This window comes from Skermanella stibiiresistens SB22, assembly GCF_000576635.1.
Classification (GTDB): domain Bacteria; phylum Pseudomonadota; class Alphaproteobacteria; order Azospirillales; family Azospirillaceae; genus Skermanella; species Skermanella stibiiresistens.
In genome coordinates this window covers 230,114-334,135 of record NZ_AVFL01000004.1, presented here as the reverse complement: position 1 = coordinate 334,135, position 104,022 = coordinate 230,114, and the positions used below count along the sequence as shown (strand labels likewise).

Annotated in this window: 99 protein-coding genes and 1 riboswitch (1 of these 100 running past the window's edge); of the genes, 49 read left to right on the top strand and 50 right to left on the bottom strand. The window is 66.3% G+C overall.

Annotated features, from left to right (window positions below; translation table 11 throughout):
* Nucleotides 1–177: 177 nt before the first annotated feature.
* On the bottom strand, nucleotides 178–1,077 hold the full coding sequence (gene serB, locus N825_RS08185) for a phosphoserine phosphatase SerB (protein WP_037449395.1): 900 nt from the start codon (nucleotides 1,075–1,077) through the stop codon (nucleotides 178–180).
* A 107-nt stretch (nucleotides 1,078–1,184) separates the two neighbouring features.
* Between serB and miaA the strand changes: the two genes are divergently transcribed.
* From miaA to ilvC, 4 genes are all read left to right on the top strand, one after another.
* Nucleotides 1,185–2,153 carry a tRNA (adenosine(37)-N6)-dimethylallyltransferase MiaA gene (gene miaA, locus N825_RS08180; RefSeq protein WP_037449617.1) on the top strand — a complete coding sequence of 323 codons (969 nt, stop codon included), beginning with the start codon at nucleotides 1,185–1,187 and terminating at the stop codon, nucleotides 2,151–2,153.
* A 163-nt stretch (nucleotides 2,154–2,316) separates the two neighbouring features.
* On the top strand, nucleotides 2,317–4,092 hold the full coding sequence (locus tag N825_RS08175; protein WP_037449392.1) for an acetolactate synthase 3 large subunit: 1,776 nt from the start codon (nucleotides 2,317–2,319) through the stop codon (nucleotides 4,090–4,092).
* A gap of 104 nt (nucleotides 4,093–4,196) precedes the next feature.
* Entirely contained in the window at nucleotides 4,197–4,703 is a 507-nt protein-coding gene (ilvN, locus tag N825_RS08170; protein WP_037449390.1) for an acetolactate synthase small subunit, read from the top strand.
* A 104-nt stretch (nucleotides 4,704–4,807) separates the two neighbouring features.
* On the top strand, nucleotides 4,808–5,827 hold the full coding sequence (gene ilvC, locus N825_RS08165; RefSeq protein WP_037449388.1) for a ketol-acid reductoisomerase: 1,020 nt from the start codon (nucleotides 4,808–4,810) through the stop codon (nucleotides 5,825–5,827).
* Between the two features lie 145 nt (nucleotides 5,828–5,972).
* Here the strand turns inward: ilvC and N825_RS08160 are convergent, their stop codons facing one another.
* Nucleotides 5,973–6,620, bottom strand: a complete 648-nt coding sequence (locus tag N825_RS08160) for a sigma-70 family RNA polymerase sigma factor (RefSeq protein ID WP_084164518.1) — start codon at nucleotides 6,618–6,620, stop codon at nucleotides 5,973–5,975.
* A gap of 1,035 nt (nucleotides 6,621–7,655) precedes the next feature.
* Here N825_RS08160 and N825_RS08155 point away from each other — a divergent pair.
* From N825_RS08155 to N825_RS08125, 7 genes are all read left to right on the top strand, one after another.
* Nucleotides 7,656–9,266: a 2-isopropylmalate synthase gene (locus N825_RS08155; RefSeq protein WP_084164516.1), complete on the top strand. Its 1,611-nt coding sequence runs from the start codon at nucleotides 7,656–7,658 to the stop codon at nucleotides 9,264–9,266.
* A gap of 143 nt (nucleotides 9,267–9,409) precedes the next feature.
* A complete protein-coding gene (locus N825_RS08150; protein WP_037449385.1) occupies nucleotides 9,410–10,453 on the top strand; it encodes a rod shape-determining protein in 1,044 nt (347 codons plus the stop codon).
* Between the two features lie 96 nt (nucleotides 10,454–10,549).
* On the top strand, nucleotides 10,550–11,434 hold the full coding sequence (gene mreC / locus N825_RS08145) for a rod shape-determining protein MreC (protein ID WP_037449383.1): 885 nt from the start codon (nucleotides 10,550–10,552) through the stop codon (nucleotides 11,432–11,434).
* A 19-nt stretch (nucleotides 11,435–11,453) separates the two neighbouring features.
* Nucleotides 11,454–11,966, top strand: a complete 513-nt coding sequence (gene mreD / locus N825_RS08140) for a rod shape-determining protein MreD (protein ID WP_037449381.1) — start codon at nucleotides 11,454–11,456, stop codon at nucleotides 11,964–11,966.
* A 17-nt stretch (nucleotides 11,967–11,983) separates the two neighbouring features.
* Entirely contained in the window at nucleotides 11,984–13,891 is a 1,908-nt protein-coding gene (mrdA, locus tag N825_RS08135; protein ID WP_051511712.1) for a penicillin-binding protein 2, read from the top strand.
* Entirely contained in the window at nucleotides 13,888–15,039 is a 1,152-nt protein-coding gene (gene rodA / locus N825_RS08130) for a rod shape-determining protein RodA (RefSeq protein WP_037449378.1), read from the top strand. The genes mrdA and rodA overlap by 4 nt, the downstream gene beginning before the upstream one ends.
* Nucleotides 15,040–15,603: 564 nt before the next feature.
* Nucleotides 15,604–16,266, top strand: a complete 663-nt coding sequence (locus N825_RS08125; protein ID WP_037449375.1) for a hypothetical protein — start codon at nucleotides 15,604–15,606, stop codon at nucleotides 16,264–16,266.
* Nucleotides 16,267–16,273: 7 nt separating this feature from the next.
* Here the strand turns inward: N825_RS08125 and N825_RS08120 are convergent, their stop codons facing one another.
* Both N825_RS08120 and N825_RS08115 read right to left on the bottom strand, forming a co-directional pair.
* Entirely contained in the window at nucleotides 16,274–17,077 is an 804-nt protein-coding gene (locus tag N825_RS08120) for an SDR family NAD(P)-dependent oxidoreductase (RefSeq protein ID WP_037449372.1), read from the bottom strand.
* Between the two features lie 53 nt (nucleotides 17,078–17,130).
* On the bottom strand, nucleotides 17,131–18,333 hold the full coding sequence (locus tag N825_RS08115) for an acetyl-CoA C-acyltransferase (RefSeq protein ID WP_037449368.1): 1,203 nt from the start codon (nucleotides 18,331–18,333) through the stop codon (nucleotides 17,131–17,133).
* 165 nt (nucleotides 18,334–18,498) lie between these two features.
* On the opposite strand from N825_RS08115, the gene N825_RS08110 reads away from it, so the two are divergent.
* Nucleotides 18,499–19,089 carry a TetR/AcrR family transcriptional regulator gene (locus tag N825_RS08110; RefSeq protein WP_037449365.1) on the top strand — a complete coding sequence of 197 codons (591 nt, stop codon included), beginning with the start codon at nucleotides 18,499–18,501 and terminating at the stop codon, nucleotides 19,087–19,089.
* A 66-nt stretch (nucleotides 19,090–19,155) separates the two neighbouring features.
* On the opposite strand, the gene N825_RS08105 is transcribed toward N825_RS08110, so the two are convergent.
* The 4 genes from N825_RS08105 to hflK form a co-directional block, all read right to left on the bottom strand.
* Nucleotides 19,156–20,739, bottom strand: coding sequence for a DegQ family serine endoprotease (locus N825_RS08105; RefSeq protein ID WP_425423718.1), 1,584 nt, complete (start codon nucleotides 20,737–20,739; stop codon nucleotides 19,156–19,158).
* Between the two features lie 232 nt (nucleotides 20,740–20,971).
* A complete protein-coding gene (locus tag N825_RS08100; RefSeq protein WP_037449362.1) occupies nucleotides 20,972–21,160 on the bottom strand; it encodes a DUF2065 domain-containing protein in 189 nt (62 codons plus the stop codon).
* A 93-nt stretch (nucleotides 21,161–21,253) separates the two neighbouring features.
* The gene (gene hflC / locus N825_RS08095; protein ID WP_037449359.1) at nucleotides 21,254–22,285 is read right to left on the bottom strand and encodes a protease modulator HflC; all 1,032 of its coding nucleotides are present in this window, start codon (nucleotides 22,283–22,285) and stop codon (nucleotides 21,254–21,256) included.
* 11 nt (nucleotides 22,286–22,296) lie between these two features.
* Nucleotides 22,297–23,484, bottom strand: a complete 1,188-nt coding sequence (gene hflK / locus N825_RS08090) for an FtsH protease activity modulator HflK (RefSeq protein ID WP_037449357.1) — start codon at nucleotides 23,482–23,484, stop codon at nucleotides 22,297–22,299.
* Between the two features lie 156 nt (nucleotides 23,485–23,640).
* On the opposite strand from hflK, the gene apbC reads away from it, so the two are divergent.
* Nucleotides 23,641–24,750, top strand: a complete 1,110-nt coding sequence (gene apbC / locus N825_RS08085; RefSeq protein ID WP_037449355.1) for an iron-sulfur cluster carrier protein ApbC — start codon at nucleotides 23,641–23,643, stop codon at nucleotides 24,748–24,750.
* Nucleotides 24,751–24,792: 42 nt separating this feature from the next.
* On the opposite strand, the gene N825_RS37775 is transcribed toward apbC, so the two are convergent.
* The 8 genes from N825_RS37775 to thyX form a co-directional block, all read right to left on the bottom strand.
* Nucleotides 24,793–25,524 (bottom strand): TonB family protein, encoded by a 732-nt coding sequence (locus N825_RS37775; RefSeq protein ID WP_198038228.1) that lies wholly within the window; start codon nucleotides 25,522–25,524, stop codon nucleotides 24,793–24,795.
* Nucleotides 25,525–25,539: 15 nt separating this feature from the next.
* A complete protein-coding gene (locus N825_RS08075) occupies nucleotides 25,540–27,333 on the bottom strand; it encodes a TonB-dependent receptor (protein ID WP_051511711.1) in 1,794 nt (597 codons plus the stop codon).
* Nucleotides 27,281–27,859 carry a TonB-dependent receptor plug domain-containing protein gene (locus N825_RS37770; protein WP_084164514.1) on the bottom strand — a complete coding sequence of 193 codons (579 nt, stop codon included), beginning with the start codon at nucleotides 27,857–27,859 and terminating at the stop codon, nucleotides 27,281–27,283. The genes N825_RS08075 and N825_RS37770 overlap by 53 nt, the downstream gene beginning before the upstream one ends.
* A 123-nt stretch (nucleotides 27,860–27,982) precedes the next feature.
* Entirely contained in the window at nucleotides 27,983–28,372 is a 390-nt protein-coding gene (locus N825_RS40970; protein WP_084164512.1) for a DUF2946 family protein, read from the bottom strand.
* Nucleotides 28,373–28,491: 119 nt separating this feature from the next.
* Nucleotides 28,492–29,286, bottom strand: a complete 795-nt coding sequence (locus N825_RS08070; RefSeq protein ID WP_037449354.1) for an ABC transporter ATP-binding protein — start codon at nucleotides 29,284–29,286, stop codon at nucleotides 28,492–28,494.
* Nucleotides 29,283–30,200, bottom strand: a complete 918-nt coding sequence (locus tag N825_RS08065; RefSeq protein WP_037449351.1) for an ABC transporter permease — start codon at nucleotides 30,198–30,200, stop codon at nucleotides 29,283–29,285. The genes N825_RS08070 and N825_RS08065 overlap by 4 nt, the downstream gene beginning before the upstream one ends.
* A complete protein-coding gene (locus N825_RS08060; protein ID WP_063833669.1) occupies nucleotides 30,197–31,174 on the bottom strand; it encodes an ABC transporter substrate binding protein in 978 nt (325 codons plus the stop codon). The genes N825_RS08065 and N825_RS08060 overlap by 4 nt, the downstream gene beginning before the upstream one ends.
* Nucleotides 31,175–31,217: 43 nt before the next feature.
* On the bottom strand, nucleotides 31,218–32,162 hold the full coding sequence (gene thyX, locus N825_RS08055) for an FAD-dependent thymidylate synthase (RefSeq protein ID WP_037449604.1): 945 nt from the start codon (nucleotides 32,160–32,162) through the stop codon (nucleotides 31,218–31,220).
* A gap of 297 nt (nucleotides 32,163–32,459) precedes the next feature.
* Here thyX and N825_RS08050 point away from each other — a divergent pair, with 297 nt between their 5' ends.
* Together N825_RS08050 and N825_RS08045 are read left to right on the top strand one after the other, a co-directional pair.
* Nucleotides 32,460–32,972 carry an SspB family protein gene (locus N825_RS08050; RefSeq protein ID WP_037449345.1) on the top strand — a complete coding sequence of 171 codons (513 nt, stop codon included), beginning with the start codon at nucleotides 32,460–32,462 and terminating at the stop codon, nucleotides 32,970–32,972.
* 250 nt (nucleotides 32,973–33,222) lie between these two features.
* A complete protein-coding gene (locus N825_RS08045; protein WP_037449343.1) occupies nucleotides 33,223–34,767 on the top strand; it encodes a hypothetical protein in 1,545 nt (514 codons plus the stop codon).
* Nucleotides 34,768–34,833: 66 nt separating this feature from the next.
* Here N825_RS08045 and N825_RS08040 read toward each other — a convergent pair whose 3' ends face one another.
* From N825_RS08040 to N825_RS08025, 4 genes are all read right to left on the bottom strand, one after another.
* Nucleotides 34,834–35,082, bottom strand: a complete 249-nt coding sequence (locus N825_RS08040; protein WP_037449341.1) for a hypothetical protein — start codon at nucleotides 35,080–35,082, stop codon at nucleotides 34,834–34,836.
* Nucleotides 35,083–35,348: 266 nt separating this feature from the next.
* On the bottom strand, nucleotides 35,349–36,185 hold the full coding sequence (locus tag N825_RS08035; RefSeq protein WP_037449338.1) for a beta-1,6-N-acetylglucosaminyltransferase: 837 nt from the start codon (nucleotides 36,183–36,185) through the stop codon (nucleotides 35,349–35,351).
* Nucleotides 36,186–36,201: 16 nt separating this feature from the next.
* Entirely contained in the window at nucleotides 36,202–37,389 is a 1,188-nt protein-coding gene (locus tag N825_RS08030; RefSeq protein ID WP_051511710.1) for a glycosyltransferase, read from the bottom strand.
* Nucleotides 37,386–38,537 (bottom strand): glycosyltransferase, encoded by a 1,152-nt coding sequence (locus N825_RS08025; RefSeq protein WP_084164531.1) that lies wholly within the window; start codon nucleotides 38,535–38,537, stop codon nucleotides 37,386–37,388. Before N825_RS08025 ends, N825_RS08030 begins: the two co-directional genes overlap by 4 nt.
* Before the next feature lie 468 nt (nucleotides 38,538–39,005).
* Between N825_RS08025 and N825_RS08020 the strand changes: the two genes are divergently transcribed.
* Nucleotides 39,006–41,282: a GumC family protein gene (locus N825_RS08020; protein WP_037449336.1), complete on the top strand. Its 2,277-nt coding sequence runs from the start codon at nucleotides 39,006–39,008 to the stop codon at nucleotides 41,280–41,282.
* Nucleotides 41,283–41,337: 55 nt separating this feature from the next.
* Nucleotides 41,338–42,123 (top strand): WecB/TagA/CpsF family glycosyltransferase, encoded by a 786-nt coding sequence (locus tag N825_RS08015; protein WP_051511708.1) that lies wholly within the window; start codon nucleotides 41,338–41,340, stop codon nucleotides 42,121–42,123.
* Nucleotides 42,124–42,501: 378 nt separating this feature from the next.
* Here N825_RS08015 and wbaP read toward each other — a convergent pair whose 3' ends face one another.
* The 3 genes from wbaP to N825_RS08000 all read right to left on the bottom strand — a co-directional run bounded on the left by wbaP (nucleotide 42,502) and on the right by N825_RS08000 (nucleotide 46,408).
* Nucleotides 42,502–43,896: an undecaprenyl-phosphate galactose phosphotransferase WbaP gene (gene wbaP, locus N825_RS08010; RefSeq protein ID WP_198038227.1), complete on the bottom strand. Its 1,395-nt coding sequence runs from the start codon at nucleotides 43,894–43,896 to the stop codon at nucleotides 42,502–42,504.
* A gap of 627 nt (nucleotides 43,897–44,523) precedes the next feature.
* Nucleotides 44,524–45,576 (bottom strand): YihY/virulence factor BrkB family protein, encoded by a 1,053-nt coding sequence (locus N825_RS08005; protein ID WP_037449335.1) that lies wholly within the window; start codon nucleotides 45,574–45,576, stop codon nucleotides 44,524–44,526.
* Nucleotides 45,577–45,592: 16 nt separating this feature from the next.
* Nucleotides 45,593–46,408 (bottom strand): PA2169 family four-helix-bundle protein, encoded by an 816-nt coding sequence (locus tag N825_RS08000; RefSeq protein ID WP_037449333.1) that lies wholly within the window; start codon nucleotides 46,406–46,408, stop codon nucleotides 45,593–45,595.
* Nucleotides 46,409–46,566: 158 nt separating this feature from the next.
* Between N825_RS08000 and N825_RS07995 the strand changes: the two genes are divergently transcribed.
* A complete protein-coding gene (locus N825_RS07995; RefSeq protein ID WP_037449330.1) occupies nucleotides 46,567–47,754 on the top strand; it encodes an aminotransferase class V-fold PLP-dependent enzyme in 1,188 nt (395 codons plus the stop codon).
* 15 nt (nucleotides 47,755–47,769) lie between these two features.
* On the opposite strand, the gene N825_RS07990 is transcribed toward N825_RS07995, so the two are convergent.
* Nucleotides 47,770–48,060, bottom strand: a complete 291-nt coding sequence (locus tag N825_RS07990) for a hypothetical protein (RefSeq protein ID WP_037449327.1) — start codon at nucleotides 48,058–48,060, stop codon at nucleotides 47,770–47,772.
* 47 nt (nucleotides 48,061–48,107) lie between these two features.
* Nucleotides 48,108–48,218, bottom strand: a riboswitch (SAM-I-IV-variant riboswitch).
* 138 nt (nucleotides 48,219–48,356) lie between these two features.
* Between N825_RS07990 and N825_RS07985 the strand changes: the two genes are divergently transcribed.
* The 3 genes from N825_RS07985 (at nucleotide 48,357) to N825_RS07975 (ending at nucleotide 50,166) form a co-directional block, all read left to right on the top strand.
* Nucleotides 48,357–48,743, top strand: coding sequence for a hypothetical protein (locus N825_RS07985; RefSeq protein ID WP_157619050.1), 387 nt, complete (start codon nucleotides 48,357–48,359; stop codon nucleotides 48,741–48,743).
* Between the two features lie 113 nt (nucleotides 48,744–48,856).
* Nucleotides 48,857–49,561, top strand: coding sequence for a class I SAM-dependent methyltransferase (locus N825_RS07980; protein ID WP_051511724.1), 705 nt, complete (start codon nucleotides 48,857–48,859; stop codon nucleotides 49,559–49,561).
* Nucleotides 49,558–50,166, top strand: coding sequence for a uracil-DNA glycosylase (locus tag N825_RS07975; RefSeq protein ID WP_037449325.1), 609 nt, complete (start codon nucleotides 49,558–49,560; stop codon nucleotides 50,164–50,166). Before N825_RS07980 ends, N825_RS07975 begins: the two co-directional genes overlap by 4 nt.
* Nucleotides 50,167–50,172: 6 nt before the next feature.
* Here the strand turns inward: N825_RS07975 and ade are convergent, their stop codons facing one another.
* The 4 genes from ade to N825_RS07955 form a co-directional block, all read right to left on the bottom strand.
* A complete protein-coding gene (gene ade, locus N825_RS07970; protein ID WP_037449324.1) occupies nucleotides 50,173–51,882 on the bottom strand; it encodes an adenine deaminase in 1,710 nt (569 codons plus the stop codon).
* A gap of 33 nt (nucleotides 51,883–51,915) precedes the next feature.
* Nucleotides 51,916–52,917 carry an N-acetyl-D-Glu racemase DgcA gene (dgcA, locus tag N825_RS07965; protein WP_037449323.1) on the bottom strand — a complete coding sequence of 334 codons (1,002 nt, stop codon included), beginning with the start codon at nucleotides 52,915–52,917 and terminating at the stop codon, nucleotides 51,916–51,918.
* Nucleotides 52,918–52,922: 5 nt separating this feature from the next.
* Entirely contained in the window at nucleotides 52,923–53,921 is a 999-nt protein-coding gene (gene dgcN, locus N825_RS07960) for an N-acetyltransferase DgcN (RefSeq protein WP_037449321.1), read from the bottom strand.
* 108 nt (nucleotides 53,922–54,029) lie between these two features.
* Nucleotides 54,030–55,397: a CRTAC1 family protein gene (locus tag N825_RS07955; RefSeq protein WP_037449320.1), complete on the bottom strand. Its 1,368-nt coding sequence runs from the start codon at nucleotides 55,395–55,397 to the stop codon at nucleotides 54,030–54,032.
* 218 nt (nucleotides 55,398–55,615) lie between these two features.
* Here N825_RS07955 and panB point away from each other — a divergent pair, with 218 nt between their 5' ends.
* On the top strand, nucleotides 55,616–56,470 hold the full coding sequence (gene panB, locus N825_RS07950; protein WP_037449318.1) for a 3-methyl-2-oxobutanoate hydroxymethyltransferase: 855 nt from the start codon (nucleotides 55,616–55,618) through the stop codon (nucleotides 56,468–56,470).
* The gene (gene panC / locus N825_RS07945) at nucleotides 56,467–57,321 is read left to right on the top strand and encodes a pantoate--beta-alanine ligase (protein ID WP_037449317.1); all 855 of its coding nucleotides are present in this window, start codon (nucleotides 56,467–56,469) and stop codon (nucleotides 57,319–57,321) included. The genes panB and panC overlap by 4 nt, the downstream gene beginning before the upstream one ends.
* A 121-nt stretch (nucleotides 57,322–57,442) precedes the next feature.
* On the opposite strand, the gene minE is transcribed toward panC, so the two are convergent.
* The 4 genes from minE to N825_RS07925 all read right to left on the bottom strand — a co-directional run bounded on the left by minE (nucleotide 57,443) and on the right by N825_RS07925 (nucleotide 60,034).
* Nucleotides 57,443–57,787: a cell division topological specificity factor MinE gene (gene minE / locus N825_RS07940; RefSeq protein WP_084164506.1), complete on the bottom strand. Its 345-nt coding sequence runs from the start codon at nucleotides 57,785–57,787 to the stop codon at nucleotides 57,443–57,445.
* Nucleotides 57,784–58,599: a septum site-determining protein MinD gene (minD, locus tag N825_RS07935; RefSeq protein WP_037449315.1), complete on the bottom strand. Its 816-nt coding sequence runs from the start codon at nucleotides 58,597–58,599 to the stop codon at nucleotides 57,784–57,786. The genes minE and minD overlap by 4 nt, the downstream gene beginning before the upstream one ends.
* A gap of 53 nt (nucleotides 58,600–58,652) precedes the next feature.
* Entirely contained in the window at nucleotides 58,653–59,435 is a 783-nt protein-coding gene (minC, locus tag N825_RS07930; RefSeq protein ID WP_037449313.1) for a septum site-determining protein MinC, read from the bottom strand.
* A 317-nt stretch (nucleotides 59,436–59,752) separates the two neighbouring features.
* Nucleotides 59,753–60,034, bottom strand: coding sequence for an SHOCT domain-containing protein (locus N825_RS07925; protein ID WP_037449311.1), 282 nt, complete (start codon nucleotides 60,032–60,034; stop codon nucleotides 59,753–59,755).
* Between the two features lie 563 nt (nucleotides 60,035–60,597).
* Here N825_RS07925 and N825_RS07920 point away from each other — a divergent pair.
* From N825_RS07920 to N825_RS07910, 3 genes are all read left to right on the top strand, one after another.
* Nucleotides 60,598–61,299, top strand: a complete 702-nt coding sequence (locus N825_RS07920; protein ID WP_037449309.1) for a PhoH family protein — start codon at nucleotides 60,598–60,600, stop codon at nucleotides 61,297–61,299.
* A gap of 149 nt (nucleotides 61,300–61,448) precedes the next feature.
* The gene (locus N825_RS07915) at nucleotides 61,449–61,760 is read left to right on the top strand and encodes a type II toxin-antitoxin system HigB family toxin (RefSeq protein WP_037449306.1); all 312 of its coding nucleotides are present in this window, start codon (nucleotides 61,449–61,451) and stop codon (nucleotides 61,758–61,760) included.
* On the top strand, nucleotides 61,757–62,131 hold the full coding sequence (locus tag N825_RS07910; RefSeq protein WP_037449303.1) for a helix-turn-helix domain-containing protein: 375 nt from the start codon (nucleotides 61,757–61,759) through the stop codon (nucleotides 62,129–62,131). The genes N825_RS07915 and N825_RS07910 overlap by 4 nt, the downstream gene beginning before the upstream one ends.
* A 1-nt stretch (nucleotide 62,132) precedes the next feature.
* Here N825_RS07910 and N825_RS07905 read toward each other — a convergent pair whose 3' ends face one another.
* On the bottom strand, nucleotides 62,133–63,083 hold the full coding sequence (locus N825_RS07905) for an L-lactate dehydrogenase (protein ID WP_037449300.1): 951 nt from the start codon (nucleotides 63,081–63,083) through the stop codon (nucleotides 62,133–62,135).
* Nucleotides 63,084–63,291: 208 nt separating this feature from the next.
* Here N825_RS07905 and N825_RS07900 point away from each other — a divergent pair, with 208 nt between their 5' ends.
* The 9 genes from N825_RS07900 (at nucleotide 63,292) to N825_RS07860 (ending at nucleotide 71,346) form a co-directional block, all read left to right on the top strand.
* Nucleotides 63,292–63,906: an SCO family protein gene (locus N825_RS07900; protein WP_037449297.1), complete on the top strand. Its 615-nt coding sequence runs from the start codon at nucleotides 63,292–63,294 to the stop codon at nucleotides 63,904–63,906.
* Between the two features lie 240 nt (nucleotides 63,907–64,146).
* Complete coding sequence (locus tag N825_RS07895) at nucleotides 64,147–64,503, top strand: AtpZ/AtpI family protein (protein ID WP_037449591.1); 357 nt, start codon at nucleotides 64,147–64,149, stop codon at nucleotides 64,501–64,503.
* 39 nt (nucleotides 64,504–64,542) lie between these two features.
* On the top strand, nucleotides 64,543–65,286 hold the full coding sequence (locus N825_RS07890; protein WP_037449293.1) for a F0F1 ATP synthase subunit A: 744 nt from the start codon (nucleotides 64,543–64,545) through the stop codon (nucleotides 65,284–65,286).
* A gap of 102 nt (nucleotides 65,287–65,388) precedes the next feature.
* Nucleotides 65,389–65,613: an ATP synthase subunit C family protein gene (locus N825_RS07885; RefSeq protein ID WP_037449290.1), complete on the top strand. Its 225-nt coding sequence runs from the start codon at nucleotides 65,389–65,391 to the stop codon at nucleotides 65,611–65,613.
* A gap of 99 nt (nucleotides 65,614–65,712) precedes the next feature.
* Nucleotides 65,713–66,378 (top strand): F0F1 ATP synthase subunit B family protein, encoded by a 666-nt coding sequence (locus N825_RS07880; protein ID WP_051511706.1) that lies wholly within the window; start codon nucleotides 65,713–65,715, stop codon nucleotides 66,376–66,378.
* Complete coding sequence (locus N825_RS07875; RefSeq protein WP_037449287.1) at nucleotides 66,378–66,860, top strand: F0F1 ATP synthase subunit B family protein; 483 nt, start codon at nucleotides 66,378–66,380, stop codon at nucleotides 66,858–66,860. Before N825_RS07880 ends, N825_RS07875 begins: the two co-directional genes overlap by 1 nt.
* Before the next feature lie 185 nt (nucleotides 66,861–67,045).
* Nucleotides 67,046–68,509, top strand: coding sequence for a dihydropyrimidinase (gene hydA / locus N825_RS07870; protein WP_037449284.1), 1,464 nt, complete (start codon nucleotides 67,046–67,048; stop codon nucleotides 68,507–68,509).
* Between the two features lie 108 nt (nucleotides 68,510–68,617).
* Nucleotides 68,618–69,121, top strand: a complete 504-nt coding sequence (locus N825_RS07865; protein WP_051511705.1) for a putative pterin-binding protein — start codon at nucleotides 68,618–68,620, stop codon at nucleotides 69,119–69,121.
* Nucleotides 69,118–71,346 carry an ATP-binding protein gene (locus N825_RS07860; RefSeq protein ID WP_051511704.1) on the top strand — a complete coding sequence of 743 codons (2,229 nt, stop codon included), beginning with the start codon at nucleotides 69,118–69,120 and terminating at the stop codon, nucleotides 71,344–71,346. Before N825_RS07865 ends, N825_RS07860 begins: the two co-directional genes overlap by 4 nt.
* 10 nt (nucleotides 71,347–71,356) lie before the next feature.
* Here N825_RS07860 and N825_RS07855 read toward each other — a convergent pair whose 3' ends face one another.
* From N825_RS07855 to N825_RS07835, 5 genes are read right to left on the bottom strand one after another with little or no spacing between them, the layout of a single operon-like run.
* The gene (locus tag N825_RS07855) at nucleotides 71,357–72,367 is read right to left on the bottom strand and encodes an ABC transporter substrate-binding protein (protein ID WP_157619049.1); all 1,011 of its coding nucleotides are present in this window, start codon (nucleotides 72,365–72,367) and stop codon (nucleotides 71,357–71,359) included.
* A 45-nt stretch (nucleotides 72,368–72,412) separates the two neighbouring features.
* Nucleotides 72,413–73,255 (bottom strand): ABC transporter permease subunit, encoded by an 843-nt coding sequence (locus tag N825_RS07850; RefSeq protein ID WP_157619048.1) that lies wholly within the window; start codon nucleotides 73,253–73,255, stop codon nucleotides 72,413–72,415.
* Entirely contained in the window at nucleotides 73,255–74,163 is a 909-nt protein-coding gene (locus tag N825_RS07845) for an ABC transporter permease (protein WP_051511703.1), read from the bottom strand. The genes N825_RS07850 and N825_RS07845 overlap by 1 nt, the downstream gene beginning before the upstream one ends.
* Nucleotides 74,156–75,019 carry an ABC transporter ATP-binding protein gene (locus N825_RS07840; protein WP_084164502.1) on the bottom strand — a complete coding sequence of 288 codons (864 nt, stop codon included), beginning with the start codon at nucleotides 75,017–75,019 and terminating at the stop codon, nucleotides 74,156–74,158. The genes N825_RS07845 and N825_RS07840 overlap by 8 nt, the downstream gene beginning before the upstream one ends.
* On the bottom strand, nucleotides 75,019–76,263 hold the full coding sequence (locus N825_RS07835; protein ID WP_037449275.1) for a Zn-dependent hydrolase: 1,245 nt from the start codon (nucleotides 76,261–76,263) through the stop codon (nucleotides 75,019–75,021). The genes N825_RS07840 and N825_RS07835 overlap by 1 nt, the downstream gene beginning before the upstream one ends.
* A 289-nt stretch (nucleotides 76,264–76,552) precedes the next feature.
* On the opposite strand from N825_RS07835, the gene N825_RS07830 reads away from it, so the two are divergent.
* The 4 genes from N825_RS07830 (at nucleotide 76,553) to N825_RS40275 (ending at nucleotide 79,099) form a co-directional block, all read left to right on the top strand.
* On the top strand, nucleotides 76,553–76,927 hold the full coding sequence (locus N825_RS07830) for a hypothetical protein (RefSeq protein ID WP_037449273.1): 375 nt from the start codon (nucleotides 76,553–76,555) through the stop codon (nucleotides 76,925–76,927).
* Nucleotides 76,928–77,010: 83 nt separating this feature from the next.
* Nucleotides 77,011–77,487, top strand: a complete 477-nt coding sequence (locus N825_RS07825; RefSeq protein ID WP_051511702.1) for a copper chaperone PCu(A)C — start codon at nucleotides 77,011–77,013, stop codon at nucleotides 77,485–77,487.
* 9 nt (nucleotides 77,488–77,496) lie between these two features.
* Entirely contained in the window at nucleotides 77,497–78,114 is a 618-nt protein-coding gene (locus N825_RS40280) for a copper resistance CopC family protein (RefSeq protein WP_245613046.1), read from the top strand.
* A gap of 214 nt (nucleotides 78,115–78,328) precedes the next feature.
* Nucleotides 78,329–79,099: a copper resistance D family protein gene (locus tag N825_RS40275; protein WP_281174355.1), complete on the top strand. Its 771-nt coding sequence runs from the start codon at nucleotides 78,329–78,331 to the stop codon at nucleotides 79,097–79,099.
* Between the two features lie 260 nt (nucleotides 79,100–79,359).
* On the opposite strand, the gene N825_RS07815 is transcribed toward N825_RS40275, so the two are convergent.
* A complete protein-coding gene (locus N825_RS07815) occupies nucleotides 79,360–79,560 on the bottom strand; it encodes a hypothetical protein (protein WP_198038225.1) in 201 nt (66 codons plus the stop codon).
* Between the two features lie 74 nt (nucleotides 79,561–79,634).
* A complete protein-coding gene (locus N825_RS07810; protein ID WP_157619047.1) occupies nucleotides 79,635–79,982 on the bottom strand; it encodes a hypothetical protein in 348 nt (115 codons plus the stop codon).
* Nucleotides 79,983–80,258: 276 nt separating this feature from the next.
* Between N825_RS07810 and N825_RS40750 the strand changes: the two genes are divergently transcribed.
* Both N825_RS40750 and N825_RS07800 read left to right on the top strand, forming a co-directional pair.
* The gene (locus N825_RS40750; RefSeq protein ID WP_084164500.1) at nucleotides 80,259–80,699 is read left to right on the top strand and encodes a DUF2442 domain-containing protein; all 441 of its coding nucleotides are present in this window, start codon (nucleotides 80,259–80,261) and stop codon (nucleotides 80,697–80,699) included.
* A gap of 9 nt (nucleotides 80,700–80,708) precedes the next feature.
* Nucleotides 80,709–80,903 (top strand): helix-turn-helix domain-containing protein, encoded by a 195-nt coding sequence (locus tag N825_RS07800; protein ID WP_037449263.1) that lies wholly within the window; start codon nucleotides 80,709–80,711, stop codon nucleotides 80,901–80,903.
* 79 nt (nucleotides 80,904–80,982) lie between these two features.
* On the opposite strand, the gene N825_RS39690 is transcribed toward N825_RS07800, so the two are convergent.
* The gene (locus N825_RS39690; protein WP_198038223.1) at nucleotides 80,983–81,960 is read right to left on the bottom strand and encodes a hypothetical protein; all 978 of its coding nucleotides are present in this window, start codon (nucleotides 81,958–81,960) and stop codon (nucleotides 80,983–80,985) included.
* 472 nt (nucleotides 81,961–82,432) lie between these two features.
* On the opposite strand from N825_RS39690, the gene N825_RS07785 reads away from it, so the two are divergent.
* From N825_RS07785 to N825_RS07760, 6 genes are all read left to right on the top strand, one after another.
* Complete coding sequence (locus tag N825_RS07785) at nucleotides 82,433–83,521, top strand: DUF4142 domain-containing protein (RefSeq protein ID WP_198038222.1); 1,089 nt, start codon at nucleotides 82,433–82,435, stop codon at nucleotides 83,519–83,521.
* A 458-nt stretch (nucleotides 83,522–83,979) separates the two neighbouring features.
* On the top strand, nucleotides 83,980–84,426 hold the full coding sequence (locus N825_RS07780; protein WP_084164496.1) for a MerR family transcriptional regulator: 447 nt from the start codon (nucleotides 83,980–83,982) through the stop codon (nucleotides 84,424–84,426).
* A 21-nt stretch (nucleotides 84,427–84,447) separates the two neighbouring features.
* On the top strand, nucleotides 84,448–85,584 hold the full coding sequence (locus tag N825_RS07775; RefSeq protein WP_037449248.1) for a thiolase family protein: 1,137 nt from the start codon (nucleotides 84,448–84,450) through the stop codon (nucleotides 85,582–85,584).
* Nucleotides 85,585–85,613: 29 nt separating this feature from the next.
* On the top strand, nucleotides 85,614–87,959 hold the full coding sequence (locus N825_RS07770) for a 3-hydroxyacyl-CoA dehydrogenase/enoyl-CoA hydratase family protein (protein WP_037449246.1): 2,346 nt from the start codon (nucleotides 85,614–85,616) through the stop codon (nucleotides 87,957–87,959).
* Nucleotides 87,960–87,993: 34 nt separating this feature from the next.
* Nucleotides 87,994–89,790 carry an acyl-CoA dehydrogenase C-terminal domain-containing protein gene (locus N825_RS07765; RefSeq protein ID WP_037449243.1) on the top strand — a complete coding sequence of 599 codons (1,797 nt, stop codon included), beginning with the start codon at nucleotides 87,994–87,996 and terminating at the stop codon, nucleotides 89,788–89,790.
* Nucleotides 89,791–90,223: 433 nt separating this feature from the next.
* Complete coding sequence (locus N825_RS07760) at nucleotides 90,224–90,874, top strand: LuxR C-terminal-related transcriptional regulator (protein ID WP_037449240.1); 651 nt, start codon at nucleotides 90,224–90,226, stop codon at nucleotides 90,872–90,874.
* Between the two features lie 66 nt (nucleotides 90,875–90,940).
* On the opposite strand, the gene N825_RS07755 is transcribed toward N825_RS07760, so the two are convergent.
* A complete protein-coding gene (locus N825_RS07755) occupies nucleotides 90,941–92,599 on the bottom strand; it encodes a long-chain-fatty-acid--CoA ligase (RefSeq protein ID WP_245613045.1) in 1,659 nt (552 codons plus the stop codon).
* A gap of 383 nt (nucleotides 92,600–92,982) precedes the next feature.
* Here N825_RS07755 and N825_RS40745 point away from each other — a divergent pair, with 383 nt between their 5' ends.
* On the top strand, nucleotides 92,983–93,687 hold the full coding sequence (locus N825_RS40745) for a cold-shock protein (RefSeq protein WP_281174354.1): 705 nt from the start codon (nucleotides 92,983–92,985) through the stop codon (nucleotides 93,685–93,687).
* A gap of 52 nt (nucleotides 93,688–93,739) precedes the next feature.
* Here N825_RS40745 and N825_RS07745 read toward each other — a convergent pair whose 3' ends face one another.
* The 4 genes from N825_RS07745 to N825_RS07730 all read right to left on the bottom strand — a co-directional run bounded on the left by N825_RS07745 (nucleotide 93,740) and on the right by N825_RS07730 (nucleotide 100,061).
* Nucleotides 93,740–94,972 carry a sensor histidine kinase gene (locus N825_RS07745; RefSeq protein WP_037449230.1) on the bottom strand — a complete coding sequence of 411 codons (1,233 nt, stop codon included), beginning with the start codon at nucleotides 94,970–94,972 and terminating at the stop codon, nucleotides 93,740–93,742.
* A 296-nt stretch (nucleotides 94,973–95,268) separates the two neighbouring features.
* Nucleotides 95,269–96,432, bottom strand: coding sequence for an osmoprotectant NAGGN system M42 family peptidase (locus N825_RS07740; protein ID WP_342666014.1), 1,164 nt, complete (start codon nucleotides 96,430–96,432; stop codon nucleotides 95,269–95,271).
* A gap of 80 nt (nucleotides 96,433–96,512) precedes the next feature.
* Nucleotides 96,513–98,285, bottom strand: a complete 1,773-nt coding sequence (gene ngg, locus N825_RS07735; RefSeq protein ID WP_037449227.1) for an N-acetylglutaminylglutamine synthetase — start codon at nucleotides 98,283–98,285, stop codon at nucleotides 96,513–96,515.
* Between the two features lie 3 nt (nucleotides 98,286–98,288).
* On the bottom strand, nucleotides 98,289–100,061 hold the full coding sequence (locus N825_RS07730; protein WP_037449224.1) for an N-acetylglutaminylglutamine amidotransferase: 1,773 nt from the start codon (nucleotides 100,059–100,061) through the stop codon (nucleotides 98,289–98,291).
* 540 nt (nucleotides 100,062–100,601) lie between these two features.
* Here N825_RS07730 and N825_RS07725 point away from each other — a divergent pair.
* Nucleotides 100,602–101,276 carry an OmpW/AlkL family protein gene (locus tag N825_RS07725; protein WP_037449221.1) on the top strand — a complete coding sequence of 225 codons (675 nt, stop codon included), beginning with the start codon at nucleotides 100,602–100,604 and terminating at the stop codon, nucleotides 101,274–101,276.
* A 54-nt stretch (nucleotides 101,277–101,330) separates the two neighbouring features.
* On the opposite strand, the gene mnhG is transcribed toward N825_RS07725, so the two are convergent.
* The 4 genes in view from mnhG to N825_RS07705 are tightly spaced (each overlapping or abutting the next) and all read right to left on the bottom strand, a layout consistent with a single transcriptional unit that may run on beyond the window.
* Entirely contained in the window at nucleotides 101,331–101,741 is a 411-nt protein-coding gene (mnhG, locus tag N825_RS07720; RefSeq protein ID WP_084164494.1) for a monovalent cation/H(+) antiporter subunit G, read from the bottom strand.
* Nucleotides 101,738–102,052: an MrpF/PhaF family protein gene (locus N825_RS07715; protein WP_037449217.1), complete on the bottom strand. Its 315-nt coding sequence runs from the start codon at nucleotides 102,050–102,052 to the stop codon at nucleotides 101,738–101,740. The genes mnhG and N825_RS07715 overlap by 4 nt, the downstream gene beginning before the upstream one ends.
* The gene (locus N825_RS07710; RefSeq protein WP_037449215.1) at nucleotides 102,049–102,522 is read right to left on the bottom strand and encodes a Na+/H+ antiporter subunit E; all 474 of its coding nucleotides are present in this window, start codon (nucleotides 102,520–102,522) and stop codon (nucleotides 102,049–102,051) included. Before N825_RS07710 ends, N825_RS07715 begins: the two co-directional genes overlap by 4 nt.
* A protein-coding gene (locus N825_RS07705; RefSeq protein WP_037449213.1) for a Na+/H+ antiporter subunit D crosses the window boundary here: on the bottom strand, nucleotides 102,519–104,022 show its 3' portion. Its footprint extends 5 nt past the window's final position; the window shows 1,504 of its 1,509 coding nt (coding positions 6–1,509); its start codon lies beyond the right edge, outside the window; its stop codon occupies nucleotides 102,519–102,521. Before N825_RS07705 ends, N825_RS07710 begins: the two co-directional genes overlap by 4 nt.

Below are 104,022 nucleotides of genomic sequence, written 5' to 3'. Positions count from 1 at the left end.
CGGCCGCCGCGGCGGCGCAAAACTTCGGCGAGACGGCACCCGACGGCGCGGCTGTTCCGGATGCCGGAGTGGACGCGGCACCAGCGCCCGACGCGCCAGGGCCCGCCGAAGCCGTGACCGTTCCGGTGGCGGCCCCCGCGCTCGCCACCACAGCCTGAGCGCGGGAGGGATCGGGGATCAGGCTTTCCTGATCTCGTCCGCCCGGTAACCCTGGGCGTAGAGCAGCGCCGTCAGGTCGGACCGCTCGACCCGCGCCCGCGCCTGCGACGCCACCACCGGCTTGGCGTGGAACGCGACGCCAAGCCCGGCGGCCTGGAGCATCGGCAGGTCGTTAGCCCCGTCGCCCACGGTCATCGACTCCCGCAACGGGATGCGGTTGGCGCCGGCGACCCGGATCAGGGCCGCAACTTTGGCATCCTTGTCCAGGATCGGCTCGATGGCGTTGCCGCTCAGCTTGCCATCGACGATCTCCAGGTCGTTGGCCTGATCCTCGTCGAAGCCGACCAGCACCCGCACCCGTTCGGTGAAGAACTTGAAGCCGCCCGACACCAGCGCGCAATAGGCGCCGTTCGCCTTCATGGTCGCGACCAGTTCCACGGCACCCGGCATCAGCTCGACCCGGCGATGGGCCCGCTCCAGCGCGTCGACCGGCAGGTCCTTGAGCAGGGCGACGCGTTCGCGGAGCGCGTCCTTGAAATCGATCTCGCCGTTCATGGCGCGATAGGTGATCCCGGCGATCAGGTCCTTCAGCCCGACCATCTCGGCCAACTCGTCCAGCATCTCCTGGCGGATGATGGTCGACTCCATGTCGGCCACCAGCAGCCGCTTGCGGCGGCCTTCCACGGGCTGGGTGATCATGTCGACCGGACGGGTGGGGAGCGCCGCGTGGAGCGCCGCGTCGGCCTGATCGCAGTTGAGGCCGTCGAACGGCACGTCGCAGGCAATCCCCGGCGCCAGCCAGTCCGGCGCGCCCGTCTCGGCACCGAGCGCCGACAGGGCGGCGCGCGCGGCGGCGACCGTGCTATCGTCCAGGTCGGCGGCGGCGGGATCGGCGATGAGGGTCAGAACATTGATCATCTGAAATATCCGGGTTCAATTGAATCAACCGGCTAATCAACCGGGAGGCGACGTTCCGCCGCCTTTATGAGCCGTGCCTTTATGAAATGTCGAACCAAGCCTTGTCCATGACCGATCAAGCCACGTCCACCGAAACCAGAACCAAACCCGTCGTGGTCGTCGGGGGTCCGACCGCCAGCGGCAAGTCCGCCCTGGCGCTCGACCTCGCCGAGGAGTTCGGCGGCACCGTGATCAACGCCGACAGCATGCAGGTCTACGCCGAGCTGTCGGTCCTGACCGCCCGTCCCGGCGCCGCCGACGAGGCCCGCGTGCCGCACCGGCTTTATGGCGTCATGCCGGCGTCGGTGCGCTGTTCCGCCGCGCGCTGGCGCGGGCTGGCCCTGGCGGAGATCGCCGCGGCCCACGCGTCCGGCCGGCTGCCGATCGTGGTCGGCGGCACCGGGCTCTATATCAAGGCGCTGATGGAGGGACTGGCCGACATCCCGCCGATCCCGGAGGAGATCCGCACCGCCATCCGCGCCCTTCACGCCGACCTCGGCAGCCCTGGCCTCCACGCCCTGCTGGCGGAGCGCGACCCGGCCACGGCGGCGCGGCTGAAGCCGGGCGACACACAGCGCCTGGGCCGCGCGCTGGAGGTGCTGGAGGCGACCGGCCGGTCCATCACCGAGTGGCAGTCCGACCCGGCGGCCGGGCCGCCCGAAGGTCTCCGCTTCCTGCCCATCGTGGTCGATCCGCCGCGCGACGTCCTGTACGCCGCCTGCGACCGACGCTTCGGCGTCATGATCGACCGTGGCGCCCTCGACGAGGTGCGGGCGCTGGATGGCCTGGGATTGCCGGCCGACCTGCCGGTGATGAAGGCGCTTGGCGTGCCGGAACTCTCGGCCCACCTTCGGGGCTCCATGGGCCTGGACGAGGCCGCCGCCGCCGCCCGCATGTCGACCCGGCGCTATGCCAAACGGCAGGGCACTTGGTTCCGCCACCAACTGGCCCCGATGCATGGCTGCCATGTGATTAACGCGCAATATTCGGAAAGCCTGCGGCGAGGCGTTGGCAACTTAATTCGCAAAATGGGTTGACCATGGAAAATGTTTTGATTAGTTTGCGACTTCCCGGCTCCTGGGTCACCCCCGGACCGCTGGGATAACTCGCTGAAATTCCTGACATTCCGCGAGATTTTCACGGATAGGGACGCGACGCCCGCACCGACGCGCGGGCGCGTATAGACGAAGGTAGAGAGAGATGTCCGAGAACAAGCTGACCGGTGCGGAGATCGTCATCAAGGCCTTGAAGGATCAGGGCGTGGACGTAATTTTCGGGTATCCCGGCGGCGCGGTACTTCCGATCTATGACGCCCTGTTCAAGCAGAACGATCTGCGCCACATCCTCGTGCGGCACGAACAGGCGGCGGTCCACGCGGCGGAAGGTTACGCGCGCTCGACCGGCAAGGTCGGCGCGGTTCTCGTGACGTCCGGCCCCGGCGCCACCAACGCGGTCACCGGCCTGACCGACGCGCTGATGGACAGCATCCCGATCGTCTGCCTGTGCGGTCAGGTCCCCACCCACCTGATCGGCAACGACGCCTTCCAGGAAGCGGACACGACCGGCATCACCCGGCCCTGCACCAAGCACAACTACCTGGTCAAGGACGTCGCCAATCTGGCGCGGACGATGCACGAGGCCTTCTATGTCGCCCGCAGCGGCCGTCCCGGCCCGGTCGTGATCGACATCCCCAAGGACGTGCAGTTCGCGGAAGGGCCCTATGTCCCGCCGACCGAGGTCAAGCACAAGACCTACCGTCCGCAGGTCAAGGCGGAGCTGTCGCGCGTCGAGGAGGCGGTGGAACTGATCGCCAACGCCAAGCGCCCGATCTTCTACACCGGCGGCGGCGTCATCAACTCCGGCCCGCTGGCGTCCAAGCTGCTGACGCAGTTCGTCCGCATGACCGGCTATCCCTGCACCAACACGCTGATGGGCCTTGGCGCGTATCCGGCGTCGGACCCGCAGTTCCTGGGCATGCTGGGGATGCACGGCACCTACGAGGCGAACCTCGCCATGCACGGGTGCGACGTCATGATCAACATCGGCGCGCGGTTCGACGACCGCGTCACCGGCAAGCTGTCGGAGTTCTCGCCCGGCAGCAAGAAGATCCACGTCGACATCGATCCCAGCTCGATCAACAAGAACGTCCGGGTCGACATCCCGATCGTCGGCGACTGCGCCCACGTGCTGGAGGACATGATCCGCATCTGGAAGGCGCGCCAGAAGCGGCCCGATCAGGCCGCGCTCAAGAACTGGTGGGGCCAGATCACGGAGTGGCGGAAGCGCGACTGCCTGCGCTACATCCACACCGACCCGATCATCAAGCCGCAATACGCGCTTGAGCGCCTGCGCGAACTGACCCGGAAACACGACACCTACATCACGACCGAGGTCGGCCAGCACCAGATGTGGGCCGCCCAGTTCCTGCCGTTCGAGGAGCCGAACCGCTGGATGACCTCGGGCGGGCTGGGCACCATGGGCTATGGCTTGCCGGCCGCGATCGGCACCCAGATCGCCCATCCGGACAGCCTGGTGATCGACGTCTCGGGCGAGGCGTCGTTCATGATGAACATGCAGGAGATGGCGACCGCCGTGCAGTACAATCTGCCGGTCAAGATCCTGATCCTGAACAACCAGTACATGGGCATGGTCCGCCAGTGGCAGGAACTGCTGCACGGCAGCCGCTATTCGCAGAGCTACAGCGAGGCCCTGCCGGACTTCGTCAAGATGGCCGAGGCGTTCGGCGGCGTCGGGTTGCGCGCCACCAAGGTGTCCGAGGTCGACGACGTGCTGAACCAGATGATCGACATTCGCCGTCCGGTGATCGTCGACATGTGCGTCGACCAGAAGGAAAACTGCTTCCCGATGATCCCGGGCGGCCGCGCGCACAACGAGATCCTGCTCGGCCCGGCGGATCAGCTGGGCGAGAGCATGTCGCGCGACAGCACTCCCGAAGAGGGCATGGTCCTGGTATAAGCGCGCCGCTTCCCGGCGGTTATCCGGCCGGTTCCGCACCCTGGCGGAGCCGGCGGCACCTTGCGCAGACACCACCCAACCAAGTCCCTCCTGGAGCCCGTCCCGTGGAAAGCACGATTGAAAAACACACCATCTCGGTCCTGGTCGACAACGAGCCGGGCGTGCTCGCGCGCGTCATCGGCCTGTTCTCCGGCCGCGGCTACAATATCGAGAGCCTGACCGTCGCCGAGGTCGATGCCGAACAGCAAGTCTCGCGCATCACCATCGTGACCAGCGGCACCCGGATGATCATCGAGCAGATCAAGAACCAGCTCGACCGGCTGGTTCCGGTTCACCGCGTCCGCGACCTGACCGACGAAGGCCCGTTCATCGAGCGCGAGCTGGCGCTGATCAAGGTGGCCGGCACCGGCGACCGCCGGATCGAGAGCCTGCGCATCGCCGACATCTTCAAGGCCCGCGTGGTCGACGCCACGCTCAACTCGTTCGTGTTCGAAATGACCGGCACGGCGGCCCAGCTTGACGACTTCATCGGGCTGATGCGTCAGCTCGGGCTGGTCGACGTCAGCCGGACCGGCGCCGCCGCCATCTCCAAAGGCGCCGCCAGCCTGTAACAACGAAAGAGCGGAACTTTTCCCAGCCCCAAACCCGGCGTACCCTGCCGGGAACAACCCGCCTGAAGCAACCAGACTGTAGCGAAAACCGAGGAAATACCACCATGCGCGTCTATTACGATCGTGATGCCGACGTCAACCTGATCAAGGGCAAGAAGGTCTGCATCGTCGGCTATGGCAGCCAGGGCCACGCCCATGCCAATAACCTGCGCGACAGCGGCGTAAAGGACGTGATCGTCGGCGCCCGGCCCGGCAGCCCGAGCGGCGCCAAGGCGGAAGCGGCCGGCTTCACCGTCATGACCCCGGCGGAAGCCGCCAAGATCGCCGACGTGATCATGGTGCTGACCCCCGACGAGCTGCAGGCCGACCTGTATCGCGACCACTTGGCTCCGAACATGAAGGAGGGCGCCGCCCTCGCCTTCGCCCATGGCCTGAACATCCACTTCAGCCTGATCGAGCCGCGCGCCGACATCGACGTGTTCATGATCGCCCCGAAGGGTCCCGGCCACACCGTGCGCAGCGAATACGTGCGCGGCGGCGGCGTTCCCTCGCTGGTCGCGGTCCATCAGAACCCGTCGGGCAACGCGCTCGAAGTGGCGCTGTCCTACGCCTCGGCCAACGGCGGCGGCCGCGCCGGCGTGATCGAGACGACCTTCAAGGAAGAATGCGAGACCGACCTGTTCGGTGAGCAGGCCGTGCTGTGCGGCGGCTTGACCGCCCTGATCCAGGCGGGCTTCGAGACGCTGGTGGAAGCCGGCTACGCGCCCGAGATGGCCTATTTCGAGTGCCTGCACGAGGTCAAGCTGATCGTCGACCTGATCTACGAGGGCGGCATGGCCAACATGCGCTACTCGATCAGCAACACCGCCGAGTATGGCGACTACACCCGCGGCCCGCGCATCGTCACCGCCGAGACCAAGGCCGAGATGAAGCGCATCCTGGAGGACATCCAGTCCGGCCGCTTCACCCGCGACTGGATCCAGGAGTGCAAGGTCGGCCAGCCCAGCTTCAAGGCCACCCGCCGCCGCAACGCCGAGCACCAGATCGAGGAAGTCGGCGAGAAGCTGCGCGCCATGATGCCGTGGATCGCCGCCAACAAGCTGGTCGACAAGACCAAGAACTAAGCTCCCCGCTTTACCGGTGTCTCCGGGCCTTCCACAGATGGGAGAGGTCCGGACGACGCGGCGGAACGGAGGCGCACAAAAGAAAAGGCCGCCGCCCTGTCACGGGGCGGCGGCCTTTTCTTTTCCGAGGCGATCCGCCTGCGAATCAGGTCCCGGTGCGAAGCTCTCGCGCTTCCAGGTCCATGCTGGTCTGGACCGTCCGGGCGGCGGCGGCGGCCGAGCGCTGGAAGGCCAGCACGACGGCGGCCATCTCGCGGCTGGTCGCCGGGGTCAGCGGACGGCCGGGCAAGCGGGTGATGCCGTCCTCGCCGACTTCGCCGTCCATCAGGCGGCGCAGCGCCTCGCGGCCACGGCACAGGCGGGACTTGACGGTGCCGACCTTGGCGCCGAGCACGTCGGCCGCTTCCTCGTAGCTCATGCCCTCGAGACCGATCAGCAGAAGCACCTCCCGCATCTCGGGGGTCAGTCGGGCCAGGGCGCGTTCCAGATCACGGACCGCCAGACCATGCTCCTGAGCGGCCGGAGCCGGAGGGCTCAGCGCTTCGAGGGTTTCGTCCGGTGTCGCGGTGGTGCGGGCGCGACGCAATTCGTTGATATGCGCGTTACGCAGGATCGTGAACAGCCAGGCCCGCATGTTGGTGCCCGGAGTATAGCTGTCGAGCCGGGTCAAAGCCCGCTCCAGAGTGTCCTGGACCAGATCGTCGGCCCGTTCCGGATGTCCCACCAAGGCGCGCGCGAAACGGCGCAGTGCGGGAATCTCCTGTTCCAACCGGTCTAGCGTATTTTCAGCCATTTGTGACAGCCTCCCAGGACATTTCCGACTTCGCGCTGTTGAGTAAGGATGGGATGGATGAGCGCAACATCATTTCTCCACTTCCTGACCGGCTCCAACCATCCGAGAACGACGGTGCCGGCCTGTTTGGATGAACCACCACCCGGGCATTCGACCCTGTGACCGGCATCGACCGATCACACGGAGCCCCAATGGATGAAAACCTGAAACGTCGATTGGTTCCCACGTCCCACTAAAATTTTTTTCCGCCAGCCTTCCAGCCTATCCCAGATGACTTTTCACGATTTCAGCGGTTTGCGGGATCGCTGGACCCGCAAAGAAACGTTCCGGCCGTCATCGCGACATCTAGGATATGGCACCGCGGTCTCGCAACACGACCTATCTTTAAGAAACAAATCGCTACCTCCAACGTCATAGCGTGACGTTCGGTAACCCTTTTTATTTCGAGGACGGTTCGCTGTGCGCACGGATGCGCGGAATATCCGGAACGTCGCCGCCACCATGGCCGAAAACGGTTGCGGGACACCCTACCCTTGCTTTAGAGATAGCGGCTAGGGCATCGACAGGATCACAGTATCCGGCCAAGTGCCTTAACGCAAATTTAACCATAACGGCGCCACCTTGGCACCAGCAGCTGGCCCCACACTTCCCAACGCCTCATCGGCCGACGCCTCTTGGGCGGACAGGGAAACTCCAGGGCCATTTGACCGAAGGCAGAGACACTGGTGATAACGCAGGCTCGCACGACCGACATCAGGAAGGCCCCTCGCGGGGACCGGATGGATGCGCGCGCCCTGACCAACATCGCCAGCACGATCCTGCCGGAAGCGCTGCCGTCTGCCCGTGGGCCGCATGGGGCTCTCCTTCCGCGACTTATGCGCCCCTGAGCGCCGCCGTCGTCATCGACAGGTGTTCAGGGGGATCATGGCGCTCGCGCCATCCGTTGACGTCGCGAAACTGATTTCGGCTTCGCCCGCGTGATGATCGTCCAAGACGGTCGCGGGTGCCGGTAAGCACGGAAGGATGAAGTCCCAAATGACCGCCACCACCAATTCCACCGCCGCCAACTCCGCCCCGACCCCAGCCCCCACTCCGGCCCAGGTCAACGACGCCAACCGCGTCATCATCTTCGACACCACGCTGCGCGATGGCGAGCAGTCGCCCGGCGCCTCCATGAACCTGGAGGAGAAGCTGCGGATAGCCCGCGTGCTGGAGGAGATGGGCGTCGACGTGATCGAGGCCGGCTTCCCGATCGCCTCCAACGGCGATTTCGAGGCGGTGCGCGAGGTCGGCAAGGTCGTCCGCAACTCGGTCATCGCCGGCCTGTCGCGCGCCAACCGCCGCGACATCGACCGCGCCGCCGAGGCCCTGCAGTTCGCCGAGCGGAAGCGCATCCACACCTTCATCTCCACCAGCCCGCTGCACATGAAGTACAAGCTGCAGATGGAGCCGGAGAAGGTGCTGGAGGCGATCTGGGACAGCGTCTCGCACGCCCGGAGCTATGTCGACGACGTCGAGTGGAGCGCCGAGGACGGCTCGCGCACCGAGCACGATTTCCTGTGCCGCTGCGTCGAGACCGCGATCAAGGCCGGCGCCACCACGATCAACATCCCCGACACCGTCGGCTATGGCGTGCCGGAGGAATACGGCGCGCTGTTCACCATGCTGTTCAACCGCGTGCCCAACGCCGACAAGGCGATCTTCTCGGTCCATTGCCACAACGATCTGGGTCTGGCCGTCGCCAACTCGCTGGCCGGCGTCGCCGCCGGTGCCCGGCAGATCGAGTGCACGATCAACGGTCTGGGCGAGCGGGCCGGCAACGCGGCGCTGGAGGAGATCGTCATGGCGATGCGCACCCGCGCCGACGCCATGCCCTATTCCAACGGCATTCAGACCGAGCAGATCATGACCGCGTCCAGGCTGGTATCCGCCGTGACCGGCTTCGTGGTCCAGCCTAACAAGGCGATCGTCGGCAAGAACGCCTTCGCGCACGAGTCCGGCATCCACCAGGACGGCATGCTGAAGAACGCCCAGACCTACGAGATCATGACGCCGGAGTCGGTCGGCCTGAACCGCTCGACGCTGGTGATGGGCAAGCATTCCGGCCGCGCCGCCTTCCGCGCCAAGCTGAAGGATCTGGGCTACGCGCTGGGTGACAACGCGATCGAGGAGACCTTCGTCCGCTTCAAGGATCTGGCGGACAAGAAGAAGGACGTCTTCGACGAGGACATCATCGCCCTGGTCGACGACAGCATCGGCAGCACCAACGAGCGCATCCGCTTCGTCTCGCTGATGGTGGTCGCCGGCTCCAAGGGTCCCCAGCGGGCCGAGCTGGAGCTGGAGATCGACGGCGAGCTGGTGACCACGGTCGCGACCGGCTCCGGTCCGGTCGACGCCACCTTCAACGCCATCTCGGCCTTGTTCCCCCACGAGGCCAAGCTGCAACTGTATCAAGTCCACGCCGTGACCGAGGGGACCGACGCGCAAGCCGAGGTCACCGTCCGGCTGGAGGAGAACGGCAAGACGGTCAACGGCCAGGGCGCCGACACGGATACCCTGGTCGCCAGCTGCCGCGCCTATGTCCACGCCCTGAACAAGCTGCTGACCAAGCGTCAGAAAACCGCGCCGGAAGCACTCTCCGCTTGAGTGACCCACGGCGTTGCTTTATTCAAACGGATGGTGGCCCCCCTGCCCGGGCCACCATCCAGGTTACCCCGACGGCGGCTCCCGCTTGAGCCGCCGTTGTCTCGGATGGGCCTCGTCAACCGGATGAAGAGTTAGCCAACTCCATGTTTTCCAAACTGCTCGGCGTCTTGTCGGCCGACATGGCGATCGATCTCGGTACGGCCAACACCCTGGTTTACGTCAAGGGCCGGGGGATTGTCCTGAACGAGCCGTCGGTCGTCGCCATCGCCACCATCCGCGGCAAGAAGCAGGTGCTGGCGGTTGGCGACGAAGCCAAAATGATGCTGGGACGCACTCCTGGCAACATCCAGGCGATCCGGCCGCTGCGCGACGGCGTCATCGCCGATTTCGACGTGGCGGAGGAGATGATCAAGCACTTCATCCGCAAGGTCCACAACCGGCGCAGCTTCGCCAGCCCGCAAGTCATCATCTGCGTGCCGTCGGGCTCCACCGCGGTCGAGCGGCGCGCGATCCAGGAATCGGCCGAGTCCGCCGGCGCCCGCCGCGTCTTCCTGATCGAGGAGCCGATGGCCGCCGCGATCGGCGCCGGCCTGCCGGTGACCGAGCCGACCGGGTCGATGGTGGTCGACATCGGCGGCGGCACGACCGAGGTCGCCGTGCTCTCGCTGGGGGGCATCGTCTATTCCCGCTCCGTCCGCGTCGGCGGCGACAAGATGGACGAGGCGATCATCGGCTATATCCGGCGCAACCACAATTTGCTGGTTGGCGAGGGATCGGCCGAGCGGATCAAGAAGGAGATCGGCTCCGCCTGCCCGCCCGAGGATGGCGAGGGCCGGATCATGGAGATCAAGGGCCGCGACCTGATGAACGGCGTGCCCAAGGAACTGATCATCAGCGAGCGCCAGATCGCCGAGTCCCTGTCCGAACCGGTCAGCGCGATCATCGAGGCGGTCAAGGTGGCGCTGGAGCACACCGCCCCCGAACTGGCCGCCGACATCGTTGACAAGGGCATCGTCCTGACCGGCGGCGGCGCCCTGCTGAGCAACCTCGACTACGTGCTGCGCCACGCCACCGGCCTGCCGGTCTCGATCGCGGACGACCCGCTGTCCTGCGTGGCGTTGGGCACGGGCCGGGCTCTCGAAGAGATGAAGACGCTCAAGCACGTCCTCATCCAAATGTACACCTGATATTCATCCCCGACGCGGCAGTATCCTTGATCGGGGGTCACCGCCAAGCTGTTTCCCGCCCCCGGCTTCGGCCCCGCACAGCACAGGAAAGGCCCCGTGAAGACACGCGCCACCGGATCCGTGGTTCGTCTCGCCGCACCCCTGCGCGCGCTGGCCCAGCGATTCTCGTTTCTGCTGCTGGTGCTGGCGGCCATCGCGCTGATGATGGTCGGCAAGGTCGATACCGTCCTGGTCGATGGCATCCGCGGCCGGGTGACCGACGCCTTCGCGCCGATCCTGGACGCCATCTCGCGCCCGGCCGCGACGGCGGCCCGCTTCGTCGAGAGCGTCCACGAGGTGGTCAACCTGCGCGCCGAGAACGAGCGGCTACGCACCGAGAACGAGGCCCTGCTGCGCTGGCAGCAGGCGGCCCAGCGGCTTGACGGTGAGAACCGCAGCCTGCGCAGCCTGTTGAACTACAAGCCGGAACTGGCGTCCTCCTATGTCACCGCCCGCGTCGTGGCCGATCCCGGCGGCGCCTTCGTCCGCACCGTCGTGGTCACCGCCGGACAGCGCGACGGCGTCCGCTCCGGTCAGGCCGCCGTGTCGGGCCGCGGGCTGATGGGCCGCGTCGTCCAGGCCGGCGAGTGGTCGGCGCGCGTGCTGCTGATCACCGACCTCAATTCCCGCATCCCCGTCCTGATCGAGCCGTCGCGCCAGCGGGCCGTGATGAGCGGCGACAATTCGGGCCAGCCGCGCCTGCTCTACCTGTCGGGCGACACGGCACTGGCGGTCGGCGACCGGGTCGTCACCTCGGGCCATGGCGGCATCTTCCCGCCCGGCCTGCCGGTCGGCTTGGTGTCCGAGGTCGGCGAGAGCCGCGTCCGGGTGCAGCCCTTCGTCGATCCCGACCGGGTCGAGCACCTGCAACTGGTCAATTTCGGGCTGCCCGGCGGACTGGGCGCCAATATCCCGGCGGATCCCGCCGGCGGCCTGCGATAGCCCCGCCGGGATCCGTGCCATGACCGGCGGCTTCTGGAGCAGGCTCGACCAGACCGGACGCAACATCGCGCCCTTCGCGGTGACCGTCGCCTTGATGCTGTTCGGCATGGTGCCGCTGCGGCTGCCGAGCTACGCGGCGGTGGCGCCCATGCTGCCGCTGATGGCGCTTTATTACTGGGTGATCCACCGGCCCGACCTGCTCAGGCCCAGCGTCGCCTTCGGCCTGGGGCTGCTCCAGGACCTGCTGAGCGGGACGCCGCTGGGGATGACGCCGCTGATCTATGTCCTGGTCTATTGGGTGGTGCTGACCCAGCGCCGCTTCTTCCTGGGGACCTCCTTCACCATGCTGTGGTTCGGCTTCGCGCTGATCGCGTTCGGGGCCAGCGTCGTCGGCTGGCTCGCTTGGTCGATCCTCAACCTCCGCCTGCTGTCGCCCGATCCGGCCCTGATGCAGGCGGTCATGACGGTCGCGGTGTTCCCGGTGTTCGGATGGCTGTTCATCCGCATCCACCGCGCGTTCCTCCAGGCCTGACGGGGAGCTCGAACGCCATGGAGCGCGATACCGACCGCTACCGCGGACTGACCCGACGGGCCTTGATGCTGGGCGGCATGCAGGTTGGATTGCTGTCCACGCTGGTCGCCCGGATGTATTATCTCCAGGTCCTGGAATCCGACCGCTACTCCACGCTGGCCGACGAGAACCGCATCAACATGCGCCTGCTCGCTCCGTCGCGCGGGCAGGTGCTGGACCGCTTCGGCGTGCCTCTGGCGGTCAACCAGCAGAATTTTCGCGTCGTGATGGTGTCGGAGCAGGCGCGCAAGATCGACCGGGTGCTGACCCTGGTCTCGGAAATCGTGCCGCTGACCGACGCCGACTGGCGTCGGATCACCCGCGAGATCCAGCGGAAGCGCGCCTTCGTCCCGGTCACGGTCAAGGACAACCTGTCCTGGGAGCAGGTCACCATGATCGAGGTCAACGCGCCCGACCTGCCGGGCGTGTCGATCGAGGTCGGCGAGCTGCGCAGCTATCCCTACGAGACCTCGACCGCCCATTTCCTGGGTTATGTCGGCGCCGTGTCGGAATCGGAGTTGAACGGCGATCCGGTGCTGGCGCTGCCCGGCTTCCGGATCGGCAAGTCCGGGCTGGAGAAGTTCCATGACGCCAACCTGCGCGGCGTCGCCGGCACAAGCCAGCTGGAGGTCAACGCCGTTGGCCGGGTGATCCGGGAGTTGTCTCGCGAGGAGGGTCAGCCCGGCCGGGACATCACGCTGACCGTCGACATCGGCTTGCAGCAATACGCGCAGGATCGGCTGAAGGATCAGAAGAGCGCCGCGGCGGTGGTGATGGACGTCCACACCGGCGGCATCTATTCCATGGCGTCGAACCCCAGCTACGATCCGAACCTGTTCACCACGGGGATCAACGCCGAGACCTGGGAGGACCTGCTGTCCGACCCGGCGACTCCGCTGACCAACAAGGTGATCGCCGGGCAATACGCGCCGGGCTCGACCTTCAAGATGCTGGTGGCCCTGGCCGCGCTGGACAGCGGCATCATCGGACCCCGGCATACCGTGCATTGCCCTGGTCACATGGATCTGGGCGATCACCGGTTCCATTGCTGGAAGAGGGGCGGCCACGGCACACTCGATCTGGTAGGCGCGCTCAAGCACTCCTGCGACACCTTCTTCTACGATCTGGCACGCCGGATCGGCATCGACCGCATCCACGACATGGGCAAGCGGTTCGGCATGGGCCAGCGCACCCAGCTGGACCTGCCCAGCGAGCGGCCCGGACTGATGCCAAGCCGCGACTGGAAGCAGGCCAATTTGGGCAAGTCGTGGACGCAGGGCGAGAGCCTGATCGCCGCGATCGGCCAGGGCTATGTGCTGGCGACGCCGCTCCAGCTGGCGGTGATGCTGTCGCGGATGGTCAATGGCGGCTTCGCGGTCAAGCCGCACCTGACCCGCCAAGTCGAGCGCGGCCCGGCGGAACAGACCGCGTGGCCACCGATGGGCGTCAACAAGGCCCATATCGAGATGGTGATCCAGGGCATGAACGCCGTGATGAACCAGCCGGACGGCACCGCCTACAAGATGCGGATCACCGAACCCGGCTTCGAGATGGGTGGTAAGACGGGAACCAGCCAGGTCCGCCGCATCACCATGGCGGAACGCAGCACCGGCGTGCTGAAGAACGACCAGCTGCCGTGGCGCCAGCGCGACCACGCCTTGTTCATCGGCTTCGCGCCGTTGCGGGCACCCCGCTACGCCTGCGCGGTGATCGTCGAGCACGGTGGCGGCGGCTCGGCCGTGGCGGCCCCGATCGCGCGCGATCTGCTGCTGGAGGTCCAGCGCCGCGACAGCGCGCGCGGAGCGTCCCAGGTCTCCAGCGCCGAGGGAGCCCCCGAGCCCTCCCCGACGGTCCCCAACACTTCTCCCCGGAAGGTCGGCGGATGAGCGGCGACCTGCTGGGCCATCAACCCGAACTGACGCTGACCGAGAAGCTCTGGCAAATCAATTGGAAGCTGATCCTGCTGCTGACGGCGATCGCCAGCATCGGCTGGGCCATGCTGTTCTCCGCCGCCAATGGCAACATCGACCCCTGGGCGTCACGGCAGGCGGTGCGGTTCGGCGCCGGCATCTGTGTCATGATCCTGGTCGGGCTGATCGATCTCAGGATCTGGCTCCGCCTGTCCTATCCGATCTACGGCGTGGCGCTGGTCCTGCTGATCGCCGTCGAGATCGTCGGCGAGATCGGCATGGGCGCGCAGCGCTGGATCGACCTGGGCGTCATCCAGATCCAGCCATCCGAGATCATGAAGATCGCCATCGTGCTGGCGCTCGCCCGCTATTTCCACGGCGCCTCGCTGGAGGAGGTCGGGCGGCCGACCTTCCTGATCGCCCCGCTGCTGATGGTACTGGCGCCGGTCGGGCTGGTGATGAAGCAGCCGGACCTTGGCACCGCGCTGATGGTGATGATGGTCGGCGGCGCCCTCTTCTTCCTGGTCGGCGTCCGGCTGTGGAAGTTCGCCATCATCATCGCGGCGGGCGGCGGCTCCGTTCCGATCGCGTGGCAGTTCCTGCACGACTACCAGAAGAACCGGGTGCTGATCTTCCTCAACCCGGAGAACGACCCGCTCGGCGCCGGCTACCACATCACGCAGTCGAAGATCGCGCTGGGGTCCGGCGGCATCTCCGGCCGCGGTTTCATGATGGGGACGCAGAGCCACCTGAACTTCCTGCCGGAGAAGCAGACCGACTTCATCTTCACCATGCTGGCGGAGGAGCTGGGCATGATCGGCGGCGTCTGCCTGCTGCTGCTCTACACCCTGCTGATGGCCTACGGCGTGATCATCTCGCTGCGCTGCCGCAACCAGTTCGGCCGGTTGGTCGGATTGGGCGTCACGACCAACCTGTTCCTATACGTCTTCATCAACATCGCCATGGTGATGGGCCTGATCCCCGTGGTCGGCATCCCCCTGCCCCTGATCTCGTATGGCGGCACCGCCATGCTGACCGTCCTGTTCGGCTTCGGCCTCGTGATGTCCGTCTATATCCACCGCGACGTCCGCATCACGCGGCGGACGATGGCCGGCGAGATGTGAGCGGGATGCTTGATCCCAATCGCAAAAAACTGTCACGCGGGCGGTTTTTTGCCATCGACAAGGCATGTTCGCTTTGCTATCTACCCCTCGTCGCCGGACGACGGTCGGAAACGAACGGAACATGGTGACGGGCATCGCGGTGGCGATGTTTTGTTGGCAGGAGGTGTTTAGGATCTTCTGAGGTTTGTTACTGGCACTTGAGGGCGCATAGCTCAGTTGGTAGAGCAGCTGACTCTCGATGGGAGCCCATGATGGAAACGTCATGGTGAATAAGGGGTCAAATTCGGGGAACGCTACGGACTTCCGTCCTTGCCAATCCCGAGCCAAGCTTGGTTCGAAAGAACCTTGAAGGTGTAGAGACTAGACGGCCCCCACCTAACGGCTTCGGCCCATGGTGATGGTATAGTCCAGACCGCAAACACCGGCTTCCGGTGGCGATGAAAATCGTGGTGGTATGTAATCAGCGGGCCCAAGGTTCGAGTCCTTGTGCGCCCACCATTCCTCGCCAGGAACGGCTTTAGACTTTCCTAAACCCCCGCCTTCCAACCGCAGGGTGTCGATAGGATGCCCGCAGTTGATGGTCAGATCGAGAACGCGTTCGACTTGGTCGATGACGCTTGTTCCACTGGCGCTGATACGGCAACTCTCCCTTCTTCGCGCATCAAGGCCCAAGCTGCTGGACAGGCAACTTACTTCACGGGAAAACCGTGCAAGAACGGTCACATTTCCAAGCGGTACACCAACACGGGTTCTTGCCAACTCCGTATCCAAGCTCGCAATACCGCCTTCAGGTCGGAGAACCCCGAGAGAACGCGGGAGTTGGACCGGAGCCGTCACACCCGGCAAGCCGATGTCGACAGACGCAAGCTTCCGCGTGGTGAGGAGAAAAACCGCAGCCCATATTACAGGCTCTTGTGGCTGACGCGGCACCGCGCGCGGAGGGATGGCATACACTGCGACCTTACGGACGCCGATCTTCAAGATATTATCGCCCGAGCCAAGGGTGAATGTGAACTGACGGGTATACCGTTCGACCGGACCCTATCGGGACAGGGGTACCGTAGACCCTTCGCGGCATCGATCGATCGGATCGACAATTCCAAGGGCTATACCCGCCCCAATGTGCGGCTCGTATGTGCCGCCATGAATGTCGCCTTGGGCGATTGGGGCGAGGAAGTCTTCGCCCGCATCGCCAAAGGATATCTCGCCCGTCGTTCGACGGAGTGATGGAACCTCAACCAGCTCCACCGATCCCATAGCGCGCGGCGGGATGGCTGCGCGACAGGTTGGGGCCCATCTTGCGGCGGGCGGTGACGAAGGCTTCCCAGTCGGCGATATCGGGCAGCGCCGGGATGGTGACGACCTCGCCCATGTCCAGGCCCTTTAGGGCGGCGTCCACCATGTCGTCGACACCCATGATCATCTCCGGCGGCAGCGTCGCGGCATCGATGCCGGAGCGCTCCCAGATTTCCGTCCGGGTCATGCCGGGGAGCACCGCCTGCACCCGCACGCCGCTGTCCCGCAACTCCGTGTCCAAGGTCTGGGTGAAGCTGAGCAGATAGGCCTTGGTGGCGCTGTAGACGGCGTTGAACATCTCCGGCGCCAGCGCCAGGACGGAGGCGATGTTGACGATCACGCCCCGCCCACGCGGCAGGAAGCCATCGACCGCCGCACCGGCCAGCCGCGTGGCCGCGACCAGGTTGAGCTGGATCATCGTTTCCAAGCCGTCCATGTCGGCGCCAGCCAGCGGGCCGGTGACCGCCATGCCGGCGTTGTTGACCAGCAGGGTGATCGCGGCATCGTCGCGCAGCCGCCGCTCGACCCGCCTGAGATCGGCCGGGGCCGTCAGATCGGCGTCCAGCACCTCGACCGTGACGCCAGCCTCGGCGCGGAGGCGCTCGGCCAAGGTTTCCAAACGCGTCTTGTCGCGCGCCACCAGGATCAGGTCGTGGCCGCGCCGGGCCAAGCGGTCGGCATAGGTGGCGCCTATGCCGGACGAGGCGCCCGTGACGAGGGCGGTACCGGGTTTATCGGTCATGGGGATGTTCCTTCTTCGGTGGATGATTGATTCAAGGGAGGATGAGAGACGGGTCAGCCGACGCGTTCGACCGCGATGGCGGTCGCCTCGCCGCCGCCGATGCACAGGGCGGCGACGCCCCGGCTCAGACCCCGGCGTTCCAGCGCGTGGAGCAGGGTCACGATCAGCCGGGCGCCCGTGGCGCCGATCGGATGGCCGAGCGCGCAGGCCCCGCCATGGACGTTCAGCTGGTCGCGCGGAATGCCGAGGTCGCGCGCCGCCGCCATGGCGACGACGGCGAAGGCCTCGTTGATCTCGAACAGATCGACATCAGCCGCCGTCCAGCCGGTCTTGTCCAGGAGCTTGCGGATCGCCGGGATCGGCGCGGTCGTGTACCAAGCCGGTTCCTGGGAATGGGTCGCGTGCGCCTTGATCTCCGCCAGGATCGGCAGCCCGTCGGCTCTGGCGATCGACCGCCGGGTCAGGATCAGCGCCGCCGCGCCATCGGCGTTGGCCGAGGCGCTGGCCGCCGTGATCGTGCCGTCGGGCCGGAACGCGGGCTTCAAGGCGGGTATCTTCTCGGGCGAGACCTTGAGCGGGTGCTCGTCGGTATCGACCACACGCTCGCCACCCTTCGCCGCGACCGTGACGGGCGCGATCTCGGCCTTGAAGGCGCCTTCGGCGATGGCCGACCGGGCGCGGGTCAGCGTCTCGACCGCGTAGGCGTCCTGATCGGCCCGGCTGAAGCGGTACTCATGAGCGGCGGCCTCGCCGAAATCACCCATGGAGCGGCCCGCCTCATAGGCGTCCTCCAGCCCATCCAGCATCATGTGGTCCAGGATGCGGTCGTGTCCAACGCGGTAGCGAGCCCGCGCCTTGGCCAGCAGATAAGGCGCGCCGGACATCGACTCCATGCCGCCCGCGACCACGATATCGGCGGAGCCGGCGCGGATCAGGTCATGGGCGAGCATGGTCGCCTTCATGCCGGAGCCGCAGACCTTGTTGACGGTGGTGGCGCCCACTTGGTCCGGAAGCCCCGCTCCCCGGACCGCCTGCCGCGCGGGAGCCTGCCCCTGCCCCGCCGGAAGGACACAGCCCATCAGAGCCTCGTCGATCCGATCGGGCGCCAGCCCGGCGCGCGCCAAGGCCGCGCGGATGACGTGAGCGCCCAGCTGGGGGGCGGAGACGGCGGCGAGGTCGCCTTGGAAGCGTCCAAGCGGCGTTCGCGCGGCGGCGACGATCACGATCGGATCGACCGTGGGACTGGTGTTGGACATGCGATGCTCCTGGGTCAAGCCCGTGCCGGAAACGCCAAAGCTGCCGGTGGCTCATTGAATTACGATCAACATAATATATGTTGATCGTAATTCAATGAGGTTTGTCGAAGGCCGCGCGGCTATCATCGCCGTCGTGGCGGTTCGAACACTGAGGGTTCTGGTTCCATGCGATACGAGAAGGGCCACAAGGAGACGACGCGCAGGCGCATCCTCGACGTCGCGTCAGGGCGGTTCCGGCGGGATGGCGTCGATGCGGTCGGCTTGGCCGGCTTGATGGCGGACGCTGGCCTGACCCATGGCGGCTTCTACGCGCATTTCAAATCCAAGGAGGACTTGATCCGCGAGGCGGTGACCGACGCCCTTGGTCAAACCACCAAGGCCTACGGGGAAAAAATCAACGACAAGGATTGGGATTTCGAAACCATCGTCCGCCACTACCTGTCGCCGCCACACCGGGACAATCCGGAAAAGGGATGCGTGGCGGCGTGCTTGACCGCCGAGATCGCCCGTCACTCGGACGAGACGCGGGCGGCCTTCTCGGGACGGGCCGGAGAGATGATCGACATGCTCGGGTCGAGGCTGGGTCCCGGCGACCCGCTGGCGATCCGGCGGCGCGCGACGGCGATCTTCGCGCTCCTGGTGGGAACGCTGCAACTCGCCCGCGCGGAGGTGGACAGCGGACGGTCGGGCGAGATTCTGGAAAGCGGCATCGCGGCGGCCCTCGAACTGCGTCAGGTGCCCGGCGTCACACCCTGAAAGAAAAACCCGGCGCCTGTGGGGCGCCGGGTTTTTCCCTTCGACAAGATGGACCGAGTGGCGCCGTCAGCTGACGTTCAGCGCCACGAAACGCAGGTCGCCCTGGCGGTCGATCAGCAACAGGACGGTCTTGCGGTTGGCGTCCTTGGCGGCCTTGACCTTGGCGGCGACATCCTGCGGCGTCGACACCTCCTCTTGGGCAACCTCCACGATCACGTCGCCGGGGCGCAGTCCCTTCTCGGCGGCGCCGCTGTTGCCGGCGACCTCGGTGACCAGCACGCCCTTCAGCTGCTCGTTGAGGTCGAACTGCTGGCGAAGCTCCGGCGTGATGCCGGTCAGCTTGAGCCCCAGCGCCTCGACCGTCTCGGGCTCCGTCGGAGTCGCCTCGTCGGGGATCGCGGCGACGGCGCCCGACTCCTCGGCGGCTTCCAGCTCACCGACCTTGACCTGGACCGTCTGCTGCTGGCCGCGCCGCCACAGCTTGACCGGCACGCTCTCGTCCACGGCGGTTTCCGCGACGACGCGCGGCAGCCGGCGCATCTCGTTGACCTCCTTGCCATCGAAGGTCAGGATGACGTCGCCCGCCTGGATGCCGGCCTCGGCGGCGGGGCCGTTTGGCGTGACGCTGGCGACCAACGCGCCGGTGGCCGAGCGCAGGCCCAGGCTCTCGGCGATCTCCGGGGTGACGCCCTGGATGCGCACACCCAGCCAGCCGCGCCGGGTCCGGCCGAAATCCTTCAGCTGCGCCACGACGCTGCGCGCCAGCGTGGACGGAATGGCGAAGCCGATGCCGACCGATCCGCCCGACGGTGAGAAGATCGCCGTGTTGATGCCGATCACCTCGCCCTTCATGTTGAACATCGGGCCGCCCGAGTTGCCGCGGTTGATCGAGGCGTCGGTCTGGAGGAAATCGTCATAGGGACCGGCGTTGATGTCGCGGGCGCGCGCCGAGATGATGCCGGCGGTGACGGTGCCACCCAGGCCGAACGGATTGCCGATCGCCAGCACCCAGTCGCCGACCCGCATGCTGTCGCTATCGCCGAACGGAACGGCGGTCAGCTTCTTGTCGGTCTTGATCCGCAGCAGCGCCAAGTCGGTCTTGGTGTCGCGGCCGACCAGCTCCGCCTTGATGTTGGTGTCGTCCTGCAGGATGACGGTGATCTCGTCGGCGTCCTGGATCACGTGGTTGTTGGTCACCACGAAGCCGCTGGCGTCGATCACGAAGCCGGAGCCGAGCGAGGTCGAGCGGCGCGGCGGCGCGTTCTGCTCACGGCCCTGACGGTCGAAGAAGTCCCGAAAGAACTCCTCGAATGGCGAGCCCGGCGGGAACTGTGGCATCTCCGGACCGGGGCGCGGGCCAGCACCGCGGCGCTCGGGAATATTCTGCGTGGTCGAGATGTTGACCACGGCGGGGAGCAGCTTCTGCGCCAGATCCGCGAAACTCTCCGGAGCATTGGAGCGTCCCTGCGCATGGGCCACATCGGGAGAGGCGAATAGCAGCGCCGCGATCACGGGCAAGCCGGCGATCAGTTTGAAGGCGGGTTCCAGCCACCGGGAACGCGCCGGAACACCGCTCGACGCCTCGCCAACCGGTGCCCGTGGATTCCTTCCGGCGGTCGCCGCGGCATTCCTTTGACCACTGTTCGTCACGGAAGCTCTCTCCTTGCTTCGATTATGCGCCCTCCGCGTCAACGGCGGACGGGCTGAGCCGTGCTGGTCGATCTTAGCCGCTCTTGAGGCCTGAAAGTAAGGTATTGCATGGGCATCCGGCCAAAGATCGACCCGGGTTCCGGATCGTCAACCCAGGGAGCCCGCCATTGGACCCCATTGGACATAGACCGGCCGTTAGCGCTTCAACCCGATACCGGTCGAATCATCCCGATCAGCCGCGCATCAGCCAGACCAATCCAACACCGCAGGTGGCGGCGATCAGGCCCGCGATCCTCAACTGGCCGACCGGGGTCATAAGGGCGACGGCCAGCATGCGGCGCATCAGATCCGGAAAAAGGGCATAGGCCACTCCCTCGAGCACGAGCACGAGTGCCAAAGCCGTCAACAGTTCAGTGGTCACAAGGAAGCCTTGCCGGGAAGTGCGTGAGATAGGACACGGCGGGAAAAGAAAAAGCCGCGACGCCGATTCGGCGTCGCGGCGATAGGTGCCGGCCTAGTTGGCTGGGGCCGGCTGGGTATTCTCGGCGCCCTGGGTCGCCGGAGCCGAAGGAATCGCGGCGGGACCCTGGTTGGAGGCACCGGCGGGACCACCGTTCCCTCCGTTGCCCCCGCCAGCGCCGGAGCCACCAGCGCCGGATCCATTTGCCACGGCGCCGCTCGGCACGCCGCCGAGGTTGCCGAAATACTTGAAGAAGTCACCCGTGGGCGAGAGCACCATCGTGGTGTCCTCGTTCCGCAGGCTGTCGCGATAGGCCTGGAGCGTGCGATAGAACGAGTAGAACTCCGCGTCGCGGCCTGTCGCCTCGGCGATGATCCGGAACGCCTGGTTGTCGCCCTCGCCTCGCAACACCTGGCTGTCGCGCTGCGCCTCGGCGATGATGACCGTGCGTTCGCGTTCCGCCCGCGAGCGGATCTGCTGGGCCTGCTCCTGGCCCTGGGCGCGGAACTCGGCGGCCTCCCGCTCACGCTCGGACCGCATCCGGGCGAAGATCGACTGGCTGGTCTCCTCCGGCAGGTCGGCGCGGCGGATACGGACGTCCACCACCTCGATGCCGAAGCGCTGGGCCTCGCCATTGACCTGGGTACGGATATCGGCCATGACCCGCGGCCGCTCGTCCGACAGGATCGACAGCACGGTGACATTGCCGAGCACGCGGCGGAGCGCCGAGACGACGACGGTGCTCAACCGCTGTTCCAGCACCAGCTCGGACCCGACCGACTGGAAGAATCGCAGCGGATCGGTGATCCGGTAGCGCGCGAAGGCGTCGACGTCCAACCGCTTCTGGTCGGCCAGGATGACCTGCTCGACCGGCGGATCGACGTCCAGCACCCGGCGGTCGTACAGCACGACGTTCTGGATGAACGGGATCTTGGCCTTGAGGCCCGGCTCCTGGATGACCCGGCGCGGTTCGCCGAACTGCAAGACCAGCGCCTGCTGGGTCTCGTTGACGGTGAACAGGCTGGCCGAGGCGAGGATGCCCAGCACCACGACGACGATGCCGATGATGGCGAGTTTCTTGTTCATGTCTCAGCTCCTCACTGCGCCGGCCGATTGGGGGCGGGAGCCGTGGTCGACGCCGGGGCCGAGGTAGGCCGCTGCGTCCGCTGCAACTCGTTGAGGGGCAGGTAGGGCACGACGCCGTTGCCGCCATTCTCGCCATTGCCGTCGATGATCACCTTGTTGGTGCCACGCAGGACCTGTTCCATCGTCTCCAGGTACATGCGGCGGGCGGTGACCTCGCGCGAACCGGAATAGGCGTCGTAGACCGACAGGAAGCGCTGCGCGTCACCTTGGGCCAAGCTGACGGTCTGCTCGCGGTACGCCGACGCTTCCTGGATCAGCCGTTCGGCCTCGCCTCGGGCGCGGGGAATGATGTCGTTGCGGTAGGCCTCGGCCTCGTTGCGCAGGCGCTCGCGGTCGGCGCGGGCGCGCTGGACGTCGTTGAAGGCGTCGACGACGGGAGCGGGAGGATCGACCTTGGCGAGCTGGATCTGGGTGATCTCGATACCAGCCTGGTAATCGTCGAGCATCGCCTGGAGCAGCTGGCGCGTGCTGTTCTCGATCTCCTGGCGGGCCTCGGTCAGGGCCGGCTGGATGTCGGTGCGGCCAATCACCTCACGCATGGCGCTCTCGGCCGCCTTCTTCACCGTGGTCTCCGGGTCGCGGATCTTGAACAGGTACTCGCCCGCGTCCTTGATCACCCACAGGACGGTGAAGTCGATGTCGATGATGTTCTCGTCGCCGGTCAGCATCAGGCTCTCGTCCGTCACATCGCGGTCGGAGCCGGTGCGGCGGCTGTCGCCGACGCCGGAACGGTAGCCGATCTCGATGCGATTGACGCGCGTCACCTTGGGCGTCAGCGCGGTCTCGAACGGGGCGGGAATGTGATAGCGCAGGCCCGGCTGCTCGGTCCGCACCCACTCGCCGAACCGCATGACGACGCCTTGTTCGTCAGCCTCGACGCGGTATATGCCGCTGAACAGCCAGATCAGGACGACGACGGCGCCAGCGATGGCGATGCCCTTGCCGCTCCCGAACCCGCCCGGCATGACCCGGCGGAATCGATCCTGTCCCTTGCGAAGCAGATCCTCGAGATCGGGTGGCTGGGGCCCCCCGCCACCGGACCCACCCGGCCTGCCCCATGGGTTGTTTCCGCCGCCATTGCCGGGCGGAGGACCCCAGGGGCCACCACCACCGCCCCCTCCCTGATTGCTCCAAGGCATGCCTCTCGGTCCCTTTCTCTCGTATTCTCTCGCGATTCGTTCCGACTCCCGGCTCTTTCCAAGCCGCGGGTCCGGTCTTATAACGGCCGGTACGCGCGGCGCCGTCCGGGCTGACAGTTATCCGCCAATATTGGGAAAAGATCGGAGTTTTCAACCATGGCGCAGCTTACCGAGACACAGGTACTAGACGTTCTGCGATCCGTGATCGATCCCGACAGGCAGGCGGACATCGTAAGTCTGAACATGATTTCAGGGCTGGTCGTCAAGGATTCCAACGTCGGTTTCTCGATCGAGGTGGACCCCAGGCGCGGTCCCCAGCTCGAGCCACTACGCCAATCGGCCGAGCGGGCGGTGGCGGCGATACCGGGCGTCACCTCGGTGACGGCGGTCCTCACGGCCCACCGCGAGGCTCCAACCGCCCCGGCGGCTCCGGCGAAGGCGGGTCCCGCCGGTGGGACGGGCGCCAAGGCGCTCGTCCCCGGCGTGCGGGCGATTGTCGCGGTCGCGTCGGGCAAGGGCGGCGTCGGCAAGTCGACCACCTCGGTCAACCTGGCGCTCGGGCTGAAGGCCAACGGTCTGCGGGTTGGTCTGCTGGACGCCGACATCTATGGGCCCAGCATGCCGCGCATGATGGCGATCACCGGCAAGCCCGGCTCGGCCGACGGCAAGACGCTGCAGCCGATGGAGAACTACGGCATCAAGGTGATGTCGATGGGCTTCATGGTCGCCGAGGACACGCCGATGATCTGGCGCGGCCCGATGGTGCAGAGCGCGCTCCAGCAGATGCTGCGCGACGTCGCCTGGGGCGAGCTGGACATCCTGGTGGTCGACATGCCGCCCGGCACCGGCGACGCCCAGCTGACCATGGCGCAGCAGGTCCCGCTGGCGGGTGCCGTGATCGTCTCGACCCCGCAGGACATAGCGCTGCTCGACGCCCGCAAGGGCCTCAACATGTTCCGCCGGGTCGACGTGCCGGTGCTCGGCATCATCGAGAACATGAGCTATTTCTGCTGCCCCAATTGCGGCCACCGCACCGACATCTTCAGCCACGGCGGCGCCAAGCGCGAGGCCGACGCGCTGGGCATGGACTTCCTGGGCGAGATCCCGCTGGACATCGCCATCCGCGAGACCAGCGACCAGGGCCAGCCGATCGTCATGTCCCAGCCCGACAGCGAGCACGCCAAGGTCTACCGCGCCATCGCCGCCAAGGTCTGGGCCAAGGTCGCCGGACCCCAGCGCGGCACGCCGAAGATCGTGATCGAGTGAGGGTGATGGGCGTGCCGCTTCGGCGGGCGCCCGCCAAGCGGGTCAGCGGAACGAGAACGGCACGATGAAGACGAGTTGGCGGGCCGACGAACCGGGGGGAGGCTCCGGAAACGGAGCCGAGGAACGGACGGACTCCAGGGCTAGCGCGTCCAGACCGGCGTCGCCGCTCGACGTGGCGAGGTCGACGGCGAGAAGCGTTCCGTCGACCGCCAAGGCGAAGCGGACCTCCGCGAAGCCCTGAGCGGTGACGCCGGGGGGCTTTCTCGATGCGATGCGCGACCAGATCAGGGCCTCGTACTCGGCGATCCGCCCTTCGCTGATCTCCGCCTGCGCGATCAGGGGATCGCCAGCCCTGGCGGCCGGTCGAAGCGGCCGGGTGGGAACCCGAGGCTTCCGCTTTGGCACCGTGATCGTGTCGGGGTATGGGACCGATCCGTCCGGCTCCCCGCTTTCCAGCGCCGTGGCTTCCGTCGGGATGGTCTCCGGGACAGGCGGTTCGATTGCCGGGGCCTCCGGCGGATCGGGCGGTTCCTCCATGAGCGGCGGCACCGCTTCCGCCGGGTCGTCCGCCTCCGCGGCGCCGCTTGTCACGATCGAGATGGTGATGGTCCGCGTTGGCACGCCGGCGTCGCCCAGGGGCTCCGGCGCGGCCGTGAGCAGCCCAGACGCGAGGACGAGGGCGTGGGCGGTGATCGAGGCCAAGCCGCCGAATACCCAGGGACCAGCGGACGCGTGGCGTTCGCACTGGATTGGACGGTCGGGCGGGATGGTCACGACACCGCGCCGCTATCAGAACTTCACCGTCAGGCCCGCGTTGAACGATCTTCCGGGACCCGGCAAGGGGCCGATCGGCGAAGCGCCGCCCGCCGCCAGGTAATCGGCGTAGCCGACACCACCCAGTGGCTGGTAGTTGCGCTGGTCGAACAGGTTCTCGATACCAAAATCGAGCCGGACGTTCTCCCATTGGTATCCCGTCCGAAGATCGAGCAGGCCGAAGCCGGGCGTGGTCGGCTCCCCGCGTATCGACGAGACGCGGTCCTTCTCGACGCTCAAACGCAACTCGACGGCGCTGAACCATGAACCCAGCGTGTGGTTCAACCCCAGGGCCGCGTTGAGGGGAGCCATGTGGTAGAGCGCGTCGCCGCTGTCCTGGTTTCTGCCGCGAACCCAGCCGACCGAACCCGAAACCCCGAAACGCCCCAGGACCGGGTCGTCGGCCACGATGGCCCGCGCCGACAGGTTGGCGCCATAGAGCACCGCGTCGTGATTGGCGAAACGGAGTTGGGTAAAGCCCCCGGGTAGGTTCGCCAGACGGTCCACGTCGATGTAATCCTCGACATAGCTGTAATAGGGGGTGACCCGGACCTCCCACGCGGAATGGGCGGCGTCGTGCCATGACGCGGTGACACTGCCGGTGTGGGCGGTCTCCGGCTTCAGGTCGGGGTCGCCGACATAGCCGTTGGCGTCGCCGAACCAGCCGATCATGGCGCTCGACATGCCGCCGGTCCCCCAGGCGAAGCGCTCGTACAGGTTGGGTGAGCGGGTCTTGCGCGCGTAGCCCAATTCGTAGGAGTTGGTTTCGCTCGCCTTGAAACGGATTAACGCCGTCGCGTCGACATTCACGTCGGTCCTGTCGCGGTCGCGGCCGTTGAAGGCGCGCGCGGCGTCGGCGTCGGGGTTCGCCATGGCCATCATGCCCATGCCCATGCCCATGCCGTCCTCCCAGGAGTACGGCTGGACCTCACCGACGCCGCTCCACACGACATCGTTGCGGACTCCCAGCACCGTGCTCCACGCGGGCGTCCATTTGGACTCCCACTCGGCGAAATTGGACAAGCGGTCGCGTCGTCCGTCGTTGATGTTGACGAAGGTCAAGGGACCCATCATCGCGTTTCCGGGAACCGCCGGCCACCAGTCATCCAGGGCGTAATGGTGGAGTTCGGTGCCGACACGGACCGTATCCGTTTCCGACAGGGGAATCGTCGCCTTGAGCGAATAGCCGGCATCGGTGGCGTCGGTGTTCATCGGCATGCCGCCATTGGCGCTGCCGCCCTTGTCCTGCAGGAAATTCATCTCGTGCAGGGTTCGACGCCAATAAGCCCGCGCCTCCACCGTGCCCCAGTCGAAACCTCCGGTGTAATGGCCGTTGACGAAGACGCCGCGGTTGTCGGTCAAGTCCATCGGCAGGTTGGGGAAGCCCTGGTACGGCATCACCTGCCCGCCGGCCTCGATGGTCAACAGGTCGCGATCGTCGCGGGCGGCGAAGGTCACCGCGTGATTCTGCGTCGCGTATTCGGTGGAGCGGACGGTCGGACCGTCGCCGCCGGACTTGTAGTTGTTCGCCCGGCTGCCACCCCCATCATAGCGCAGGCTCAGGGCGGAGCTGGCGATGGTGGCCGTACCCGACGCGCCGACGGCGCCGCTGACGCTCCGGTAATAGGTCGACAAGGCGCCGGTGACGAGCGTCGGCGCGCCCTCGGAGGCGAAGGCCGGTGGTGCCGATTCCAGCAGGATGGTCCCACCGATGCCGTCACCGCCGACGCTGACCGGTGTGGCTCCGGCGAACACCTGGGCCTTCGACATTGGCGGCGTCGATGTAGGAGAAAGGCGGGTTCATGTGGTTGGGACACGCGGCGGTGACTGGCACGCCGTTGACCAGTTGCTTGAGCCGATCGCCCAAAAGCCCGTCCAGGGACGGCAGGCTGGATACTCCCCCGCCGGCCGCGAGGCTCATTCCCGGCACATCGCGCAGCAAAGCGGCGGCATCGCTCGATGACAGACGTCTGGCGACGAGTGCCGCGCCAGCCACCGTGGTCGTGGCGAGCGGGGTGGAGGGTGCATCCCCAGTGGAGGCAAGCGCTGCGGGCGCACCGGTGCGATGGCCGCCTTCCGGGGCCGTGACGCCAGAGGGTGCGGCGCCGGAGAGTTCGGGCGGCGGCGCGGTTTCGACCGGCACCGGCGGCAATCGGCGGGCGTCGAGTGCCGCGGCGGGACTGGCGCCGCAAAGCGGCAGCGCGAGCGCGGCGACCGCGCCGGTCAGAATGACGCCGCCGTTCGACGGGGCGCGGAAGCTCTTCGAGGAGAAAAAGGTGGGGTACGAAAAGGGCACGGACGGGTATCCTCGTCACCAGCGGAAGACGAGCGCTGAAAGGCGCGCGGAACAGGGCCCACACCCGCGCGATCGCGCGACGGATCGACCGTCGGGCGTTGGACGCGGGGGATGGCGGGTTCGTTAGGCGGGAACTGGTGGCGCGCGCGCTTGCGGTGAGGAATGGAGCCAGACCGTCGCGATGTCCAAAGCGGACAGTGTGGCCGCGGCACGACGGACAAGCATCGGCGGAAGGACGGTACCCGGTGCGGATGGCGGTCCCAGCAGGCAAGTTGCCAGGGGACAGGCGGGACATTCGTCGTCGTGCGTCGCTCCCGCGGGAGCGGATGGCTCGCCAGCACCGTCGAGAGTGACGGTCTTCGTGCCGGAGGCCGTGCAGATCTCGATGGTGTGGAGTTGGGCGGATACCGGCGCCGCGGCGAAAGCGAAGGCCAGGATCTGGCAGAGGAACGCGACTGCCCCGACGAGAAGGCCGGCACGGCGGGGCAGTCGCGTGAACCTCCCTCCGGCCATCCCAAATTCCCCGCTATCCACCACCCACGCCTTTTGGCTTATATCCTATGGCGGAATCGGGCAAGCGCCATTTCGACACACGGGGGCCGTGGCCGACAGCGTCGGGAACGGGGAGCTCTTCAGCCGATCAACAACCCATCGTCCGCCAGCTCCCGCCCGCGCACGCGGCTGAACATCGCCAGCAGGTCTGGGACGTCCAGGCCGGTGCGCTCGGCGCCGCCGACGTCCAGCACGATCTTGCCCTCGTGCAGCATGATGGTGCGGTCGCCGTGGTCCAGGGCATGGCGCATGGAGTGGGTGACCATCAGCGTCGTCAGCCCATGGCCGGAAACGATCCGGCGCGTCAGGTCGAGCACGAACTCGGCGGTGGAGGGGTCGAGCGCCGCGGTGTGCTCGTCCAGCAGCAGGATGCGCGAGCCCGCCAGGGTCGCCATCAGCAGGCTGACCGCCTGACGCTGGCCACCCGACAGCAGGCCCATCTGGTCCCCGAGCCTGTTCTCGAGCCCCAGTCCAAGCTCGGCGACTCGGTCGCGGAAGCCGGAGCGCTGGGACGGCCCGACGGCGGGGCCGAGCCCGCGCCTGCGGCCGCGCGCCGCCGCGAGCGCCATGTTCTCCTCGATCGACAGGCTGGCGCAGGTGCCCGCCATGGGGTCCTGCAAGACGCGGGCGACCAACCCGGCCCGGCGCGGCGTGCTCCAGCGCGTGACATCGGTGCCGTCGATCGCCACCGTGCCGGCTTCGGCGATGACATCGCCCGCCAGGGCGCCCAGCACCGTCGACTTGCCGGCCCCGTTGGAGCCGATCACCGTGACGAACTGGCCCGCCGGGATGGTCAGGTCGATGCCGCGCAGGGCCTGCTTCTCCAGAGGCGTACCGCGGCCGAAGGTGACGTGGAGGTCGCGCAGCTCGATCATCCCGCGACCCTCCCGCCCTTGGCCGCCGTCCCGCCCTTGGCCCGCAGCGGATTGCCCAGCCGCGGCAGGATCAGCGCTCCCGCGACCAGCAAGGCTGTCACGAGGTTCAGGTCCGACGCCTGGAGCCCGATGAAATCGGTGTTGAGCGCCAGTTGGATCGCGATCCGGTACAGGATCGAGCCGACGACGCAGCCGACCAGCATCCACAGGATCACCCGGCTCCGCACGACGGTCTCGCCGACGATCACCGCCGCAAGGCCGATCACGATGGTGCCGATGCCGCTGGTCACGTCGGCGAAGCCGTTGGTCTGGGCGAACAACGCGCCGGCCAAGGCGACCAGCGCGTTGCTCAGCGCCATGCCGGCGTAGATGTGCAGGTCGGTCGAGACGCCCTGCGCCCGCGCCATCCGCGCGTTGACGCCGGTGGCCCTCATGGCGAGCCCGAACTCGCTGGTCAGGAACCGCGCCAGCAGCGCCACCACCACCAGCACCACGACCAGCACGAAGACCGGGCGCAGCACGGCGTCGGAAAGGCCGAGTCCGTAGAACGGCGTCAGCACGGTGTCCTGGGTGATGATCGCCACGTTGGGCTTGCCCATGACCCGCAGGTTGACCGAGAACAGCGCGATCATGGTCAGGATGCTGGCCAGCAGGTGCAGGATCTTGAAGCGCACGTTGAGCGTGGCGGTGACGATCCCGGCCAAGGCGCCGGCGACCATGGCGAGCCCCGTCGCGGCCCAGGGGTTCCACTCCGCGACGATCAGCGTCGCCGCGACCGCCGCTCCCAGGGGAAAGCTGCCATCGACCGTGAGGTCGGGAAAGTCCAGCACCCGGAACGACAAGAAGACGCCGAGCGCCACCAGCGAGAACACCAGCCCCAGTTCGGCCGCACCCAGCAGCGCGATCACGCTCACCGGCCGACCACCTTGGCGGCCCGCCCGGTCACGGCGTCCGGGATGGTGATGCCCATCGCGGCCGCCGCCTTGGGGTTGACGTACAGGTCGGTCCCCTCCGCCGAGCGCACCGCGATGTCGCCGGGCTTCTCGCCGTTGAGCACGCGGGCGACGATCTGTCCGGTCTGGCGGCCGACCTGGTAATAGTTGAAACCGACCGTCGCGATGGCGCCGCGCTGGACGCTGTCGGTGTCGGCCGAGAAGATCGGCAGCTTGTTCTGCGCGCCGACGATCAGCAAAGCCTCCAGCGCCGAGACGATCGTGTTGTCGGTCGGCGTGTAGACGGCGTCGACCCGGCCGACCAGCCCGCGCGCGGCGCCCTGCACGTCCGACGACTTGGTGGCCGGCGCCTCGACGAGGGTGAAGCCGAGCTCGGGCGCCAGCTTCTTGACCAGCGCCAGCAGCGTGACCGAGTTCGGCTCTCCCGGATTATAGGGGAAGCCCAGCCGCTTGGCGTCCGGCATGATCTCCCGGATCAGCGCCAAGTGGTCGGCCACCGGCGACAGGTCGGACAGACCGGTCACATTGCGGCCCGGCTTCTCCAGGTCGCGGACGAGCTGGGCGCCCAACGGATCGGTCACGGCGGTGAAGACGACGGGAACGTCGCGCGCCGCCGAGACCACGGCCTGCGCCGACGGCGTCGAGATCGGCACGATCACGTCGGGCGCCTGCCCGACGAACTGGCGGGCGATCTGGACCGCCGTGCCCGGATTGCCCTGGGCGCTCTGATAATCGAAACGCAGGGTCTCGCCGGTCTTCCAGCCCTGCGCCACCAACTCGTCGCGGACACCGTCACGGACCGCGTCCAGCGCCGGGTGCTCGACGATCGCGGTCACGGCGACGTGGACGGTCTTCGCTTGAGCGACGGCCTCCGCCGACAGCGCGGCGAGGCACGCCAGAGCCAGGGCGGCTCCGGCGAGGCTGGGCATCTTCATCGTTATTCTCCTCCACGAGCCGCCTTGGGTGCGGCTCAGCGCTTCAAACGTCCGCCGGGCGGCCGAGTTGCTCCATCAATTCGCGCCACTCGCGCTTGCTCAACCCACTGTCCGGCTGGGTCACCGTCTCGCCCGCCAGCATGCGCCGGACGATGGCGAGGCCGGTCGCCGACAGGCTGGCCGCGCCTAAGCGGTATTCCCGGAAGGCCTCGGCGGTCGATGGCACCCAGCGGTTCATGATGTCGATCATGATGTCGGCGTAGACGCGGATCTCGTATTGGGCGTGGCTGTCGGCGCGCAGCCGGAGGAAATGCATCAGATTGTGCAGATCCACCTTCCAGTACCACTGCGTGTAATAGTTCAGCGACAGGTTCATCCGCGCCAGCTCGCGCGCCAGACCGGACCGGGACGGGTCGGCCTGCGCGCCGTCCTCGTCCTGGTTGAGCATCTCGGCATAGCCCCGGTACGCCCGCTCCGAATCCTCGCGCAGCAGGTCGAGTACGCGGGCCGCCTCCGCCCCTTCCAGCACCTCGCCACGTCCCTGGCGGTTGAGGGTGCTCTGCGCCGACAGGTTCTCGGACGCCGGGATGTAGAACTCCTTGTCCAGGATCGAATAGCGCGCGCTGTACTCGTTGACGTTGGCGGTCCGGTGCCGGATCCACTGCCGCGCGATGAAGATCGGCAGCTTCACGTGGAACTTGATCTCGCACATCTCGAACGGGGTCGAGTGCCAGTGGCGCATCAGGTAGCGGATCAGGCCGGCGTCCTCGCTGACCTTGCGGGTGCCGCGGCCATAGGACACACGGGCCGCCTGAACCACCGCCGCGTCGTCGCCCATATAGTCGATCACGCGGACGAAGCCGTGGTCAAGCGCCGGGAAAGCCTCGTACAGGATTTCCTCCAGCGCCGGCACGGTGGCGCGCCGGGTCGGCACGGTCTGGCTGCGCAGATGGGCGATCTCGTCGCTTTGATCCGGGGTGAGCGGCATGGTTTCTCCGGCGTTCGTTTCCGGCGGCACTCTAGCGTCTCGAACCTTCGCAAGCCAATGCCAGTTGCCCGTATCGGCCTCCAGTCCCGCGGGGCGCGGCCCGCACGATCAGATCGCCTCTTTCACATCCCGGTGCCAGCGTCTATAGTCAACCAGTCGGGTAGCTCCCGGCCCAAGTGATTAACGTCGTGTCAAACGCGCGTGGCACCGTCGTTGTCAGGCTGTTCCGACAGCCTTCCACTTTAATTTATGTGCTGTGATCCGCACTGATTTCATGATGTTGAGGCGGCGCCCGGAATGCCTACCGAGTATCTGCGATACGATAAGATGGTCGAGAACGCTCTTCGGGGCGTGGTCCGCGAGGCGTTGCGGCAGGCGGGCGAACGCGGCCTGCCGGGCAATCACCATTTTTATCTGACCTTCCGCACCAACGACGCCGGTGTCCAGATCCCGGACTACCTGCGTGACCAGTATCCATCCGAAATGACGATCGTGCTCCAGTACCAGTTCTATGGGCTGGAGGTCGAGGAGGATAAGTTCGGCGTCACGCTCAGCTTCAACAACTCGCATGAGCGGCTGATCGTCCCCTTCGCGGCGATCACCACATTCGCCGACCCCTCCGTCAATTTCGCCCTCCAGTTCCAGCCGCTGGGCGGCCAGGACGGTCCGGTCGGCGTCGACGAGACCGAGGAGGACGAGGTCGCCGAGGTCGCGGACGAGGACACCGCCAAGACCGGCGGAACCCCCAAGCCGGCCGACGACGCCAAGATGGGCCAAGTCGTGGCATTGGACGCTTTCCGCAAGAAGTAAGATCCTGCGCTTTCCTTCCGTCGGAGAGCCGGTATCCATCAAGGGGCGCCATGACAGTGGCGCCCCTTTCGCGTTTCCGCGTGGAGCGAAGGCGGCCGGCGGCGGTACTACCCCGTGAGAATTCCATGAGGCGACTTTCCATGAGTCGCCATAGAGGGTACCCATACCCCCGACAGTCTCAGCGAAGTCTGTCCAACATCCCAAAACACCTCATAGTTCGATTTGCCGCAATAACATCGCGAAAGCCGCCATGCCGCCCTCGGAGAGCCCGCTGACCCGCCTGCTGCGACTGGATCGCACTCTCGCCCGCGGCCCCTGGGCGCGGATCGCCATCATCGTCCTGGCCCTGCTCCTGACCTTCGCCATGGCTTGGCTGCTGGCCGGCAAGCGCGAGGTGATCGCCGCCGACACCCGCGATTATCTGGCCTTCTCTCCGCTTCGGGTGTTCGGATATCCGGCCTTCCTGGTCATGATGCAGGCGATCGGCGATGTCCGCGTCACCGCCGTCGTGGTCCAGACCGCGATCTTCCTGGCATCCAGCGTCTTCCTGGCGCTGGTCGTGCTGCGGGCGTCCCGCTCGCTCGCGCTGACGCTGGCGCTGGTCGTGCTGCTCTACGCCAACATCGTCACCACGACCTACAATTTCGTGGCGGTCACCGAATCGCTGGTGACATCGTCGGCCATGGTGGCGCTGGGCGCCCTGATCGAGTTCTACCGGACTCGCAAGCTGTCCTGGTTCGCGGTGATCTGCGTGGTCGCTGTCGTCAACATCGTGATCCGGCCGGCCGGACAGGTCTATCTACCGTTCCTGCTGGTCGTCGCCGTCTACGCCTGGCTGGCGATGCGGGTCAATCCGGTCCGCATGCTGCTGGCGATCGTCGCGGCGGCCGTCGTCAGCTATGGTTCGATCAACGCGGTCAATTACACCGTCCACGGCTTCACCGGGACCAACAGCAACCACGGCACCGGCCTGCTGGGCAAGGCGATGCTGCTGGCGCCCAAGCATGCCGCCGATTTCACCGGCACTCCCCTGGAGGACAGCGTCACAGAACTGGCGGCGCTGATGGAACCTGTCGTGTCCCGGCTGGACCGGATGGAGAACGAGCGCGCCCGCGTGCTGGTCTCGCAGACCTACGTCAATTACCTGCGGTTCGGCGTGCTGTTCCCGACCTATCGCGAGCGCTTCCACCACACCGATGGCTGGGACCGCGAACTGTATGTCCGCGACATCGCCAACGCCATCGTGTCCAAGGATTGGCCGGGCTATCTGGAGCTTTCGTTCCGGGAGTTCATGGCGCTGGTGACGCTGGCCCCGATCATGACGTCGGCGGAGGCGGACGCCGCGCGCGCCGATGTCGAGCGCCAAGCGCCTTGGCCCTATGACGGGGACGAGCGCTGGGAATACGAGGCCGGACCCCGCCTGCTCAAGATGGATGTCGCGATCAGCGAGGACCAGCGCGGCACCGCGACCGTCATCGGCTTCCGCGTGGTCTATTTCGGCTTCTACGTCATCGGCATCGGCGGCGCGCTCTTCATGGTCGTGGCCATGGTTCGGCGGCGGCCGGCGTCCTGGGAGATCCAGATGATCGGTTCGTCCGCGATCCTCTATGGCGGCACCATCACGATGACCGCGCTGGGCGATGTCGGCGGGGTACGCTATCTCGTGCCGATCTGGCCCTGTGTCGCCCTGTCGTGGATCTGCGCCGCCGGATGGATCGCGGAACGGTTCCGCGAAGGTGCCACCAACGGCGTCACCGAGAACACCGCGACCACGACCCCGGCGCTGGGTGCCTGACGCGAAAAGGGCGCGGCCTTGAAGCCGCGCCCCTTCGCGTGACGCCCGGAGAACCGGGTGCGCGCATCAGGAATTGATGGAGATCGCACCGATCTGGGTGTTGTCGGCGATGTCGCCGCCCAGCGCGCCGGCCGAGGACGAACCGGACAGGGAGTCACCGCCGGTGGCGGTGGCGCCAGCGGTGTTAAAACCGAGGCCACCGGCCGAAGCGAGACCCGAGGCGCCGCCGCCCAGGGCGGTCGAGGACGAACCCGAGAAACCCGAAGCGTCGCCGCCCGACTTGCCGCTTTGCTCGATGCCGATATTGCTGTTCATGTGAGACTCCCGACCTTGGAAAGGTTTAGTGGTTCGCTTGCCCGGCGGCTTCTCCGCTGGTGCTTTCTCATACAGCAAGCGTCGTGCCACTTTCGGATTACCCCCATGAGGATCGGGGCGGGAACAATCAAATCCGCGGTTCCAGTGGTGTCGCGGATGGCCGTGGCATCCCCGTGCCAGCGCCGCCACCATGCTCCCGATCCGGAGCGGTCCAGTCGCGTGGACACCGTCAAGAAAAGCTGGACTGATGGCCGGGGAGAAGCGCGTCAGGCCGGAACCGGCTGCCTCAGCCGGTCGGCCAGCGTCCTCAGGACCTCGGCATCCACGGTCTCGTCGAACTTGCGGGCGAAGAACGCGCTCGACCGCAGCAGGTCCGGCAGGTCGTCCGAGGTCAGGACGGCGGGATTGCCCGAGTTGGGCACCCATTTGATCATCCGCTTGTTGTCGCGATCGACCGTGCCGGCGAAGGGGCCGGACATCATCATCGCCTGGAACCAGGACTCGTGCGGATGCTTGACGCGGCGGAACCAGCGCAGGATGTCCTGGACGACGGGAGCCGTGACCGCCCACTCGCAGAATTCGCGGGTCAGGATGTGCCAGCCGTCGCCGTACCAATCGTTGCGGAAGGTCCGCGGTTTTGGATAGGGGATCGGCAGGCGGCGCAGCTTGCCGCCGAATTCGACGCAGACCCAGCGGAAGCGCCTGCGGAAATGCGGCTTGGTTTCCGCCAGCTTGTGGACGCGCATGTGGTTGACGCCGGGCTTGGCGGCCAGTTCGGCCAGCATCGCGTCGCGCGGCATCAGGGGGAAATCCTGGGCGGTGATGTTGATCAGATGGGTCCAGCCCGGCTTGGCGATCAGCGCGTTCAGCGCGTTCCACTCGGCTTGGCACAGTCCGAAACCGCCCCAATAGACGGGCACTGGCGTCACGAACAGGATATTGGGACGCCCTTCCGCGACGCGGGCGAACTCGCGCTGGACCTCGGGCGGGGTCTTCGCGTCGATGTGGATCGCGAAATGGTCGTCCGGATGCCAGAGGGCGTCGATCAGCTTGGCGAACTGGGAAGGCTGCTTATAGGCGGTGATGATAAAGGCGAGGGACATAGGCACACTCCACGGCTCAGCCCGGCTGGGGCCGATAAACCCGCCCCTCCGGTGCCGAGGTATCCACCAGGCGTTCGAAACCGTCGGTCATCCGGTCGACGGTGAACAGATCGGCGCGCGCGAGTGCCCGTGCCGCCAAGTCCGCGCGCGCCGCCGGGTCCCGCACCAGCGTGTCGAGCGCCGCGGCCCAGGCACCGTCGTCGTCGAGCGGCAGGAGCAATCCCGCGGCGCCCTGACCCTGACCATTTCCCGGCCCCCCCAGCGTCTCGGTCTGCGCCGGGATGTCGCTGGAGACGATCGCCAAACCGGCGTGCATCGCCTCCAGGACGGCATTGCTCTGCCCCTCGAACAGCGTCGGCATCGCGAAGATGTCGGCGGCGCGCAACAGATCGGGAACATCGGCGCGGGTGACCTCGCCGAGGAAACGGACGCGGTGCGCGATACCCAGATCAGCCGCCAGCCGCTCCAGCTTGGCGCGATCCTCGCCGTCTCCCGCCAGCACCAGATGGCCGGCCGAGACGGACGGCAGCACCCGCAGCAGCAAGGACTGGTTCTTCTGTTCGGCCAGCCGGCCGATGCTCAGGATCACCGGTTCGTCCGCCGGCAAGCCGAAGCGCGCCCGCGCCGCGGCGGGGTCGAGGGAGGACGGGCGCCAGTCGATCCCATTGTGGACGACGCTCAGGCGGTCACGATACGCCTTGGGAAAATCCACGAAGCTGTCGACCACGGCCTGGGAATTGCCGACATTGGCGGTGTAGCAGCCCAGTGTTCCGGCCAGCTTGTCCAGCCGCCGCATCCACGGCGTGTAGGTCCAGAACGGATTGCGTTGCGACGCCACCCGACGGCGCACACCCGCCACCCGCGCCACCGTCTGGCCGAAGCTGTTGGCGAGCGGCAGGAAGCTGATCACGGCGTCGGGGCGATGCGCCTTCAGCAGGCCATACAGCCTGCCGACGATCCGCAGATAGCCCAGGGCGCCGGGAGATTTCTCCGGCAAGACCACCCGGATACGCTCCTCGTTCCGGTAGAGCGCCGATTTCTCATACAGAAACCACGTTTCCACATCGTGTCCACGTGCCCGCAGGCTTCGCGCCAGCCGTAGCAGCGCCTCCTGGGCGCCGCCCTGATCCATGTGTGTGATCAGCAGGACCAGCCGCGAGCGGGACGCCACTTCCGATACCGCCAGGGGAGCCGCGGCCATCATCGGCGCCGCTCCGGGAGCCCCTGCCCGCCCGGCCGGCCCAGCGCCAGTTCCAGGTAGGTGTCGACCGCGCGTTCGAGGGTGAACTGCTCCACCTTGCTGGCCATGGCGTTGGCCGGAACGGGGTTGTCCAGCGTGTGGCCGATGGCGTCGGCCATGGCTTGGTCGTCGTCCAGCGGGACCAGGGCGCCCAGCCTGCCGTCGTCCAGGATCTCGCGGGTGCCCCCCGGGCAATCGGTCGCCACCACCGGCGTGCCGCAGGCCATCGCCTCGACCAGCACCGACGGCAGTCCCTCCCAGCGGGACGATTGGACGAACACGGCGGCCCGCGACATCAAGGCGTAGGGATTGTCGAAGAAACCGGGCATCGCGACATGGTCCGCGACTCCGAGGGTTCGCGCCAGCAGCTCCAGGTCGGGCCGCAACTCCCCTTCGCCCAGGATCATCAGGCGGGCGTCGCGCCGGGTCCGCAACAGCGCGAAGGCGCGGATCAGGGCCGCGAAGTCCTTGACGTCGACCATCCGTCCGGCGGCCAGGATGACCGGCGGCTCGCCCGGCCGGAACCAGGGATGGTCGCACGGCTCCACCGCCTTGGCGTGGAGATCGGGCGTCACGATGCCATTGTGGACGACGTTGATCCGATCCACCGCCATGCCGGAGAACTGGGCGAGGTCGTCCGCCACTCCGGCCGACACGGCGACGATCCTGGTGGCCCTCGGGTACAGCCAAGGGACCATCCGATAGGCCAGCCTGACCGTGGTGGATGAGTTGGCCGAGAAATTCCGCGTGATCTGGCTATGCTCGGTGACGATCGTGCGGGTGCGCGTCCGCGCCAGCGTGGCGGCCAGCAAGGCGCCGACATTGACATGGACCAGCGCCGACAGCAGGGCGGCGGGACGTTCGCGCCGCAGGTACCGCGCCAAGGCCGCGACGCTGTTGAGCGTCCGCTTGGTGTTGAGCACCACGGGACGCACGCCGGGTGGAATGGCGTCGATGAAGGCGCCCTCCCGCCGGATCAGCACGAGGTCGACGGGGTGCGAACGTTCCGCGATACCGGCCGCCAAGCGCAGCATCACCCTTTCAGCGCCACCGCCATGAAGGTCCTGGAGGAACAAGGAGATCTTTGGCGCCATCGGCGCTGATGCGGTCATGATTCCAGAGGTCATCGGACAAGTTGAAACAGCGGCTGAAGAATGGGGAGGGTCGACGCGAAGTCCCGACGAAAGGCGTGATGGTGCCCATTGTTCAGCGAAGCGCCACGGCAATTTAGCCCTACCCGGAGTGGGCACCCATTGATGGCAAGCCTTCGGCGACCTTTTGCCATGCAACGGCCATATATAGAAACTACAATATTCGGGTGTCGGAGCGTCAAAGTTAAGCCGAAATTATGCCGCACCGCAAAACACCCTGGACTCACGAAAGCGACGTCAAATATAATGCATGCAAGGTTGTTGCGCATTGGTGATAATCCATTACCTCATATGGCCATGGACCACCACCTTTTAGTAAAGTCCTTCTTGCGCAGTGGAAGACACCCGGCATTTCAATGAACATCGCCTCCTAGGGGCATGTTCTCTTCGCTGTGCGACACGCGCGTGTAAAACTACCGGATATCACCGATGAACAAGCTTTTGACGCCGGACCGCCAAGAGATCGAGCGGCATGATTGGACCACACACGAGGAGGGATCCTCCCGGAGCGCTCCGACGCTTGGGCTGGGCGACCTGCTCATGGTCCTGTCCCGCCGTAAGTATCTGTTGCTTGGCACGATCGGGATCGTGACCCTGCTCGGCATCATCAACGTCTACATGATGACGCCGCTCTTCACCGCCAACACCTCCGTGATGGTGGACCCGCGCGAACAGCGTGTCATCAACATCGAATCCCTGGTCGCGGGCGTCCCCGCCGACCAGTCGACGATGGAAAGCGAGATCGAGGTCCTGAAGTCCGACGAGCTCGCGACGCGCGTGATCAAACAGCTTGGCATCGACCGCTTGGCCGAGTTCAATCCCCAGGTCGCGGCCGAACAGAACCCCGACGCCTTCAAGATGCCGAGCCTCCGGGACCTGCCGCCGGTCCAATGGCTCAAGAGCCTGATCGTCACCGAGGAGCCGGTGGTGCCCGATCCGGCCGCCGAGGAGGCCCGCCTCCAAACGACGATCCTGACCACCTTCCTCAGCCGGTTGAGTGTCGTGTCGGTCGGCCGGTCGCGCGTGCTGACGATCAACTTCACCTCGCAGGACCCCGCCTTGGCGGCCACCGTGGCCAACACCATCGCGAACCTCTACATCACCCAGCAGCTCGAGCAGAAGTTCGACGCGCGCCAGAAGGCCAACACTTGGCTGGGCGAGCGCCTGACCCGGCTGCGCGAGGAGGTCGAGACGGCCGAGCGCGCGGTCGAGACCGCCCGCGCCGCGACGGGTGTCGTCCAGGGCCGTGACGCCGGCTTGGTCAACGAGCAGCTGACCCAGCTCAACACCCAGCTGGTGATGGCGCGGGCCGAGAACAACACGGTCCAGGCCCAGCTGCGCAGCGTCGAGAACGCGGTCCAGGCGCGGGGCGCCCGGGCGGTGTTCGACGTGGTCGACAGCACCCTGGTCAATGGCCTGCGCGCCCAGGAGGCGACGTTGCGCCAGCGCGAGGCCGAGCTGCTGAACAATCTCGGGCCACGCCATCCGCAGGTCGTCGACCTGAAGTCCCAGATCAGCTCGATCGCGGGCGAGATCAACAACGAGGCCAACAACAGGCTTCGGGCTCTCCGCAACCAAGCGGCCGTGACGCAGCAGCGGGTCACCTCGCTGGAGCAGTCGATGGGTCGGCTGGAGACTGAGGCCACCCGCCTCAACCAGTCCGATGTCGAGATCCGCGCCCTGCAGCGCGAGGCCGAGGCCAACCGGGCGCTGTTCGAGAACTTCCTGGCCCGCTCGAAGGAGACCCAGTCGGTCGACCTGGAGCAGCCCAACGCCTGGATCGTCTCGACCGCCAACGCCCCGCTCGCCCCGTCCTACCCGCAGAAGACGCTGCTGATCGCGGTGGCCCTCGTCATGGCGATCGGCCTTGGCCTGGTCCTGGTCTTCCTGGCCGAGCAGCTCGAGCGCGGCATGCAGACCCAGGAGGACATCGAGCGGATGCTGCGCCTGCCGTCGCTCGGCATGGTCCCGCTGGTGCGCTCGGGCCGGCTGAGCCGCAACAAGTCGCCGCAGGACTACGCGCTCGACAAGCCGGCGTCGGCCTACTCGCAGGCGGTCAAGAGCCTGTTCACCTCGCTGATCATCGCCCACCAGCGCAAGGGCAGCGGCAACATCATCATGCTGACCTCGGCGGTGCCGGGCGAGGGCAAGTCGTCGCTGGCCGCCACGCTGGCCCGCGTCATCGCCATCGCCGGCCGCCGCGTGCTGATCATCGACTGCGACCTGCGCCGTCCCAACATCCACAAGGTGCTGAACCTGCCGAACCAGCGCGGCTTGGCCGATTTCCTCAACGGCGACGTGACGCTGCCGGACGTGATGCGGACCGACGCCCGGACCGGAGCCGACGTGATCACCGCCGGATCGCCGACCGACTACCCGGAGGAGACCATCCGGAACCCGCTGTTCGACCAGATGCTGTTCAACCTGCGTCCGCAGTACGACATGATCCTGCTCGACGCCCCGCCCGTGCTGCCGGTGTCGGACACCCGGATCCTGGCGGAGAAGGCGAGCCAGACCGTGGTCGTGGTCAAGTGGCGCAAGACCCCGCGCAAGCTGGTCCAGCTGGCCATCCGCCAGCTTCTCGACGCCGGCGCCAACATCGCGGGTGTCACGCTGAACCAGGTCGACACCAACAAGGCGGCCCGGTACGGCTCGGGCGAGGCCGAGTACTACATGGGCCGGCGCGGCAGCTACTTCAAAAACTGAGCGGCCCGCCGCCGATCGAATTCCGGTACCCGAACAGCTCCATCAGGAAAACAGCATGCCTCTGGGATTCAAGTCGAACGACATCTTCGGTGTGAAGGTGACGCCGACCACCATGGACGATCTGTTCACCCTCATGGATCGGTCGATCGCCGCGGACGACAAGGTGGTGATCGCCAGCCTCAACCTCCACGGCATGTACAAGCTGTTCAAGGACGACGTCTTCCGCGCCTTGCACGACGACGACAAGACGTGCGTCCACATCGATGGCATGCCGATCGTCTGGCTGGGCCGCGCCGCAGGTCTCGACCTCGACGCGCGGCACAGGACCGGCTGGATCGATTGGTTCCTTCCCCTGATGGAGCGCGCCCAGCGCTCCGGATGGCGGATCTACTATCTGGGCGGCACGGCCCAGGTACTGGCCGATGGTTTGGCGCGCCTGCGCCGGGAATACCCGGATCTCGCCATCGACGGTCACGACGGCTATTTCGACGCCACCCCGGGGAGTGCCGAGAACGCCGCCGTGGTCGCCCACATCAACGCCTTCCGTCCCAACATGCTGATCGTCGGCATGGGCATGGGCCGGCAGGAGCACTGGATCTCGGAGAACAGGGCCAGCCTGCGGACCAACTGCATCGGCACCTGCGGCGCCTGCATGGAGTATTTCGCCGGCGCCGTGCCCACGGCGCCGCGCTGGCTGGGGCCCCTGGGTCTCGAATGGCTGTACCGCCTGCTCAGCGACCCCAAGCGTTTCTGGCACCGCTATCTGGTCGAGCCCTGGATCGTCGCCTGGCTCCTGATGACCGGCGCCGGCCGCCGCCGCGCGGCCCGAAGCCAGCGTTGAGGCGAACCACGGAAGTCTATCACTACAAGAACGCGGCCTCCGGCCGCGTTTTTCTTTGTGCGCCTCGAGGCGGCCCAGCTGGCGGCGTCGAGACATGGCATTTCACGATGCCCCAATAGCACTCATCGGCACCTCAAGACGCCAAGTGGCTTGACGAGGCGTGCGGATTCATAAGGTCGGATGGAGCGTAGCGGCACCCGACACCAACTCGCCCGCTTGTCGGGTGCCGCTACGCTCCATCCGACCTAAAGTGGAAAATCTCTGTTCTTTTTCAAACAGACAGCGCAGACCGTGCAGCGGATGATCGACAAACGAAAAGGGCGCGGGACTGGTAAGTCCGGCGCCCTTTCAGGTCGTACACACGGTCACGCCGCCGGATCACGCCCCGTCGGCCTTGACCACGATCCAGACCGTCCGCATCAGGACATGCAGGTCGAGCCAGATCGAGTAGTTCTCGACGTAGTAGACATCCAGTTCGATACGGCGCTCGAAGGTCGTGCGATGGCGGCCGGAAACCTGCCATAGACCGGTGATGCCTGGACGGACACGAGCCAGCACCTCCTGCTGGTGCGGGTATTTGATCAGCTCGTGCGGCATGTAGGGGCGTGGGCCGATCAGGCTCATGTCGCCGATCAGCACGTTCCACAGCTGGGGCAACTCGTCGAAGCTGAGACGCCGCAGGATGCGGCCGAACCGCGTCACCCGCGGGTCGTGGGTCAGCTTGTGGTACATCTCGTATTCCCGCCGGAGGACAGGATCGGTCGCCAGCAACTCCTTCAGCCGCAGTTCGGCGTCGGCGTGCATCGTCCGGAACTTCAGCGCGGGAAACGAACGCGATCCCCCCGCCCAGCGGGCTTGGCGGAACAGCAGCGGACCCTTGCTGTCGAGCTTGATGCCGATGGCGATCAGCAGCAGGAGCGGCGTCACCAGGACGAGCAGCAGGGCCGACGTGACGATGTCGAACAGGCGCTTGACCAGCGGCGTGACGCTGGCGCCCAGCGGGCGCCGCACCTCCAGCGAGAACATGCCGGACAGGTCGCGGATCCGCGTGTTGACGGTCTGGACCCCGGTCCACTCGGGCACCACCAGGATCGTCGAGAACGGCAGGTTGCCGATCATCTCGTTCAGCCGTTCGGGCTGGTCGCGCGGAACCGCCAGGATGCCGACCGAGGCGTACCGGACCAGCCGTTCGTCGGTCGAGGTGCCGACCGTCGGCGCCACGACTGGCAACCCTTCGACCGTCGTGCCCCAGAGATTGGGGTTCTCGTCGATGAACAGGACGGGATTGTAGCCGAGATGCTCGTTCTGGCCGAGCCGGCGGACGATGTCGATGCCCGCCTTGCCGGTGCCGACGATGACGCAGGGGCGCCCCCACAGCCGGAGCCGCATCAGGATGGCCCGGCCGAGCGCGTCGGAGATCCAGATCAGGACGGCCAGGACCAGCAGGGAGAGCAGCAGACCGTTGCTGAACCAGATCGCCTCGTTGAACTCAAGGTCCACGACCGTGACGCCGACGACGGTGCCGATCAGGATCATGAATTGGCGGCGCAGGCGTTCGACCGGCGACATGCCATATCCGGGATACAGTCCGACCATCGCCTTCATGGAGGGGACGATGAGCAGGACGACCGCCAGCTCCTGGGCGTGCAGGGTCGGATTGAACAGAAAGGTGGTCGGCGCGCTGCTGAACAGGCCGATGCCGATATGGGCGATCAGGACAGCCAGGAAGACGGCGGCGACATCGACGAAAAATTGGAACAAAGCGGGCTGCAAGGATCGAAGTTGACCCTTGGTCCGATGATTTGGGCCAGATTTTACGGAAATCTGGAAGTCATTGAGCATTCTGAAATTCCCCGCACCGGCAGCCGAGGGTCAGCAAACCGGCTGATTTACGTCGCCTCAAAACACGTGAGATCGAGAACTTCCGCATAGCGCATACCAATATCGCACTGCAACAATCCCATGCACATAGTAAAGGGTAAACACAATTTACACCTATCATTCGGACAATAACGTCGTAAGCCCGTTGGCAGGTTTCAGACTGGCGACGAGAACTTAAAATTTGATATTTTCTTTTCTCTCGTTTCACTCTGTAGTGTGCTACCACTTTATCTCGGCACCATATTTTACTCGATATCGAGATTCATCCAGTTCCTTTTCCGGATTAAGCTCGTTTGTTCCATTAAGCTGTTGCAATCAAGCCGCTATCGAAGGTTTACCTTGGAACGAACGCTTGGGGGAGGCGACCGATGCCATGGGAGAGGGCGGCACCCCCAATGCCTTGTACGTGTCATTGGAGTACCACGCCTGCCCGAACGCCCCGTACGCCGCCCCCTCGCTTTGGAGCGGCGTACCGAGGCGATCGGATATTTTCGGATGCCGTGAAATCCGGGGCGGCGATCAGGGACGGTGGCCGACCGTATCGGCGACATAGGCGTCGCGTTGTCCCAGGGGTTTGTTCTGGCCGGTGGTCGTATCCCGCGCCGTCTGGTGCTCCATCTCGGCGTTCAGCTCGGCGCCGAGCAGCACCGCGTAGGCCGACAGGTTGAACCACAGCAGCAGGATGATGACGGCACCCATGGTGCCATAGGTCTTGTTGTAGTCGGCGAAGTTCGAGACGTAGACCGAGAAGGCGACGGAGCCCAGTATCCAGATCAGCGTCGCGACCACCGCTCCCCAACTGACCCAGCGCCACCGCGGCGTCTCGCGATCGGGTGCGTAGCGGTACAGCACCGCCAGCGCCAGCATCACGGCGGCACCCAGGATCGGCCAGCGCGCCAGCCGAACCGTCCATTCCACCGTCTCGCCCAGGTTGAGGTAACCGATCACCACGGGCAAGCCAACGACCACCGCCAAGGTCACGATCATGAACAGGATCATCGCGATGGTCAGGCCCAGGGCGATGGCGTTCAGCCAGATGAAGCCGCGCTCCTCCTTCTCGTCATAGGCGATGTTGAGAGCCGTGATGACCGCGTTGACGCCCCGCGAAGCGCTCCAAAGCGTCAAGGCGATGCTGATCAGGACGCTGAAGCCCAGTTCCCCTCCAGAGGCGGACGCCACCGCGCTCAACTGATCGACGATGATCGAGCGCGCCTGATCCGGAATCACGCCCGCCACCGATTCGAAGTTGCGCTGCACGTCGGCGGGATCGGCCACCAGCCCATAGATCGACACGGTGGCGCCCAGGATCGGGAAGATCGCGAGCATCAGGTAGAACGCCACACCGGCGGCGATCATCGAGATGTTGTCCTTGTCGGTCTCCTCCTTGACCCGCCACAGCACGTCGCGCCAGCCGGCGCGCCGCAGCTCGCTCGGCCGCTCCGCGTTCCGGCCGCGGCCATTCTCGCGGGCGAGGTGCCGGTCCTGCCCGGCACCCTTGTCGCGGCCTTGGCTGGGTCCGATATAGCGGTCGGCCATGGCTTCCCGATGGGCGGTCTTGCTCAATCCCAACATGTGTCAGCTCCCCCCGTCAGGATGTGGCGCCCTTGAGCGCGCTCATGCGGTTGTGGCTCTGCTGGATCGCGTGGAATTGGGCGCCGACCAGCACCCGCGTCTCCTCCGGCAGATCCGTGTGGAGCGCCATGCGGAACGCCTCCAGCGCCGAGTCCTCGCCGTTCTCGATGCCGCTGATGATGGCGGCGGTCTCGCCGGTGACCAAGGCGCGGCGCAACTCGCTCCAGGCCGGGTGCGGCCGGCCGGGCGGCAGCACGCCCATTCCCGGCGCCCCGCCATGGCGGCGGATCTCCTCCTCCAGCGCCGCGGCGGCGCGGTCGTGCTGCTGGGCGATCTCGCGGATCATGGCCTGGACCTGGGGATCGCCGATCCTGCCCTCGGCTTGGCGCAGTCCGTCGACACCCTGTCGCGTCACCGCGATCAATGGCGACAGCACGTCGGAGATGTCCGCCGGGGTCAGCCGGCTTCCCCGTCCATCCTCGCCGCCGTCACGCTCGCGGGGCGGCTTGCCCATCGCGATGGCGAGCCACAGCGCGCCGATGCCGATCATGACGACGGGAATGGGGTTGTTGCGGATCGCGTCACCCAGCCGGCTCGGATTGCCACGCATCACGTCCTTGACCAGATCGACGGCCCCCGCCGACAGCTGGCCGGGCGACAGGCGGAACTCCAACTCGTCCAAGGTCTGGTCCATGCGCGCGCGGATGCCGGCTATGTCGCGCTCGATCTCCTCCGGGCTGCGATCGGCGCCGCCCTCCCCCGTACCGTCGGCGGTGCCGGGGTTCCGCTCCGGTCCCTTGGTGGCTCTCAAATCGTCGTTGTCGCGGCTCATCCCGGTAACTCCATGCCCCATTTGCCGCAAATCAACACCATCGGCGGGTCAGTGTTCCGGAAAATGAAGGCGATGCGCGGTTGCCCCGTTTGTCGGGCGCCCGACAGTGCGCTATTGGAGTTGGGTTTGGCATCCCCTGGCGAGCGACCGAGAAGATCATGAAACTGGATGTGGAACGGGCGCGGGCCGAAACGCCCGGAACCGATCATGTGATCCACCTCAACAACGCGGGGGCCGCCCTACCGCCGCGTCCCGTGCTCGACGCCGTGATCTCGCACCTGGAACTGGAGGCGCGGATCGGCGGCTACGAGGCGGCGGCCCAAGCTTCCGCCAAGATCGAGCGAACCTACGACGCCATCGCCAGCCTGATCAACTGCGGCCGGGACGAGGTGGCGATCGTGGAGAACGCGACGGTCGGCTGGGACATGGCGTTCTACTCGCTGCCGTTCGGCCCCGGCGATCGGATCGTCACGGCCATGTCGGAGTATTCCAGCAACTTCATCCCCTACCTCCAGGTCGCCAAGCGGACCGGAGCGGTGATCGAGGTGGTGCCGAACGACGCCCATGGCCAGCTCGACGTGGCGGCGCTCGCCAACATGGTGCGGCCCGACCCCGCCGGCCGGACGGTCAAGCTGATCTCGATCACCCACATCCCGACCAATGGCGGGCTGGTCAACCCTGCGGCGGCCGTCGGACGGATCGCGCGGGCGCATGGCATCCCCTATCTGCTCGACGCCTGCCAAACGGTGGGACAGATGCCGGTCGACGTCCAGGAAATCGGCTGCGACATGTTGTCGGCGACCGGCCGCAAGTTCCTGCGGGCGCCGCGCGGCACCGGCTTCCTCCATGTCCGGAAATCGCTGCTGGAGCGCCTGGAGCCGCCGATGCTCGACAACCACGCGGCCACCTGGGTCTCGGCCGACCGCTACGAATTGCGCCCCGACGCCCGCCGCTTCGAGAACTGGGAAAGCAACGTGGCCGCCCAGATCGGCCTTGGCGTCGCGGTCGATTACGCGCTTGGCTGGGGCCTGGACGCCATTTGGGAACGTGTCGCGGAACTGGCGGAGAGCCTGCGCCGCCGCATCGCCGCCCTGCCCGGCCACACCATCCGCGACCTGGGCGAGGTCCGCTGCGGCATCGTCACCTTCACGGCGCCCCGGCCCGCGGCGGAGATCAAGCGCGATCTGGCGGCGCGCGGCATCAACGTCTCCGTCACGGCGGCGCCCTCCACCCGGCTCGACATGGACGCGCGCGGCTTGACAGAAATGGTCCGCGCCTCGGTCCACTACTACAACACCGAGGAGGAGATCGGTCGGCTGGTCGAGGCGCTGGCCGGCCGGGACTGAGACCAAGACGGAAGTTCAGTCGACAGGTCGCCACCAACCGGCGACGGCGCGGCGGCGCGCCTCGTCCAGCCTATCACCCTCCAGGACCAGGCTCAGCCGGATCTCCGAGCGGCCCAGCCGGCTCGACTCGATCACGAGATAAAGGTGGGTCCAGGTGCCGAAGCCCCGGTGGACCGCGCCAAACACCCACTCGCACCGATCCGGCTCGCGCGCCGTGGCCCGGCTGCCGCCGGCGATCAGTTCGAGCGTGTCGGCGGGACCGCAAAGCGGGATGGTCGCCGGGGCGACGGGCTGACGTTCAGACATGGAAAAACCCTCCTGGCTCAGGTGCCGAGGAGGGCTGACGCGGCGGCTCGTTCCCGTATGATTGCCGGTTCAGGCCGCATCGCTTCCCGCGGGAAGCCACCACCTTGCCCGGGAAGGCAGGTTGGTGTTGGGCGCCAGCCCAACTCTTGATGCTGGCCCGCGTGTACCCCATCGACTGCATACCGCGCAACCCCAAACTCGAGAGTGACAGCACCGACCACGATCAAGATGTATGGATTAATCCTGAAGAATCGGCTAATATAAGGATAGTCTTCGCTGGACACCGGAGTTCCGCCGTGGTTGCCGCATCCCCGATCTCGCCCGAACTGATGCGGGCGGCCCCGAAGGTCCGGGACCTGACACCACAGACCCAGGCGTTCAACCAGGACGTCAACCGGCAGGTCGCCGCCACCAACAACGGCATGAAGGTCAACGCCAAGACCGAGCCGCTGACCGGCATCACCAGTTCCATCGTCGGCGACGACAGGAAAGCGCTCGAGCGGAACAACGCCTCGACCCAGCCCGGTGCCCGCGTCCCGACGCTGACCGGTGCGACCAGCGCCTTCGTGACCGAGATGAAGTCATCCGACCAGCGCAACGTCGACAGCATGGCGTCGGCCGCCGCCCGTGCCCGCACCATCGGCCAGGGACCGCAAGGCGGCGTCCTCGACCTCAGCGCCTGACGGTCCCCTCCCCGTCGACCTTGCGTATCCCGCTTCGTTGGACCAAAAGCTGTTCCAATGATCCCCCCGTCATGTCCGAGGGAGGGAACGCCGAGCCGAGAGGAAATGACGAGATGGCCGACCAGACACGCCCCCCCTACCCGCGCCGGAAGACGTTGGATGTGATCGCCGACATCATCCCGCTGGCTGGCGCCCGGGTCGTCGATGTCGGCTGCGGCGAGGGCGCGCTGGCGCGGGCCCTGGCCAAGCGGGGCGCCCATGTCACCGGCGTCGAGATCCTGGACGAGGCGCTGTCGAAGGCCCGCGCCGCCGCGCCGGTCGCCGGGGAGCGCTTCCTCAAGGGCGTCGGCGAGGACCTGCCGCTGCCCGACAACGACGCTGACGCCGTCATCTTCCTGAACAGCCTGCACCACGTCCCGGGCGCCCACATGGGCAAGGCCCTGCGGGAGGCGGCGCGCGTGCTGAAGCCCGGCGGCATCGCCATCGTGCATGAACCGGAGCCGACCGGCGGCTATTTCGAACTCACCAAGCTGGTCGACGACGAGACGGAGGTCCGGGCCTTGGCCCACGCCGCGATCAAGGCGGTGCGCGTGCTGGAATCGGCGGATGAACTGTTCTACTTCAATCCGGTGAGGCTCGACGACTACGAGGGCTTCGCCAACCGGATGGCCGGCGTCGATCCGACCCGCTCCACGTTGATCCGCGACCGTGACGCGGAACTGCGCGCGCTGTTCGACAGTGTCGCGGAACGGCGGGAGGGCGCGTTCTGGTTCGACCAGCCGATCCGCGTCAACCTGCTGCGAAAGCCGACACAGTGACCGATCTACCGACCGCCGGCGAACTTCCCTTCGTCGACTACCAGTATCCCACCAAAGACTCAGCCGGGGGCAGGATCGCCATCATCGGCGAGGCCCCCGGCGCCGAAGAGGCCCGCACCGGGAGGCCTTTCGTCGGCGTCAGCGGCCGCATGCTCGACGAGAACCTGAAATCCGTCGGGCTGGACCGCGCCACCTGTCTGGTCGGCAACACCTTCCGCCACCAGCCGCCCGGCAACAAGGTCGGCCACTTCTTCTCGTCGCGCACCAAGGCGCGCAAGATGGGAGTCGGGATCGCCGAGGACCTGGGCCCGATGGGCACCTCCGACTACTGCCTCGCCCAATACGCCGGCGAGATCGAGCACCTGCGGAAGACCCTGGCGGAGATCAGGCCAGCGGTGATAATCGCCCTGGGCCGCACGCCCCTGTGGGCGCTGACCGGCCAGAGCGGCATCACGGCCCTGCGCGGCCAGGAACTCCCCTGCCGCCTGCTGGACGGCGCCATCGTCGTCCCGACCTTCCACCCCAGCTACATCCTGCGCGGTAACCGCGTCGAGGAACCCCTGTTCCACGCCGACGTCAAACTGGCCGTCGAACGGGCGGGTTGACGCCCCTCAAGCCGGGATCAGTTCGAAGCGGTCGACATCCACCAGACCCATGTCGGTGATCTTCAGGTGAGGGATCACCGGCAGGGGCAGGAAGGCCAATTGCAGGAACGGCTCCGCCAACGGGCAGCCCATGCCCTTGACCGCCAAGCGCAACGCCGTCAACTGGTGTTCGACCTCCTCGAAGCTCAGGTCGCTGATCAGGCCGGCCATCGGCAGGGCCAGTTCGCCGACCACCACCCCATCGAGCACCGCGACGAAGCCGCCCTGCAGCTCGATCAGCCGGTTGACCGCCACCGCCATGTCGCCGTCATCCGCTCCCACCACGATGACGTTGTGGCTGTCATGGCCGACGCTCGACGCCAGCGCGCCGCGCCGCAAGCCGAAGCCCTTGACGAAGCCGCGGCCGACGTTGCGGTTGGTGCCGTGGCGGCTCAGCACGCAGACCTTGAGGATGTCGGCGTCCGGATCGGGATGGCGCAGGCCGTCGCGGTACGGCAGGCTGGCGGTCAGGTGCTCGGTCAGGATCTTGCCCGGGATCAGCCCGATCACCGGCCCTGACGGCCCACCCGACGGGGTCCGGAACACCTCCGGCGTCACCGGGTCGAGCTTGAGTGACCGAAGTCCCACCGGCGGCACGATCCGCCGTCCCTCGAAGCTCTCCGGACCGACCAGCCGGCCGCTCCGGATCACCGAGTTGACGCGGCAATCGGCCAGATCGTCGAGCAGCGCGATGTCGGCCCGGAAGCCGGGCGCGATCAGCCCGCGGTCGGTCAGCCCGAAGCCCCGCGCCGCCGACCACGTCGCCGCCCGGTAGACCGACTCCAGCGGCGCCCCCAGCGCGATCGAGCGCCGGATCAGGTGGTCTATGTGGCCCTCCTCGGCGATGTCGAGCGGGTTGCGGTCGTCGGTGCAGAAGCCCAGGAACGGCGAGGTCAACGCGTCGATGATCGGGGCCAGCGCGTTGACGTCCTTCGACACGCTGCCGTCGCGGATCAGCACCTGCATGCCCTTCCGCAGCTTCTCCCGCGCCTCCTCGACGCTGGTCGTCTCGTGGCAGTTCCGGATGCCGCACGATAGATAGGCGTTGAGATCGCGGCCGGTCACCAGCGGGCTATGCCCGTCGATGTGGCCGCCTTGGAACGCCGCCAGCTTGTCGAGCACGCCCGGGTCCTTGTGCAGCACGCCGGGGAAGTTCATGAACTCGGCCAGCCCGATCACCTGGGGGTGGCCGCGATGCCGGATCAGATCCGCCGCCTCCAGCCGCGCGCCCGAGGTCTCCAGCTCGGTCGCGGGCACGCAGGACGACAGCTGGACCCGCAGATCCATGGCGAGCCCGGTCGAGCTGTCGAGGAAATACCTCAGCCCCTCCTCGCCCAGCACGTTGCAGATCTCGTGCGGATCGCAGATCGCCGTCGTGGTGCCGCGCGGCAGCACGCAGCGGTCGAACTCCGCCGGGGTCACCAGCGTGCTCTCGCAATGGACGTGGGTGTCGATGAATCCCGGCACCGCGATCAGATCGCGCCCGTCGATCACCGTCTCGCCCTCGTAGCTCTCATAGGTGCCGACGATCACGTCGCCGCACACGGCGATGTCGCCCTCGGCGATCTCGCCGGTCACCACGTTGAGGAACCGGGTATCCTTGATCACCAGATCGGCCTTGGTCCGCCCCAACGCCTGATCGATGCGGCGGCCCAGATCGTCGCGCGTCACGCCCATGATCCCACTCCCCGCCCCGTCATCCCCACCCTCTCATCCCCACAGGCTTGGCTCCGGCGGAAACACCGTCTCGCCCTCGAACCGCAGCCCGGGCTTCCGATCCTCGGCCAGCAGCAGCGGCCCGTCCAGGTCGACCAGCTTGGCGCCTTGGGCGATCACCACGCCGGGCGCCATGGCCAGCGAACTCGCCAGCATGCAGCCGACCATGATGTCGAAGCCGGCGGCCTCGGCGGCGGCCTTCAGCCGCATCGCCTCGGTCAGCCCGCCCGTCTTGTCCAGCTTGATGTTGACCACCTGGTACTTGCCGCGCAGCTCGTCCAGCGTCGAGCGGTCATGGCAGGACTCGTCGGCGCCCAGCGGAACGGGGCACTCGAACCCCAGCAGGTCGTCATCCCGACCCGCGGGCAGCGGCTGCTCGATCAGCTCGACCGCCAGCTTGGCGAAGGCGTCGCCGTAGCGCTTCAGGTGCTCCAGCGTCCAGCCCTCGTTGGCGTCCACGATCAGCCGGGCGTCGGGAGCGTTCTCCCGCACCGCCGTCACCCGCTCCAGGTCGCCGTCGCCCGTCAGCTTCAGCTTCAACAGCGGCCGCCGGGCGGAGGCGCGCGCGGCGGCGGCCATGTTCTCCACGGTGTCCAGGCTCAGCGTGTAGGCCGTCACGACCGGCGCCAGCGGCGCCTCCAGATCGGCCACCTGCCAGATCGGCTGCCCGGTCAGCTTGCAGGAGAGATCCCACAGCGCGCAGTCCACCGCGTTGCGGGCGGCGCCGGCCGGCAGGGCGTCGAGCAGGCCCTCCTGGTCCAGCCCCGCCGCTATGGCGCTAGCCACGCCCTCGATCTGCTCCACCACCGAGTCCATGCTCTCGCCATAGCGGGCATAGGGCACGCACTCGCCCCGGCCGACGACGCCGCCATCGTCGATCTCGGCCACCACCACATGGGCCTCGGTCTTGGCGCCGCGCGAAATGCGGAAGGTGCCGCGGATCGGAAAGACCTCGCGGCGGACGGACAGGGTGCGTTTCGCGGATGCGCCCACCATGTCCGTCAACCCAGCAGGTCGACGATCGGGGCGACGCCCATCCGGACCGGATCGACCGCCGGCATGCCGAACTGGTCCGCCAGGTCCTTCAGGTACTTCTCCGCCTCGGCCTGGTCCATCGCCGCCGTGTTGACGCTGAAGCCGATCACCTTGGCGTGCGGATTGGTCACGCGCGCCGCCGCCTCGTGGACCGCGATACAGTCCTTGATGTCCGGCACCGTTCGGTTCGGCAGCCCGCGCATGTGCGGCCGGGTTGGCTCGTGGCACATCACCATCACGTCCGGCTGGGCGCCATGGACGAGCGCCAGCGTCACCCCCGCGTAGCTCGGATGCAGCAGCGACGCCTGCCCCTCGACCACGTCCCAGTGATCGGGGTCGTTCGCCGGGGTCAGGAACTCGACCGCGCCGGAGACGAAGTCCGACACCACCGCGTCGATCGAGACGCCGTCGCCGGCGATCAGGATGCCGGTCTGCCCGGTGGCGCGGAAGTCGGCGTTCATGCCGCGCGCCCGCATCTCCTTCTCCAGCGCCAGCGCCGTGAACATCTTGCCGATCGAGCAGTCGGTGCCGACCGCCAGCAGCCGCTTGCCGGTCCGCCGCTCGCCCGTGCCGATCTCGAACTCGCGCGTCGGATGCCGGACGTCGTGGAGCGACCGGCCCAACTCCTTGGCCTTGGCCGCCACCGCCGGGAGGTCGGTGATCTTGTTGTGCAGCCCGCTGGCGATGTCCATGCCCAGGTCGAGCGCCTTCAGCATGCTCTCCTGCCAAGCGGGAGCGAACTTGCCGCCCCGGTTGGCGACGCCGATGATCAGGGTCTTGGCGCCCTCGGCCGCCGCCTCCTCCAGGCTCTTGTCGGGCAGGCCCAAGTCGGCCTTGCAGCCGTCCAGGCGCAACTGGCCGACGCACCAGTCACGGCGCCAGCGCGCGACGCCGTCGGCGGTCTTGGCCGACAAGGCGTCGGGCGCGTCGCCAAGGAACAGCAGGTAGGGGTGGGCAATCGCCAAGGGTCTTCTCCATCACGGGTAGTCCAGATCGGAACAAGCCGATTGGTCACAGTCTAGTCCATTGAACGGCGCTGACCAGCGCGAACCAATCCCTCGGCATCCAATCCCTCAGTGGCCCGGATGCTCGACCCGCACCATCCGGTTGGCGTGTGGGTGCTCGACGGTCCGCGTCGCGCCATCGGGCCAGCGCACCTCGACCCGCTCGACCGAGTGGACGGCGCCCAGCCCGAAATGCGCCACCGGCTCCATCTGGCACAGATAACCGCTGCCGGCGCAGATCACCCGCCGCTGGGTCCGTCCGCGCGCCGTGCAGGTCACGACGGCACCCCGCGCCGGCGCTCCCGCCGCCGTCAGGGGCATCACCCGCAGCCAGCCATTGTCGTTCGGATAAGGCCGGTAGAAGCCAAGCGGCTGGGGACCCGTCCCGCCATGCGAGATCAGCAGTTCCAGCCTGCCATCGCCATCGATATCCGCGACCGCCGCCCCCGTCCCATGGCCATGGGGCTCCTCCGCGTCGCCGATCTCGGCCTCGGTCCAGCGGTCGTTGGTCCAGGCGAACAGCCGGTTGGGCTGGCCCAGATTGTTGAACAGGATCTCCTCGTACCCGTCATTGTCGAAATCCGCCGCGATGACGGTCCGCACCCGTGAAGGCTCCGCCATGTCCTCCGGCGCCGACTCGACGAATCCGCCGCCGGCCCGCTGCATGAACAGCCTGTGCCGTCCCTGCCAGTTGCCGCACACCAGATCGAACAGCCCGTCGCCATCGGCGTCCAGCACCGCGACTCCCCTGCCCTGCCCCAGCGGGTCGGCGACGCCCCATTCGGCCGCGATCTCCTCGAAAGTCCCGTCGCCCAGGTTGCGGAACAGGAAGTTGGGACCGTGGTCGTTGGCGGCGAAGATGTCCATCCGCTCCGACACCAGCGGCAGGCTGACCAGCGCCCGTCCAGCACCCTCCAGGTCGATGCCGACCTCCTCCGCCATGTCCATGACGTGGCCGCGCCGGTCGAACTCGTACAGCCGGAAGCGCCCGCCCTTGTTGGCGACGACGAAACCGTACTTGCCGGTGCCCGCCCGGTCGACGCAGGCGACCGAGCGTCCCACCGTCTGGTTGATCACGGCGAAGTTCTCCGGCTGCGCGAACAGGTCCAGCCAGCGCTTGCCGAAACAGGCGAACAGCCGGTCACCGAACCGTCCGCTCCCGGCGGCGCTTTCCGAGTTGAGGACGTAAAGCTCCTCGCGGCCGTCGCCATCGGCGTCGGCGGCGCACAGGCCGATGGCGTTCCGCTGGCTGTCGGCGATCACCGGATCGGCGATGTCGACCAGCCGCTTACCGTCCCATTTTAGGACCAGGTTGGCGCAGCCATGGCCCGCGACGACGAACTCGCAGGCTCCGTCACCGTCGATGTCGGTGACCGCCACCCCATTGCCAAGCCGGGGCTCGTTCCGGCCGATCGACGCCGTCTCATCAAGAAACATCGTCCTCTCCCCGCCGCGTGCGTGCCCATCCATGCTGCCACAGACGGCGGCCGGGAGCACGCGGCGAGTGCCTCCCGGAGAGAGTCCCGCCACTTCCGCATGGCGGGAATTCGACGACAAAACCGACCGTATTCGTCCAATCATCGTGACGTGGGGGTTCCAACATTATATCTAGGCGCACCATTTGAAGCCGCGCCCAGAAAGGGGAGAAACGCGACATGAGTGTCCCCGACCGCCGACGTCGAGTCACCGTGCCCGAACTTTCCGCCAGGAAGGGCGGCACGCCGATCGTCTCGCTGACCGCCTACACCACGCCGATGGCCCGTCAGCTCGACGCCCACGTGGATATGCTGCTGGTGGGCGACAGTCTGGGCATGGTGCTGTACGGCATGGAAAGCACGCTGTCGGTGACGCTCGACATGATGATCGCCCATGGCGCCGCCGTCACGCGCGGCGCGTCGCAGGCGTGCGTGGTGGTCGATCTGCCATTCGGATCCTATCAGGAATCGCCCGAGGTCGCGTTCCGGGCCGCCGCGCGGGTGATGGCCGAGACGGGCTGCGCGGCGGTCAAGCTGGAGGGTGGCGTCGAGATGGCCTCGACCGTCGCGTTCCTGACCAAGCGGGGCATCCCCGTGCTTGGACACATCGGCCTCACCCCCCAGTCGGTCAACACGCTGGGAGGCTACCGCGCGCGCGGCCGGGGCGGTCAGGAGAGCAACGCCATCGCCGCCGACGCCTTCGCCATCGCGGACGCCGGCGCCTTCGCCATCGTGATCGAGGGCACGGTCGAGCCGCTGGCCCGCCAATTGACCAACGACCTCGCGGTCCCGACCATCGGCATCGGCGGCTCGCCCGCCTGCGACGGCCAGATCCTGGTCACCGAGGACATCGTTGGCCTGTTCAACGACTTCACCCCCAAATTCGTCAAGCGATACGCCGATCTCGGGGAGCAAGTCTCGGCGGCGGCACGGGCCTACGCCGACGACGTGCGCGCTCGCCGGTTCCCCGGCCCCGAGCACGTCTTCGCGGCCAGGCCGAGCGGCGTCAAACCCGGTGGGAGCACAACGGAATGACCGAGAACCTGACCACAATCCGGACCGTCGCCGATCTGCGCGCCCGGGTCGCCACGTGGCGGGCCGCCGGCGAGAAGGTCGGACTGGTGCCGACCATGGGCGCCCTGCACGAGGGTCACCTCAGTCTGGTCCAGGCGGCGCGGCGCCGGGGCGCCGATCATGTCGTGGTCAGCGTCTTCGTCAACCCGACCCAGTTCGGCCCGAACGAGGATTTCTCGAAGTATCCGCGCCAGGAGGCCTCCGACGCGGCCAAGCTGGCGAGCGTCGGAGCCGACCTGCTCTACGCGCCCGATGTCGGGGAGATGTATCCCGACGGCTTCTCCACGACGGTCCATGTCGCCGGACTGACCGAAGGCTTGTGCGGCCCCTTGCGCCCCGGCCATTTCGATGGCGTCGCCACGGTCGTGTCCAAGCTGCTGCTGCAATGCCTGCCCGATGTCGCCGTGTTTGGTCAGAAGGACTATCAGCAGCTCCAGGTCATTCGCCGCATGGTGCGCGACCTCGACATTCCGGTCATGATCGAGGGCGCGGAGACGGTGCGGGACGAGGCGGGCTTGGCGCTATCGTCCAGGAACGCCTACCTGACGCCCGATCAGCTGACCATCGCGCGCCAGCTCAACACCGTGCTGTTCGACGTCGCGGCGGATGTCGCGGCGGAACCGACCCGGTGCCGGAGCGCCATCGAATGGGGATTGGAGAGATTGCGCGCGGCGGGGTTCGACCGCATCGACTATCTGGCGATCTGCGATGCCGCGTCGCTCGAACCGCTGGAGATCGCCGACCGTCCGGCGCGCGTTCTCGCGGCGGCCTTCCTGGGTCGGACCAGATTGATCGACAACATAGCGGTTTGATGGGTCGTGGTTGGATGGGTCGCGGTCTGGACGCCGCGTTCGGGGAGGCGGTGACCCGTCATGGCCCGGCGTTCTGCCCGGTCCATCCAGCACCGGCCGGCATCACCCGGCCAGCGTGGTCTCACGCCCGCTTGGCGGCCGCCGCCGGCGGCTTCTTGGCGTCGCCGCCGGTGACGGGACCGGTGCCCCGCGCCCGGGCCGCCTTGTCGTTCGACGGCGGCGGCAGCTCGATGTTGACCTCGAGCGTGGAGTAGTCGCCTCCGCGCTCGAAGCTGACCTCGACCTTCTTCTCGTCGATCTGGACGTATTTGGCGATCACCGCCAGCAACTCGCGCTGGAGGATCGGCAGATAGTCCGGGCTGGACCCGGCCGCCCTCTCATGCGCCAGGACGATCTGCAGGCGCTCCTTGGCCTCCTCCGCGACCGACTTGCGCGGAGGCGGCCGAAAGAAGTTGAAGATGCTCATGCGGTCCTCCGCAGGAAGCGCTCGAAGAAGCCCTTCTTCTCCGGCTTCATGAAGCGGTGCTCGACCGTGTCGCCCAGGAACCGCGCGACCGCGTCGGTATAGGCTTGGTTGGCGTTGCTCTTCTCGTCCAAGGTCACCGGCATGCCGATGTTGGAGGCGCGCAGCACGGCGGTGCTCTCCGGAACGACACCCAGCAGGGGGATCGCCAGGATCTCCAGCACGTCGTCGACCTTCAGCATGTCGCCGCGCTCGACCCGCTCCGGATCGTATCGGGTCAGCAGCAGATGCTCCTGGACCGGCTCCTGGTTCAACTCGGCCCGGCGCGACTTCGACGCCAGCACGCCCAGGATGCGGTCGCTGTCGCGCACCGACGAGACCTCGGGGTTGGTCACGATGATCGCGTGGTCGGCGAAGTACAGCGCCATCAGGGCGCCCTTCTCGATGCCGGCCGGGCTGTCGCACAGGATGTAGTCGAAGTCCTTCCTCAGCTCGTCCAGGATCTTCTCGACGCCTTCCTTGGTCAGCGCGTCCTTGTCGCGGGTCTGGCTGGTCGGCAGGATGTACAGGTTCTCGACCCGCTTATCCTTGATCAGGGCCTGGTTGAGCTTGGCCTCGCCATTGATCACGTTGACGAAATCGAACACGACGCGGCGTTCGCAGCCCATGATCAGGTCCAGGTTCCGCAAGCCGACGTCGAAGTCGATCACGACGGTCTTGAACCCGCGCAGGGCGAGGCCGGTGGCGAAGGCGGCGCTCGACGTGGTCTTGCCCACGCCGCCCTTGCCCGATGTCATCACGATTACCTTGGCCAAGGAAGCCTCTCCACTCTTCGAAGTTGATTGCGAAACCGCTTGTTTTCCACGTTTCATGCCAGGGGATCCATGCGCAGGTAGCCGTCATCCAGGTATATGTGAACCTGCTTCTTGAAGACCGTCTTCTCCAGGTCCTCGCTCACCCGATAGAGCCCCGCGATCGACACCAGTTCCGCCTCCAGGCTGTGACAGAAGATGCGGGCGCTGGTATCGCCCGAGATGCCGGCCAGCGCGCGCCCGCGCAGCGAGCTGTAGACATGGATGTTGCCGTCGGCCAGCAGCTCGGCGCCCGCGCTGACGGGGCCCAGTACGATCAGGTCGCCCCGCGCCGCGTAGATCTGGCGTCCCGAGCGGACCGGCTCGGTGATGATCATGGTGGTCTTCTGGAATTCCGGGGCCGCGGTCTCCGCCATCGGCATCGGTGCCCGCGGCGGCAGCGGATCGGTCGGCGCGCGGCCGGGCGCGGGGCGCTGGAAGTCGCGCTCCGGCTCGCGGCTCGGCCTGCCGGTCGGCATGATGGTCAGGCCCGCCTCGAAGGCGGCCGCCTGCTGGGTCGGGGTGCCGCCCTGGATGCCGACGGGTATCAGGCTGTTCTGGCGCAGGGTCACGACGAAGTCGATGAAGTCGGCCGGGCCGGCGCCTTCATCCAGGTCCTCCAGGTCGAGCACCACCGGCGCGTTCTTGAAGAAGTTCGGTGCCTGACGGATCTTGCTGAGCAGTTGGGGGAAAAAAGACGGGTCGTCGGGAGCCATCAGCTTGAGCACCATGACGGTGAAGCTGTTGCCCCTGAGCTGGAACGGCGCGTCACGCTCCGAAATCTGATTGGTGCTTCTCACAAACCCCTACCACTTATCATGATGTCCGCCGCCCCGGCAGGCGGCCGGCACCGCCGCTCCCTGCCCTGGCGCATCGGGTTGAAATCGGCCGAGCCCACCAAAATCGAGAAATGGCTACTCCTTCTAGCGAGCCATGGCCCCGAAGTGCAAGCGTCTAGTTAACCATAACCCGCGGATATTTCCGCGACCAGCCCTTCGGCTGGCCATGATTGCCATCGATAGCCCAATTCTTGGGGTCTGTGCCCCAAAAACTACAAATTATGGTAACGGCGCCCACACCTTTTGGCAAAGTCTTTGAACGCCCTGCGGCGCGGGTCTCAACCGGCGCCCGGCGGCTTGCCCGCCGCGTCGGCCCTGAGCGCCGCTTTCCGATCCTCGTATTCCCGCTCCGTCATCAATCCCCGATCGAGCATCACCTTGAGCGCCCGCAGCGAGCGCCCGACCGAGTCGTCACCGTCATCGCCACTCTCGCTGTCGGCGGACCCACTCGCCACCCCGGCCCGCCCCCGGGGGGCTCCAGTCACGGGGCGGCCGCCCGTCCGGATCGACGCCGAGACCGGCTTCTTCTCATTCCAGATCGACGTGAACCTTTTCGTCATGATTTCCGTCCAGCATGGATCCGGGGCACGAGGCGCCAGCATAGGCATTCACGCGGGCGGGCGCCACGCTCTCGTGGCCCATTGGAGTGTGAACGCGGGCGCGAAGTGGATAATCCGCAACATCTAGATGAATCTTTGATGTCACACACGAAATAGCGGAGACAAAGGCGAAGTCCGGAGGTTATCCTTCAACCATCGCGGCTGACACAGACGACAGGAGAACAGATACCTTGTCCGACCCGTCCAGAAGCCTTCCAGATCCAACCAGCGGGGCGCCCCCAGCCGTCCTCGTCGCCCGGTTGGCATCCGCTTCGACGACATCAGCCGCACGCACGACCGAACCTCCCCTCCGGGAGGTTTTTTTGTGCCCGCGTTCCCGGTTCCCCGACCAAGCCGCCTACCAGACATCGTTCAAAACGGTCTTCGTCCCAACGGTTGAGGAGAACGACATGGCCCAACGCCGCTTCGGCAGCAGGAGGTGATTGATGAGAGCCCCATTCGACACATGCACCCTGTGGGACCCGCTCAATCAGGAAACCAGCGAAGGGAAAGGACGACGCGCGATGACCAAACGCACCGCTTCACAGGCCCGTATCGTGGCGCTCCCCGATGCCGCCGGCGAGGACTTCCGTGACCAGAGCTATCTGAAGACGGTCAAGCCGCGCACCGCCAACCAGGAAGCGCTGATGGCGGCGATCGACACCCATTCCCTGACGCTGGCGGTCGGCCCCGCCGGAACCGGCAAGACCTACCTCGCCGTGACCAAGGCGGTCGAGGCGATGAACGCGGGCAAGATCACCCGCATCGTGATCACCAGGCCCGTGGTCGAGGCGGGCGAGAGCCTCGGCTTCCTGCCCGGCGACATCAACGAGAAGATGGACCCGTGGATGCGGCCGATCTACGACGCGCTGTCGGACCGGCTGGGCGCCCGCCAAGTGCGCCAGATGACCAAGGACGGCACGGTCGAGATCGCCCCACTGGCCTATATGCGTGGCCGGACCATCTCGCGCAGCTTCGTGATCGTCGACGAGGCGCAGAACATGACGTTCCAGCAGATCAAGATGCTGCTGACCCGCCTCGGCTGGCACTCCACCATGGTGATCACCGGCGACCCCGACCAGACCGACCTGCTCCCCAGCATGTCCGGCCTTGAGGAGGCCGTCCGCCGCCTGACCCCCTTGGAGGACATCGCGATCGTCCGCCTGACCACCCAGGACATCGTCCGCCACCCCCTGGTCGCCGCGATGATGCCCCTGTTGGCCTGATTTTCCGGAAAGTTGATGCCCAGCGCCTCGCGAGGCGCTGGGCATTCGACAAAATCCCTAGTCGGGCGGATCGAAGACGCCAGTCGCAAAACCTCCCATTTTGGGAGGTTTTGCTTGCTCCCATTTTGGGAGATGATTAATGTTTGAAAATGAGGATCATCGCCTACAAGACGCTTCGCGAACACTGGGAAAGGCCGGGGCATTCCGACAGCCGTGAAGCCCTTGCGCAGTGGTACGCCATTGTGGAGAAGGCTGACTGGTCCGGCCCGGCCATTTTGAAGGATCAATTCAGAAGCGCCAGCTTTGTGGGCGATCGAGTCGTCTTCAACATAGCAGGCAACAAGTACCGACTTGTGGTGGTCGTAAAATACAAGTGGCGCATGGTTTACATACGCTTCGTCAGCTCCCTCCACGAGTACGACGAGTTGAACCGCGCGCGTGGACTGGAGAGCATCCAATGAACGTGACGCCAATCAAAACGGACGCCGATTTCCGCACCGCTCTCTCCGAGATCGAGCGACTATGGGATGCCGAGCCGGAGACCCCCGAAGGCGATCGGCTCGATGTTCTCATGACGCTGGTGGAGGCGTATGAACGTCGGCACCATCCCATGCCAATCGCCGACCCTATCGCGGCGATCGAGTTCATGTTGGAGCAACGCGGCATGACACGCGCCGACCTGGAACCGATCATCGGTTCCAGCGGCCGTGTGTCCGAGGTCTTGAACCGACGCCGGGCGTTGACGCTGCCGATGATCCGTCGGCTCTCGGAGGAATTGCGAATTCCTCCGGAGATCCTGATCCAACCTTACGATCTGAAGCGCGTCGCCTAGTCTACCCAATCCCCAACTTGGTCACCGCCTCCTTGAGGATGCCGGCGCTGCGCGCCAAATCGGCGGTCTCCTGGGGGCTCAGGGTGGGCTGCAGAGTTTCCAGGACGCCGGTGGCGCCCAGCACGCGCGGCAGCGACAGCGCCACGTTCTCCACGCCCGCAACCGACGGATTGACGATCGAGCAGGTCACGACCGCGCGCTCGTCGTCGGAGATCGCCTGGACGATCCGGGCCAACCCTCCGCCGATGCCATACCAGGTGGCTCCCTTGCCCTTGATGATCCTGCCGGCGGCTCCGCGCACGCCCTCGTCGATAGCCGCCCGCACCGCGTCGGTCACGGGCCGGCCGACCTGTTCCGCGAAGTCGGAGACCGGCATGGCTCCAGCGTCGGCGCCGGACCAGTGCAGCACCTCGCTGTCGCCGTGCTCCCCCAGGACATGGGCGTGGACCGACTTGGGCGAGATGCCCAAGTGCCGACCCAGCAGCGCCCGAAAACGGGCCGTGTCCAGGATGGTGCCGGAGCCGACCACCCGGCCGGCCGGGAAGTCGGGCGTGGTCCGGCGCGCGATCTCCAGCGACACCTGTGTCATGACGTCCACTGGGTTGGTCGCGATCAGCAGAACCGCGTCGGGAGCGCTCGACAGGACCCGCGGGATGATCTCGCCGAAGACCGCGGCGTTGCGCTCCAGCAGTTCCAGCCGGGTCTCGCCGGGCCGCTGGTTGGCGCCGGCCGACAACACGACGACGCATGAGCCCGCCAGATCCCCATAGTCGCCGGCGTTGACCGGCATCGGATAGGCGAATGGCGTCGCGTGCAGGATATCCTCTGCCTGGGCCACCGCCAGATCGTGATTGCGGTCGACCAGGACGATCTCGGTGCCGACGCCGCGCATCACCATAGCGTAGGCGGCGGCGCTGCCGACGAAACCCGCTCCCACTATTCCGATCTTCATGGCTCGATCCTCATGGACTGGCACACCGCGGTGCCCTAAAGGAATCTGGACGGATGGCTGGTCCCGCGCGTGAGCCGCGACCTTCGGTCCCATCGCGGCCCAGCGTCCATCCGAACAGTTAACCCGGTCAAGGAGGCAATCCACCCGAATGTGGATTCTCCGACGGCCGATCGGCCGGACGATCCTCCCGCAACAGCGGTCACGAACCATGAACCAACGCCTCATCCGCCTCGCCATCGGCACGCTGGTCGGCCTCCTGATAGCGGCCGGCATCGTCTGGTGGCAGGTCTCCAGCCTACCCGGGGGCTCCGCCGGAGGCACCCAGACCGGCACCGCCCTGATCGGCGGTCCCTTCTCGCTGACCGACAGCACCGGCAAGCCGGTCACCCAGGCCGACTACCAAGGCCGCTACACCCTGATCTATTTCGGCTTCACCTTCTGCCCGGACGTGTGCCCGACCGAGTTGCAGGTGATGGCGACGGCCCTCGACCGGCTCGGCGCCAAAGCCGATCAAGTCCAGCCCTTGTTCGTCACCGTCGATCCAGAGCGCGACACGGTGACGCAGATGGCGGAGTATGTCGCCCAGTTCCATCCCCGGCTGATCGGCCTGACCGGCACGCCGGACCAGATCGCCCAGGCGGCCCGGGCCTACCGGGTCTATTACGCCAAGGCCCCGGGCAAGGACGGCGACGGCTATTACACGATGGATCACTCGTCCTTCGTTTACCTGATGGGGCCGGATGGCCGGTTCCTGGAGGCTTTCGCCCATGGTACGACACCGGAGAGGATGGCCGAGACGATCGGTTCCCACATGAGGTCATGAGAGCGTCATCGACACGCGCCGGGGCCGTACGCGTCGGCGCGTACATAGTGTCGCATCGGTGGCCATACGCTCTCGAAACGCCCGCGACGGCCCCTTCGAAACCACTCAGTTGCGGCGGAAACCCAAGCAATTCAACCACTTGAGCAAAGGGTTTTGCGACTTGACAGGGTACTGCCCTAACCGTATGGTGCCGCCGCTTTCGCGTGGCTTCCCGGCTGGCGGGGGAACATGGGAACGGACATGAGCGAAGACCAGTCCACCCCACCTTCGCTGGACGATCTTGACGCCCGTTTGCGGAAGGCGCGGGAACGCGGCGCCGCCCCGGCGACCCAGTCGGACGGCGACGACGCCCTGTCGAGGAAATCCCTCGGACTCGCCTTTCGGATCGGCGCCGAGTTGGTTGCCGCGATGATCATCGGCGTCGGCGGCGGCATGCTGCTGGATCGCTGGCTGGGTACGACGCCCTGGGGCCTGATCGGAATGTTTTTCCTTGGCGCCGGGGCGGGAATTGTGAATGTCTACCGGGCCGTCACAGGCGTTGGCTACGCTCCGGGGTACCGGAAGCCGGGGTCGACCGACGACGGGCCGGAACAATAACAGCGCCAGACGCAAACGTTTGGCTGAACGAGGACGACCGTGGATCCGCTTCACCAATTCCAAATCCAGAGGTACGTGCCGATCAACGTCGGTGGCCTCGACGCTTCGTTCAGCAACTCCTCGCTGTACATGGTGGTCGCGGTCGCGATCATCACCGGCCTGATCGTGTTCGGCATGCGTGGCCGGGCGCTGGTCCCGGGCCGGATGCAGTCGCTCGCCGAGATGTTCTACGAGTTCGTCGCCAACATGGTGCGCGAGAACGCGGGCCCCGACGCCCGGAAGTATTTTCCGTTCGTCTTCTCGCTGTTCATGTTCATCCTGATCGGCAACCTGCTGGGCATGATTCCCGGTACCTTCACGTTCACCAGCCACATCATCGTCACCTTCGGGTTGGCCTTGACGGTCTTCGTGTTCGTGACGCTGCTGGGGCTGATCAAGCACGGCTTCCACTTCTTCACGCTCTTCATGCCGCACGGCGCGCCGATCGCGCTGGCGCCGATCCTGATCCCGATCGAGGTCCTGTCCTACCTGTCGCGTCCGGTCAGCCTGTCCATCCGGTTGTTCGCCAACATGATGGCCGGCCACACGATGCTGAAGGTGTTCGGCGGCTTCTCGGTCCTGCTCGGCGCCGGTCTCGGCGGCCTCGGTTACACGATCGGCATCCTGCCGCTCGCCATCAACGTCGCACTGGTCGGTTTCGAGATCCTGGTCGCCATGCTACAGGCCTACGTGTTCACGATCCTGACCTGCCTCTACATCCGCGACGCCCTGGAGCTGCATTGATCGTCCTGTCCAACAGGCCCCTTGATCGATGCCGCGCCGCGGGTCACTAAACACCACCTCACCTGTTCCTCTTATCAGTCTCATAAAGAAGGGTATCTAATCATGGACGCAGAAGCCGCTAAGTTCATCGGCGCCGGTCTGGCGGTTTTCGCCCTGTTCGGTGTTGGCCTCGGCATCGGCAACATCTTCTCGACCCTGATCAGCTCGATCGCCCGCAACCCGGCATCCCGCGCGGCGGTCTTCCCGATCGGCATTCTGGGCTTCGCGCTGACGGAAGCCGTGGCGCTGTTCGCCCTGCTGATCGCCTTCCTGATCCTGTTCGCCTAAGCTCGAGCCTGAACGAAGCTGGTTTTCGCTCATATGCGGCGCCTGGCTCAACGGGATCACCATCCCGTTGACCGGCGCCGCAAGCTTAGGGGATCGATCATGCCCAAGTTTTTGGCTCGTCCGCTCGTGAGCGGACTGGCCGGGCGCGCTGGTCTCGCCTGGACGATGCTCGTCGTCACGGCGGGCGGTGCCCTGGCCCAGGCGGATCATGGAGCGGCCGGCGCCGCGCACGGGGCCGAGATGGCCCACGGCGCGGAACACGCCAGCGGCGGCCTGCCCCAGCTCGATCCCACCGTCTTCGCCCCCCAGTTGATCTGGTTGGGTATCACGTTCATCGCCCTCTATTTCCTCATGGCCAAGGTCGCGTTGCCGAAGGTCGCCGAGGTGTTGGAGGAGCGGCAGGAGCGGATCACCAACGATCTCGACCGGGCCGCCACGCTCCGCGAGGAGTCGGCGGGTGTCATGGCGGGTTACGAAAAGGCCTTGGCCGACGCGCGGGTGCACGCCCAGTCGGTGATGGCCGCCACCACCGCGGACATCACGACGGCGTCGACGGGTCGCCAGACCCAGTTCAACGCCGATCTCGCGGCCAAGACCCGCGCCGCCGAGGAGCGGATCAACACGGCCAAGGAAACGGCGCTCGCCAGCGTCCGCTCCGTGGCGGTCGAGATCGCCCAGCAGGCGGCTGAGAAAATCGGTGGCGTCAAGATCGACGGCACCAAAGCCGACGCCGCTGTCGGTGACGTGATGCGGGAGCGTGGCTGATGTTTCAAGCTGCTGAATTCTGGGTCGCCGTCGCCTTCTTCATCTTCCTGTTCTTCGCGTTCCGTCCGGGTGCCAAAGCCCTGACGGCGATGCTGGACGACAGGGCGGACAAGATCCGCCAGGAGTTGGAGGAGGCCCAGCGACTGCGCGAGGACGCCCAGGCGACCCTCGCGTCCTATCAGCGCCGTCAGCGCGACGCGCTGAAGGAGGCCGAGGACATCATCGCCCACGCCCGCGAGGAAGCGGAACGGCTGCGTCTCCACGCCGCCGCCGATCTCGACGCCTCGATGAAGCGGCGCGAAACCCAGGCGATGGACAAGATCGCCCAGGCGGAAGCGCTGGCCCTGCAGGAAGTCAAGAGCCTGACGGTCGATCTGGCGATCGCCGCCAGCGGCCGCCTACTCGCCGAGAACATGGACGCCAAGCAGTCCGCCAAGTTGATCGACGACGCCATCGCCGATCTGCCGCGCAGCCTGCACTGAACCGTCCACCGGGATCGCGCCACCGTTCTGGCGTGACGCCGGGTCTCCGAAAAGCCTCCGATGCCGACGCATCGGGGGCTTTTCGCGTTTCGGGGCATGGCTCCCTTGCGGTAGGCTCGTTTTCGAAGAGGCATGGGCTCGAAGAAGTTATGGGCCGGAATGAAGAAACGGGGAGAACACGCGTCATGTCGATCCTGATCCGCGGCGGTACCGTCGTCACCGCCGAGCAGAGTTTCCGCTCCGACGTCTTTTGCGATAACGGCATGATCGTGGCGGTCGGCGACGGCTTGGACGCGCCAACCGGCGCCGAGGTGGTCGACGCGGGCGGCCAGTATGTCATGCCCGGCGGCATTGATCCGCACACCCACATGGAACTGCCGTTCATGGGGACGGTCGCCAGCGAGGACTTCTTCTCCGGCACCTCGGCCGGGGCGGCCGGCGGCAACACCATGATCATCGACTTCGTGATCCCGGCTCCCCAGCAGTCGCTGATCGAGGCCTACCACCAGTGGCGTGGCTGGGCGGAGAAGGCGGCGACCGACTATTCCTTCCACGTCGCGGTGACGTGGTGGGGCGACCAGGTCAAGGAGGAGATGGGCGTGCTGACACGCGAGCACGGCGTCAACTCGTTCAAGCACTTCATGGCCTACAAGGGCGCCATCATGGTCGATGACGGCGTCCTGCTGAACAGCTTCGCCCGGGCGCAGGAGCTTGGGGCGCTGTGCACCGTCCACGCCGAAAACGGCGACGCCGTGTTCCACCTCCAAAAATCGCTGCTGGAGCAGGGCATCACCGGACCGGAGGGGCACGCCCTGTCCCGGCCGCCGCAGGTCGAGGGCGAGGCGGCGCAACGCGCCATCGCCATCGCCAACGTGCTCGGCGCCCCCGTCTATATCGTCCACGTCTCGACCGAGCAGGCGACCCAGGCCATCGCCCGCGCCCGCGCCGCCGGTCACCGGGTTTATGGCGAGGTGCTGCCCCAGCATCTGGTGATCGACGAATCCGTCTACCGCGATCCCGACTGGCAGACCGCCGCCGCCTATGTGATGAGCCCGCCGTTCCGCCCCAAGCACCATCAGGAGGCTCTGTGGGCCGGCCTCGCCTCGGGAGGACTCCAGACCACCGCCACCGACCATTGCTGCTTCTGCGCGCCGCAGAAGGCGGCGGGACGCGACAACTTCACCAAGATCCCCAACGGCACTGGCGGGATCGAAGACCGCATGTCGATCCTGTGGCACAACGGCGTCGGCACCGGCCGCCTGACACCCAACGAGTTCGTCCGGATCACCTCGACCAACTGTGCCCAGATCTTCAACCTGTATCCCCGCAAGGGGGCGGTGCAGGTCGGCGCCGACGCCGATCTGGTGGTCTGGGACCCGGCGGGTACCCGCACCATCTCGGCCAAGACCCATCACCAGAACGTCGATTTCAACATCTACGAGGGGATGGAGGTGACCGGCGTCGCCCGTCACACCATTTCTCAAGGCAATCTGGTGTGGACCGACGGCGACCTGCGCACCGTCAGGGGGGCTGGCCGTTACATCGACCGCCCATGCCATCCCCCGGTGTTCAGGGCGATCGACAGGTACAACGAGCTTCACAAGGCGGTCGGCGTCGACCGCGAGGTTTCCACCGCCGTCACCCCCTGAGTGGAGGCGCGCGTTCGTCGCGGGGGCGAACGCGCGAAGCTCGAACAATTTTTATACTAATGAGGTAATCTGTCCGGGCAAGATAGATCAGCCCGGACCGGTGACCCCATGCCCCAATCGCCCGCACTCCTCCAAAGACGTTTCGCAGGCACCGTCGCCGCCGTCCTGTTCTCCCTGGTGGTCTGGTTCGGCGGTGGTGCCGCCAAGGCCGCCGGGATCGCGGTCTCCGGCTCCGGCATCGCGGCGCCAGCCATGCTGGACGCGGCGCGTCTGGCCTCGTTTCCCGCCGTCGAGATCACAACGGCGACGCCCTGGACCGGACAGGCGCGCTTCGCCGGGCCGCTCCTGACCGAGGTGCTGAGGACGCTGGACGCGCGGGCGTCGAAGGTCTCGCTGATCGCGCTGGACGACTACAAGGTCGACCTGTCGATCGCGGACATCCTGAAGTATCAGCCGATCATCGCGATCCGCATGAACGACAAGCCGATCCCGCCGCGCGAGCGTGGACCGTTCTGGCTGATGTTCCCCTTCGACAACCATCCGGAGTTGCGGAACGACGCGTGGTACTTCCGGGCCATCTGGCAGATCGACCGGATCAAGGTGGAGCCGTGACACGGGGGCTCCGCGCCGCGCTGGCCGGACTTGGCCTTGCGGTGATCGTCTCGTTCTCGATCGTCGGAGCGCTACAATACGTCCTGTCGAACAAGACGACCGGCGTCCTGGCTGGCGGCACCGACAACCAAGCCTGGGCGTTCTTCCAGCTCGCGACCGAACACCAGCGGCTTCAGGTGGCGCTGCTGGAGGTATCGGCCGGCGTCGGCGATCCCGCCGCCGCCGAGCGCCGTTACGAGGTCTTCGTCAGTCGCCTGAACATCGTCCGCGCCGGCACCTACAAGCAGATGTTCATCGGCAAGGCGTTCTATGACAGCGGGATCGCCGAACTCGCTCGTTTCGTCGACGAAACGGACGCGCTAGCCGGTGCCTCCGGCGGCTTCGACGCCACCGTGGTGGCGGCACTGCTCGACCGGGTGCCGTCTCTGCGGGAGCCGATCCAGGCGATGATGCTGGGCATCATCGGCGTCAGCGCCAACGAGGCCGCCCGCCGCTGGACGGAGATCACCGCCATGCAGAACCTCGCCACCTTGGCGACGGTGATCCAGGCGGCGCTCTGCGCCATCTTCGCGGCGCTGGCCGGCTGGTACATCCTGCAAAGCAGCCGCTCCCGGCGCGAGCTGCTGCGGCTGACGGAAACGCTCAACATCGCCAAGCAGGGCGCCGAGGCGGCCAGCCGCGCCAAGTCGGAGTTCCTCGCCAATATCAGCCACGAGATCCGCACGCCGCTGAATGGCGTCATGGGTCTGCTCGGCCTGGTTGTCGACAGCGACCTGACGGGAGAGACCGGCTCCCACGCCAGCTCGGCTCTCCGCTCCGCCGAGAACCTGCTGACCATCGTCAACGACATCCTGGACCTGTCCAAGCTGGAGGCCGGGCGGATCGAGGTCGAGACGGAGGACTTCCTGCTGACCCAACCGGCCGAGGACGTGGTGTCGATCCTCCACCCCAAGGCCCAGCAGAACGGTAACGAACTGGCCTACACGGTCGACCCGGGTACCACCCTCTCGCTGCGCGGCGATGTCGGACGGATCAGGCAGATCCTGTTCAATCTGGTCGGCAACGCGGTCAAATTCACCCAGAACGGCCGCATCGGCATCCGCTTCTCGACCCAGCCGCTGGACGGGGCGCTGATGCTGGTGGTCGAGGTCAGCGATACCGGCATCGGCATCCCCGAGGAATTCCTGGCCCACCTGTTCGAGCGGTTCTCCCAAGCCGACGGGTCCACCACGCGGCGCTATGGCGGCACGGGGCTCGGCTTGGCGATCTGCCGTCAGCTCTGCCTGCTCCAGGGCGGCGACATCACGGTGCGGAGCGAGGTCGGTAAAGGCAGCACCTTCACCTTCACGATCCGCTGCCAGCCCGGCCCCGACATCGCCGAGACCGTGGCGGAAAGCCCGGCCGAAACCCCGGCGGAAGCGATCGGCCGCAGCCCCCTTCATATCCTCGTGGTGGACGACATCGACGTCAACCGCACGTTGATGCTGGCGTTGCTGACGCGCCGTCATCACACCGTCGAGATCGCGACCAACGGCGCCGAGGCGCTGGCCGCCGTGATCGCCGCCGAAACGCCGCACGACCTCGTCCTGATGGACATCCAGATGCCGGTGATGGACGGCTGCTCGGCGACGGAGGCGATCCGCACCCTGCCCGATCCCGCCGGCGGCATTCCAATCATCGCCGTCACGGCCCACGCCATGGCGGGTGACCGCGAGCGTTATATCGCTGCCGGAATGAACGACTACGTCTCCAAACCCGTGCGGCCAGCCGACCTGTTCGCCGCGATCGAGCGCGTCATGGGCAAACCCACCGACCAGCCCGCTCCCCTCGCCACGGCCCCGTCTCCCCATTCCGCCCCACCAGACGATCTCGCGGACCTGCCGCTGCTGGATCAGACCATGCTCGACCAGTTGCGCGATTGCCTGGACCCGGAGGACCTGAGCGACATGCTCGGCATGTTCCCCGATCAGGCACGCATCCAAGCGGGCGAGATCGAGGCCGCCAACGCGGCGGACGATCCCGCCGCCGTCAAACGCGCGGCCCATGGCATGAAGGGCGCCAACGCCAACCTGGGCGCCCACCGCCTGTCCGCCATCGCCCGCGCGATCGAGGTCAACGCCGCCGATCCCGCCGAGGTCACTAGGCTCGTCACCTTGGCGCGGGCTCAGATCGAGCCGACACGGCGGGCGCTGGGCGAACAATTCCTCCCGGCGCCCGTCGGCTAGGCGCCAGGGATCACAGCCCCGCCTTCTCCCACACCGCGTGGGTCCAGGCACCTTCCGGCTTCTTGCTGATGACCGGGTCGGACTTGCCATTTATCAGCACGCCGACGGTCCGCTCATAGGCGGCGGGGTCGAGATAGCCCGGTCCCTTGGTACCGCCCTCGAGCAGCTTGGCGATCTCGCCGATCATCTTGCTCTGGTGCTCCTTGGTCTGGGCCCCGGACGCGTCGTTCTCCAGCACGATGTCGACCGCCTCGGCCTGGTTCTTGACCGCGTAGTCCCAGCCCTTCATGGACGCCTTGACGAAGCGGGCCAGCTTGTCGACCATCTTGGGGTCCTTCAGCTTGGCGTCGAGCGTGTAGAGCCCGTCCTCCAAGGTGGCGACGCCCTGGTCCTCGTATTTGAAGACGATCAGGTCGGACTGCGGCATGCCGGCCTCGATCACCTGCCAGTATTCGTTATAGGTCATGGTCGAGATGCAGGCGGCCTGCTTTTGCAGCAAGGGATCGACGTTGAAGCCCTGCTTGAGCACCTTGATGTCGGGATTGGCGCCGCTGGTGCTGTAGCCCAACTTGTCCATCCAGGACAGGAACGGATACTCGTTGCCGGAGAACCAGACGCCCAGCGTCTTGCCCTTGAAGTCGGCCGGCGTCGCGACGCCGCTGTCCTTGCGGCAGGTCAGCATCATGCCCGATTTGTTGAAGGTCTGCGCGATGTTGACCAGCGGGACGCCCTTCTCGCGGGTCGCCAGCGCCGACGGCATCCAGTCCACCACCACGTCGGCGCCGCCGCCGGCGATCACCTGGGACGGGTTGATGTCCGGCCCGCCCGGTTTGATCGTCACGTCGAGCCCGGCCTCCTCGTAGAAGCCCTTCGCCTCGGCGACGTAGTATCCGGCGAACTGCGCCTGGGTCACCCATTTCAATTGCAGGGTCAGCGCATCCGCCGCCCGCGCGTCCGCCATGCCACCGAAGCCCGCGGCGGCGACGGCGGCCCCCGCCAATGCCAAAGCCAATTTGCGCATCACCCAGTACTCCCAGTTCCGTTTCGTCGTTGAACCACGTTCGTTTCACGCTCGAAACGAGGGATGCCAGAACGTCACCCCCCGTTCGATCACCGAGATGATCCCATAGGACGCCGATCCGACCACCGCCGCCACGGCGATGGTCGCCCACACCACGTCGACGTTCATCCGCGCCACCTCGGTGGAGATTCGGAAGCCCATGCCGACGATCGGCGTGCCGAAGAACTCCGCCACGATCGCGCCGATCAGCGCCAGGGTGGAATTGAGCTTCAGCGCGTTGAAGACGAAAGGCAAGGCGGCGGGCAGCCGCAACCTCATCAGCGTCTGGCCGTAGCTGGCGGCGTAGGACCGCATCAGGTCCAGTTCCAGGACGCCGGTGTCGCGCAGCCCCGCCAGCGTGTTGACCAGCATGGGGAAGAACGTCATCACGACGATCACCGCCGCCTTGGACTGCCAGTCGAAACCGAACCACATCACCATGATCGGCGCGATGCCAACGATCGGCATGGCGCTGATCAGGCTGCCCAGCGGCAGCAATCCCCGTTGCAGGAACGGCGAGCGGTCGATCGCCAATGCTGTCAGGAAGCCGGCGCCGCAGCCCATCACATAACCCGGTATGACGGAGCGGATCACCGTCTGGTGGAAGTCGGCCGCCAGCGTGTCGAGATGGCCGACGAGCGCCGCCGCGATCATGCTGGGCGGCGGCAGCAGGATGCGCGGCACGTCGAAGCCGACCGTCACCATCTCCCACAGCCACAGCAGCAGCGCCCCGAACAGCAGCGGCACGGCGACCCTCGCCGGCCAGCGGTCGTCACGCGCCAGCACCACCATCGCCGCGACGATCGCCGCCGCCACGACCACCGTCACCAGAAAACGCTCCATCCCCATCAGAGCCGCCCCCCGCGGTACCGCGTCAGCCCGCGCTCGGCCAGCCCGACGGCCCCGACCGCCAGCATCGCCAGGAAGGCCGACATGAACAGCGCCGCCCAGATCTGGATCGTCTGGCCATAATAGGAGCCCGCCAGCAGCCGCGCGCCCAAGCCCGCCTGAGCCCCGGTCGGCAGTTCCGCCACGATGGCGCCGACCAGGGCCAGTGCTATGGCGATCTTCAGGCTGGGGAACAGGAACGTCACGCTGGACGGCCAGCGCAGCTTGGCGAAGGTCTGGGCCTTTGTTGCGCTGTAGGTCCGCATCAGGTCGAGTTGCAGCGGATCGGGCGACCGCAGCCCCTTGACCATGCCGATGGCGATGGGAAAGAAGCTGAGATAGCCCGAGATGATCGCCTTGGGCAGCAGCCCGGTGAACCCCAGATTGCCCAGCACCACCACGATCATCGGCGCTATCGCCAGGATGGGGATCGTCTGCGACGCGATGATCCACGGCATCAGCGAGCGGTCGAGCACGCGGACATGGACGATGCCGATCGCCAGCGCCACCCCCATCGCCAGTCCCAGCGCGAAGCCGGCCACGGTCGCCGACAGCGTCACGCCGGCGTGGTAAACCAAGCTCCGCTTGGAGGAGACCGGCCGCCCGATCACCGAATCATACAGTTCCACCGCGATTTGGTGCGGGGCCGGCAGCACTGGCCGCTCCATCGCCCAGGCGCCGGACACCAGATCGCCGGCTGTCCAGTCCGGTCCCGCCCGGTCCAGCCGCTCAGCGACCTGCGGCGCGTTCAGCCAGACCGCCGCCGCGTACCAGATCACGACCACGACCGCCAGCACGGTCAGGATCGGCACCGCCACCCCCTCGCGGGCGCCCAGCTTCCAAGACGCTGGTATGGCGGCGTCAGTCATAGCTGTGACCAGCCCGCAGCGCCACCCGCACCCGGTGCGCGATCTCCAGGAACTCCGGCGTCTCGCGCGAGTCCAGGTCGCGGTCGCGCGGCAGGTCGCTGTCGATCACCTCCAGGATGCGGCCCGGCCGGGGCGACATCACGACGATCCGGGACGACAGGAACACCGCCTCCGGGATGGAGTGGGTCACGAAGATCACGGTGATGCCGGTCTTCTCCCACAGCCGCAGCAGGTGGACGTTCAGGTTGTCGCGGGTGATCTCGTCCAGCGCCCCGAACGGCTCGTCCATCAGAAGCAGCGCCGGCTCGAACCCCATCGCGCGGGCGATCGACACCCGCTGCTGCATGCCACCCGACAGCTGCCACGGGAACTTCCGCTCGAACCCCTTCAGCCCCACCAGATCCAGGTAGCGCGCCGCGCGCTCCTTCCTCTCGGCCCGGGGCATGCCCATGATCTCCAGCGGCAGCATGATGTTCCGCTCGATCGAGCGCCACGGATACAGGGCCGGCGCCTGGAAGACGTAGCCGTAGGAACGGTCCAACCGGGCCTGCTCGGCGGTGCCGCCATTGACCAGCAGCGTCCCCGAGGTCGGCTTCGCCAGATCCGCCACCACCCGCATCAGCGTGGTCTTGCCGCAGCCCGACGGCCCGATCAGCGAGACGAAGTCGCCCCGCCGGATCGTCAGGTCGATCCCGCTCAGCGCCGTCACCGGCGCGTCCGGCGTCTGGAAGACCAGCGACAGGTCCCTGGCCTCCACCACCGGCGCCCGCTCCGCCGCCACCTCCCGCGCGACCACGGAGTCCCCGACGGCATCCCCCGCGACGTCCCCGGCATGGGCGGCCCGAGCCGAAACCATCAAGCCACCTTCTCGCGGTTGTCGTATTCCAGCACCGCCCGCAGCAGCACGTTGGCCCCCGCCGCGACGTGCTCGTACTCGGCGCTTTCGACCTCGTTGTGGCTGATGCCCTTCTCGCACGGGATGAAGATCATCGCGGTCGGCGCCACCCGCGCCATATAGGCGGCGTCGTGCCCGGCGCCGGAGACGATCTCGCGGTGGCTATAGCCGTTCTCCACCGCGGCGGCGCCGACGGCGGCGACGCAGGCCGCGTCGAACTTGACCGCCGGCGAGTCCCAGACCTGCTCGATCGCGATCTCCAGCTTCAGCTCCGCCGCGATCCGCTCGATCTCGGCGCGGACCTCCGCCTCCATCGCGACGACAACCTCGTCCTCGGGGTGGCGCAGGTCGACGGTGAAGAAGACCTCGCCCGGCAGGATGTTGCGGCTGTTCGGCTTGACCTCGACCAGCCCGACGGTGGACACCGCCAGCGGCGGGTGGTTCAGCGCCACCTTGTTGATGGCGTCCACCATGCGGGCGGCCCCCACCAGCGCGTCGCGCCGCAGGTGCATCGGCGTGGTGCCGGCGTGGCTCTCGAAGCCGGTGACGGTGACCTCGTACCAGCGCATGCCCTGCACGCCGGTGACGATCCCGATCACCTTCTCCTCGTCCTCCAGGATCGGCCCCTGCTCGATATGCAGTTCGAAGAAGGCGCCCAAGGGGTGGTCGCCGCATCTCTCGGTGCCGCGATAGCCGATCCGGTCCAGTTCCTCGCCGAAGCTCTTACCCTCGCGATCCTTGCGGCTGTCGGCGTAGTCGCGGGTGAAGACCCCGGCGAAGACGCCCGACGCCAGCATGGCCGGCGCGAAGCGGGAGCCCTCCTCGTTGGTCCAGTCGATCACCTCGATCGGCGCGTTGGTCTCGTACCCGGTATCCTTCAGAGTCCGCATCACCTCCAGCGCCGACAGGACACCCAGGATGCCGTCGAACTTGCCGCCGGTCGGCTGGGTATCCAGGTGGCTGCCCATGGCGATCGGCGGCAGCGAATTGTCCTTGCCGGGCCGGCGCGCGAAGATGTTGCCCATCTCGTCGACCGTGACGGTGCAGCCGGCCTCCTCGCAAGCCTGGACGAACCAGTCCCGCACCTGGCGGTCCAGGTCGGTCAGCGTCAGCCGGCAGACGCCGCCCTTGGCCGTGCCGCCGATCTTGGCCGTCTCCATGATGCTGTCCCAGAGCCGCTGGGGATTGATCTGAAGGTTGTGCATGATGCTCCCTTGAGGCGTGCTTTCGCGTTTTCCGGAGGCAAGTATGGTGCCATCGCGACGGCATCGGCTTCGCCAATCCAGCGGGTTACCCGCCGCGGGTCAGTTTAGGCGGCTTCCTCGCCGCGGGGAAGCGAAGGCGTTTCCGGCCGCGGCGGATTGGCGACAAAATGTCGCGGGCGGGCTATCCTGGTTCCGCGACACAAACCCGCATGTTAGTGCCAGCGGCCCTTCTTGGATGAACACGGCACTCATGACCAGAGCACGGCGACAAAAGGCATGGAAGATCCGGGTGGCCTTGGCCGCCGTCTGCCTGCTTGCCGTGCAACTGCTGCTGACCGGCGCATCGATCGGTTTCGCCACCAGGGCCGCCGCCGCACCGACCCTGGCCGACCTGTACGGCGCGTCGATCTGCTCGGCGACCGGCATCGCCGACGAATCCAGCGACGGTTCCGGCCACACGCCCGACCAGCCGCACCTGCCGACCTGCTGCACCGCCGCTTGCGCGATGTTCGCGCCGGGAGCGGCACCGCCCCCCGCCGGCATCGCCGTGGCGGCGCCGGCGGTCCTGGGCTCGGCCTCCCCGATCGGCGGTGTCACCGTCGTCATCCTCGTCTCCTCCGACCACTCGCCCCTTGAGGCCCGCGCTCCGCCAGTGGCGGTCTGAAACTCCCCGTCCCGACCGAGTCCAGACCCAGCCGCCAAACGCCGACACCGTCGGCGCGGCAATCCCTTGCGTGGAACAGTGCCATGATCAATTTCCCCCGTGTCGCCGCCCTGCTGACGGCCGCCCTCCTCTCCCTCGCCGCCCCCTCGGCCATCGCCCATGGCACCAAGGCCGGCGACATCGAGATCGGCCACCCGTGGTCCCGCGCGACGCCCGGCGGCGCCAAGGTCGCCGGTGGTTACACCACCATCACCAACCGCGGCGGCACGCCCGACCGTCTGGTGTCAGCCACCGCCGAGATCGCTGGAACCACCGAGATCCACGAGATGGCGGTCAAAGACAACATCATGACCATGCGGCACCTGCCCGACGGGATCGCGATCCCCGCCAAGGACAAGGTCGAGTTCAAGCCGGGCTCCTACCACCTGATGTTCATGGACCTGAAGCGCCCGCTGAAGCAGGGCGAGACGTTCGCCGGAACCTTGACCTTCGAGAAGGCCGGCACCGTCACCGTCGAATACGCTGTCGAGTCGCTCGGGACGACCACGCCGGCGCACTGACGCCCGTCCATGCCGCCGCTCCGCGCGCCCGCGTGGCTCCTCGCGGCGCTCCTGATCCTGCCGTTCCTCGCGGCGGCACCGGGAGCGGCGTGGGGCCACGCCTCGCTGATCGAGACGACACCCGCCGACGGCGCGGTACTCGCCAAGGCACCCGCAGCGATCACCCTGACCTTCAGCGAACCCATCTCGCCGCTGGTGCTGAAGCTGGACGGCACCGCGGTTTCCACCGTACCCAGCCAGTCCGGCGCGGCGGTCCTCGACATCGTCCCGCCGGATGGCATCGGCCCCGGCACCCACGTCTTGACCTGGCGCGTCGTCTCGGAGGACGGGCACCCGGTCGGCGGCACCGTCACATTCTCGATCGGCGCGCCCGACTCCGCCGCCACCTCCCCCGCCGACCCGATCCACTGGCCGGTGGATCGGGTTGTGGACGGCGAAGCTCTGCCTTTATCTCGGCCTTTTCCTCGGAGTTGGCGGCGTCTTCGGCGCCGTCTGGCTCGCCCCCGCGACACGCCCCGGCGGCACGTTCGCCCTGGCGGCCGTCGTCATCGGTCTGGCGTCGCTGCCGCCGCTGATCGCCTTCCAGGGGCTGGACGCCTTGGGGGCGCCCGTCTCCACCCTGGCTGAGCCGATCGTCTGGCGGACCGGCTTCGACACCACCCAAGGACGCGCCGCGATCCTGGCGGCCGCCGCGCTGGCGCTGGCCCTCGCGTCGCTCGCCCTGCCCCGCCGGCCGGCCCGGCTGGTCTCGCTTCTGGCCCTGGCCACCGTCGGCCTGACCCTGGCCGCCAGCGGGCACGCCAGCGCCGCCCCTCCCCAAGCCCTGACCCGCCCGGCCGTCATGATCCACGGCATCGGCATCGCGGCGTGGATCGGAGCCTTGGTTCCCTTGGGCGTCCTGCTCGCCGGCCGGTCACCGGAAAGCGTCCCGGCGCTATGCCGCTTCTCCCGAGCGGCACCGTTCGTCCTCGCGCCGATGGTGGCGGCCGGCGTGATCCTCGCCGTCATCCAGGTCGAGCACCCCGGCGCCCTGCTCGACACCGGCTATGGTCGGGTCCTGCTGGTCAAGCTGGCGCTGCTGACGGCCCTGTTCGCCCTGGCCGCCCTCAACCGCTGGCGCCTGACGGGGCCGGCCCTGTCGCCAGCGCCCGAGGCCACCCGCCCCCTGACCAGGAGCATCGCCGCCGAACTGGCGCTGGCCGTCATGATCCTGGGAGTGGCCGCCTGCTGGCGCTTCACCCCACCGCCGCGCGTCCTGGCACTGGCCGCCGCCCAGCCGGCCCAGACGCACATGGCGAGCGCCGAGGCCATGGCCGACCTGACCGTCACCCCCGGCCACGCCGGCCCGGTCAAAGCGTCGATCATCATCCTCAGCGGCGAGTTCGGCCCCCTGGACGCGCGATCCGTGGCCCTGACGCTGACCGATCCCGCGGCTGGGGCCGGGGCCAGATCCGAACCGATCACCCGCCAAGCGCTGCGCCACGATGACGGTATCTGGCGCGTGGACGATCTGACGATCCCGCGTCCCGGCCGCTGGACCGCCCATGTCGACATTCGGATCACCGACAAGCTCTCGACCAGCCTGGATGGGGAAGTCGACATCCGGCGGTGAACGACACGCGGTGATCACCCCATCACCCCCCCGAGCATGGCCGCATAGGGCCGCAAATGTCATCATTCGCCCCATGGAACGGGAGCACTCCAAATCAAAGCCGAGTTCATGCGAAATAGAATTTTGCGTATCTTATCCTATTTTTTACTGAAAAATCAATCTCCATAACACCGGAGATAGGAATAATTGGGCATGGCCCGGCGCCTTGCGGCCGCGACCAAGGATAGATCCAAGCCTGTTAGACGCGCACCGGTGACGCCTCAGCCTTGGTTCTGATCCTCGCCATCCGATGAGGCGAGTTCTTCCTCGATAACCTGGATGGCGCCGGCGATGCGGAGCAGTACCTCCCGGAGGCGCCCGTGCTCCGCTTCCATCTCCACCAATCGTTGGTTGCCCAGATTCCACTCCTCGCGAAGACCCTTGAGCCGCTCTCTCATCCGTTCGTGCATCAGGTCCGTCATCTAGTCCCGTTTCCCGTTTAGCATGATGAATACCCGAACCGGCGCCGTGATGTCGCATCACGGCGCCGTGCCGATCAGGCGGCGTAGAGCTTGCCGGTGTTCTTGTCCACCAGAAGCGTCTGGAAGACGGCGGTCGTCGGAGCGGAGCGGACATCGGTGATGTTGGTGATGGTCGTCTGCGCCCCGCTGATCGCCAGCGTCCCGGTCACGTTCAGCGCTCCGACCACGGTCAGCGTTCCGTTCACATTCAGGGTCTGGCACTTGATCATACCGGCGACTTCGAGGGCCACCGACGGAGTGGTGGTCCCGATGCCGACGTTGGTCTTGGACAGAGCCAGGATCGTCGTGTTGCCCTCGGAATCCTTGACGTATTGGGCGGTACCGCTCAACGGCGCGGCGACCTGAAGGTCTTCAGCAGACATTTGAATACATCCCTATGACTGAAACATTATTACAGATCAGGATCTGGAGAAAACATTCGACGACACCAATAATGGCAAGCCCAACATTCCACCATCCCAGTTCATTGATTATCCTATCCTAAAATAGTATTCAAACCCAAAAGTTGTAATGTAAATTTACATTTGGTAATTTTGCCTTCAATAAAGAAATATGCAGGTTTCGAATTACAAAATACTTAGAAGCATTTCGTTACCGTCCACTTATGAAGGGCCTCGGCGGGGATACGGCCTCCGGCGATGGTCGGGTTCCACGGCCGCGTCACGGTCAATCGACCGGCACTGGTCACCATCCAAGGCTGTCGGTACCGAGAGGGAGCGGGAGATCGCGAACACGGTGGCGCACGGCGGCGGGATAAAATCATTCCGACCCCATTCGGGGCAAGCAACCCGTCACGCGTGCTTTTGTCTCTCAGGATAGAAAAGCTGGCGACATCCCGCCCGTACTCACTCCACGTGACTTGGCGGGATGGCGTGACCGACATCATCGACATGACCGGCGTGGTCAGTGGATCGGATATCTTCGCGCCCTTGAAGGACCCGGACCTTTTCGCGACCGCGCAGGTGATCGACTGGGGGAGTGGGATCGAGTGGCGGAATGGGTTGGACTATTCCTCCGACTCACTGGCCCATCTCGCGGAGGAGCAACGCGAGATGGAAGGGGCCGAGTTCATGAGGTGACAGGAGGAGATGGGACTGTCGATCCAGGAAACCGCCGACTTGTTCGGGGTCTCTCCAAGCACGATCAAGGAGTATCGCAAAGCGCGCCAACTGCCCATCGCGTGGCGGATCGCGTGCCGGGCGATGCGGAACGACCACGAAACCTTCCTCGCCCATTATCGGCCCCGGTTGACCGGCCGGCCGAAGGGCCGCCAAGTCGCGTGAGGTGGGGTTTTCTTCGTGGCGGGGGTTTTGTTTTGGAACGTGCCTTCAATTCATGCTTCTTGCTGCTGACGACTATCGCTTACCGACACTCGATCCTGCCGTCCACATGACTGGGCCTCATGCCCGCGGCGCAATTCAGCAGGCCTGCGGCCGGTGTGGATAAGGCGCGTCCATGCGCCTCGGCCAGGGGGAGCGGGACCGGTTGACCGGTGGCGCTAGACTTCGCTTGCAGCCTTGACAGCACATCACCGAAGTCCGCGGATTGCTGGCTTCCACCACCGCCGTCGCCCTTGATTTCCTCCATCCCTCCAGAACTTCCCGATCTCGTCGCGTTGGCGAGCGTCTCCTGCGTTCCGACGCAGATATCCCTGTTGTTCCAGCGTGCCGCCGATGTTCCGGGCGGACAGTCGGGCAGGCGCTCCACCTCCGGCGCGGCGGTCCGCCGGGCGGTTTTGGTTGCCGTTGGCTTGTCCGGCACGGCTTTCACTTCCTTGGGCTTGATCGCCTTGGATTGGACCGCCGTTTTGGTGGGTGGCGGCGGTTCGGCCTCCACTCTGGGCTGGCTCACTTCTGGCGGCCGCGCGGGTGGCGGCGTTGCCGCGATGTCGCCCAGTTCCGACGATTCGGATTCGTAGGTCGGATCGGGTCCGGCGGATCGCCTTCCACCACCCTGGGAGAACGTCCATTCACGGGATGACCGGGAACCTCCGGAGGAATAGGATCGGCTTGACCCACTCGATGAGCGGCCACGACCGCGAACCTCCTGAACCACGGCCTCGCCGCGGTTGGCGCGATGGATCGCCACATCGGCGGAAGGGACGTCATCGGGAAAGCACCAGGGAGACTGGCCACCCTGCCGGCTCCAGGCACTTCTTCCACCACAACTATTGCCATTCCGCATCGAATTATACGGACAGGGGCAGTTCCCGGAGTACCGCGCGATTGACTGCTGAACAAGAATACGCCGGATCGCATCGTCCGACAGTCCTTCGGCGAGGCTGGGAATGCTGGCGACGAGAAAGATGAAGGGGGCTAAAGCCAAGTAACTGATGCGCATGGCGAATTTTCGCCACACCTTTTACTTGCTCACAAGTGAAACAATTGGATATGAACCGAAGTGATAAGGCTTAAGGGCGCTGAAGATGCGGTGGTTGATCTGGCCTTATTCGCAAAACCACCGCTTACCCGTAACCACGGACTTGATTCGTGGATCCACCGCACGGGCGCGGGACCGGCGGGGGCGTCGCGCCACCGGTGGCGTTTCGGTTGAATGGATCCACGGATCAAGTCCGTGGATGACGAGTGGGGGGTGCAGGTGGGTCCTAGGCGCCTTCGCATGGACCGCCGGATGAGCGCCGCATGAGCGCCGCATGGGCCGCATTTTAGGACGCCGGCTTTCCCCTGGAGCGCGGCCGGGAAATCATTCCGCCTTTTTCCGCGGAGCCGACCAGGGCTTGCGCGGTTTGGAACTTACACGCCGTTTGGTGGTCATCACTGGTCAGGGCATGAACCTTTTATCGGAAAACACGATGCACCAAGCCAAACCAGCGACGATCGCGTCCACGATCCGCGGCATCGCCCTCCTCGCGTCGGTCGCCCAAGCGGCCTTGGCCGGCGCGGCCCAGGCGCAGACTTCCGCGCGGGCGGCGGCGCCCCATGCGGAGGAAGTGAACTACCTTCTTTCGGCGACGGCCACCAGCGCCGGACAGGTCGCCATCGGCACGCTCGCCGCGGAACAGGCCGGGGACGAGCGGGTGCGCGACTTGGCCCGCCGGATCCTCGCCCATCATTCGGAGATCGGGGAAGAGCTGGCTGGCCTTGCCGGAAGCAACGGGGTCGAGCCCGTGCGGGAAATCGATCCGGTCACGCAACGGTCGATCGACTGGCTGCGGACCCTGGACGGCGCCGCTTTCGACGCCGTGTATGTGGGCATTCAGGAACCGGCCCTCTACACCGCGGGCTGGATTTACCAGAGGGAGGCGCGGCACGGCACCGATCCCGCGGTGCGGAGTGCCGCCGCCGGGGAGATCGACGCCAACGAGGCTTTCCGGGAGCGGGCCGGGCGGCTCGCCGAGGACCTGAGGGCCGGGCTGCCGGATGGCCAGTCGGATGGCCAGCCGGAGGGGTTGGCGCCGGAGGATCGGATGTTCCTGGTCTATGCCATGAACGTCGAACTGTCGCAGGTGCGCCTGGGCGAAATGGCGGCGGAGAAAGCCGTGACGGAACCGGTCCGCGCGTTCTCGCGCCGCATGGTCGAGGAACATGGCCGCTCTGGCGAGCGGTTCCGGCGGACCGCCGGTGCCAAAGGCGTGGCGCCGCTGGAGACGGTCGGGCCGGTCCAGCGGCGGACGCGCGATCGGCTGGAGGGGCTGTCCGGCCCGGCGTTCGACCGGGAATACATCATGTCCCAGGTGATCCATCATTACGAATGGTTCTATCGCTACGAGCACGCGTCGATCCACGGACGCGATCCGGCGGTGCGCGAACTGGCGGCGACTGGTGCCAAGTCGGGGAAGGTCCATCACGACTCGGTCCTGGCGATCGTTTCGGACTGGGGAGACGGGGAAATCGGCGGCGCCGCCGAGCATGGGGACGGGCACGGAGCGGCGCGCCAGTGACGGCGCGCCGACCGCCCATCGCGTGATGGTTTTCTTCGTGCCGGAGATTCTGTCGAGAGCGTTGTTATAAACACTGATGAAGAGGATTTACAGGATGGACACGGATCTTTCGAACCTCCCGTTCATCATCGCGGTGGATTGAGGATCGACGTCGTCGGATCCGCGTTCATCCTGTGGATCCTCTTTATCTGTGCTAAAGAAGCACTTTCCCAAGTCATCGCGTCATCGACAAGGCTCCGGTCGAATGGATCCACGGATCAAGTCCGTGGATGACGATTGGGGGGTTGGGACCGGTCTTGGACACCACCGCCAATAACGCTTTTCGGCAGGGTCGTCCTTCGCCGTGACAGCCGTTCCATACCCAGTTCCCAGAGAGCCGCCACCCTCTTGACGCGCCAGCCGCCGTCGCGTACCTTACGTTTACGTAAACGTTAGTCAAAAGCGCGTGGTGGTTTTCAATGCTTGGCATGATCGACCCGCCCGATGGCCCGTCGCAGGCTCGCACGTTTTCGATCAGCGAGCTGGCGGAGGAGTTCCAGGTGACGCCGCGGACGATCCGGTTCTATGAGGACCAAGGGCTGCTGGCGCCGACGCGCGACGGGCTCAACCGGATCTACAGCCATCGCGACCGGGCGCGGCTGACGCTGATCTGCCGGGGCAAGCGGCTGGGTTTCAGCCTGGCGGAGATCAAGGACTTCCTGAACCTCTACGACACCGACGACCGCCAGATCGAGCAGATGCGCTACGCCCTCTGCCGGGGCCGCGAGCGGATCAAGTCGCTGGAGACGCAGTTCGAGGACGTCAAGCAGACTCTTCACGAGCTTCGCGCGCTGGAAAGCCAGATCCTGGACCATCTCCGCGCGGCGGGCATCGAGGCAGCCAAAACTTCCAAGCAGAACAAATAAAGTCGGTGAGGAGCTAGCACCATGAAGAACGTGGTCATCGCCGGATATGTCCGGTCGCCGTTCCATTTCGCGAACAAGGGTAAGCTGGCCCGCATCCGGCCCGACGATCTGGCCGCCCAAGTGGTCCAGGGTCTGCTGGCGAAGACCGGCGTCGACCCCAACGAGATCGAGGACATCATCCTTGGCTGCGCCTTCCCGGAGGGCGAGCAGGGCTTCAACGTCGCCAAGCTGGTCGGCATGCTGGCCGGCCTGCCCCAGTCGGTCGCCGGCACCACCATCAACCGCTTCTGCGGCTCGTCCATGCAGGCGATCCACATGGCGGCCGGCGCCATCCAGATGGACGCCGGCCACGTCTTCATCGCGGGCGGCGTCGAGAGCATGAGCCGGGTTCCCATGATGGGGTTCAACCCGATGCCCAACCCCAAGCTGGCCGAGAGCAACCCGGGCGCCTACATGGCCATGGGCATCACGGCGGAGAACCTGGCGACCCAGTACCAGTTCACCCGGGAGGCGCAGGAGGCGGTCGCGGTCGAAAGCCACCGCAAGGCGGCCGCCGCCCAGGAGTCCGGCCGCTTCGACGACGAGATCGTGGCGATCCAGACGGCCGACGGCGTGGTCGACAAGGACGGCTGCATCCGCGCCGACACCAGCGCCGAAAGCCTGAAGTCGCTCAAGGCCGCCTTCTTGGCGGAGGGCACCGTCACGGCCGGAACCGCGAGCCCGCTGACCGACGGCTCGTCGGCCACGCTGGTGACCTCGGAGGAGTTCGCCCGCGCCCATGGCCTGCCGGTGCTGGCGCGGATCAAGTCGATCGCGGTGTCCGGCTGCGATCCCACCATCATGGGCTATGGGCCTGTCCCCTCGACCGAGAAGGCGCTGAAGCGCGCCGGGCTGACGGTGCGGGATCTGGACATCGTGGAGAGCAACGAGGCCTTCGCGGTCCAGGCGATGACGGTGGCGCAGGCGCTGGGCTTCGACGGCGCCAAGGTCAACCTGGACGGCGGCGCGCTGGCGCTGGGGCATCCGCTGGGGGCCACGGGTGCGCGCATCACCGGCAAGGCGGCGCAGCTGCTGAAGCGCGAGGGCGGCCAGTTCGCGCTCTCCACCCAGTGCATCGGCGGCGGCCAAGGCATCGCCACCATCCTGGAAGCGGTCTGAGACCCGAGCGGTAACGGAGGAGAGCCACCATGGAAATCCGCAGCGCCGCCGTGATCGGCGCCGGCGTGATGGGTAGCGGCATCGCCGCGCACATCGCCAACGCCGGCATCCCCGTCTTCCTGCTCGACATCGTGCCCCCGGAGGTCATCGAGGGCCGGGGGAACGACCGCAGCGTGGTCGCCCGCGCGGCGATCGAGAGGATGCTGAAGACCGAGCCGGCCGCCTTCACCCACAAGCGCAACGCGCGGCTGGTGACGCCCGGCAACATCGACGACGACCTGGAAAAGCTGGCCGGGGTGGATTGGATCGTCGAGGCGGTGGTCGAGAACCCGGCCGTCAAGTCGGCCCTCTACAGCCGCCTGGACGCGGTGCGGAAGCCCGGTTCGATCGTCTCGTCCAACACCTCAACCATCCCGCTGAAAAACCTGATCGAGGGCCAGAGCGCGCGGTTCGCCGAAGATTTCATGATCACCCACTTCTTCAACCCGCCGCGCTACATGCGGTTGCTGGAGGTGGTCGCGGGACCGGATACAAGGCCGGACGCCGTGGCGGGGCTGAGCCGCTTCGCCGATACCCGGCTGGGCAAGGGCGTGGTCGCGTGCAAGGACCGGCCCGGCTTCATCGCCAACCGGATCGGCACCTATTGGATCCAGGCCGCGATCAACGAGGCGATGGATCTGGGGCTGACGATCGAGGAGGCCGACGCCGTCGTGGGTCGCCCGATGGGCATTCCGAAGACCGGCGTGTTCGGTCTGGTCGATTTGGTCGGCCTGGACCTGATGCCCTATGTCAGCCGGTCGCTGCTGAAGACCCTGCCGCCCGACGACCCGTACCGCTCGATCCACCGCGAACCGGAACTGTTCACCCGGATGATCGCGGAGGGCTATACCGGCCGCAAGGGCAAGGGCGGCTTCTACCGGATGAACAAGTCCGGCGGCGCCCGGGTCAAGGAGGCGATCGACCTCTCGACCGGCCAGTACCGGGCCTCGGAGAAGGCCACGCTGGAGAGTGTCGGCGCCGCCAAGCAAGGTCTTCGGGCGCTGGTCGAGCATCCCGACAAGGGCGGCACCTATGCCCGGCGCGTGCTGACCGGCGTGTTGGGCTACGCTGCCTCGCTGGTGCCGGAGATCGCCGACGACATCACGGCGGTCGATCAGGCGATGCGACTTGGCTACAACTGGAAATACGGGCCGTTCGAGCTGATCGACCAGCTTGGCCCCGACTGGCTGGCGGACGCGCTGAGGGCGGAGGGCAAGCCGGTGCCGGCTCTGCTGGAGCGGGCCGCCGGACAGGGGTTCTATCTGACCGAGGGTGGCAAGCGGCGATTCCTGACGGTGGCGGGCGATTACGCCGACATCGTCCGGCCGGATGGCGTGCTGCTGTTGTCCGACATCAAGCTCGGCTCCAAGCCGATCAAGCGGAATGGCTCGGCGGCGCTGTGGGACATTGGCGACGGCGTGGTCTGCCTGGAGTTCACGGGCAAGATGAACGCGCTGGACGGCGACGTGATGGCGCTGATCCAGACGGCCATCGGCATGATCGGCGATGGCGAGAATGAATGGAAGGCGCTGGTCGTCCATAACGAGGGTGACAACTTCTCGGTCGGCGTCAATCTCGGGTTGGCGCTGTTCGCCATCAACATCGCGATGTGGCCGCAGGTCGAGCAATCGGTCCAGGAAGGCCAGGAGACCTACAAGGCGCTGAAATACGCCCCCTTCCCCGTCGTCGCGGCCCCGTCCGGCATGGCGCTGGGGGGAGGCTGCGAGATCCTGCTGCACTGCGACGCGGTCCAGGCCCATGTCGAGACCTATATGGGTCTGGTCGAGGTCGGCGTGGGCGTGATCCCCGGCTGGGGTGGATGCAAGGAGATGCTGACCCGCGCCACGCTGAACAAGAAGCGGCCGGGCGGGCCGATGCCGCCGATCGCCCAGGTGTTCGAGACGATCAGCCTCGCCAAGGTGGCGAAATCGGCGGAGGAGGCGCGCGACCTGATGTTCCTGCGCCCAACCGACGGCATCACCATAAACCGCGACCGGCTGCTGGCCGACGCCAAGGCCAAGGCGCTGGAACTGGCCAAGGACTACGCGCCGCCGGAGCCGGTGGCGCTCCGCCTGCCCGGCCCGACCGCCCGCGCGGCGCTGGATCTGGCGGTGGACGGCTTCCGCCTGCAAGGCAAGGCGACGCCGCACGACGTGGTGGTGTCGTCGGCGCTGGCCGGCGTGCTGAGCGGCGGCGACACCGACATCACGGTGGAGATCGACGAGGACGGCTTGCTGGAGCTGGAGCGGACCGCCTTCCTGAAGCTGGTCCGGTCGCGCGCCACCATCGCCCGCATCGAGCACATGCTGGGAACCGGCAAGCCGCTCCGCAACTGAGCCATCACGGGATTTTTGGGGAGGGACTTGAACCATGCCGACCTACAAGGCGCCTCTGGACGATGTCCGTTTCATTCTCAACGAGGTCTTTCCGGTGGCTCGGCTGGCCGAACTGCCGGGCCACGAGGACCATACGCCCGACCTGATCGAAGCGGTGCTGGCGGAGGGCGCCAAGTTCGTCGAGAACGAGCTGCTGCCGCTCAACCGGTCCGGCGACGAGGAGGGCTGCCACTACGAGAACGGCGTCGTCCGGACGCCCCAGGGCTTTCCCGAGGCCTATGCGAAGTTCATCGAGGGTGGCTGGACGGGGCTTTCCTGCGATCCGGACTATGGCGGCCAAGGCCTGCCCCATGTGGTGAACTTCATCATGGAGGAGTTCATCTGCTCGGCCAACCTGTCGTTCGGCATGTATCCCGGGCTCAGCCATGGCGCTTACAACGCGCTGACGCTACACGGCACGGACGAGCTGAAGCGGACCTACCTGCCCAAGCTGGTGGATGGCACCTGGGCGGGAACCATGTGCCTGACGGAACCCCATTGCGGCACCGATCTGGGGCTGATCCGGACCAAGGCGGTTCCGGACGAGGCGGAGGACGGCGCCTACGCGATCACGGGGACCAAGATCTTCATCTCGGCCGGGGAGCATGACCTGACCGAGAACATCCTGCACCTCGTCCTGGCCAAGCTGCCGGACGCGCCGGCGGGAACCCGCGGGATCAGCCTGTTCCTGGTGCCCAAGTTCCTGCCGCGGGACGATGGGACGCCGGGTATGCGAAACGGCGTGATGTGTGGCTCCATCGAGCACAAGATGGGCATCAAGGCGTCGTCGACCTGCGTGATGAATTTCGACGGCGCCAAGGGCTGGCTGGTCGGCCAGCCGCACAAGGGCATGCGCGCCATGTTCACCATGATGAACGCGGCCCGTCTCGGCGTCGGCATCCAGGGGCTCGGGCTGGCCGAGGTCAGCTATCAGAACGCCGTGACCTACGCCCGCGAGAGGCTCCAGGGCCGCTCGCTGACAGGCGCCAAAGCGCCGGACAAGCCGGCCGATCCGATCATCGTCCATCCCGACGTCCGAAAGACGCTGCTGACCATGCGCGCCCATACCGAGGGGTGCCGGGCTCTCGCCTGCTGGGTCGGCATGAACATCGACATCGCGGCCAAGCACCCCGACCCGGAGGCTCGGCGCGCGGCCGACGATCTGGTCGCGCTGATGACGCCGATCGTCAAGGCGTACTTCACCGACCATGGGTTCGACGCGACCAACATGGGCATGCAGCTTTATGGCGGACACGGCTATATCCGCGAATACGGCATGGAGCAGTTCGTCCGCGACGCCCGGATCGCCCAGATCTACGAGGGCGCCAACGCGATCCAGGCGCTGGATCTGGTCGGCCGCAAGCTGCCCCAGGACATGGGGCGCCTGCTCCGCCAGTTCTTCCACCCCGTTTCGGAGCTGTTGGAGGAGGCCCAGGAGGATCCGGAGCTGCTGGAATTCGCGATTCCGCTCGCCAAGGCCTTTGGCAAGCTGCAGCAGGCGACCGCCATCGTCGCCCAGAAGGGCATGAAGAACCCGGACGAGGCGGGGGCCGCCTCCACCGACTACCTGCGCCTGTTCGCCTTGGTGGCGCTGGGCTACATGTGGCTGCGGATGGTCAAGGTGGCGCGGGAGCGGTTGCCGAAGGCGAATGGCGCCGCCGGCTTCTATGACAGCAAGATCAAGACGGCGCGGTTCTTCATGACGAAGTCGCTGCCCCAGGTCAACGCGCTGTTCCTCAGCATCATGGCGGGCTCGCGGGTGCTGATGGACATGGACGCCGACGCGTTCTGACGGAGGGCCCACGCTTTTTGTCAAGGATGGGAACACCCGGACCGCCGCGATCCCGAGTCGCGGCGGTCTCGCCGTTCCAGTGGTCGGGTCCGGATTAGGCTCGGCGCTTCCAACCCCCTGATTCGACTCCTTCGCACAGGGCCATTGCCAGTTCCAAGCCTATCCCAACCTCACTTTTGGCGTAATCCAATATGCCCTAAAGCATATGATACTCGGATTTTATCAGCTAGGCCAGACTGCCGTCAGGTTTTCTACCTATCCTGTCTGTCTGGTTTTGGTGTGTTGGGTTTGCAACATTAACCAAACTTCCTATGATTAATTAGAAACCAAACCGATGGTAGGTTTTATTAACGAACAAAATAGTATGCTAGCGAATGAGACTACCACATAATTGCGTATGTGACGTCGGGCCAGAAACGGGAAAGGGACTAAGATGCGTATTTTAATCGGTGACGACCACGCGCTGTTTCGCGAAGGAATCAATCGGCTGCTCGAGCAGATTTTTTCCGACGCTGAATACATCCAGGCGGCGACCTTCCAGGAAGTCGTGGCGCAGTGCTCGGGGACCGAGCCTCCGGACCTCATCCTGACCGACCTCCAGATGCCGGGCTGGCCTGGTTTCGACGGCATCCGCCAGATCAAGGCCCTGCTGCCCAAGACCGCCCTGGTCGTGGTGTCCGCGTCCGAGAACGGCGCCGACGCCCGCCAGGCGATCGACCAGGGCGCTGGGGGCTTCATCCCCAAGTCGTCCAGCGTCCAGATCATGGTCAGCGCGCTGCGGCTGGTTCTGGCCGGCGGCGTCTATGTCCCGCACGCGATGATGAATTCCAGCGGCAGCGGCCTGACCAGCGTGCCGCGCGACCACTCGGGCTCGTCCGACCAGTCGTCCCACATCAGCCTGACCCAGCGGCAGCGCGATGTCCTCGGCTGCCTGCGCGAGGGCAAGTCGAACAAGCAGATCGCCTATGAGCTGGGTCTGTCCGAAGGCACGGTGAAGATCCACGTCACCGCCATCTTCAAGTCGTTGGGCGTCAAGAACCGCACCCAGGCCGTGATCAGCGCGTCCCGCCACGCGATGCGCTGAGGCCTATCCGGCGGCGCCCCCCCCTATCCATCTGGCCCGCTGAGCGGGGGCCGCCCTTGGCCCCCCTCATCCGCCGGTCCGGCGGGCCTCCTCCTCCAGCAACGCCTTCCGCGACAGCTTGCCGATCATCGTCTTCGGCAACTCGTCCCGGATCTCCAGCTGTTTCGGGATCTCGATCGGAGACAGCTTGTCCTTCAGGAACTCGGCCAGTTCGTCGCGCGTCAGCCGGTGCCCTTCGGTCAGCGTGACATAGGCCTTGACGGTCTGCCCCCGATACGGGTCGGGCACGCCGGCGACGACGCATTCCGCCACCGCCTCGTGCAGATAGATCGCCTCCTCGACATTGCGCGGATAGACGTTGTAGCCGCCGCACAGGATCATGTCCTTGATCCGATCGACGATGAAGGTGTAGCCGTCCTCGTCCATATACCCGACATCGCCGGTGTGCAGCCGGCCATCGACTAGCGACTCGGCGGTCTCGTCGGGGCGCTTCCAGTATCCCTTCATCACCTGCGGACCGCGCACGCAGATCTCACCCTTCTCGCCGATTGGCATCAGGCGGTTCCTGTCCTCCAAGCTGACGATCTCGATCACGGTGCCCGGCAGCGGGATGCCGATCGAGCCCGCCTTGTTGACGCCGTGCATCGGGTTGGCGGTCGCCACCGGCGAGGTTTCCGACAGCCCATAGCCCTCGACCAGCTTGCAGCCGGTCTTGCTCTCGAAGGCGTGCTTGACCTCGACCGGCAACGGCGCCCCGCCCGATAGGCAGAAGCGGATCGACGACAGGTCGTAGGACGCGATGTCCTTGTGGTTGACGATCGCGGTGTAGATGGTCGGCACGGCGGGGAACAGGGTCGGCTTCTTCGACTGGATCAGCTTGATGACTTGGTCGAGCTCGAACCGGGGCACCAGCACCATCTCCGCTCCCAGCACGAGCGGCAGGTTCATCACGCCGGTCATGGCGAAGACGTGGAACAGCGGCAGCACGCCCAGCATGCGCTCCTGGCCCGGCTTCGCGTCCGTGCACCACATGCGGGACTGGACGGCGTTGGCGTAGATGTTCGCGTGGGTCAGCATGGCGCCCTTCGGGACGCCGGTGGTGCCGCCGGTGTATTGCAGCACGGCGATATCCTGCGCCGGATCGATCGCGACCGGCTCCGGCTTGCCATCGTTGGCGATCAGCCGGGCGAACGGGGTGTGCCGGGCGTCCGACGGGACACGGGCGATGTCCTTGCGCTTGACGAAGGGGAACAGCCAGTTCTTCGGGAAAGGCAGGATGTCGGCCATCGGGGCGACGACGATCCGCCGCAGCCGGGTCTCGTCCAGCATCTTGGCGATCTTGCCGTACAGCACCTTGAGGTCCAGCGTGACCATGATGTCGGTCTCGCTGTCCTCGATCTGCTTGGCGACCTCCCGCTCCGCGTAGAGCGGGTTGAAGTTGACCACCGTGCCGCTGGCCTTGAGGATGCCGTGGTAGCAGATCACGAAATAGGGCGTGTTGGGCAGGAACAGGCCGACCTTGGATCCCTTGCCCACCCCCAGCGCCTGGAAGCCGCGCGCCGCCTTGTCGACCAGCGCGCCGATCTGGGCGTAGGTGTACCGCTTGTCCATGAAGTCGACGCAAGGGCGGTCGGGGAACCGGCGGACCGCGTCATCCATCAACTGGTACAGGGGGGCCACCGGGATCTCGGCGCGCCAGTCGATATCCGCCGGATACGACCGCATCCATGGATGGTCCGTGAGCCTCTCCGCCAGATCGCCCATCGCAACGTCTCCCTTGATCCCTTCGCGCCACGGCCTTGTCTCGCGACCGCTTGTTCCCCGCCCAGCCAAACCGCCGGATCCATCAACGCTACTTGCCGTTTACGTAAAGGTCAAGATCACGCATGTTAACTCTATTTTTCGAGGAAATCCGCCAAAATCATACGGACCTGTCTGTCTGAAGAATAGATCGGTCAACCGATAGAGTAGGACGAACAAAAAATTACACTGGAGACTCAAATTTTTCTGTGCATAAAATCACCGCGGGGGCAAGCCAGGGGGAACAACCGACGCTGCCCTCGAAGGTGTCAACCGCGCGCGGCGCTGGATTCGAAGGTTCTGCACACTTGTCTCGCTTCAGTCAGCACAACGCCATGTCTTTCGACGATGGCGCCCAGGCCAAGGCCTTGGTGAAATGGTTCAATGTAACCAAGGGCTTTGGTTTCGTCGCTCCGGTTGATGGCACTCCGGACGCATTCCTCCATATTTCGGTGTTGAACAAGGCGGGCTTGCAGGAGCTTAGCGACGGCACGGAACTCCTCTGCACGATCAGCCAGGGCCCCAAGGGCCCGCAAGTCACTCGGATCGTCGAAGTGCTCGGCGGGGCCCCGGCCTCGACCCGGGCACCGGTCGCCGACCGCTATGGTGACCGAGGGTCCGACCGAGGCTCGGATCGCGGCGGCTACGGCGGCGGTGGCGATCGCTACGGCGACAGCTATGGCGGCGGTGGCGACCGTTATGGCGACCGGGGCGGCTACGGTGGTGGTGGCTATGGCGGCGGTGGCTATGGCGGCGGTGATCGGTACGGCGACAGCGACTACGGCTCGTCGTCGGGCGGTCCGGAAGTCGAGATGTCGGGCACCGTCAAGTGGTTCAAGCCGGACAAAGGGTTCGGCTTCGTCACCGCCGACGACGCCAGCAAGGACGTCTTCGTCCACAAGAGCGTGCTGCGCCGGTGCGGCCTGATGCAGCTGGAAGCGGGCCAGCGCGTCCAGATGCGTGTCCAGGACGCCTCCAAGGGCCGCGAAGCCACTTGGATCATGCCGCTCTGATGTTTGACACGGACGCCTGTTCCTGGACGCGCCAGGAACAGGCGTCCGACAGTCATTCCGCTGGAATTCGGACGAACGCCTCGGTGAAGCCGTCGTGGCGATAGCTGAGGCTGCCGCCGAGTTGGTCCACCAGCGCGCCGACGATCCTCAGTCCAGCCTTGCCGGATCGCTCCGGGCTGAACCCGGCTGGCAACTGGCCCCCCGTGTCCCGGACCGACAGGTCTAGGCCGCCGCCAGGCGCCGCCCGCAGATCGACCGTCACGTGGCAGGCCGCCTCATCGGAGCCGGCCCCGTCGCAGCCGTGCCGCACGGCGTTGGTCATCAACTCGGTCATGATGATCGCCATGGCGGCGGCCAGGTCGACCGAGGCCACCACCGGAGTCGCCGTGATCGAGACGCGGTCGCCAGCCCCCAGGGCACGGGCCAGATCCTGCCCCAGCCCAGGCAGCAGCGTCGATAGATCCAGCGTCGAAACAGCATCGGAGCTAAGCAATCTCCGGTGGACCTCACCGAGCGCCACGATACGGTTCCGCGCCTCCTCGAAGCTCCGCCGGAGGGACCGGTCGGTTATCTGCGAAGCTTGGAGTTGCAGCATCGCCACCGCCGTGGCCAAGCTGTTGGCGACCCTGTGGTTCAGTTCGCGAAGCAGGGACGTCCTCTCCTCCAGCATGCGCTCCTCACGGCGCGCCATCACCGCCGACTGGCCCAGCAGGGTGCCGATGATCACGACCTTCGCGAGCCCAAGCGCCGCTCCGCCATACAGGGCACAAGCGCTGAGCCACCCTACCCAGGCGACGCGTTCCCGCAGCTGGGCTTCCCTCTCGGCCTGAAGCGCGTCGATCCTCCGCGTCACATCGGCGCCCGCGTCATCGGTGAAGCGTCCAGGAACTTCGAACTTGGTCTCCACGAGCCGAATCAAGGCGGTCAACTCGGAGGCGTCGCCCGCATCTTGGGGAACGTCCTGCGCCGAAAGATCCAACACGCGCGCCAAAGCCCGCCGGACGGCGGCGATGTTTCGAACGGTGCCCGATACCCCGGCTTCGCCAAACGCATCGCGAAGGTCATCCAATGCCACCCGCATGGCGTAGGTCGTCCTGATCGCGTGCTCACGGACGCCGACCTCATGGAACAGCAGGAGGAAGACCGCGGTCAGACCGGCGATGAACACGACCGACAGCACGGCCACGAAACGCAAACGGCGCGTCAGGGATCGGGCCAGCTTGACGGACTGGTCGGTGCCCAGGTGTTCGGCGGCCAGGGCGAAGCTATTCAAGTCCGCCGTCATGCCGCCACTTCAATTCCGCTGTAAGACCGCAACTCGACGCCACCACGAACACAGAGCCTATCGTATGAGTGAGAATAGGTCAGTGGCCATGGGAAAACCCTACCTCAACAGGATATCATCGGCTGTTTTCGTAGTGGTCCGAAGAGATATGACAGACCCATTCCTGAGAAGAATGGCAAGGATGCTCGATGGTTTCCCTACCTACTCTCATTTATTATTTAATTCTCGGGTTTTGGAGAAAATAATGGACGACTGGAATTCTCACGGTCGTCCGTTGCAGGCAATCGCGCGCCGTCTCATCCCGCCGCTTCGGCGGGCTCGGTCTTCTGATGGGGGAAGCCCTTCAGCGGCCCCATGGCATGGCGGTCGCGCTCGAAGGTCACGTCGCTCTGCATGTACAGCGCCACCAGCTCCGCCAGCGAGCGCAAGGCGTGGACATGGGTGCGCTCGTAACCATGGGAGCTGTCCACGCCGAAGCAGACCAGCGCCGTCCGGATGTCGTTGCCGGCTTCGATCGCGGCGGCGCTGTCGCACCGGTAATAGCGGAAGATGTCGCGCTGGTGCCGGATGTCGTGGTCGGAGCACAGGTCCAGCAGCTTGTGGGTCAGGTGGTAATCGAAGGGCCCGGTGCTGTCGGCCATGGCGACGGTGACGCCCGACTCGCGGCTGTTCTGGCCCGGCGCCGGCGTCGCGTTGTCGATCGACACCATCTCGGCGACGTCGCCATGCAGCACCGACGAGGCGCCCGAGCCGACCTCCTCGGAGATCGTCAGCAGCAGGTGGCAGTCGACCGGCAGCGTGACGCCGGCGTCGATCACCGCCTTGGCGGCACCGAACAGCACGGCGACGCCCGCCTTGTCGTCCAGGTGGCGGGAATTGATGAAGCCGTCGGGCTGGAACTCCGGCTGGGGATCGATCGCGACGAAATCGCCGACGTTGAAACCGTGCCGGATCAGGTCGGCGGTGTTGGAGCAGATGGCGTCGACCCGGACCTCCAGGTTGGTCCAGGCGACCGGCTGGGTGTCGATCTCCTCGTTATAGGTGTGGCCGGACGCCTTCAGCGGCAGGATGGTGCCGCGATAGGAGCCGTGATCGGTGAAGATCGTGCAGCGGGCACCCTCCGCGAAGCGCGCCGACCACGTCCCGATCGCCACCAGCTCCAAGCGGCCATTGGACTTCAGGCCCTTGACCTGGGCGCCCAGCGTGTCGACGTGGGCCACGATGGCCCGGTCGGGGCTGTTGAGGCGCCCCTTGATGTCGGCGCGGATGGCGCCGCGCCGGGTCAGTTCGAACGGGATACCCAGCCGCTTCAACTCTCGTCCGCAGAAGTGGACGATCTCGTCGGTGTAGCCGGTTGGGCTTGGGATCCTCAGCAGGCTATCCAGCATGGAAAGCACGTAATCCATGTCGATCGCCGGCCGGGCCGGAGGCGCCAGCGCCTCCGATCCCTGGGTATCCAAGGGTGTCTGATCCAAGGGAATCGGCTGGTGTCTGTCCGCTGGTGGGCGTTGCATTTTTCAAGCTTCTCGCTTCGTTTCCCCTATCCGTTGGATAGGGGCTTGGTGTTCGGGAACAACAAGTCAACGAAACGCTCGGCGGTCGGCTGAGGTTCATGGTTGGCGAGGCCGGGGCGCTCATTGGCCTCGATTATGACATAATCGGGCTGTGTCACCGACGGAACCAGGAGGTCGAACCCCACCAGCGGGATGTCCAGCGCCTTGGCGCCCGCGATGGCGGCATCCACCAGCGTGCGGTGCAGCCGGTCGGTGACGTCGTGGATGGTGCCGCCGGTGTGGAGGTTGGCGGTCTTGCGGACCGGCAGGACCGTGCCTTCCGGCAATACGTCCGTCATGGAGAAGCCGTTGGCGGCGACGCAGCGCTCGGTCTCGGCGTCCATGGGGATGCGGCTCTCGCCGCCGGTGGCCGCCGCCCGCCGCCGGCTCTGAGCCTCGATCAGTTCGGCGACCGTGTGCTCTCCCGTTCCGGTCACCTCGGCCGGCCGCCGGATCGCGGCGGCGACCACGCGGTAATCGATCACGATGATCCGCAGGTCATCGCCTTCGACGAACTGTTCCAGCAGCACCGTCTCGGCGTGGTTGCGGGCCTCGGCCACCGCCTTGGCGACATCCTCCGGCGTTCGGACATCGACCGTGATGCCCTTGCCCTGCTCGCCCCTGGCGGGCTTGACGACGATGGACCCGTGCTTCTCCAGGAAGGCGGCGTCGTCCCCGGGCTCGGCGGCGACCTGCTGCGCCGGGACGCTCAGCCCCGCCTTGACCATCAGACGACGCGTCACCGCCTTGTCATCGCAGCGGCTCATGGCGACCGCCGTGGTCAGTTCGCTCAGGCTCTCCCGGCAGGTGATCGACCGGCCGCCATAGCTGAGGGTGAAGTAGCCGCCCTCGGCGTCCACCACCTCGACCCCGATACCGCGCCGGCGGGCCTCGTTGATGATGATCATCGCGTAGGGGTTCAGCGTCTCGTCGGGCGGCGGCCCGACATAGAGCTTCTCGTTGATCGAGTTCTTGGTCTTCAAGGCGAACACCGGCACCCGTTGGAAACCCAATTTCTCGTAAAGCGCTATGGCGTTGGCGTTGTCGTGCATCACGGACAGGTCCATGAAGCTCCGCCCGCGCGCCTGGAAGTGCTCGGCCAGCGTCCGCACCAGGTTCTCGCCGATGCCGGGGAACGAGGCCTGCGGATCGACCGCCAGACACCACAGGGACGAGCCGTCCTCCGGATCGTTGAAGGCCCGGCCGTGGTCGACCCCGGTGACCGATCCGATCACGGAGTTGGTCGCGGCGTCGACCGCGACGAAATAGGTCAGGACGCGGCTGTTGCGCTGGTCATGGAAGAAGTGCGACGGCACCTGCACCATGTTCCGGCTGGCGTAGATCCGGTTGACCGCCTCGGCGTCCTCGACCGTCCGCAGCCGGCGCACCGTGAAACCGCGCGGGCGCCGGCGGCTGGGCCGATAATTCTCCAGCCACAGCCTGTAGGTGTGCGATGGGTCGAGGAACAGTTCCTGCGGCGCCAGTGACAGGGCCACGTGGGGATCCCGCAGGTACAGCGCGATGTCGCGCCGCCCCTGGGTCTCGTCCCGCAGCGCCTGGGCCAGGTCCGGGAGTTCCTTGAAGGTGTGGGCGAACAGCAGCCGGCCCCAGCCGCAATCGACCGTGACATTCTCCTCGAGGCCGGCGTGGTCCGGGTGGCCCTGGTCGCGCGAATACCAGTTGCGCAGGGACGGCGCGTTGCGCCGCTCCAGGCGATGCCGCGCGCGGGGCTGAGGGCGGGGATTGGGAGGTTGGGTCATCGATCAGATGCCATGTGTCTGGAGCCAATATTCCAGCAGGGCGACCTGCCAGAGCTTCGAGCCGCGCAGTGGCGTGATGTGCTTGTCCGGATCGGCCAGCAGCCGGTCGACATAGGGCCGCTGGAACAGGCCCCGCTCGCGCGCCTTCGGCTGGTTCAACACGTCGCGGACGAGTTCGAGGTAGGGACCGCGCAGATATTTGAGCGCCGGCATCGGGAAGTAGCCCTTGGGGCGGTCGATCACCTCGGACGGGACGACCTTCCGGCCGGCCTCCTTCAGGACGTATTTGCCGCCCTCGGCGATCTTCAGCTCGGGCGGGACCCGCGCCGCCAGTTCGACCAAGTCATGGTCCAGGAAGGGCACACGGCCCTCCAGGCCCCAGGCCATGGTCATGTTGTCGACCCGCTTGACGGGATCGTCGACCAGCATGACGTTGGTGTCGAGGCGCAGCGCCTTGTCGATCGGCCGGTCGGCGCCCGGCTGGGCGAAGTGACGCTCCACGAAGGCGCGGCTGTGATCCTCGCCCAGCATGCGCGGATCGAGCACCTCGGCCATCTCCTTGTGGTCGCGGTCGAAGAAGACCTTGGCGTAGTCGCCGACCGGGTCGCGGCTCTCCATCATCGGCGGATACCAGTGATATCCCCCGAAGATCTCGTCGGCGCCCTGCCCGCTCTGCACGACCTTGACGTGCTTCGAGACCTCCTGTGACAGCAGGTAGAAGCCGATCGCGTCGTGGCTGACCATGGGCTCCGCCATGGCGCGGACGCAGTTCTCCAATTCCGGCAAGGCCCGGCCGCTGTCGATGAACAGCTTGTGGTGGTCGGTGTCGAACCGCTTGGCGATGATGTCGGAATACTGGAACTCGTCGCCGCTCTCCTCGCCGACGGTTTCGAACCCGATCGAGAAGGTCTTGAGACCGGTCTGCCCGGCCTCCGCCAGCAGGGCCACGATGATCGAGCTGTCCAGCCCGCCCGACAGCAGCACGCCGACCGGCACGTCCGAGACCAGCCGCCGCTCGACCGCCTTCCGGAGCGTCGCCAGCACGAGATCCTGCCAATCCTCCTTGGACAGCCGCTCGTCGCCGGCCTGGGGCCCGAAATCGGCCTTCCAATAGACCTCCTCGCGGCGCTCGCCATTGGGCTCGACCGTGAGCAGTGTCGCCGGGGCCAACTTGCGGACACCCTTGAGGATGGTGTGGGGAGCCGGCACGACGGCGTGGAAGCTCATGTAGTGGTGCAGTGCCACCGGGTCGATGTCGGTGTCGATGCCGCCCGCCGCCGCCAGGGCCGGCAGGGTCGAGGCGAAGCGGATCATGCCCGGCGTCTCGGCCAGGTAGAGCGGCTTGATGCCGAGCCGGTCGCGGCCCAGCACGACCCGGCCGCTCTCGCGTTCCAGGATCGCGAAGGCGAACATGCCGTACAGTCTCTCGACGAACCGCGGCCCCCACGCGTGATAGGCCTTCAGCATCACCTCGGTGTCGCCATGGGAGAAGAACCGGTAGCCCTCCCCCTCCAACTCGGCGCGCAGTTCCGGGTAATTGTAGATGCAGCCGTTGAACACGATGGTCAGCCCCAGGGCCGGATCGACCATGGGCTGCTGGGCGGCGTCGGAAAGGTCGATGATCTTGAGGCGGCGATGGCCGAACGCCACTCGCCCCTGGGCGAAGACACCCGCGCTGTCGGGGCCGCGGGGCGCCAGCACGTCAGCCATGGCGGTGATCGCCCTGCTGTCGGCGGCGCTTCGATCGAGCCTTATCTCACCGCAAATGCCACACATGGGTTGTCTGATCTCCTGCTTGTTGGTCGGCTGCCGAAGCGGTCTGGTCAACTCCCAGCGCGGTCGGCGGCACCGGTGGTCAAGGGGAGCGTCACCCTGTCGCGGGCGACACCAGGGCATCGGAAGCACTCTCCAGTGCTCGGTTCCTGTTTAAACACGTCGAGGCCGAATAAGTTCGAATCGTGGCGAACCAATACGTGAAGCCAGAGCCGTAATAGAAAATACCGAAAACGATATATCCGATTATTGAGCCAAGACATCATCAGATGACGTGAAACGGCTTTACTCTTCAGCACTCGGCAAGCCTAGATGCACAAAAATTCACCGTTCTGAATTCAGATCCGGTCTCGAAGTAGACAGATCTGTTTCTCTAGTACTTTTTGCCGTTTCTCATGACTTTACTAAATATAACAAACAACTGATTGTTGGTGTTTCCAGCTAATACACCCTCCTAGCCATGATATTGGGGGTGTGATAGAGACCCATTCTGACGAGAAATGCTTCGTTCCAAAGAATTCAAAGAACAATGGAGTACTAAGAATGTTTCGTTCCTGGCGTGTCGCCTGTGCCGTTTCTGCCCTGACCGCAGCCCTGTTCGCCGCCGGCACGCCGGCGCCGGCCAGCGCGCAGGACGCTGGGGCCTTCAAGCCCAAGGCCGCCGGCGACATCAACATCCGCTTGCGCGGCATCGGCGTGATCCCGACCGAGCGCGGCGACATCAAGACCGCCGGCGGCACCGACACCACCCTCGACACCCGTCTCGGCAACGCCTATGTCCCGGAAGTGGACGTCTCGTACTTCCTGACCGAGAACCTCGCGCTCGAGTTGATCGCCGCGACGACCAAGCATGACGTCGACGCCTCCAACGGCCTCGACCTGGGCAGCGTGTGGCTGCTGCCGCCGACCCTGACCCTGCAATACCACTTCCTGCCGAAGGAGCGGTTCAGCCCCTATGTCGGCGCCGGCGTCAACTACACCCTGTTCTACAACGAGAAGAAGGGCGCCCTGCGCTCGATCAGCTACGAGGACGGCTTCGGCATCGCCCTCCAGGCCGGTATCGACTACGCGATCTCCGGCCCCTGGTCGCTGAACGTCGACGTCAAGAAGCTGTGGCTGAACACGGACGTCAAGGCCAACCTCGGCGGCACCGCGCTGAAGGCCGACGTGGACATCAACCCCTGGATCTTCGGCGTCGGCCTCGGCTATCGCTTCTGATCCAGCCGCTTCGGCGAACTCCGGAAAACGCGGGCCTCGGCCCGCGTTTTTCGTTCAGGGGTTTCGTTCCTCCCGTTCCTCCTGACCACGCTCCCGTTTCTCCCGTTCCTGTTTTTCACATTCCCGCCGTTCGTGGTCGGCGCGCAGCTCGTCCATCACGGTTCCTGGCCAAAGCTTGGTACCCGTGACATAGGCGGCCCGACCAATGATGTGGGCGCCGACCGGGACGGTCAGCAGCAGGAACAGGATGGCGGCGACGGCGCGGGCGACGATCTGGTCGGTGCCGTAAAGGACGGCGACGGCGGCCAGGATCATGCCGGCTCCCAACGTGCCGGACTTGCTCGACGCGTGCATCCGGATCAGCACGTCGGGCAGGCGCAGCACGCCTATGGCGCTGATCAGGGAGAACGCGGCACCGCCCAGCAGCAGCGCCGCGGTCAGGATCTCCAGCAAGAGGACGCTCATGCCCGGGGCTCCTCGACACCGCTGTCATGGCGCCCCCGGCGCTCCAGGAAACGGGCATAGGCGACGGTGCCCAGGAACGCGACCAATCCCAGCGCGATGGCGGCGTCCAGGAACGCCGGCTGGTCCTCCCGGATCGTGAAGACCGCGATGACGCTCACCGCCAGCAATGTCAGCAGGTCGAGCGCCACGATCCGATCGGCCAGCGACGGGCCCCGGACCAGCCGCACGAAGGCGATCAGCATCGACACCAGCAGCGCCACCAGGGTGATCTCGATCGACCAGTTCAGAAAGGGCGACAGGTCGGTTCTCATCGCATCAACTCCAGCAGACGGCGTTCGATGCCATGCTTGATCGCGGCGCGGAATTCGTCCGGATCGTCGATGAACATGGCGTGGATGTACAGGCAGTCACGATCCGGCGAGACGTCGATCGTCACGCTGCCGGGCGTCAGGTTGATCAGGTTGGCGAGCAGCGTGATCTCCAGATCGGTCCTGGCCTCGATCGGCACCCGCACGATCCCCGGCCGGGCGTGGATCAGGGGTGTCACGACATCGTAGGCGACCCGAAGGCTGGCGATCACCATCTCCTTCACGAAGTAGAAGAAGAACCCGATGATGCGCCACAGTTTGCGAAAGTAGGGACTGCCGCCGAACAGCGGGTGGGCGATCCACAGCACGCCGTAGCCGACGATGAAGCCGGCCAACAGGCCGCCCAGGCTGAACGAGCCGGAGACGGCCTGCCAGACGATCGCCAGCCCCAGGTTGAACATGAACAACCTCATGGCCGAACTCCCATGACCGCGTCGATATAAGGCGTCCGCTCCAACAGCTCGCCGGAAGCCCGCGTGGCGAGATCCAGGAAGGGCTGGGCCCATAGTCCGATGGCGATGGTGAGGGCCGCGAAGACCATGATCGGACCGATCAGCAACGCGCGCTCGGTCGCGGTCAGATCGCCGATGCCCAAGGTGCGGGCCGGACCTTCGGGATGGGGTTTCCAGAACGCCTCGCCCCAGATCTTGGTCATGGAGAACAGGGTCAGGGCTCCGACCAGGACAGCGGTCGCGGCGATGGCATATGAGCCGATCTCCAGGCTGGCCCGGATCAGCACCAATTTTGCCCAGAAACCCGACAAGGGAGGGATTCCGGAGAGGCTGAGCGCCGGGATCAGGAACAGCACCACCAGTAGGGGCGACGCCTTGTACAATCCCCCGATCCTCTTCAACTCCATCGACCCGGTCAGCCGCCTGATGATGCCAGCCACCAGGAACAGGTTGGTTTTGACGATGATGTGGTGGACGAGATAGAAGACCGCGCCGATCAGGCCCAGCGGCGTGTACAAGGCCAGCCCCATGATCATGTAGCCGATCTGGCTGATGATGTGGAACGACAGGATGCGCCGGATCTCGTTCTGCGCCGCGGCGCCGAGCACCCCGGTCACCATGGTCAGGCCGGCCACGACAAGCAGGGCGCCATGGGTATAGGCGACGTCGCTGGTGAAGATCAGCGTGAAGGTCCGGACCAAGGCGTAGACACCCACCTTGGTCAGCAACCCCGCGAAGATCGCCGAGACCGCCACGGCGGGGGTGTGATAGGAGGCCGGCAGCCAGAAGAATAGGGGAAAGACGGCGGATTTGATGCCGAACGCGATCATGAACAGGACGGCGATGGTGGTCACCAGCCCCCGCTGCTCGACATGCGGCAGCCGCAGCGCCAGATCGGCCATGTTCAGCGTGCCGGTCAATCCATAGAGGGTGCCGATCGCGATCAGGAACATGACGGTGGAGACAAGGTTGATCGCGGCGTATTTGATCGCTCCGTCCAGCTGCTCCTTCTCGGAACCGAGCGCCAGCAGCGCGAAGGACGCGATCAGCATCACCTCGAACCAGACATACAGGTTGAACAGGTCGCCGGTGATGAAGGCGCCGGTCACTCCCGTCAGCAGCACGTGGTAGAGCGGATGGAAGCCGTTGTTCTCCCGGTTCTCGTTCATGTCGGACAGGCTGTAGAGGCAGACGCCGAAGCCCATGACGCCGGTGATCAGCACCATGACCGCGCTGAGGTGATCCGCCACCAGCGTGATGCCGAACGGAGCCGGCCAGTCGCCCATCTGCCCGGCCAGGATGCCGCCCCGCCAGACCTGGACCATCAGGAGAATGGTGGTGATCAGATGCAGCCCGGCTCCACAGGCGCTGACGGCGCGCTGGGCCGGCCGCTGGTTCCACAACAGGACGGCCAGCGCCGCGGTCGTCATGGGCACCAGGATGGGTGCTATGAGGAACCAA

Coding starts and splice junctions, on each gene's coding strand:
- serB (WP_037449395.1), bottom strand. CDS start 1,077: ATGATCAATGTTCTGACCCTCATCGCCGATCCCGCCGCCGCCGACCTG.
- miaA (WP_037449617.1), top strand. CDS start 1,185: ATGACCGATCAAGCCACGTCCACCGAAACCAGAACCAAACCCGTCGTG.
- N825_RS08175 (WP_037449392.1), top strand. CDS start 2,317: ATGTCCGAGAACAAGCTGACCGGTGCGGAGATCGTCATCAAGGCCTTG.
- ilvC (WP_037449388.1), top strand. CDS start 4,808: ATGCGCGTCTATTACGATCGTGATGCCGACGTCAACCTGATCAAGGGC.
- N825_RS08160 (WP_084164518.1), bottom strand. CDS start 6,620: ATGGCTGAAAATACGCTAGACCGGTTGGAACAGGAGATTCCCGCACTG.
- N825_RS08155 (WP_084164516.1), top strand. CDS start 7,656: ATGACCGCCACCACCAATTCCACCGCCGCCAACTCCGCCCCGACCCCA.
- N825_RS08150 (WP_037449385.1), top strand. CDS start 9,410: ATGTTTTCCAAACTGCTCGGCGTCTTGTCGGCCGACATGGCGATCGAT.
- mreD (WP_037449381.1), top strand. CDS start 11,454: ATGACCGGCGGCTTCTGGAGCAGGCTCGACCAGACCGGACGCAACATC.
- mrdA (WP_051511712.1), top strand. CDS start 11,984: ATGGAGCGCGATACCGACCGCTACCGCGGACTGACCCGACGGGCCTTG.
- rodA (WP_037449378.1), top strand. CDS start 13,888: ATGAGCGGCGACCTGCTGGGCCATCAACCCGAACTGACGCTGACCGAG.
- N825_RS08125 (WP_037449375.1), top strand. CDS start 15,604: ATGCCCGCAGTTGATGGTCAGATCGAGAACGCGTTCGACTTGGTCGAT.
- N825_RS08120 (WP_037449372.1), bottom strand. CDS start 17,077: ATGACCGATAAACCCGGTACCGCCCTCGTCACGGGCGCCTCGTCCGGC.
- N825_RS08115 (WP_037449368.1), bottom strand. CDS start 18,333: ATGTCCAACACCAGTCCCACGGTCGATCCGATCGTGATCGTCGCCGCC.
- N825_RS08110 (WP_037449365.1), top strand. CDS start 18,499: ATGCGATACGAGAAGGGCCACAAGGAGACGACGCGCAGGCGCATCCTC.
- hflC (WP_037449359.1), bottom strand. CDS start 22,285: ATGAACAAGAAACTCGCCATCATCGGCATCGTCGTCGTGGTGCTGGGC.
- hflK (WP_037449357.1), bottom strand. CDS start 23,484: ATGCCTTGGAGCAATCAGGGAGGGGGCGGTGGTGGTGGCCCCTGGGGT.
- apbC (WP_037449355.1), top strand. CDS start 23,641: ATGGCGCAGCTTACCGAGACACAGGTACTAGACGTTCTGCGATCCGTG.
- N825_RS08075 (WP_051511711.1), bottom strand. CDS start 27,333: ATGTCGAAGGCCCAGGTGTTCGCCGGAGCCACACCGGTCAGCGTCGGC.
- N825_RS40970 (WP_084164512.1), bottom strand. CDS start 28,372: ATGGCCGGAGGGAGGTTCACGCGACTGCCCCGCCGTGCCGGCCTTCTC.
- N825_RS08070 (WP_037449354.1), bottom strand. CDS start 29,286: ATGATCGAGCTGCGCGACCTCCACGTCACCTTCGGCCGCGGTACGCCT.
- N825_RS08060 (WP_063833669.1), bottom strand. CDS start 31,174: ATGAAGATGCCCAGCCTCGCCGGAGCCGCCCTGGCTCTGGCGTGCCTC.
- thyX (WP_037449604.1), bottom strand. CDS start 32,162: ATGCCGCTCACCCCGGATCAAAGCGACGAGATCGCCCATCTGCGCAGC.
- N825_RS08050 (WP_037449345.1), top strand. CDS start 32,460: ATGCCTACCGAGTATCTGCGATACGATAAGATGGTCGAGAACGCTCTT.
- N825_RS08045 (WP_037449343.1), top strand. CDS start 33,223: ATGCCGCCCTCGGAGAGCCCGCTGACCCGCCTGCTGCGACTGGATCGC.
- N825_RS08040 (WP_037449341.1), bottom strand. CDS start 35,082: ATGAACAGCAATATCGGCATCGAGCAAAGCGGCAAGTCGGGCGGCGAC.
- N825_RS08035 (WP_037449338.1), bottom strand. CDS start 36,185: ATGTCCCTCGCCTTTATCATCACCGCCTATAAGCAGCCTTCCCAGTTC.
- N825_RS08030 (WP_051511710.1), bottom strand. CDS start 37,389: ATGATGGCCGCGGCTCCCCTGGCGGTATCGGAAGTGGCGTCCCGCTCG.
- N825_RS08025 (WP_084164531.1), bottom strand. CDS start 38,537: ATGACCGCATCAGCGCCGATGGCGCCAAAGATCTCCTTGTTCCTCCAG.
- N825_RS08020 (WP_037449336.1), top strand. CDS start 39,006: ATGAACAAGCTTTTGACGCCGGACCGCCAAGAGATCGAGCGGCATGAT.
- N825_RS08015 (WP_051511708.1), top strand. CDS start 41,338: ATGCCTCTGGGATTCAAGTCGAACGACATCTTCGGTGTGAAGGTGACG.
- N825_RS08005 (WP_037449335.1), bottom strand. CDS start 45,576: ATGTTGGGATTGAGCAAGACCGCCCATCGGGAAGCCATGGCCGACCGC.
- N825_RS08000 (WP_037449333.1), bottom strand. CDS start 46,408: ATGAGCCGCGACAACGACGATTTGAGAGCCACCAAGGGACCGGAGCGG.
- N825_RS07995 (WP_037449330.1), top strand. CDS start 46,567: ATGAAACTGGATGTGGAACGGGCGCGGGCCGAAACGCCCGGAACCGAT.
- N825_RS07990 (WP_037449327.1), bottom strand. CDS start 48,060: ATGTCTGAACGTCAGCCCGTCGCCCCGGCGACCATCCCGCTTTGCGGT.
- N825_RS07980 (WP_051511724.1), top strand. CDS start 48,857: ATGGCCGACCAGACACGCCCCCCCTACCCGCGCCGGAAGACGTTGGAT.
- ade (WP_037449324.1), bottom strand. CDS start 51,882: ATGGGCGTGACGCGCGACGATCTGGGCCGCCGCATCGATCAGGCGTTG.
- dgcA (WP_037449323.1), bottom strand. CDS start 52,917: ATGGTGGGCGCATCCGCGAAACGCACCCTGTCCGTCCGCCGCGAGGTC.
- N825_RS07955 (WP_037449320.1), bottom strand. CDS start 55,397: ATGTTTCTTGATGAGACGGCGTCGATCGGCCGGAACGAGCCCCGGCTT.
- panB (WP_037449318.1), top strand. CDS start 55,616: ATGAGTGTCCCCGACCGCCGACGTCGAGTCACCGTGCCCGAACTTTCC.
- panC (WP_037449317.1), top strand. CDS start 56,467: ATGACCGAGAACCTGACCACAATCCGGACCGTCGCCGATCTGCGCGCC.
- minE (WP_084164506.1), bottom strand. CDS start 57,787: ATGAGCATCTTCAACTTCTTTCGGCCGCCTCCGCGCAAGTCGGTCGCG.
- N825_RS07925 (WP_037449311.1), bottom strand. CDS start 60,034: ATGACGAAAAGGTTCACGTCGATCTGGAATGAGAAGAAGCCGGTCTCG.
- N825_RS07920 (WP_037449309.1), top strand. CDS start 60,598: ATGACCAAACGCACCGCTTCACAGGCCCGTATCGTGGCGCTCCCCGAT.
- N825_RS07915 (WP_037449306.1), top strand. CDS start 61,449: ATGAGGATCATCGCCTACAAGACGCTTCGCGAACACTGGGAAAGGCCG.
- N825_RS07910 (WP_037449303.1), top strand. CDS start 61,757: ATGAACGTGACGCCAATCAAAACGGACGCCGATTTCCGCACCGCTCTC.
- N825_RS07905 (WP_037449300.1), bottom strand. CDS start 63,083: ATGAAGATCGGAATAGTGGGAGCGGGTTTCGTCGGCAGCGCCGCCGCC.
- N825_RS07900 (WP_037449297.1), top strand. CDS start 63,292: ATGAACCAACGCCTCATCCGCCTCGCCATCGGCACGCTGGTCGGCCTC.
- N825_RS07895 (WP_037449591.1), top strand. CDS start 64,147: ATGAGCGAAGACCAGTCCACCCCACCTTCGCTGGACGATCTTGACGCC.
- N825_RS07885 (WP_037449290.1), top strand. CDS start 65,389: ATGGACGCAGAAGCCGCTAAGTTCATCGGCGCCGGTCTGGCGGTTTTC.
- N825_RS07880 (WP_051511706.1), top strand. CDS start 65,713: ATGCCCAAGTTTTTGGCTCGTCCGCTCGTGAGCGGACTGGCCGGGCGC.
- N825_RS07875 (WP_037449287.1), top strand. CDS start 66,378: ATGTTTCAAGCTGCTGAATTCTGGGTCGCCGTCGCCTTCTTCATCTTC.
- hydA (WP_037449284.1), top strand. CDS start 67,046: ATGTCGATCCTGATCCGCGGCGGTACCGTCGTCACCGCCGAGCAGAGT.
- N825_RS07865 (WP_051511705.1), top strand. CDS start 68,618: ATGCCCCAATCGCCCGCACTCCTCCAAAGACGTTTCGCAGGCACCGTC.
- N825_RS07855 (WP_157619049.1), bottom strand. CDS start 72,367: ATGCGCAAATTGGCTTTGGCATTGGCGGGGGCCGCCGTCGCCGCCGCG.
- N825_RS07850 (WP_157619048.1), bottom strand. CDS start 73,255: ATGGGGATGGAGCGTTTTCTGGTGACGGTGGTCGTGGCGGCGGCGATC.
- N825_RS07845 (WP_051511703.1), bottom strand. CDS start 74,163: ATGACTGACGCCGCCATACCAGCGTCTTGGAAGCTGGGCGCCCGCGAG.
- N825_RS07840 (WP_084164502.1), bottom strand. CDS start 75,019: ATGGTTTCGGCTCGGGCCGCCCATGCCGGGGACGTCGCGGGGGATGCC.
- N825_RS07835 (WP_037449275.1), bottom strand. CDS start 76,263: ATGCACAACCTTCAGATCAATCCCCAGCGGCTCTGGGACAGCATCATG.
- N825_RS07825 (WP_051511702.1), top strand. CDS start 77,011: ATGATCAATTTCCCCCGTGTCGCCGCCCTGCTGACGGCCGCCCTCCTC.
- N825_RS40280 (WP_245613046.1), top strand. CDS start 77,497: ATGCCGCCGCTCCGCGCGCCCGCGTGGCTCCTCGCGGCGCTCCTGATC.
- N825_RS40275 (WP_281174355.1), top strand. CDS start 78,329: ATGATCCACGGCATCGGCATCGCGGCGTGGATCGGAGCCTTGGTTCCC.
- N825_RS07815 (WP_198038225.1), bottom strand. CDS start 79,560: ATGACGGACCTGATGCACGAACGGATGAGAGAGCGGCTCAAGGGTCTT.
- N825_RS07810 (WP_157619047.1), bottom strand. CDS start 79,982: ATGTCTGCTGAAGACCTTCAGGTCGCCGCGCCGTTGAGCGGTACCGCC.
- N825_RS40750 (WP_084164500.1), top strand. CDS start 80,259: ATGGTCGGGTTCCACGGCCGCGTCACGGTCAATCGACCGGCACTGGTC.
- N825_RS07800 (WP_037449263.1), top strand. CDS start 80,709: ATGGGACTGTCGATCCAGGAAACCGCCGACTTGTTCGGGGTCTCTCCA.
- N825_RS39690 (WP_198038223.1), bottom strand. CDS start 81,960: ATGCGCATCAGTTACTTGGCTTTAGCCCCCTTCATCTTTCTCGTCGCC.
- N825_RS07785 (WP_198038222.1), top strand. CDS start 82,433: ATGCACCAAGCCAAACCAGCGACGATCGCGTCCACGATCCGCGGCATC.
- N825_RS07780 (WP_084164496.1), top strand. CDS start 83,980: ATGCTTGGCATGATCGACCCGCCCGATGGCCCGTCGCAGGCTCGCACG.
- N825_RS07775 (WP_037449248.1), top strand. CDS start 84,448: ATGAAGAACGTGGTCATCGCCGGATATGTCCGGTCGCCGTTCCATTTC.
- N825_RS07770 (WP_037449246.1), top strand. CDS start 85,614: ATGGAAATCCGCAGCGCCGCCGTGATCGGCGCCGGCGTGATGGGTAGC.
- N825_RS07765 (WP_037449243.1), top strand. CDS start 87,994: ATGCCGACCTACAAGGCGCCTCTGGACGATGTCCGTTTCATTCTCAAC.
- N825_RS07760 (WP_037449240.1), top strand. CDS start 90,224: ATGCGTATTTTAATCGGTGACGACCACGCGCTGTTTCGCGAAGGAATC.
- N825_RS07755 (WP_245613045.1), bottom strand. CDS start 92,599: ATGCGGTCGTATCCGGCGGATATCGACTGGCGCGCCGAGATCCCGGTG.
- N825_RS07745 (WP_037449230.1), bottom strand. CDS start 94,972: ATGACGGCGGACTTGAATAGCTTCGCCCTGGCCGCCGAACACCTGGGC.
- ngg (WP_037449227.1), bottom strand. CDS start 98,285: ATGACCCAACCTCCCAATCCCCGCCCTCAGCCCCGCGCGCGGCATCGC.
- N825_RS07730 (WP_037449224.1), bottom strand. CDS start 100,061: ATGTGTGGCATTTGCGGTGAGATAAGGCTCGATCGAAGCGCCGCCGAC.
- N825_RS07725 (WP_037449221.1), top strand. CDS start 100,602: ATGTTTCGTTCCTGGCGTGTCGCCTGTGCCGTTTCTGCCCTGACCGCA.
- mnhG (WP_084164494.1), bottom strand. CDS start 101,741: ATGAGCGTCCTCTTGCTGGAGATCCTGACCGCGGCGCTGCTGCTGGGC.
- N825_RS07715 (WP_037449217.1), bottom strand. CDS start 102,052: ATGAGAACCGACCTGTCGCCCTTTCTGAACTGGTCGATCGAGATCACC.
- N825_RS07710 (WP_037449215.1), bottom strand. CDS start 102,522: ATGAGGTTGTTCATGTTCAACCTGGGGCTGGCGATCGTCTGGCAGGCC.